At 68.1% G+C, this 111283-nt stretch carries 108 protein-coding genes and 1 tRNA gene (1 of these 109 cut by a window edge); 44 read left to right on the top strand and 65 right to left on the bottom strand.

Annotated features, from left to right (window positions below; all coding sequences use genetic code 11):
* Positions 1 to 2289 carry the 3' portion of a Pls/PosA family non-ribosomal peptide synthetase gene (locus ACIOU8_RS08720; protein WP_400788179.1) on the top strand. The gene continues 1629 nt to the left of window position 1, outside the view, so the window shows 2289 of its 3918 coding nt (coding positions 1630-3918); its start codon lies off the left edge, out of view; its stop codon occupies positions 2287 to 2289.
* Positions 2286 to 3593, top strand: coding sequence for a M1 family metallopeptidase (locus ACIOU8_RS08715; protein ID WP_400788177.1), 1308 nt, complete (start codon positions 2286 to 2288; stop codon positions 3591 to 3593). The genes ACIOU8_RS08720 and ACIOU8_RS08715 overlap by 4 nt, the downstream gene beginning before the upstream one ends.
* A 10-nt stretch (positions 3594 to 3603) precedes the next feature.
* Here the strand turns inward: ACIOU8_RS08715 and ACIOU8_RS08710 are convergent, their stop codons facing one another.
* From ACIOU8_RS08710 to ACIOU8_RS08680, 7 genes are all read right to left on the bottom strand, one after another.
* Positions 3604 to 4227, bottom strand: coding sequence for a 4'-phosphopantetheinyl transferase family protein (locus ACIOU8_RS08710; protein WP_400788175.1), 624 nt, complete (start codon positions 4225 to 4227; stop codon positions 3604 to 3606).
* A 44-nt stretch (positions 4228 to 4271) separates the two neighbouring features.
* Complete coding sequence (locus tag ACIOU8_RS08705; RefSeq protein WP_400788173.1) at positions 4272 to 4571, bottom strand: Dabb family protein; 300 nt, start codon at positions 4569 to 4571, stop codon at positions 4272 to 4274.
* On the bottom strand, positions 4568 to 4858 hold the full coding sequence (locus tag ACIOU8_RS08700; RefSeq protein WP_400788171.1) for a glutaredoxin family protein: 291 nt from the start codon (positions 4856 to 4858) through the stop codon (positions 4568 to 4570). Before ACIOU8_RS08700 ends, ACIOU8_RS08705 begins: the two co-directional genes overlap by 4 nt.
* Entirely contained in the window at positions 4855 to 5157 is a 303-nt protein-coding gene (locus ACIOU8_RS08695) for a rhodanese-like domain-containing protein (protein WP_400788169.1), read from the bottom strand. The genes ACIOU8_RS08700 and ACIOU8_RS08695 overlap by 4 nt, the downstream gene beginning before the upstream one ends.
* 81 nt (positions 5158 to 5238) lie before the next feature.
* A complete protein-coding gene (locus ACIOU8_RS08690) occupies positions 5239 to 5337 on the bottom strand; it encodes a 30S ribosomal protein bS22 (protein ID WP_003792170.1) in 99 nt (32 codons plus the stop codon).
* Positions 5338 to 5472: 135 nt separating this feature from the next.
* Positions 5473 to 5664: a helix-turn-helix domain-containing protein gene (locus ACIOU8_RS08685; RefSeq protein ID WP_042538977.1), complete on the bottom strand. Its 192-nt coding sequence runs from the start codon at positions 5662 to 5664 to the stop codon at positions 5473 to 5475.
* A 352-nt stretch (positions 5665 to 6016) separates the two neighbouring features.
* Positions 6017 to 6433 carry an ArsR/SmtB family transcription factor gene (locus ACIOU8_RS08680; protein WP_400788167.1) on the bottom strand — a complete coding sequence of 139 codons (417 nt, stop codon included), beginning with the start codon at positions 6431 to 6433 and terminating at the stop codon, positions 6017 to 6019.
* Positions 6434 to 6550: 117 nt separating this feature from the next.
* Here ACIOU8_RS08680 and ACIOU8_RS08675 point away from each other — a divergent pair, with 117 nt between their 5' ends.
* Positions 6551 to 7963 carry a TrkH family potassium uptake protein gene (locus ACIOU8_RS08675; protein ID WP_400788165.1) on the top strand — a complete coding sequence of 471 codons (1413 nt, stop codon included), beginning with the start codon at positions 6551 to 6553 and terminating at the stop codon, positions 7961 to 7963.
* Entirely contained in the window at positions 7956 to 8627 is a 672-nt protein-coding gene (locus ACIOU8_RS08670) for a TrkA family potassium uptake protein (RefSeq protein WP_140036265.1), read from the top strand. The genes ACIOU8_RS08675 and ACIOU8_RS08670 overlap by 8 nt, the downstream gene beginning before the upstream one ends.
* A 13-nt stretch (positions 8628 to 8640) precedes the next feature.
* Here ACIOU8_RS08670 and proC read toward each other — a convergent pair whose 3' ends face one another.
* Positions 8641 to 9480 carry a pyrroline-5-carboxylate reductase gene (proC, locus tag ACIOU8_RS08665; RefSeq protein ID WP_400788162.1) on the bottom strand — a complete coding sequence of 280 codons (840 nt, stop codon included), beginning with the start codon at positions 9478 to 9480 and terminating at the stop codon, positions 8641 to 8643.
* 59 nt (positions 9481 to 9539) lie between these two features.
* On the opposite strand from proC, the gene ACIOU8_RS08660 reads away from it, so the two are divergent.
* The gene (locus tag ACIOU8_RS08660) at positions 9540 to 10511 is read left to right on the top strand and encodes a cation diffusion facilitator family transporter (protein ID WP_400788160.1); all 972 of its coding nucleotides are present in this window, start codon (positions 9540 to 9542) and stop codon (positions 10509 to 10511) included.
* Positions 10512 to 10532: 21 nt separating this feature from the next.
* Here ACIOU8_RS08660 and ACIOU8_RS08655 read toward each other — a convergent pair whose 3' ends face one another.
* Entirely contained in the window at positions 10533 to 10988 is a 456-nt protein-coding gene (locus ACIOU8_RS08655) for a nucleoside deaminase (RefSeq protein ID WP_400788158.1), read from the bottom strand.
* A gap of 81 nt (positions 10989 to 11069) precedes the next feature.
* On the opposite strand from ACIOU8_RS08655, the gene upp reads away from it, so the two are divergent.
* Positions 11070 to 11702, top strand: coding sequence for a uracil phosphoribosyltransferase (upp, locus tag ACIOU8_RS08650; protein ID WP_042538962.1), 633 nt, complete (start codon positions 11070 to 11072; stop codon positions 11700 to 11702).
* On the opposite strand, the gene ACIOU8_RS08645 is transcribed toward upp, so the two are convergent.
* Positions 11687 to 12661, bottom strand: a complete 975-nt coding sequence (locus tag ACIOU8_RS08645) for a LysR family transcriptional regulator (RefSeq protein WP_400788156.1) — start codon at positions 12659 to 12661, stop codon at positions 11687 to 11689. The genes upp and ACIOU8_RS08645 overlap by 16 nt on opposite strands.
* Positions 12662 to 12783: 122 nt before the next feature.
* Here ACIOU8_RS08645 and ACIOU8_RS08640 point away from each other — a divergent pair, with 122 nt between their 5' ends.
* Both ACIOU8_RS08640 and ACIOU8_RS08635 read left to right on the top strand, forming a co-directional pair.
* Complete coding sequence (locus ACIOU8_RS08640; protein WP_400788153.1) at positions 12784 to 13773, top strand: putative oxygenase MesX; 990 nt, start codon at positions 12784 to 12786, stop codon at positions 13771 to 13773.
* On the top strand, positions 13770 to 14828 hold the full coding sequence (locus ACIOU8_RS08635; protein WP_400788151.1) for a methionine synthase: 1059 nt from the start codon (positions 13770 to 13772) through the stop codon (positions 14826 to 14828). Before ACIOU8_RS08640 ends, ACIOU8_RS08635 begins: the two co-directional genes overlap by 4 nt.
* Before the next feature lie 95 nt (positions 14829 to 14923).
* On the opposite strand, the gene ACIOU8_RS08630 is transcribed toward ACIOU8_RS08635, so the two are convergent.
* From ACIOU8_RS08630 to nadE, 3 genes are all read right to left on the bottom strand, one after another.
* Positions 14924 to 15700 carry a hypothetical protein gene (locus ACIOU8_RS08630; RefSeq protein ID WP_400788149.1) on the bottom strand — a complete coding sequence of 259 codons (777 nt, stop codon included), beginning with the start codon at positions 15698 to 15700 and terminating at the stop codon, positions 14924 to 14926.
* A gap of 29 nt (positions 15701 to 15729) precedes the next feature.
* Complete coding sequence (locus tag ACIOU8_RS08625; RefSeq protein ID WP_400788147.1) at positions 15730 to 19200, bottom strand: TM0106 family RecB-like putative nuclease; 3471 nt, start codon at positions 19198 to 19200, stop codon at positions 15730 to 15732.
* A 71-nt stretch (positions 19201 to 19271) separates the two neighbouring features.
* Positions 19272 to 20090 carry an ammonia-dependent NAD(+) synthetase gene (gene nadE, locus ACIOU8_RS08620; RefSeq protein ID WP_400788145.1) on the bottom strand — a complete coding sequence of 273 codons (819 nt, stop codon included), beginning with the start codon at positions 20088 to 20090 and terminating at the stop codon, positions 19272 to 19274.
* A gap of 112 nt (positions 20091 to 20202) precedes the next feature.
* Between nadE and ACIOU8_RS08615 the strand changes: the two genes are divergently transcribed.
* Positions 20203 to 20760 carry a nucleoside phosphorylase gene (locus ACIOU8_RS08615; protein WP_400788142.1) on the top strand — a complete coding sequence of 186 codons (558 nt, stop codon included), beginning with the start codon at positions 20203 to 20205 and terminating at the stop codon, positions 20758 to 20760.
* A 50-nt stretch (positions 20761 to 20810) separates the two neighbouring features.
* Here ACIOU8_RS08615 and ACIOU8_RS08610 read toward each other — a convergent pair whose 3' ends face one another.
* The 4 genes from ACIOU8_RS08610 to ACIOU8_RS08595 form a co-directional block, all read right to left on the bottom strand.
* Positions 20811 to 23807 (bottom strand): AAA family ATPase, encoded by a 2997-nt coding sequence (locus ACIOU8_RS08610; protein WP_400788140.1) that lies wholly within the window; start codon positions 23805 to 23807, stop codon positions 20811 to 20813.
* A 114-nt stretch (positions 23808 to 23921) separates the two neighbouring features.
* The gene (locus ACIOU8_RS08605; protein WP_400788138.1) at positions 23922 to 25076 is read right to left on the bottom strand and encodes an exonuclease SbcCD subunit D; all 1155 of its coding nucleotides are present in this window, start codon (positions 25074 to 25076) and stop codon (positions 23922 to 23924) included.
* Between the two features lie 109 nt (positions 25077 to 25185).
* Positions 25186 to 26631 carry an MFS transporter gene (locus ACIOU8_RS08600; RefSeq protein ID WP_400788137.1) on the bottom strand — a complete coding sequence of 482 codons (1446 nt, stop codon included), beginning with the start codon at positions 26629 to 26631 and terminating at the stop codon, positions 25186 to 25188.
* Between the two features lie 154 nt (positions 26632 to 26785).
* Positions 26786 to 27094, bottom strand: a complete 309-nt coding sequence (locus ACIOU8_RS08595; RefSeq protein WP_400788135.1) for a GNAT family N-acetyltransferase — start codon at positions 27092 to 27094, stop codon at positions 26786 to 26788.
* A gap of 330 nt (positions 27095 to 27424) precedes the next feature.
* Between ACIOU8_RS08595 and ACIOU8_RS08590 the strand changes: the two genes are divergently transcribed.
* The 3 genes from ACIOU8_RS08590 to ACIOU8_RS08580 are packed head-to-tail and all read left to right on the top strand — an operon-like array spanning position 27425 to position 29359.
* A complete protein-coding gene (locus ACIOU8_RS08590; protein ID WP_400788134.1) occupies positions 27425 to 28129 on the top strand; it encodes a winged helix-turn-helix domain-containing protein in 705 nt (234 codons plus the stop codon).
* A gap of 35 nt (positions 28130 to 28164) precedes the next feature.
* Positions 28165 to 29124 carry a DNA-3-methyladenine glycosylase family protein gene (locus tag ACIOU8_RS08585; protein ID WP_400788132.1) on the top strand — a complete coding sequence of 320 codons (960 nt, stop codon included), beginning with the start codon at positions 28165 to 28167 and terminating at the stop codon, positions 29122 to 29124.
* A 37-nt stretch (positions 29125 to 29161) separates the two neighbouring features.
* Complete coding sequence (locus tag ACIOU8_RS08580; RefSeq protein ID WP_400788131.1) at positions 29162 to 29359, top strand: hypothetical protein; 198 nt, start codon at positions 29162 to 29164, stop codon at positions 29357 to 29359.
* Positions 29360 to 29363: 4 nt separating this feature from the next.
* On the opposite strand, the gene ACIOU8_RS08575 is transcribed toward ACIOU8_RS08580, so the two are convergent.
* From ACIOU8_RS08575 to ACIOU8_RS08560, 4 genes are read right to left on the bottom strand one after another with little or no spacing between them, the layout of a single operon-like run.
* Positions 29364 to 30119 carry an ABC transporter ATP-binding protein gene (locus ACIOU8_RS08575; protein ID WP_400788130.1) on the bottom strand — a complete coding sequence of 252 codons (756 nt, stop codon included), beginning with the start codon at positions 30117 to 30119 and terminating at the stop codon, positions 29364 to 29366.
* Complete coding sequence (locus ACIOU8_RS08570) at positions 30116 to 31141, bottom strand: iron chelate uptake ABC transporter family permease subunit (protein ID WP_400788129.1); 1026 nt, start codon at positions 31139 to 31141, stop codon at positions 30116 to 30118. The genes ACIOU8_RS08575 and ACIOU8_RS08570 overlap by 4 nt, the downstream gene beginning before the upstream one ends.
* Positions 31134 to 32123, bottom strand: a complete 990-nt coding sequence (locus ACIOU8_RS08565) for an ABC transporter permease (protein ID WP_400788127.1) — start codon at positions 32121 to 32123, stop codon at positions 31134 to 31136. Before ACIOU8_RS08565 ends, ACIOU8_RS08570 begins: the two co-directional genes overlap by 8 nt.
* A 52-nt stretch (positions 32124 to 32175) precedes the next feature.
* Positions 32176 to 33168 (bottom strand): siderophore ABC transporter substrate-binding protein, encoded by a 993-nt coding sequence (locus ACIOU8_RS08560; RefSeq protein WP_400788125.1) that lies wholly within the window; start codon positions 33166 to 33168, stop codon positions 32176 to 32178.
* A 102-nt stretch (positions 33169 to 33270) separates the two neighbouring features.
* Between ACIOU8_RS08560 and ACIOU8_RS08555 the strand changes: the two genes are divergently transcribed.
* From ACIOU8_RS08555 to ACIOU8_RS08545, 3 genes are all read left to right on the top strand, one after another.
* The gene (locus ACIOU8_RS08555) at positions 33271 to 34038 is read left to right on the top strand and encodes a siderophore-interacting protein (RefSeq protein WP_400788123.1); all 768 of its coding nucleotides are present in this window, start codon (positions 33271 to 33273) and stop codon (positions 34036 to 34038) included.
* Positions 34039 to 34325: 287 nt separating this feature from the next.
* A complete protein-coding gene (locus ACIOU8_RS08550; protein ID WP_400788120.1) occupies positions 34326 to 35495 on the top strand; it encodes an RtcB family protein in 1170 nt (389 codons plus the stop codon).
* Positions 35496 to 35649: 154 nt separating this feature from the next.
* Positions 35650 to 35874 (top strand): hypothetical protein, encoded by a 225-nt coding sequence (locus ACIOU8_RS08545; protein ID WP_400788118.1) that lies wholly within the window; start codon positions 35650 to 35652, stop codon positions 35872 to 35874.
* A gap of 2 nt (positions 35875 to 35876) precedes the next feature.
* Here ACIOU8_RS08545 and ACIOU8_RS08540 read toward each other — a convergent pair whose 3' ends face one another.
* Both ACIOU8_RS08540 and ACIOU8_RS08535 read right to left on the bottom strand, forming a co-directional pair.
* Positions 35877 to 37331, bottom strand: a complete 1455-nt coding sequence (locus tag ACIOU8_RS08540; RefSeq protein WP_400788116.1) for an MFS transporter — start codon at positions 37329 to 37331, stop codon at positions 35877 to 35879.
* Positions 37332 to 37389: 58 nt separating this feature from the next.
* Positions 37390 to 38733, bottom strand: coding sequence for a M20/M25/M40 family metallo-hydrolase (locus tag ACIOU8_RS08535; protein ID WP_400788114.1), 1344 nt, complete (start codon positions 38731 to 38733; stop codon positions 37390 to 37392).
* Positions 38734 to 38876: 143 nt separating this feature from the next.
* Between ACIOU8_RS08535 and ACIOU8_RS08530 the strand changes: the two genes are divergently transcribed.
* The 3 genes from ACIOU8_RS08530 to ACIOU8_RS08520 all read left to right on the top strand — a co-directional run bounded on the left by ACIOU8_RS08530 (position 38877) and on the right by ACIOU8_RS08520 (position 40731).
* Positions 38877 to 39887, top strand: a complete 1011-nt coding sequence (locus tag ACIOU8_RS08530) for an FUSC family protein (RefSeq protein WP_400788112.1) — start codon at positions 38877 to 38879, stop codon at positions 39885 to 39887.
* 71 nt (positions 39888 to 39958) lie between these two features.
* Positions 39959 to 40225 (top strand): thioredoxin domain-containing protein, encoded by a 267-nt coding sequence (locus ACIOU8_RS08525; RefSeq protein ID WP_400788110.1) that lies wholly within the window; start codon positions 39959 to 39961, stop codon positions 40223 to 40225.
* A gap of 95 nt (positions 40226 to 40320) precedes the next feature.
* Positions 40321 to 40731, top strand: a complete 411-nt coding sequence (locus tag ACIOU8_RS08520) for a VOC family protein (RefSeq protein WP_400788108.1) — start codon at positions 40321 to 40323, stop codon at positions 40729 to 40731.
* A gap of 25 nt (positions 40732 to 40756) precedes the next feature.
* On the opposite strand, the gene thrC is transcribed toward ACIOU8_RS08520, so the two are convergent.
* On the bottom strand, positions 40757 to 42160 hold the full coding sequence (gene thrC, locus ACIOU8_RS08515; RefSeq protein ID WP_400788106.1) for a threonine synthase: 1404 nt from the start codon (positions 42158 to 42160) through the stop codon (positions 40757 to 40759).
* A gap of 177 nt (positions 42161 to 42337) precedes the next feature.
* Here thrC and ACIOU8_RS08510 point away from each other — a divergent pair, with 177 nt between their 5' ends.
* The 6 genes from ACIOU8_RS08510 (at position 42338) to ACIOU8_RS08485 (ending at position 50028) form a co-directional block, all read left to right on the top strand.
* Complete coding sequence (locus ACIOU8_RS08510; protein WP_400788104.1) at positions 42338 to 42622, top strand: hypothetical protein; 285 nt, start codon at positions 42338 to 42340, stop codon at positions 42620 to 42622.
* Complete coding sequence (gene glgX, locus ACIOU8_RS08505; RefSeq protein WP_400788102.1) at positions 42619 to 44829, top strand: glycogen debranching protein GlgX; 2211 nt, start codon at positions 42619 to 42621, stop codon at positions 44827 to 44829. Before ACIOU8_RS08510 ends, glgX begins: the two co-directional genes overlap by 4 nt.
* A complete protein-coding gene (gene treY, locus ACIOU8_RS08500) occupies positions 44826 to 47174 on the top strand; it encodes a malto-oligosyltrehalose synthase (RefSeq protein WP_400788100.1) in 2349 nt (782 codons plus the stop codon). Before glgX ends, treY begins: the two co-directional genes overlap by 4 nt.
* Positions 47171 to 48928: a malto-oligosyltrehalose trehalohydrolase gene (gene treZ, locus ACIOU8_RS08495; protein ID WP_400788098.1), complete on the top strand. Its 1758-nt coding sequence runs from the start codon at positions 47171 to 47173 to the stop codon at positions 48926 to 48928. The genes treY and treZ overlap by 4 nt, the downstream gene beginning before the upstream one ends.
* 78 nt (positions 48929 to 49006) lie before the next feature.
* Positions 49007 to 49342, top strand: coding sequence for an ArsR/SmtB family transcription factor (locus ACIOU8_RS08490; RefSeq protein ID WP_400788787.1), 336 nt, complete (start codon positions 49007 to 49009; stop codon positions 49340 to 49342).
* The gene (locus ACIOU8_RS08485; protein WP_400788784.1) at positions 49342 to 50028 is read left to right on the top strand and encodes a cation transporter; all 687 of its coding nucleotides are present in this window, start codon (positions 49342 to 49344) and stop codon (positions 50026 to 50028) included. Before ACIOU8_RS08490 ends, ACIOU8_RS08485 begins: the two co-directional genes overlap by 1 nt.
* A gap of 208 nt (positions 50029 to 50236) precedes the next feature.
* Here the strand turns inward: ACIOU8_RS08485 and ACIOU8_RS08480 are convergent, their stop codons facing one another.
* Both ACIOU8_RS08480 and ACIOU8_RS08475 read right to left on the bottom strand, forming a co-directional pair.
* Positions 50237 to 50839, bottom strand: coding sequence for a response regulator transcription factor (locus ACIOU8_RS08480; RefSeq protein ID WP_290163403.1), 603 nt, complete (start codon positions 50837 to 50839; stop codon positions 50237 to 50239).
* Positions 50836 to 52059: a sensor histidine kinase gene (locus ACIOU8_RS08475; RefSeq protein WP_400788094.1), complete on the bottom strand. Its 1224-nt coding sequence runs from the start codon at positions 52057 to 52059 to the stop codon at positions 50836 to 50838. The genes ACIOU8_RS08480 and ACIOU8_RS08475 overlap by 4 nt, the downstream gene beginning before the upstream one ends.
* Before the next feature lie 155 nt (positions 52060 to 52214).
* Here ACIOU8_RS08475 and ACIOU8_RS08470 point away from each other — a divergent pair, with 155 nt between their 5' ends.
* Positions 52215 to 52757, top strand: a complete 543-nt coding sequence (locus ACIOU8_RS08470) for a small multidrug efflux protein (RefSeq protein WP_400788092.1) — start codon at positions 52215 to 52217, stop codon at positions 52755 to 52757.
* Between the two features lie 67 nt (positions 52758 to 52824).
* On the opposite strand, the gene ACIOU8_RS08465 is transcribed toward ACIOU8_RS08470, so the two are convergent.
* The 3 genes from ACIOU8_RS08465 to ACIOU8_RS08455 all read right to left on the bottom strand — a co-directional run bounded on the left by ACIOU8_RS08465 (position 52825) and on the right by ACIOU8_RS08455 (position 56529).
* Positions 52825 to 54426, bottom strand: coding sequence for an Ig-like domain-containing protein (locus tag ACIOU8_RS08465; protein ID WP_400788090.1), 1602 nt, complete (start codon positions 54424 to 54426; stop codon positions 52825 to 52827).
* Positions 54427 to 54640: 214 nt separating this feature from the next.
* Positions 54641 to 54994 (bottom strand): hypothetical protein, encoded by a 354-nt coding sequence (locus ACIOU8_RS08460; protein WP_400788088.1) that lies wholly within the window; start codon positions 54992 to 54994, stop codon positions 54641 to 54643.
* A complete protein-coding gene (locus tag ACIOU8_RS08455; protein ID WP_400788085.1) occupies positions 54991 to 56529 on the bottom strand; it encodes a PspC domain-containing protein in 1539 nt (512 codons plus the stop codon). The genes ACIOU8_RS08460 and ACIOU8_RS08455 overlap by 4 nt, the downstream gene beginning before the upstream one ends.
* Before the next feature lie 114 nt (positions 56530 to 56643).
* Between ACIOU8_RS08455 and ACIOU8_RS08450 the strand changes: the two genes are divergently transcribed.
* From ACIOU8_RS08450 to ACIOU8_RS08440, 3 genes are read left to right on the top strand one after another with little or no spacing between them, the layout of a single operon-like run.
* Positions 56644 to 57936 (top strand): PspC domain-containing protein, encoded by a 1293-nt coding sequence (locus ACIOU8_RS08450; RefSeq protein WP_400788083.1) that lies wholly within the window; start codon positions 56644 to 56646, stop codon positions 57934 to 57936.
* Complete coding sequence (locus ACIOU8_RS08445) at positions 57911 to 58588, top strand: LuxR C-terminal-related transcriptional regulator (protein ID WP_400788081.1); 678 nt, start codon at positions 57911 to 57913, stop codon at positions 58586 to 58588. Before ACIOU8_RS08450 ends, ACIOU8_RS08445 begins: the two co-directional genes overlap by 26 nt.
* Positions 58589 to 58623: 35 nt before the next feature.
* Positions 58624 to 59721 (top strand): YihY/virulence factor BrkB family protein, encoded by a 1098-nt coding sequence (locus ACIOU8_RS08440; RefSeq protein ID WP_400788079.1) that lies wholly within the window; start codon positions 58624 to 58626, stop codon positions 59719 to 59721.
* A 3-nt stretch (positions 59722 to 59724) separates the two neighbouring features.
* Here the strand turns inward: ACIOU8_RS08440 and ACIOU8_RS08435 are convergent, their stop codons facing one another.
* The 6 genes from ACIOU8_RS08435 to ykgO form a co-directional block, all read right to left on the bottom strand.
* Complete coding sequence (locus ACIOU8_RS08435; protein WP_400788077.1) at positions 59725 to 61332, bottom strand: ABC transporter ATP-binding protein; 1608 nt, start codon at positions 61330 to 61332, stop codon at positions 59725 to 59727.
* A 14-nt stretch (positions 61333 to 61346) separates the two neighbouring features.
* Entirely contained in the window at positions 61347 to 63026 is a 1680-nt protein-coding gene (locus ACIOU8_RS08430) for an ABC transporter ATP-binding protein/permease (protein ID WP_400788075.1), read from the bottom strand.
* Between the two features lie 3 nt (positions 63027 to 63029).
* A complete protein-coding gene (locus ACIOU8_RS08425) occupies positions 63030 to 64052 on the bottom strand; it encodes an ABC transporter substrate-binding protein (protein ID WP_400788073.1) in 1023 nt (340 codons plus the stop codon).
* The gene (locus ACIOU8_RS08420) at positions 64045 to 64878 is read right to left on the bottom strand and encodes an ABC transporter ATP-binding protein (protein ID WP_400788071.1); all 834 of its coding nucleotides are present in this window, start codon (positions 64876 to 64878) and stop codon (positions 64045 to 64047) included. The genes ACIOU8_RS08425 and ACIOU8_RS08420 overlap by 8 nt, the downstream gene beginning before the upstream one ends.
* Complete coding sequence (locus ACIOU8_RS08415; RefSeq protein ID WP_400788069.1) at positions 64875 to 65969, bottom strand: FecCD family ABC transporter permease; 1095 nt, start codon at positions 65967 to 65969, stop codon at positions 64875 to 64877. Before ACIOU8_RS08415 ends, ACIOU8_RS08420 begins: the two co-directional genes overlap by 4 nt.
* A 137-nt stretch (positions 65970 to 66106) precedes the next feature.
* Entirely contained in the window at positions 66107 to 66229 is a 123-nt protein-coding gene (gene ykgO, locus ACIOU8_RS08410; protein WP_400788067.1) for a type B 50S ribosomal protein L36, read from the bottom strand.
* Between the two features lie 83 nt (positions 66230 to 66312).
* Here ykgO and ACIOU8_RS08405 point away from each other — a divergent pair, with 83 nt between their 5' ends.
* Positions 66313 to 67323, top strand: coding sequence for a GTP-binding protein (locus ACIOU8_RS08405; protein WP_400788064.1), 1011 nt, complete (start codon positions 66313 to 66315; stop codon positions 67321 to 67323).
* Between the two features lie 89 nt (positions 67324 to 67412).
* On the opposite strand, the gene aztA is transcribed toward ACIOU8_RS08405, so the two are convergent.
* Positions 67413 to 68063: a zinc ABC transporter ATP-binding protein AztA gene (gene aztA / locus ACIOU8_RS08400; protein ID WP_400788061.1), complete on the bottom strand. Its 651-nt coding sequence runs from the start codon at positions 68061 to 68063 to the stop codon at positions 67413 to 67415.
* Positions 68064 to 68118: 55 nt separating this feature from the next.
* On the opposite strand from aztA, the gene aztB reads away from it, so the two are divergent.
* The 5 genes from aztB (at position 68119) to ACIOU8_RS08375 (ending at position 73174) form a co-directional block, all read left to right on the top strand.
* A complete protein-coding gene (aztB, locus tag ACIOU8_RS08395) occupies positions 68119 to 68970 on the top strand; it encodes a zinc ABC transporter permease AztB (RefSeq protein WP_400788059.1) in 852 nt (283 codons plus the stop codon).
* Positions 68971 to 69025: 55 nt separating this feature from the next.
* Complete coding sequence (locus ACIOU8_RS08390) at positions 69026 to 70249, top strand: ABC transporter (RefSeq protein ID WP_400788057.1); 1224 nt, start codon at positions 69026 to 69028, stop codon at positions 70247 to 70249.
* Between the two features lies 1 nt (position 70250).
* A complete protein-coding gene (gene aztC / locus ACIOU8_RS08385; protein ID WP_400788055.1) occupies positions 70251 to 71162 on the top strand; it encodes a zinc ABC transporter substrate-binding protein AztC in 912 nt (303 codons plus the stop codon).
* 29 nt (positions 71163 to 71191) lie between these two features.
* On the top strand, positions 71192 to 72403 hold the full coding sequence (gene aztD, locus ACIOU8_RS08380) for a zinc metallochaperone AztD (protein ID WP_400788053.1): 1212 nt from the start codon (positions 71192 to 71194) through the stop codon (positions 72401 to 72403).
* Between the two features lie 126 nt (positions 72404 to 72529).
* Positions 72530 to 73174 carry a hypothetical protein gene (locus tag ACIOU8_RS08375; RefSeq protein WP_400788051.1) on the top strand — a complete coding sequence of 215 codons (645 nt, stop codon included), beginning with the start codon at positions 72530 to 72532 and terminating at the stop codon, positions 73172 to 73174.
* 9 nt (positions 73175 to 73183) lie between these two features.
* Here the strand turns inward: ACIOU8_RS08375 and ACIOU8_RS08370 are convergent, their stop codons facing one another.
* From ACIOU8_RS08370 to ACIOU8_RS08350, 5 genes are all read right to left on the bottom strand, one after another.
* The gene (locus tag ACIOU8_RS08370) at positions 73184 to 73843 is read right to left on the bottom strand and encodes a response regulator (protein WP_400788049.1); all 660 of its coding nucleotides are present in this window, start codon (positions 73841 to 73843) and stop codon (positions 73184 to 73186) included.
* Positions 73840 to 75075, bottom strand: coding sequence for a sensor histidine kinase (locus ACIOU8_RS08365; RefSeq protein WP_400788047.1), 1236 nt, complete (start codon positions 75073 to 75075; stop codon positions 73840 to 73842). Before ACIOU8_RS08365 ends, ACIOU8_RS08370 begins: the two co-directional genes overlap by 4 nt.
* A 4-nt stretch (positions 75076 to 75079) precedes the next feature.
* Positions 75080 to 75253, bottom strand: coding sequence for a hypothetical protein (locus ACIOU8_RS08360; protein ID WP_400788045.1), 174 nt, complete (start codon positions 75251 to 75253; stop codon positions 75080 to 75082).
* A gap of 89 nt (positions 75254 to 75342) precedes the next feature.
* Positions 75343 to 76167: a hypothetical protein gene (locus tag ACIOU8_RS08355; RefSeq protein ID WP_400788043.1), complete on the bottom strand. Its 825-nt coding sequence runs from the start codon at positions 76165 to 76167 to the stop codon at positions 75343 to 75345.
* Positions 76167 to 76898 (bottom strand): ABC transporter ATP-binding protein, encoded by a 732-nt coding sequence (locus tag ACIOU8_RS08350; RefSeq protein WP_400788041.1) that lies wholly within the window; start codon positions 76896 to 76898, stop codon positions 76167 to 76169. Before ACIOU8_RS08350 ends, ACIOU8_RS08355 begins: the two co-directional genes overlap by 1 nt.
* A 160-nt stretch (positions 76899 to 77058) precedes the next feature.
* Here ACIOU8_RS08350 and ACIOU8_RS08345 point away from each other — a divergent pair, with 160 nt between their 5' ends.
* Positions 77059 to 77679, top strand: coding sequence for a DUF1349 domain-containing protein (locus ACIOU8_RS08345; protein ID WP_400788039.1), 621 nt, complete (start codon positions 77059 to 77061; stop codon positions 77677 to 77679).
* Between the two features lie 25 nt (positions 77680 to 77704).
* Here ACIOU8_RS08345 and ACIOU8_RS08340 read toward each other — a convergent pair whose 3' ends face one another.
* Positions 77705 to 78280: a VanZ family protein gene (locus ACIOU8_RS08340; RefSeq protein WP_400788037.1), complete on the bottom strand. Its 576-nt coding sequence runs from the start codon at positions 78278 to 78280 to the stop codon at positions 77705 to 77707.
* A 181-nt stretch (positions 78281 to 78461) separates the two neighbouring features.
* Here ACIOU8_RS08340 and ACIOU8_RS08335 point away from each other — a divergent pair, with 181 nt between their 5' ends.
* On the top strand, positions 78462 to 79142 hold the full coding sequence (locus ACIOU8_RS08335; RefSeq protein WP_400788035.1) for a response regulator transcription factor: 681 nt from the start codon (positions 78462 to 78464) through the stop codon (positions 79140 to 79142).
* Positions 79139 to 80116, top strand: a complete 978-nt coding sequence (locus ACIOU8_RS08330; RefSeq protein ID WP_400788033.1) for a sensor histidine kinase — start codon at positions 79139 to 79141, stop codon at positions 80114 to 80116. Before ACIOU8_RS08335 ends, ACIOU8_RS08330 begins: the two co-directional genes overlap by 4 nt.
* Here the strand turns inward: ACIOU8_RS08330 and ACIOU8_RS08325 are convergent.
* From ACIOU8_RS08325 to ACIOU8_RS08305, 5 genes are all read right to left on the bottom strand, one after another.
* On the bottom strand, positions 80094 to 80924 hold the full coding sequence (locus tag ACIOU8_RS08325) for an FAD:protein FMN transferase (RefSeq protein WP_400788030.1): 831 nt from the start codon (positions 80922 to 80924) through the stop codon (positions 80094 to 80096). The genes ACIOU8_RS08330 and ACIOU8_RS08325 overlap by 23 nt on opposite strands.
* Positions 80924 to 81421, bottom strand: coding sequence for an FMN-binding protein (locus tag ACIOU8_RS08320; protein WP_400788028.1), 498 nt, complete (start codon positions 81419 to 81421; stop codon positions 80924 to 80926). The genes ACIOU8_RS08325 and ACIOU8_RS08320 overlap by 1 nt, the downstream gene beginning before the upstream one ends.
* Before the next feature lie 14 nt (positions 81422 to 81435).
* Positions 81436 to 82857 carry a ferric reductase-like transmembrane domain-containing protein gene (locus tag ACIOU8_RS08315; protein ID WP_400788026.1) on the bottom strand — a complete coding sequence of 474 codons (1422 nt, stop codon included), beginning with the start codon at positions 82855 to 82857 and terminating at the stop codon, positions 81436 to 81438.
* A 73-nt stretch (positions 82858 to 82930) separates the two neighbouring features.
* Entirely contained in the window at positions 82931 to 83647 is a 717-nt protein-coding gene (locus ACIOU8_RS08310; protein WP_400788024.1) for a VIT family protein, read from the bottom strand.
* Positions 83644 to 83799, bottom strand: coding sequence for a hypothetical protein (locus tag ACIOU8_RS08305; protein WP_400788022.1), 156 nt, complete (start codon positions 83797 to 83799; stop codon positions 83644 to 83646). The genes ACIOU8_RS08310 and ACIOU8_RS08305 overlap by 4 nt, the downstream gene beginning before the upstream one ends.
* A 304-nt stretch (positions 83800 to 84103) precedes the next feature.
* On the opposite strand from ACIOU8_RS08305, the gene ACIOU8_RS08300 reads away from it, so the two are divergent.
* From ACIOU8_RS08300 to hrpB, 3 genes are all read left to right on the top strand, one after another.
* Complete coding sequence (locus tag ACIOU8_RS08300) at positions 84104 to 84532, top strand: MarR family winged helix-turn-helix transcriptional regulator (RefSeq protein WP_400788020.1); 429 nt, start codon at positions 84104 to 84106, stop codon at positions 84530 to 84532.
* Positions 84533 to 84792: 260 nt separating this feature from the next.
* Positions 84793 to 86397, top strand: coding sequence for an SPFH domain-containing protein (locus ACIOU8_RS08295; RefSeq protein WP_400788018.1), 1605 nt, complete (start codon positions 84793 to 84795; stop codon positions 86395 to 86397).
* Between the two features lie 190 nt (positions 86398 to 86587).
* Positions 86588 to 89140, top strand: a complete 2553-nt coding sequence (gene hrpB, locus ACIOU8_RS08290; protein ID WP_400788016.1) for an ATP-dependent helicase HrpB — start codon at positions 86588 to 86590, stop codon at positions 89138 to 89140.
* Here the strand turns inward: hrpB and ACIOU8_RS08285 are convergent.
* Complete coding sequence (locus ACIOU8_RS08285) at positions 89137 to 89889, bottom strand: AAA family ATPase (protein WP_400788014.1); 753 nt, start codon at positions 89887 to 89889, stop codon at positions 89137 to 89139. The two genes, hrpB and ACIOU8_RS08285, sit on opposite strands and share 4 nt — an antisense overlap.
* A gap of 52 nt (positions 89890 to 89941) precedes the next feature.
* A complete protein-coding gene (locus tag ACIOU8_RS08280; RefSeq protein WP_400788012.1) occupies positions 89942 to 91435 on the bottom strand; it encodes an L-serine ammonia-lyase, iron-sulfur-dependent, subunit alpha in 1494 nt (497 codons plus the stop codon).
* A 115-nt stretch (positions 91436 to 91550) separates the two neighbouring features.
* Here ACIOU8_RS08280 and ACIOU8_RS08275 point away from each other — a divergent pair, with 115 nt between their 5' ends.
* Entirely contained in the window at positions 91551 to 91868 is a 318-nt protein-coding gene (locus tag ACIOU8_RS08275) for a hypothetical protein (protein ID WP_400788010.1), read from the top strand.
* Positions 91869 to 91944: 76 nt separating this feature from the next.
* On the opposite strand, the gene ACIOU8_RS08270 is transcribed toward ACIOU8_RS08275, so the two are convergent.
* Entirely contained in the window at positions 91945 to 93675 is a 1731-nt protein-coding gene (locus tag ACIOU8_RS08270) for an L-aspartate oxidase (RefSeq protein ID WP_400788008.1), read from the bottom strand.
* A gap of 71 nt (positions 93676 to 93746) precedes the next feature.
* On the opposite strand from ACIOU8_RS08270, the gene ACIOU8_RS08265 reads away from it, so the two are divergent.
* Positions 93747 to 94679, top strand: coding sequence for a LysR family transcriptional regulator (locus ACIOU8_RS08265; RefSeq protein ID WP_309686033.1), 933 nt, complete (start codon positions 93747 to 93749; stop codon positions 94677 to 94679).
* Between the two features lie 75 nt (positions 94680 to 94754).
* Here the strand turns inward: ACIOU8_RS08265 and ACIOU8_RS08260 are convergent.
* Together ACIOU8_RS08260 and ACIOU8_RS08255 are read right to left on the bottom strand one after the other, a co-directional pair.
* Positions 94755 to 94827: transfer RNA gene (locus tag ACIOU8_RS08260), tRNA-Arg, on the bottom strand.
* A 66-nt stretch (positions 94828 to 94893) separates the two neighbouring features.
* A complete protein-coding gene (locus ACIOU8_RS08255; protein ID WP_400788006.1) occupies positions 94894 to 95475 on the bottom strand; it encodes an asparagine synthase in 582 nt (193 codons plus the stop codon).
* A 128-nt stretch (positions 95476 to 95603) separates the two neighbouring features.
* Here ACIOU8_RS08255 and ACIOU8_RS08250 point away from each other — a divergent pair, with 128 nt between their 5' ends.
* Positions 95604 to 96443, top strand: a complete 840-nt coding sequence (locus ACIOU8_RS08250; RefSeq protein WP_400788004.1) for an SDR family NAD(P)-dependent oxidoreductase — start codon at positions 95604 to 95606, stop codon at positions 96441 to 96443.
* Between the two features lies 1 nt (position 96444).
* Here the strand turns inward: ACIOU8_RS08250 and ACIOU8_RS08245 are convergent, their stop codons facing one another.
* The 8 genes from ACIOU8_RS08245 to ACIOU8_RS08210 all read right to left on the bottom strand — a co-directional run bounded on the left by ACIOU8_RS08245 (position 96445) and on the right by ACIOU8_RS08210 (position 103954).
* Complete coding sequence (locus tag ACIOU8_RS08245) at positions 96445 to 97308, bottom strand: hypothetical protein (RefSeq protein ID WP_400788002.1); 864 nt, start codon at positions 97306 to 97308, stop codon at positions 96445 to 96447.
* A 10-nt stretch (positions 97309 to 97318) separates the two neighbouring features.
* Positions 97319 to 97564: a hypothetical protein gene (locus ACIOU8_RS08240; protein WP_400788000.1), complete on the bottom strand. Its 246-nt coding sequence runs from the start codon at positions 97562 to 97564 to the stop codon at positions 97319 to 97321.
* A gap of 115 nt (positions 97565 to 97679) precedes the next feature.
* Entirely contained in the window at positions 97680 to 98339 is a 660-nt protein-coding gene (locus ACIOU8_RS08235; protein ID WP_400787998.1) for a GntR family transcriptional regulator, read from the bottom strand.
* A 143-nt stretch (positions 98340 to 98482) separates the two neighbouring features.
* Entirely contained in the window at positions 98483 to 99124 is a 642-nt protein-coding gene (locus tag ACIOU8_RS08230; RefSeq protein ID WP_400787995.1) for an NADPH-dependent F420 reductase, read from the bottom strand.
* 56 nt (positions 99125 to 99180) lie between these two features.
* On the bottom strand, positions 99181 to 100125 hold the full coding sequence (locus ACIOU8_RS08225) for a GNAT family N-acetyltransferase (RefSeq protein WP_400787993.1): 945 nt from the start codon (positions 100123 to 100125) through the stop codon (positions 99181 to 99183).
* A gap of 31 nt (positions 100126 to 100156) precedes the next feature.
* On the bottom strand, positions 100157 to 100591 hold the full coding sequence (sufU, locus tag ACIOU8_RS08220; RefSeq protein ID WP_400787991.1) for a Fe-S cluster assembly sulfur transfer protein SufU: 435 nt from the start codon (positions 100589 to 100591) through the stop codon (positions 100157 to 100159).
* On the bottom strand, positions 100588 to 101910 hold the full coding sequence (locus tag ACIOU8_RS08215) for a cysteine desulfurase (RefSeq protein ID WP_400787989.1): 1323 nt from the start codon (positions 101908 to 101910) through the stop codon (positions 100588 to 100590). The genes sufU and ACIOU8_RS08215 overlap by 4 nt, the downstream gene beginning before the upstream one ends.
* Positions 101911 to 101968: 58 nt before the next feature.
* A complete protein-coding gene (locus ACIOU8_RS08210; protein ID WP_400787987.1) occupies positions 101969 to 103954 on the bottom strand; it encodes a sigma-70 family RNA polymerase sigma factor in 1986 nt (661 codons plus the stop codon).
* A gap of 154 nt (positions 103955 to 104108) precedes the next feature.
* Here ACIOU8_RS08210 and ACIOU8_RS08205 point away from each other — a divergent pair, with 154 nt between their 5' ends.
* Entirely contained in the window at positions 104109 to 105698 is a 1590-nt protein-coding gene (locus ACIOU8_RS08205) for a PucR family transcriptional regulator (protein WP_400787985.1), read from the top strand.
* A 4-nt stretch (positions 105699 to 105702) separates the two neighbouring features.
* Here ACIOU8_RS08205 and ACIOU8_RS08200 read toward each other — a convergent pair whose 3' ends face one another.
* From ACIOU8_RS08200 to ACIOU8_RS08180, 5 genes are all read right to left on the bottom strand, one after another.
* Positions 105703 to 107652 (bottom strand): sigma-70 family RNA polymerase sigma factor, encoded by a 1950-nt coding sequence (locus tag ACIOU8_RS08200; protein ID WP_400787983.1) that lies wholly within the window; start codon positions 107650 to 107652, stop codon positions 105703 to 105705.
* 259 nt (positions 107653 to 107911) lie between these two features.
* Positions 107912 to 108520, bottom strand: coding sequence for a hypothetical protein (locus tag ACIOU8_RS08195; protein WP_400787981.1), 609 nt, complete (start codon positions 108518 to 108520; stop codon positions 107912 to 107914).
* On the bottom strand, positions 108517 to 109479 hold the full coding sequence (locus ACIOU8_RS08190; protein ID WP_400787977.1) for a class C sortase: 963 nt from the start codon (positions 109477 to 109479) through the stop codon (positions 108517 to 108519). Before ACIOU8_RS08190 ends, ACIOU8_RS08195 begins: the two co-directional genes overlap by 4 nt.
* Positions 109480 to 109578: 99 nt before the next feature.
* Positions 109579 to 111060 (bottom strand): SpaH/EbpB family LPXTG-anchored major pilin, encoded by a 1482-nt coding sequence (locus ACIOU8_RS08185; protein ID WP_400787975.1) that lies wholly within the window; start codon positions 111058 to 111060, stop codon positions 109579 to 109581.
* 82 nt (positions 111061 to 111142) lie between these two features.
* Positions 111143 to 111283, bottom strand: coding sequence for an LPXTG cell wall anchor domain-containing protein (locus tag ACIOU8_RS08180; RefSeq protein ID WP_400788781.1), 141 nt, complete (start codon positions 111281 to 111283; stop codon positions 111143 to 111145).

Genomic DNA, 111283 nt, shown 5'->3' with positions numbered 1-111283 from the left:
GCTGCCGCCCAGCTGGTCTCGCGCCTGCGCACCCGCGCGCCCGAGTTCACGATGACCGACGTCTACGATCTGCCGCGGCTGCGGCAGATGGCCGATGCCGTCGACGACGAGGCCGACGATGAGGACACCGCGGAACGGATCTTCAGCCAGCAGGCACCGACGCCGCGGCGGATGCAGTGGGTGCAGACGATCGCCGGGTTGCCGCTGTTCGTGTTCACCGGCATCCGCTGGCTGCTCTTCCTGCTCACCGCGAGCTGGATCCTGCGCCTGTCCCCCGGATTCGAGTTCCTTCCCGACGTTCCGCTGTGGACGATCGTCGTCGGCCTGGTGATCTTCGTGACCCCGCTGGGCAAGATGACCATCGCCGCCGTCGCCGCCCGCCTGCTGCTCGCCGGGCTCCGACCCGGCGACTACCCGCGAGGCGGCGGCGTGCATCTGCGCCTGTGGCTCGCCGAGCAGATCGCGCAGCAGGTCGACCCGGTGGGCCTCGCCGGCGCGCCCTGGGTCGTCTACTACGCCAGAGCACTCGGCGCCCGCATCCACAAGGACGTCGATCTGCACACGGTGCCCCCGATCACCGGCATGCTCGACATCGGGGCCGGGGCATCGATCGAGCCCGAGGTCGACCTCACCGGGTACTGGATCGACGGCGACACCGTGCGCATCGGCGGCATCCGCATCGGCGCCGACTCGACGATCGGCGCACGCAGCACCCTCGCCCCGGGCACGAAGATCGGCCGCGGCGCCGAGATCGCACCCGGTTCGGCCGTGTTCGGGCGCGTGCGCTCAGGGCAGCGCTGGGCCGGGTCCCCGGCAGCCCGCGTCGGCGGTGTCTCGAAGCCGTTCGCAGCCGGTCGCCCGCCGAGCCGCACGCGCTGGCTCTGGGCCTACGCCGCGTCCTCCGCGTTCCTCGGCCTGTTGCCTGTCGTGTCGCTGGCAGCAGGGGCATGGGTGGTGGCACTCGGCATCCGCGGAGCTGACTCCCTCGCCGCCGCGATCCCCGGCATCCTGGCGCTGCTCGTCCCCGCGGTGCTGCTCGCGGGCGCGGCCTTCGCCGCCCTCGTGCTGCTTCTCGTGCGCGTGCTCGGGGTCGGCCTGAGCGAGGGGGTGTATCCGGTGCGCTCCCGCGTCGCCTGGCAGGCGTGGACGACCGAACGCCTGCTCGACTCGGCTCGCACCTTCCTCTTCCCGCTGTACTCCAGCAGCTTCACCCCGTTCTGGCTGCGCGCCCTCGGTGCCGACGTCGGTCGCGATGTCGAGGCCTCGACGGTGCTGCTCATCCCGAAGCTCACGACCATCGCCGACGGCGCGTTCCTCGCAGACGACACCATGGTCGCCACCTACGAGCTGCAAGGCGGGTGGATGCGGCTGGGCACTGCGCGGATAGGCAAGCGCGCGTTCCTCGGCAACTCCGGTATGGCGGCCGGCGGGCACAATGTGCCCCGAGACGGCCTGGTGGCCGTGCTGTCCGTCGCACCGCCCAAGGCGAAGGCCGGGTCGTCGTGGTTGGGCTCGCCCGCCGCTCGACTGCGTCGGGTGGTCAACGACTCCGACCTCGAGCGCACCTATCGCCCCCGCACCGGTCTGCGCGTCGCGCGAGCGCTCTGGGAGCTGGGCCGCATCATCCCGGTGTTCGTGACCTCTGCGATCGGTCTCACCGTGATGCTCACGCTCGCCGCTGTGGTCGACGCATGGGGGCTCGGATGGGCGGTCGCGCTGTCGAGCGTCGTGATGCTCGCCGCCGGCGCGATCGCCGCCCTCATCACGACAGCCGCGAAATGGATCATCGTCGGGCCGATCCGCGCCGGAGAACATCCGCTCTGGTCGAGCTTCGTCTGGCGCACCGAGGTGTCCGACACCTTCACCGAGATGGTCGCCGCCCCCTGGTTCGCGAACGCGGCTTCCGGCACGCCCGCTCTCGCCATCTGGCTGCGCACGCTCGGGGCCAAGATCGGTCGGGGCGTGTGGACCGACAGCTACTGGCTGCCCGAGCCCGATCTCGTGACACTCGGCGACGGCGCCACGGTGAACCGCGGATGTGTGGTTCAGACGCATCTGTTCCATGATCGAGTGATGAGCATCGACGCAGTGACCCTCGAGAACGGTGCGACCCTCGGGCCGCACAGCGTGATCCTCCCCGCGGCGACGATCGGAGCGGATGCGACGGTCGGCCCTGCATCGCTCGTGATGCGCGGCGAGTTCGTGCCGGTCGGCAGCCGATGGAGTGGCAACCCCATCGGCCCGTGGCGTGCCGTCAAGGTGCGCTCATACCAGGCGTCGAACGCGTGAACGTCGATCCCTACACGCCGCACAGCGGCGATCGGCGCTACGGCGTGCTGCACTACGACCTCGCCATCGACTACCGCGTGACGACGAACCGCCTCACGGGCATCGCGACGATCCGGCTGCGGATGCTGGAGTCGGCCAAGCACGTGTCCTTCGACCTCGTCGGGCTCAAGGCCACGAAGGTGCGTGTGAGCGGCGACCGAGCAGCATCGTTCCGTCAGGACGACCGGCGGCTCAAGGTGACCTTCGGCGGCGAGCGCGCGAGCGGGCAGGAACTCACCGTCACCGTCGAGTACTCGGGCGCCCCGTCGCCTCGCCGCACCCGCTGGGGACTCCTCGGCTGGGAGGAGCTCGAAGACGGCGTGCTGGTCGCGTCGCAACCCACCGGCGCTCCCACCTGGTTCCCCTGCAACGACATCCCCTCCGACAAGGCGACCTACCGTCTGCAGTTCACGGCCGACCCCGAGTACACCGTCGTGAGCGGCGGCGCAGCCACTCGGTCGACGCAGCGGGGCCGCACGCGCTGGACCTTCGACCAGCCGGTGCCCACAGCCACGTATCTGATGACAGTGCAGCTCGGTCAGTACGACGACGACAGGGTCGACCTCGGCGCGACACCGGGGCGCCTGTTCCACCCCCGGGCGCTCGCATCGCGTGTGCGCTCCGATTTCGCCGCACTGCCGCAGATGATGGAGACGTTCGTCGAGGCCTTCGGCCCCTACCCCTACGAGTCGTACAAGGTCGTCGTCACCCCCGACGTCCTCGAGATCCCGCTCGAAGCTCAGGGCATGGCGATCTTCGGAGCGAACCACGTCGACGGCCTGGGCGGAAGCGAGCGGCTGATCGCGCACGAGCTCGCGCACCAGTGGTTCGGCAACAGCGTCGGCGTCGCCCGCTGGCAGGACATCTGGCTGAACGAGGGATACGCGTGCTATTCGGAGTGGCTGTGGTCCGAGGCCGCGGGAGGGCCCACCGCTCATACGAATGCCCTGATGCATCACGCCAGCCTGCGAATCCTCCCCCAGGATCTCGTGCTCTCGGATCCCGGCCCGAACGACATGTTCGACGACCGCGTGTACAAGCGCGGCGCGCTCACTCTCCACGCTCTGCGTCTGACGATCGGCGACGAGCGGTTCTTCGCTCTGACGCGCGAGTGGACGACGCGCTTCGCTCGACTCGCGGTGACCAGCGATGACTTCCTCGGCCTGGTCGACGAGATCGCCGACGGCCAGGCGCGCGCCCTCGTCCGGAGCTGGATAGACGAGCTCCCACTGCCCGCGCTGCCTGCTGCTCGGGCCCAGCGCTGACGGCGGAGAATCAGCCGACGGCGACGCTCAGCACGTACCCGGGCGGCCCGACGAGCGTCGTGACATCGAGAGGCTTCAGGCGCCCTGGGAGCAGTGCCGACCACACACGCGGATCCGCGTCATGGTCGCTCGCCTGCAGGAGTACATCAGACGGCTCGATCTCGAAACCGCGACCGTCCGCCTTGACGGCCGATTCGATGCGCGTCCACGCCGCGAGATCCGGAGCTCTTCCGTCAGGGAACATCGGCCTCAATCCGTCGAGGCGGGTGTCGGCTGCCGCCCGCTCGACGTCGACGCCCAGCAGGATCGACCCCGCAGTGGCCGCTACCACGACCAGCCCCTCGGCGTGGCTCACACTGAGCGAGACGCCGGCGGAGCGTGGGCGGCCATGATCCGCGCCGCATCGGGCGCAGCGGCTGGAGAGCCGAACCTCGTCGGAGTGTCGGATCCTGCGCACGAGTTCGCGGATCAGCGCTCGCCCCGCCAGAAACCCCTGGGCCCGGCTGCCGGTCAGCTGGCGGAACCGGTCGAACTGCCCCTGCCCCATCGCGGCGACGTCGGTCTCGGTGAACCCCTGAAGGTCGGAGGGCCGCGCCCACACGACCGTCACGTCGCGCCAGGTGACCTCGCCCATGAATGCGTCTGCTCCCGTCGGATCGACAGCTGCAGACCGGCGGCTCAGACCTCGAAGTCGACGGCCACGCGCGACGCGACCACCGAGCGCACGTACGCCACGACCTCTTCGTGAGCCGGGTGCACCTGGTACTCCTCGAGGGCTTCGATCGAATCGACATCCGCAACGAGGGTGACTTCCCAGTTCGCGTCGGGATACGCCACGTTCGCGCCCGCAGAGATCGAGCGAAGCTGCGGCACGACGCCGTTGAGTGCGTTCAGCCTGCGGGCGACTTCAGCTGCCTGCTCGGAGCGCGTCGCTGCATCTTCTGCGGCGAGCTTCCAGGTGACGACGTGACGGATCATCGTGCTTCCTTCTTCAGTGCGTCGTGCTGCACGGCGGATTCGAGAGCATCGCGCAGTCGGTCGGCCGACAGTCGCCAGTGCGCATGCAGCTCTCCGTCGATGAGGACGACCGGAATCTTCTCCCACCACAGCTCGTAGAGTGCGGGGTCGTCGTTGATCGACGCCTCGACGATCTCGATGCGCTCGGCAGCCGCGTCGGGGAGTTCTGCGACCACGGAGTCGATGATCTCGGACGCGACGTCGCAGAGGTGGCAGTCGGGCTTGCCGATGAGAGTCAGCGTGGTCACGCCGACGGCACCTCGACATCGCGACCCTGAGCGATCCACTCGCCCGTTCCGCCCTCGACGTTGGTCGCATCGTATCCGCGGGCCTCGAGCGCCTCGACGACGCGCGCGGAGCGTCCGCCGGCCTGGCAGATCACATCGAACGACTCTGCAGGAAGCTCTTCGAGACGGTTGCCGATCTCGGACATCGGGATGTTGACCGCGCCGGGGACGTGTCCGGCGGCGTACTCATCGACCTCGCGGACATCGATGAGCGGAGTGCTCGAACGCTCGGCGAGTTCTGTGACGGTGATCGACTTCATGGCATGCTCCTGCGACGAGTGGGAAACCGGGGGCAGAGACACAAAGCGCCCGTCCGGAGACAGGCGCTCGTGTCTGGTCGCTTACTTCTTGTTGCGACGCTGGTGGCGAGTCTTACGAAGCAGCTTGCGGTGCTTCTTCTTCGCCATGCGCTTGCGGCGCTTCTTGATGACAGAACCCACGGAAACCTCACTAAGTCAGTGGCTGGGTGTCGTCGGTGACGGACACCCGGGTACGGGCACGGAAAAATGCCTCGGATCAGTCTATCAAACCGTGGAGCTCTTGCTGCACGCGCTCAGGAGACCGAGCCGAGAGTGTCAGCCGACGTCGGCTATCGGTCGCTGCAGAGCATCGGCCACCGCAGATTCCGGAACCCGGAAACTCCGACCGAAGCGAATGGCTGGCAGCTCCCCAGCGTGCACCATTCGATAGACGGTCATCTTCGACACGCGCATGAGTTCGGCGACCTCAGCCACCGTAAGGAACCGGACATCTGGAACCTCGGGCATCCCACGTACCCCTTTCTCGATTTGTGCACACTCTAGGGCGAATCTGGGACACGTGTAAACCCATGTGGCCTATGTGATCAGTGAGGATCACCGAACGAGGTCCTGAAGTCGCCGTACGCCCGGGACGAGGACGAGGACGAGAGTGTCGCCATGCTCACGTCGCGCACGCCCGAGAGAACAGGCGCATCACAGCGCAGACATAGGACGTATGCCGGAAGTGCTCAGGCTGCACTGGGATGCTGAACCCACGACTCACGATGGCACCGTCCGAGTCCACGCGGGCTGGGGCCCGCGGCCACGCCCCCGATGACAGGCCCCCCGTTGTCATCGGGGGCGACGTGCGACGGGGGTGTCAGCCGCCGAAGCGCTTGAACGCGTTGGCGACGACGTGCTTCGCAGATGCCGCCGCACGACCGACGACCTCTGCGGCGTGTGCTGCGCCGTCGGGAAGCGGCTGCCCGGGGTAGGCGATGTCCGGCGCGTCATCGCCGTAGGCATCCATGAGGAATGGGACGAGCCAGTCGTCGACGACCTCCAGCGGCTCGACAGCGAGGCTGTAGAAGCGGCGCTGGCCGTCTTCGCGCACGCTGACCAGTTCTGCCTCACGGAGAACCTTCAGATGCTTCGAGACGGTGGGCTGGCTGATGCCGAGGTCGGCGACGATATGGCTCACGCTCGTGCCGGCGTCCCCTTCGGTGGTGCGTCGCAGGAGGAGCTGGAGGATGTCTCGCCTCGTACCGTCTGCGATCACGTCGAAGATGTCCGTCATGTGATCAGGGTAGTCGTCCCCGGCACGGAGTACCATGACGAAGGCTCGGCGAGACCTCCTCGGCGTGCGGGCGTGTGGCGCCGATCAGAAAGGCGGATGATGTCGAGCATCGGATCGATGCCCTCTGCTCCGATGGCGCTGCGCGGTATCGGGCGATTCCTCCGGCACATGATCACCTCGTCGCCTTCGAGATTCGCGATCGTCATCTTCGCGACACTCATCCTGGTCTTCACCACTCTGCTCTCGTTGCCGATCGCCTCGGCCTCGGGAACTGTGACGCCGCTCAGCGACGCCCTGTTCACCGCGGTCTCGACGATCTGCGTCACCGGCCTCGTCACCGTCGACATGGCCTCGCACTGGTCTCCGTTCGGCAATGTCGTCATCTTCGTCGGCGTCAACATCGGTGGCATGGGTGTGCTCACCCTCGCCTCGCTGATGGGAATGGTGGTCTCACGCAAGCTCGGGCTGCGCGCGAAACTCCTCGCCGCGGGAGACACCAATCCGCTGCGGGCCCACGGCGGTGTCGTCAACGAGAGCCAGACCGTGCGGCTGGGAGAGGTCGGCCAGCTGCTGCGCACCGTCGCGCTGTCCACCCTCGTCATCGAGGGAGTCGTCGCACTGCTGCTGTACCCGGGTCTCGTGATGGCGAAGATCGACCCTCTCGTCGCACTGTGGGAAGCGCCGTACTACGCAGCCATGTCGTTCACCAACACGGGGTTCTCACCCAACCCCGGCGGGGTCGGCGTCTTCGCTGACGACTACTTCGTGCTGACGGTGCTCATGATCAGCGTCTTCCTCGGGAGCATCGGATTCCCGGTGATCTACACGCTCGCCAAGCACGTCTGGCACGTGAAGAAGTGGTCTCTGCACACGAAGCTCACCCTCATCACGACGTCGCTTCTCATCCTCCTGGGTGCGATCGTCTTCCTCGTCCTCGAGTACGAGAACCCGCGCACCTTCGGTTCGATGGATGCCGTCGACACGACATTCCAGGCCTTCTTCCTCTCGGTCATGACGCGTTCCGGTGGGTTCTCGGTGGTCGACGTGGGCGGGCTGAACGGGTCCTCGCTGGTCGCGGGCTCGATGCTCATGTTCGTCGGCGGCGGGTCGGCGTCCACCGCCGGAGGCATCAAGGTCACCACGCTCGCGGTGCTCGCGATCGCCGTGTGGTCCGAGGCGAAGGGACGCCAGTCCGTCGAGGCCTTCGGCCGCCGCATCCCGAGCGACGTGCAGCGCGTCGCGCTCAGCGTCGTCGCCTGGGGCGCGACCATCGTCGCGCTGTCGACGATCATCATCGCGCAGATCACCAAGGCCGACATCAGTCACGTGCTCTTCGATGTGATCTCGGCCTTCGGCACAGTGGGCCTGTCCACGGGCTTGACGGAGTCCCTCCCGGATTCGGCCACCTACGTCATGGCCGCGACCATCTTCATGGGACGCATTGGTACAGTGACTCTCGCCGCGGCCGTCGCCGCGACATCGCGAACGCAGTACTACTCACTGCCCGTGGAAAGGCCGATCGTTGGTTGAAGTACTCCGGAGCGATGCTCCCGTCCTCGTCATCGGCCTCGGCCGGTTCGGTGCCGCGTGTGCCGGCGAGCTCGATCGCCTCGATCGCGAAGTGCTGGCCATCGACGCGAACCTCGAGCTCGTGCAGAAGTGGTCGGACCGCGTCACCCACACCGTGCAGTCCGACGCGAAGAACATCGACGCGCTGCGTCAGATCGGCGCTCAGGACTTCCAGGTCGCCGTCGTCGCCGTCGGTTCGTCGATCGAAGCGTCGGTGCTGATCACCGCGAACCTCGTCGACCTCAAGGTGCCGCAGATCTGGGCGAAGGCCGTCTCGCAGTCGCACGGCAAGATCCTCGCCCGCGTGGGTGCCAACCACGTCATCTACCCCGAGCGTGAAGCCGGCGAGCGTGTCGCCCACCTCGTCTCCGGCCGGATGCTCGACTTCATCCGCTTCGACGACGACTTCGTCCTCGCGAAGATGTACCCGCCGAAGTTCATCCGCGGCGTCGGACTGAACGAATCCGGGGTGCGCAGCAAGTACAAGGTCACCGTTGTCGGCGTGAAGAGCCCCGGCAAGCCGTTCCGCTACGCCGAGGCGAACACGATCGTCACGAACCACGACCTCATCATCGTCTCGGGAACCAACAGCGACATCGAGCGATTCGCCGCACTCGACCGCTGAGCGGCGTCCCCGCTCAGCCGCCGGCCGCCAGCTCTTTCGCCCGGGCGAGCGCCGCATCCGCGGCTTCCGCGAACGTCCGGTCGAGGTGCGCCTCCTGCAGCACCGCGACGGCTCGCTCGGTGGTGCCCTTCGGGCTCGTGACCCGGCGACGGAGCTCCGACGGCTCCTCCACCGACGCGTCGAGCAGAGCGGTCGCTCCGATGAACGTCTGCTCCACCATCACCCGCGCATCGCTCTTGCTGAAGCCCATGCCGATGGCGGCCTTCGTGAGCTCCTCGATGAGCAGGTAGACGTAGGCGGGCCCCGACCCCGAGATCGTCGACAGCGCGTCGATCTGCGACTCCGGAACCTCGACGACTGCCCCCACAGTCGCGAAGAGACGGTGCACGAGAGCAAGGTCGTCGGCGGACGCGGCCGCCCCCGCCGCGAGGCCCGTGACGCCCTTGCCGACGGTCGACGGGGTGTTCGGCATCGAGCGGATCACACGGACGTCGGCGCCGAGGTTGTCAGCGAAGGTCTGCAGCGTGACCCCGGCCGCGAGACTCACCACGATCGCATCGTCGGCGAGTGCGGGAGCGATCTCGCGCAGCAGATCGGGGACCATCGCCGGCTTCACGCCCACCAAGACGATCCGAGCAGACTGAGCCGCCTGCGCGTTGCCGTCGGGCGTCTCGGAGAGCGCGATGCTCGTGACGCCGTCGAGGCCGGCGAGGGACGCCGCCTTCTCGGATGAGCGGTTCGTCGCGGTGATGCCTCCGTCGACGAGGATCCCGGATGCGACCACACCACGGAGGATCGCGCCGCCCATCGAACCGGCACCGAGGAACGCGAGAGCGGGAAGAGAGTCAGCCATGTCGTCATCCTACGGCGGGCATACCGGCGTCAGCGAAGAGGCGGATCTAGACTCGACGCATGAGTGCATCCGGCGGCGGCAAGGCCATTCTCGCGGCGTTCCTGGCGAACCTGGGCATCGCCCTGGCGAAGGCCCTCGCGTGGGCGCTCTCGGGGTCAGCATCGATGCTCGCCGAGGCGATCCACTCGGTCGCCGACTCAGGCAACCAGCTGCTGCTCATGGTGGGTGGGCGCAAGGCGAAGCGCGGGGCCGACCGATCTCACCCGTTCGGCTACGGCCGGGAACGCTACGTCTACGCCTTCGTCGTGTCGATCATCCTGTTCTCGGTCGGTGGCCTGTTCGCGATCTACGAGGCGATCGACAAGCTCACCCATCCCCATGAGCTCGACAAGACCTGGTGGTGGCTGCCGATTGTCGTGCTCGTCGTCGCGATCGGCCTCGAGTCCTTCTCTCTGCGCACGGCCGTCAAGGAGAGCAACCTCGTGCGCGACACGGGCCAGTCGTGGGTGTCGTTCGTCCGCCGCGCGAAGGCACCAGAGCTGCCCGTCGTGCTTCTCGAGGATGTCGGAGCGCTGACCGGTCTCACCTTCGCACTGCTCGGCGTCGGCCTGACCGTGATCACCGGCAACCCGCTGTACGACGCACTCGGCACCCTGATGATCGGCATCCTGCTCGTGGTCATCGCGATCGTGCTCGGAGTCGAGACCAAGAGCCTGCTCGTGGGCGAGGGCGCCACCCAGGCGGATCACGATCGCATCGTCGACGCGATCAACGCGGGCGACGAGATCGAGAAGATCATCCACATGAAGACGCTCTACCTCGGACCCGACGAGCTGATGGTGGCCGCGAAGATCGCGCTCAATGCCGACAAGCCCCTGCGCGAGGCCGCCGTCGACATCGACGCGATCGAGGCTCGCATCCGCGAGGCCGTGCCGGCAGCCCGCGTCGTCTACATCGAGCCCGACGTGTACCGGCCGTCGCTCGACCCGGAGCCGTCGACCGACGTGTTCGTGCTCAAGTCCTCGGACTGACTCGCACCGCGTCGGTGACCGTCAGCGACGCTGCTCGAAGAAGTCCCGCAGCAGTGCCGTGGCGTCGTCTGCCTCGATCCCGCCGATGACCTCCGCGCGATAGGGCAGCCGACGGTCGCGCAGCACGTCGTACATCGACCCGGCAGCCCCCGCCTTGTCATCCCAGGCGCCGAAGACGACTCGGCCGATTCGCGCCTGCAGGATCGCTCCTGCGCACATGAGGCAGGGCTCGAGCGTGACGACGAGGGTATGCCCTTCGAGGTTCCACGTGCCGACGGATGCCGCGGCGGCACGCAGCGCCTCGACTTCGGCGTGCCCGGTCGGGTCGCCTGTCGCCTCGCGGTTGTTGCGACCTTCCGCGACGATCCGCCCCTCGGCGTCGAGCACCACCGCGCCGACGGGGATCTCCGACGCTGCCGCCGCGTCATCCGCGAGCTCGAGCGCACGGCGCATCGCGATGAGGTCGGCGGCGGTCATGGATCGAGCCTACGACAGCTGCAGAAGCCGCCCAGCGCATCCGATGTCGTACGGGGGCGTCCGGCGCATTAGCCTGTAAGCATGCGTGTCCACGTCGCCGACCACCCTCTCGTCACTCACAAGCTCTCGGTGCTGCGCGACCATCGCACTCCGTCGCCGGTCTTCCGTCAACTGACCGAAGAGCTCGTGACGCTGCTCGCATACGAGGCGACCCGCAACGTGAAGGTCAGCCCGGTCGAGATCACCACTCCGGTGACCACGACGATGGGCGTCAAGATCTCCGAGCCGCGTCCGATCGTCGTTCCGATCCTTCGTGCAGGCCTCGGCATGCTCGAAGGTCTCGTCAAGCTGCTGCCGACCGCCGAGGTCGGGTTCCTCGGGATGGTCCGCGACGAAGAGACGTTCGAGCCGACCACCTACGCCGAGCGTCTTCCCGACGACCTCAGCGACCGCCAGTGCTTCGCGATCGACCCGATGCTCGCAACCGGCGGCTCGCTGGCTGCGGCCATCCAGTTCCTCTTCGACCGCGGGGCCAAGGACGTCACCGCGATCTGCCTGCTGGGCACGCCGGAGGGTCTCGCCGCGATCGAGGCTCTCGTCGGCGACCGCGATGTGACCATCGTGCTCGGCGCTCTCGACGAGCGTCTGAACGAGAAGGGCTACATCGTGCCCGGACTCGGTGACGCCGGAGATCGCCTCTACGGCACCGTCTGAGGCGCCGTCGGCTCGCCCTCGTCGAGCAGCGCCACGCCGAAGCCCGCGACGACATCGCGCACTTCGACGAGATACCGCTTCGCCTGCTCGGTGAGGGGTATCGCCGCGCGCCCGACCCATCCGATCTCGATGTGATCGTCGACGTCGAGGGGCACCGCGACGATCTCAGGATCGAGATCGTCGCTGATGATGCCCGTGGAGATCGTGTAGCCGTCGAGCCCGATCATGAGGTTGAAGATCGTCGCTCGGTCGGAGACTCTGATCTCCCGAGCGGTCGAGAGGGTCGAGAGGATCTCTTCAGCGAAGTAGAACGAGTTGTTCGCTCCCTGGTCGAAGGTGAGCCGCGGCAGACCGACGAGATCGTCGAGCGTCGCCCGCTCTCTGGAGGCGAGCGCGTTCCGCCGCGAGACGAAGATATGGGGTTCTGCGACGAAGAGCGGATGGAAAGCGAGACCCGAGTCTCGCAGCAGCTTGTCGATGACGTTCCGGTTGAAGTCGTTGCGGAAGAGGATGCCGAGTTCGCTGCGCAGCGTCCGCACATCCTCGATGATGTCCCATGTGCGGGTCTCCCGCAGCGAGAACTCGTACTCGGGCGCGCTCGTGCCCTTGACCATCCGCACGAACGCGTCGACAGCGAAGGAATAGTGCTGTGTCGACACCCCGAGGAGGCGGCGTGACGGTGGCCTCCCCAGGTAGCGCTGCTCGAGCAGCTCGGCCTGCTCGACGATCTGTCTGGCGTACCCGAGGAACTCCGAGCCGTCGCTGGTGAGCGTGACTCCCCGCGCCGAGCGGGCCAGAAGTGCACGGCCGACCCTGTTCTCAAGGTCCTTCATCGCCGCCGACATGGTGGGCTGAGCGACGTAGAGCACGTCGGCCGCAGCGGTGATCGATCCTTCTGCGGCGACCTCGATGAAGTACTGGAGCTGTTGCAGCGTGATACCGCTCGATCGCCTGGGCATAGGAGAAGGCTATATCACCGCATAGTGGAGCCGAATTACCCGATGACCTCATTGCGGCCGCACCATGGGGAACACAGCTTTCGCGAGGCCGAGTCGGCCTCTCTTCCCCGGATTGGCCCCTCATGGCGAACGAGATCACGTTCAGCATCACCACCACGCGTTTCGACGAGGACTACGCCCCGTCGGACAGTTCGCGTATCACCACGAACTTCGCCAACCTCGCCCGCGGCGAGCGGCGCCAGCAGAACCTCCGCAATGCCCTCGAGATGATCGACCGTCGATTCAACGATCTCGCACGCGGCGACCGCCCCGGCGGCGACCGCTACTCGGTCGAGCTCGACATCGTCTCCGTGCAGCTGCGATTCGCAGACGGCGAGGATCGCGAGTTCCCGGTGCTCGAAGTGCTCGACATCCACATCGTCGACCGACTGACCGGAGAGCGCCACCATGGGATCGTGGGGAACAACTTCTCCTCCTACCTTCGCGACTACGACTTCAGCGTCGTGCTGCCGGCGACGAACGCGGCGGGTGCCGGATTCTCCACTCCCGACGACTTCGGCGTGCTGCACGGCAAGCTCTTCCAGCACTTCCTCGAATCCGACGCGTACCAGGAGCGCTTCCCGACACTGCCGGTCATCTGCATCAGCGTCTCGACCAGCAGGACCTACCGCCGCAACGGCAATCACCACCCCGTGCTCGGCGCCGAGTACGTCCAGGACTCCTTCTCGCTCACCGACGAGTACTTCGGGAAGATGGGCCTGCAGGTGCGGTACTTCATGCCGCGCGGCAGCGTCGCCCCGCTCGCCTTCTACTTCCGTGGCGATCTTCTGAGCGACTACTCCGATCTGCAGCTCATCGGCACGATCAGCACCATGGAGACTTTCCAGAAGATCTACCGGCCCGAGATCTACAACGCGAACGCACCGGCAGAGAGCGTGTACCGTCCGAGCCTGGCGCATGATGACTTCCAGCAGACGGAGATCACCTACGACCGCGAAGAGCGCAGCCAGCTCGCCGTGGTGCAGGGACGCTACGCGGACGAGCACTTCGTGACCCCCCACCGGCGCGTGCTGGATCAGTGGGCCGCCGCCTACCCCGCTCCGGTCCGATGACCGGCGCTGGCTCGACCTCGAGAACCCTCCTCCCCACCTCGATCGTCGGGAGTCTGCCCAAACCGGCGTGGCTCGCGAGGCCGGAGGTGCTCTGGTCGCCGTGGGAGCTGGACGGCGATGCGCTCGTGGAGGGCAAGCACGATGCGCTGCGCGCCGCGGTGCACGAACAGCGTCGGCGTGGCATCGATATCGTCAGCGACGGTGAGCAGACTCGCCAGCACTTCGTCACCACCTTCATCGAGCATCTCGACGGCGTCGATTTCGAGAAGCGTGAGACGGTCCGCATCCGCGACCGCTACGACGCGAGCGTGCCCTCCGTGGTGGGCGCGGTGAGCCGTCGTGAGCCCGTATTCGTGGACGACGCGGCGTTCCTGCGCCGACAGACCGATCAGCCGATCAAATGGGCCCTGCCGGGACCGATGACGATGATCGACACCCTGGCCGACCGCCACTATCGCAGCCGCGAGAAGCTGGCGTGGGAGTTCGCGACGATCCTCAATCAGGAGGCGAGAGAGCTTGAGGCCGCGGGGGTCGACATCATCCAGTTCGACGAGCCCGCGTTCAACGTGTTCTTCGATGAGATGAAGGACTGGGGCATCGCCGCCCTGGAGCGCGCCGTCGAGGGGCTGAATGCTGAGACGGCTGTGCACATCTGTTACGGCTACGGGATCAAGGCGAACAACGACTGGAAGGCGACCCTGGGGGCGGAGTGGAGGCAGTACGAGGAGTCGTTCCCCCTTCTGCAGGGGTCGTCCATCGACATCGTCTCGCTCGAGAGTCACCACTCGCACGTGCCGATGGACCTCATCGAGCTCATCCGCGGCAAGAAGGTCATGCTCGGGGCGATCGATGTGGCGAGCGAGAAGATCGAGACCGCGGAAGAGGTCGCCGACACCCTGCGTCGCGCTCTCGAGTTCGTCGATGCAGATCTTCTGATCCCCAGCTCGAACTGCGGCATGGCACCGCTGCCGAGGCGCGTCGCACTCGACAAGCTGAGCGCGCTGGCCGCAGGAGCACGAATCCTGCGTGAAGAGCTCGGCGACCGCGCGGCCTGATCACCGCACCTCCCGGTTCGCAGCGGACTCTGCGCACCGCTGCAGCGCGAACGGCTCGTCGTGAGACATCGCGCCGACGGTTCCGATGGCGCGATTCACACGCTCAGTCGGTAGCCGCGCTCGTCTCCGTGGTAGATGAACCCGGCTCTCGCGAGGATCGGCGCCGACGTCTCCGTGCGTCCTTTCACGAGCGCGGTGGCGGCTCCGAGTGCGGCGCTGACTCGGAGCCGCTCGGCGAGGACGGCGCGATACGCGCCTCTCCCCCGTGCCTGTTCGAGCGTGGCCGCGCCCCACAGCCGGGCGAACCCGTCGGCGATCGTGCAGCCACCCGTGCTCACCGCCTCGCCGTCCGCATCGAGCCGCGCGAGAACTCGGAATCTCGTTCCGGCATCGAGAGCCGAGGTGATCTCATCGAGTTCGACGCGGAGCCCTCCTTCGTCGAGTGGCTGCTGCTGCCAGACGGGCACGTTGATCTCGTCGACCTCGCGAACCTGGTCGAGTGTCCGCACGACCTCCACGTCGATCCCGAGGGGGACGTCGACGATCGAGTCCCCGATCGGGCGAGCGAACACGGCGACCGTGTCGACATGTTCCGCTCCGCGCCGCCGCAGTTCTTCTTCGAGATCGGGGCGATCGGACGCGTTGGTCCAGAACCGCAACTCCGTCTCGTGCCAGGCCCTCGTTCGCTCGACGGCGTGATCGAGCACCGCGACGGGGTCGGCATCGGAGTCGACCTGAGAGCCCCGCACCCCGCCGCCGAAGCGCGCAGGGTAACGGACCAGTTGCAGGTGACTCTTCTGCTGCTCGCTGTCGCGAGGAAACCAGACCCACGCCGCCGATGCGCGCAGGATCTCATCGATCGTGTGAGTCATCGCTCTGCTTTGCTGTTCACGGTACTGCGTCAGCTCGCCGCACCCACCAGCCGCGCGAAGGCGCTCATTCGAGCGACCCCCTCGGGAGTGCGGGGCAGGTCGTCGAGCAGTGCCGGCGAGTGGATCAGGTATGCCGCGACCTGCGCTCTCGAGATCGCCACGTTCAGTCGGTTCTGGAGCAGCAGGAACTCCGGACCCCGTGGGGCATCGCGTCCGCTGGACGCCGCGAGCGACGTGATCGAGACCACCGCCTCCTTGCCCTGGAAATTGTCGACCGTGCCGACCGGGACCTCAGGGAAACCGGCCTCGGCGAGCGCGTCGTGCACGACCTGACGCTGTGCGTTGTAGGGAGCGACGACGATGATGTCGCGCTGCGCGAGCGGACGGACCGTGGCATCGGCATCGTTGTCGGTGAACGCTCGCCCGACGAGATCTCGTACGAGCGCCACCACCGCGCCCGCCTCCTCCGGCGACTGCGTGGCGTTGCCCCGGTGGCGGAGCGGGACGATGTGCAGACCCGGGTCGATGCCCTCGAGCGAGCGCAGTTCGGTGCCGGGAGCCGACGCGAGCCGCCCGGCGTACGCGAGCCTCGACACCGGCGCCGCGAGGCGAGGATGCATGCGCCACGAGCGCGCCAGGAAGTAGCCGTAGTCCGGTCGGACCACCGCATCGCCGTCCATGACCCAGCCGAGCGCCGACGTGTCGACGGGCTCGGGGTGCGCGCCCTGGCTGACCTGGGGAAGCTGCTGCGGGTCTCCGAGCAGCAGCAGCCGCTTGGCACCTGCCGCGACGGCGATCGTGGACGCGAGGGAGAACTGCCCCGCTTCATCGACCACGAGCAGGTCGAGGCCTCCGCGCTCCACTCGTGCCGTATTGCTGAAGTCCCAGGCCGTTCCGCCCACCACGGCCCCGTGCTCGGCATGTTCGCCGAGGAACGCGGCCATGCCGTTCTTGGGGATCACCGTGTACGACGGGTCGGTCGACGGGTCCTTCGGGGACTTGGCGACCTGCGCCGCGGGAACACCGTCGGCCACCACGCGTTCGAGCAGATTCTCGATGATCGCGTGCGACTGCGCGACGACGCCGATCGTGAAGCCGTGCTCCTTCACCAGTCGCGCGATCACCTGAGAGCCCGTGTAGGTCTTGCCTGTGCCCGGAGGGCCCTGCACGGCGAGATAGCTGCGGTCGAGATCGAGGACGGCGCGCACGATCGCGTCGATCGTGTCACCGCCGCTCTCTGGCAGCACGCTGCCCGAGAGCGTCCGCGGAGGGATCCGGCGGAGGATGTCGGTGGCCGCATCGGAAGGGAACCCGGGCGCTGCCGCGTGGACTGTGTCGGCCCATTCGTCGATCGCGCCCTGCAGCGAGACGACGCGTGGCGGCGCCGCCGGGGTGAGAGCGAGAGGCAGCTCGTCCCAGGTCTGTCCCTGGATCGCCGTCTCGGTGATCAGATAGCCGTCGTCGAGCACCTCGGCGACTGTGACGCTGTGCGGAACGTGCGCTGCGCGTGACGGAGCATCTGTGTCGAACGGCGCAGGCACCGGGTACAGGGCGAACGGCTGTGATCCGGCGCCGAGGGTCGTTCCCGGCGACACCTCGCCGCGGATCTCGATGTCACGCGACATCACCCGCCGTCCCTCGCCGATGCTCCAGTCGCGCTGCACGGTCGAGGACAAGCGGTCGACTCGCACGACATCACGAGTGCCGTCCCACATCGTGACGGGCTCGCGCAACCGCTGGAAGTGCGAGACCCAGAAGCTCTTCGCCTCTCGGGGGAAGTAGTCGATGGCGGCAGCGGCGATGCGATGCACCTGCCCATCGCCACCCGCGTCGACGGCCCGTTCGGCGTCGGCGAGCAGCGCGACCGACCGCGGGGACGGCTCGTAGATGACCTCGTCGGCCTCATCGGGCGGCGCGGGGTTCACCCCCTCCTTCCGAGCGATGTCGATCAGCCAGTTGCGAAGGCGACGGGTCGACACGCAGTCGTAGCGGTTGTAGTCGGCGAGGTCGGCGAACACCGCGTCCGCCTCTTCCTGCTCCCCTGCCGCCGCGAGCTCTCGGGCCGCCACGTACTGGACGATCGAGTCATCGCCCTTCTGCACGTCGCTCGTGCGAACGTCTTCGCCCATGTACAGCGGCTCGAGCTTCTTGATCGAGTACGACCTCGTGCCGACCCTCACGGTGCGCAGAACCAGCGGATAGAGGTCGACGAACACCCCTTCACGCAGCAGGCGATCGATCTCGCCCTCGCGTACGCCGTGCCGAGCGGCCATGGCCACCAGGTGCGATGTCTCGTAGGGGGCGTAGTGGTAGATGTGCATGCCGGGGTGCGCGGCTCTGCGCACCTTCACGAAGTCGAGGAAGCGCTCGAACGCCTCTCGCTCCGCCGCGAAGTCGTGGGCCCACAGCGCCGTGTATTGGTCGGCGTTGTCGACCCATCCGAAGAGGTAGTCGATCCCCCAGTGAGCCTCGCCATCGGGTGCCGGCTCGGTGTAGAGCGGATCGCCCTCGAAGTCGAAGAAGATGTCGCCGTGGCTCGGCACGGGGAGCGTGTGGATCGCCGCGGCGTAGTGCACGTCGTAGGTCGGCGCGCCCTCGGCCTCCGCTCGGATCTGCAGCCTCGCCTGCGCGCGCAACGTCTCGAACGTGTCGGTGTTCATGCCGTCAGGGGGCGTGATCGCGTCGGCCAGGGCGTCGATCGTCTCGATCCCGGCCGCCCGCAACCGTGCACGCTGGACGGGCCGCATACGCGCGACCATCAGCAGATCGCGATGCGCGATCACCTGCTCCTCGCACGTCGCGCAGCGCCCGCACGCCACGACCTCGAGGTCGCCGCGGTCGTCGCCCCATGCCAGCGCGGCACCGGCGGAACCCTCGTCGACTCGTCGATCGGCGATGAGCGCGCGCAGGCGCGCTCTGCGCACCTGGAACAGCGGAAGGAGGTCGTCGACGGCGTGGGTGCTCAATGTTCCGTCGCCGAGGATCAGGTCGACCTCGTCGGATCGGGGAAAACCCAGCCGATCGAGCTGATCGACATATGCCGCCAGCTGCATGAGTGCGGTGACCCGCGCCTTGCGGGCGAGCTTGGAATCCTGCACCCGCCAGCGCCCGTCGTCGTCGCGCTTCAGGAAATCGGCGAAACCGACGAACTCGGGTGTCGCGAACGCGGCTTGGAAGACGACGACGGCATCGGAGCCGAGCGCCCGCACCGTCTCGTCGACAGCCGCCGCAAGGGCTTCGGCATCGACGGACGAGACCTTCTCGACGAGATGCACCCGATCGGCGCCGAGATCGTCGAGGTACCGCGCCAGCACGTTCTGCTCATGGACGTCGCCGAGCAGCGCTGCCCTGGCGAGAGTCGCGTCCTCAGGCTCCTCGACGGCCGGAACGCGGCCCAGCTTCGCATCGATCGCTCGGCACCAGGCGAATTCGCATTCGGCGGCCGCCTTGAGGTCGCTCGCGCTCCAGATGACGCGCTGCGCCTGAGTGTCGATCCGCACGATTCTCCCGTTCCCTCGGATGCTTCGACACTAGCCGCGGCATCCGACACGGGATCACCTCGAGAGGCGTGTCAGCGCCACCACGTGTCGTCCGGGGTGACCGGAAGATGACGCTTGTGCTGCGTGGCGAGGTAGCGGGATTCGATTCGCCCGGCGACGTCGGGAGCGACCTCGCGCCCTTCGAGGAAGTCGTCGATCTGCTCGTAAGTGAGGCCCAGCTCGTCTTCGTCGGCACGGCCGGGCTGGCCGTCGAGCAGGTCGGCCGTCGGCACCTTGTAGGCGAGACGATCGGGCGCTCCGAGCAGCAGCAGCAGTGAACGGCCCTGCCGCTTGCTGAGCCCGGACAGGGGAAGGATGTCGGCGGCTCCGTCGCCGAACTTCGTGTAGAAGCCTGTGACGGCCTCCGCCGCGTGGTCAGTGCCGATGACGAGGAGACCGTCGTGTCCGGCGAGCGCGTACTGCGTCACCATGCGCACGCGCGCCTTGATGTTGCCGCGATTGAAGTCGCTGATGTCGCTCGTGACGGCGAACTCGATGTCCTCCTCGACGCCGTCGACGCCGTTCTGGATGTTCACCTCGACCGAGGAGTCCGGTGCGATGAACTCGAGCGCGGCCTCGGCATCCGCTGCATCCTTCTGCACCCGGTACGGCAGGCGCACGGCAAGGAACTTCGCTTCTCCGCCCTCGGCGCGCACACGCTCGACCGCGAGCTGTGCGAGTCGTCCGGCGAGCGTCGAATCCTGGCCGCCGGAGATCCCGAGCACGAAGCCCTTCGCCCCTGTGGTGCGCAGGTAGTCGACGAGGAAGCCGACGCGGCTCTCCACCTCGGCTGCCGGATCGATCTCGGGCTTCACGCCGAGTGCTTCAGAGATCTGCTGCTGCAGGGTCATGTGTTCCTCCGGTCTGCCAGACGCCAGTATCCTCCCCCAGTGTTACATCGAGATGACGTCGGTCGCACGCGCGCGACTTCGCGGCGACCGCTCCACCTGGCAGGATGGCTGAGTGAAACTTCTCGTCGCAGCCATGGCCTCCGAACTCGCAGCTTTCCCGGAGGAGCTCGAGGGATTCGACCGGCTCGTCACCGGCGAGGGCAAGATGCAGGCCGTGTTCGGCCTCACCCGTGCGCTCGACGCCAAGGAGTACTCCGAGGTGGTGGTCGTCGGGACCGCGGGCGGTATCGATCCTGCACTCGACGCGAGCGCGCATGAGATCGGCAGCGCGCTGCAGCACGACGTCTTCAACCTCGACGGAATCGCGGGGCACCACGTGTCTCTGCCCGCGCGCGTGTCCACGGGCCGCGAGGGCGTGCTGATCGCGACCGGCGACAGCTTCGTCGGCGATGCCGGTATCAGCGCTGTCATCCGGTCTTCCGGCGCTGGTCTGGTCGACATGGAGACCTACGCGTACATCTGGGTCGCCGAGCAGTTCGGAGTTCCGATCCGCGCGTTCCGCGCGATCTCCGACCGGGCAGAGGAAGGCGCGCTCGTCGACTTCCGCGAGGCGATCGCACGGTGCAGCGTCCAGCTCCGTGACGTGATCCGCCGGGAATACGGCGTCTGAGACCGGGCATTCTCGGAGCCCCGTTCCCTCCGGCGGGGGGACTCGCAGAGTCAGCGCGCTTCGATCACACTCGGTCCGCTCGACGTCGCACGAACCCGGAGTTGCGCGGGGATCTGCTCCTGCATCGCCTCGACGTGGCTGATGACACCGACGGTGCGTCCGCCCTGGCGTAGTTCGTCGAGCGTGCGCATGGCGACGTCGAGCGTGTCGCCGTCGAGGGAGCCGAACCCCTCGTCGATGAACAGGGTGTCGAGACGGATGCCGCCGGCTCGTGCCGTGACCACTTCGGCGAGTCCGAGAGCGAGGGCGAGGGAGCTCAGGAAGGTCTCGCCTCCCGACAGCGACTGGGCGGGTCGGGTCTGGCCGGTGAACGCGTCGAACACGACGATGCCGAGGCCTGACGCAGCCCCGCGGGCGGCGAGTGCATCCGAGTGGCGCAGCTGATACCGTCCGGTCGACATGTCGTTGAGCCGACGGTTCGCCGCGTCGACGATCTCTTCGAGTTCGGCGGCGAGCACGAACGTCTCGAGCGTCATCTTGCGCGCGTTCGCCCCTCGCCCGGCGATCGTGTCGGCAAGTCCTCGCAGAACCTCGTAATCGGCCGCGTCGTCCGCGATGCGGGCGTGCTCTGATGCCGCTGCCTCGATGACCGCAGCCAGTTGCTCTGACACGCCCGCCGCCCGCCCCGCCTCGTCGACCGCGTCGGACCAGCGCTGCCGCGCGGCGACGGACAGCAGTTCGACAGGACCGAGATCGATCGTCTCCTCCGGGAGGGTGCGGAGCTCGAGGTCGAGAAGGATCGCGCGCTCCTTCTCCCGCTGGACGGAGTGCTGGGTGACTCGGCTCTCGAGAGCCGTCTGCGCGGCGACGGTGCGAAGTGCCCGTTCGACCTCAGCGACGCCATGGAACTCCGATGCTTCCAGCGCCGCTTCCAGCTCGGCCTTCGCTGCGCTCGTCGCCTCGGCCCTGCGCGCTCGTTCTGCGACCGCCTCGACCAGCGCGAGAGCGGCCCGGACCTCGACGCGCATCGCCGTGAGCCTCTCGGCCACGGACTCGTAGGGTCCTCTCGCCTCGGTGATCGCCTCCCGCGTGTCGGCGACGCGTTGCGCCACGAGCGAGTGCGCTTCGCGCGCCGCAGCCAGCACCGTGGAATCGCGGTCGCGGTCGCCCTCGAGACGACGGATCCGCTCGAGCAGCACCTCGCGCTGCTGCTCGAGCGCGGCCTGCTGATCGGATGCATCGGTGCTCTGTGCGTGCGCTGCTGTCGCGTCGTCGAGCTCTTCGCGGGCCCCGTCGACCTCGCGACCGTCTGCGCGGGTGATCGCCGCGGCCAGGTCGGCGCGCAGTGAAGATCTCAGTTCCGCCGCATCTCGCTCGCGCTGCGCGAGGACATCACGTGCGGCTTCGGCCTCGTCGACGTCGTCGGCAGAGACGGGATCAGCATGCACGGCGGGAGCCGGGTGCTCGTGCGATCCGCATACCGGGCACGCCTCGCCGCCGCGCAGCGACGTCGCCAACTCCCCTGCGAATCCGTCGAGTCGACGCTGCCTGAGCTGAGCGAGCACGGTCTGTGCAGCAGCGAGCGCAGCGCTCGCGTCAGCGAGCTCGCGCTCGGCGTCGGCATGGGCGGCCCTGAGGCGCACTGTCTCGAGCGCAGCCGTATGCCGCACTGCGGCAGCATCCCGTGCGGCAGCCAGGTCTCCGGCGCGATCAGCGAGTTGCCTCGCCGCGTCGCGCGCGAGGGTGAGTTGTTCGAGCTGCGCGGGAAGCGCGACACGGTCGGCCTCTGCCGCGTCTATGCGCCTGGTCGCCGCCGCCACTGCATCGGAGGCCGCTACGAGTTCGGCATCGAGTGCCGCCGCGGATCGTTCCAGCTCTGCTGCACGCTGCCACGCGCCGATCTGCGCCGTGCGCTCGGCCGCCCATTCTGCGAGGTCGTCCGTGACGACCCCGTGCGCCTCCCAGGTCGCTCGTGCGCGAGTCTCGGCCTCGAGGGCCGCCTCGAGCGCCGCTGCCGCCGTTGCCGCGGTCGCGATCGGGCCTCGCAGCAGCTCCGCGGCTCTGGCGTCCTGCAGCTCACTGCGCGCGGCGGCGATGTGCGGCTCGTCGGCCTCGAGACGTGCGAGCGCGATTCTGGCCCGGTCTCGCTCGGCCTGAGACCGCTGCTCTTCGCGCGCCATCGCGAGCGCGGCGTCGGCGGCGTCCGACTGCTTCTCAGCCTCGATGCGCTCCGCTGCTCGACGTTCCGCGCGGTAGTCGGCTCGAGACTTCGCACGGCGCAGACCTTCGAGGCGTTCCTCGGTCGTCACCGCGACAGGCTCCGCCTCGGTCGCGCCCGTGTCATCTCCCTGCGCCTCGCTGTCGTGACCGAGGTCGGCGTTGCCGACGAGCCGCTCGCCTTCGTCGAGGCGGGCAGACACCGTCGCGAGGCGTGCCCCGAGAGTCTGCTCGGCTGCTTTGCGCCGTTCGTCGAACCGCGCCTGCACGTCTTCGAACCGCTCGGTGCCGAACAGCCGCCGCAGCAGGGACTGCCTCTCTTTGCTCCCCGCCAGAAGGAACTCGGAGAAGCGATTCTGCGCGAGCAGGATCACCTGCAGGAACTGCTCTCGACTGAGCTGCAGGATCTCGTCGAGCTCATAGGCGGCCTCGCGCTCTTTCGCGGCCAGACCGACCCATTCCCCGCCGACCATCGTGTCGAGCTGCACGGCCGCGGGCTGCACCGTCATGCCGCCGCCGCGCTTCTTGGGGCGCTCGTATTCAGGTGAACGCCTGACGCGGAATCGACCCGCCGGAGTACTGAACTGCACCACGACCTCGGTCGCGTCGTCGGGCTCGCAGTGATCGCTGCGCAGCCGCTTCTCGCCGCCCTCGTAACGCGGGACTCCGCCATAGAGGCCGAAGCAGACGGCATCGAGGATGCTGGACTTGCCGGCACCTGTGCGCCCGGCGATCAGGAAGATGCCGTCGTCGGCGAACGCGTCGAAATCGACGATCTGACGCTCGCGGAACGGACCGAATCCCTCGACCTCCAGACGGTGCAGCTGCATCAGAGCACCTTCTTCACTGTCGGCACATCAGTGCGTTGACGCATCGCCGGACTAAATCGAGTCGCCGCCGGACTGGATCGAGTCGTCATTGGATTAGTTCGCGTCGTCACCGGACTAGATGAGGGCTTCGGCGCGGACGCGGTCGTCGAGGACCTCGCGGATCAGTTCGCCCTCGCGCTCGGTCGCACCATGGCCCGCGCGAACGTGCTCGAGGAAGGCCTCGATGCGCTCAGAGTCGCTGACGGCACCGCGCAGCCGATCGACGTAAGAGCGCTCGACCCCGGCGGATGTGTCAGACGGCTGGTGCTGCACCATCGCACAGTGCGGATACTGCTCGCGGAGGCGACGCATCGGCTCTGTCTGGGCGAGCGCGTCGGTGTACACCGCACAGACCCAGTCGTCGGCGTGCGCCGCGATGTTCTCGGGAGACAGGATCTCGTCGAGGGAGCCCGTCAGGGTCACCAGGCGACGAGGGACGGGCAGATCGAGCCACTCGACCGAGGCGAGGCCCGTGGCATCGAGATCGACCAGCCACGAACCGCGCGGCTTGCTCTGCTCGCCGAAGCTGTAGTGCAGTGGAGCGCCCGAATAGCGCACCCGGTCGCTGATCTGCTGGCGCCCGTGGATGTGCCCGAGGGCGACGTAGTCCGGGCCGTCGAAGACCGACAGCGGCACGACGTCGAGGCCCCCCTGTCGGACCTCGCGCTCGAGCCCGATGGTGGCGTCTACGCCCGCCGAGAAGCAGTGCGCGATCGCGACGGATCGCCCAGGGTGCTCCCGCATCCCCTCGCGGACGAGATCCATCGCGTGGGCGAGCGTCTGCGCCTGGGTGCGCAGCTCGGCGCCGGTCCAGTGCTGCCTCACGATGGCCGGCTCGAGGTAGGGAATGCCGTAGAGGTGCACCGGGCCATCGGCGTCGCTCAACGTCACGGGTGTGCCGATCGCGAGAGGATCGGTCAGCACATGGATGCCGTCGCGGAGCAGCCGCGCCTGGAACCCGAGACGTGCCGCGGAGTCGTGGTTGCCGCTCGTGACGATCACACGGGCCCCCGTCTCGTGCAGCGCGACCAGCACGTCGCCGAGGAGGGTGTACGCAGGGCCGGCCGGGGTCGCCGAATCGAAGACGTCACCGGCGACGATGACGACGTCGACCGCGTTCTCTCGAACCTGCACCGTGAGCGCCCCGAGAACCTCGGCCAGCGCGTCCATGGTCGAGTTGCCATGGAAGGTGCGGCCGATGTGCCAGTCGGAGGTGTGCAGGATTCGCATACTCACACGCTACGAACCCCCACCGACATTCGGCTCCAGGCGTGCCGCGGCATCCGTTCCTGGCCCCGGAAATGACGGGATTCCGAGCGGAACGGATGCCCCGAGCCCCTCAGTGCGCGCCGACGGCGAGTCCCGGCTGCGACGGCATCAGCTCGTCCTTCGTGCCGCGCACCATGACTGCGGCGATCACGGCGGCGCCGACCATGAGGATCGACGCGACGATGAAGACCCACCCGTAGGCGTCCGTCAGCTGCGACGGGGCGAGCTCGGTCTGCGCGAGCCCGCCCACCGACGCCGCGTACACGGCCGTGAACACCGACAGTCCGATCGATCCGCCGATCTGCATGGCCGAGTTGGCGACGGCCGATGCGATGCCGGCGTCGTGCGGCGCGACACCGGTGAGCGCCAGGTTCTGCAGGGGGATGAACACGAACCCCATGCCGATGCCGAGGAGCACGAGCGCCGGCGCGATCTGCACGAGGTACGCCCCATCGGGGGTGATCCCGGAGAGCAGGAACAGACCGGCTGCAGCGATGAGCGGCCCTACGATCATCATCGGCCGCGGGCCGATGACCGTGAGGAGTTTCGTCGCGATGGGAGCGATGATCATCGTCGCGATCGGGAGCGGCAGGGTCGCCGCTCCTGCCTGGAGCGCCCCCATGCCGAGCACGAACTGGAGGTGGAACGTCAGATAGAGGGTGGCTCCGATCATGATCGCGCCGGCGACTCCCTGGATCAGGAAGGCGCCGCCCCTGACCCGGTCGGCGACCACACGCAGCGGAAGGAGAGGCTGCGACACGCGGCTCTCGACCCACACGAACACGCCGAGCAGCACGACTCCCAGCACGAGGAACGCGATGGTCAGCGGGTCGCCCCAGCCGTTCTCGGCGAGGCTGAAGCCGTAGACGAGGGATCCGAGACCCAGCGTCACGGTGATCGCACCCCAGACGTCGTATCGGTTGTCGCCCTCCGCCTTGCTCTCGGTGAGGAAGAGCGCGCCGCCGACGAGACCGATCGCGACGAAGAAGAGATTGACCAGCAGGCACCAGCGCCAGTCGGTGAACTCGGTGAGGAATCCGCCCAGCAGCAGGCCGACGGCAGCGCCGGTTCCTGCGACGGTTCCGAACACCGCGAACGCCGTGTTGCGCTCACGCCCCGAGGGGAAGGTCACGGTGAGCAGTGCGAGAGCCGCCGGAGCGAGAAGTGCGGCGAAGACGCCCTGAAGGCCCCGGGCGAGGATGAGCTCCCACCCCGACTGCGCGAGGCCGCCGTAGAGGGATGCGGCGCCGAAGCCCACCATCCCGATCATGAAGACGCGCTTGCGCCCGACGTAGTCGGCGATGCGACCGCCGAGCAGGAGCAGTGCGCCGAAGGCCAGGGCGTATGCCGTGACGACCCACTGCCGCTGGCCGTCGCTCATGTCCAGAGACGCCTGGGCTTGGGGCAGGGCGATGCTGACGATGGTTCCGTCGAGAACGACGATCAGTTGCGTGAGAGAGATGACGACGAGCGCCCACCACCGGGTCTGGGGGCGGGCGCGCAGGGACGATGACATGGAAGAACCTCCGGTGTCGGGAACGATGCCGGAGGTTTCGAGCCTCGGACCAGCGCGCGTCAGCGCCTGACCACCTCAGCCGACGGGGCTGAGCAGAGCATCCATATTACCGGAGGGACGTCGAACGTGTAACACAGCGTCACACGACGCTGCGTCAGCGCGAGCGCAGCAGAGCCGCGTGCTCCGGGTGCGTCTGGAACCAGTCGGAGACGTACCAGCACACCGCATCGACCTTGCGATCTCCGCGCGCCTCGATGTCGGCGACAGCACCCTCGACGACGACGCCGGCGTAGCCGTGGCCGCGGAAAGTGGGGATCGTGAAAGCTCTCGTCAGGGCGATGGTGTGCCCGTCGTCGCGGTAGTCGAGCACGCTCACGAGCTGCCCGTCTCGTGTCAGTGTGTACCGCGATGCGTCCTTCTCATCGGTGAGGAGGAAGCCGGCGGCAAGGGTCGAAGTGGTCACTTCTCCACGTTACGCCCGCCACCCGCACCGACGGCCGTTTTGACACGCGCCGACTTCTTCGGACATAATCCCCCCATGACTACCAACGCAAGCCCTTTGTCCGCCCAGGAGGCGAACAGGACTGCCGGGATGATGATGCCCGGTCGCGTTGGCATGTGTTGCCGAATGTGTCGCTGAACGAACAGCCACTCCGTCTGACCTGACTTCTCGCGATCTGCGGGGTATGGGTCATCGAGCATCCACCCTTTGCTCGCTCTTCCGGCTCGCCCGGTCATTCATGCAACGCATCAGAGCCTCTTCCCGGCTCACGTCCTGAGGACTTCTATCATCATGTCGAACACTGCACTTCTCGAGCGTCCCGCCACCACCGCCGCCATCCGCACCGCCGCATCGGCGCCCGCGGCCGCCCCGCTCGATGCAGATCTTCCCGCCGTCCGCTCGCCCCGCGGCTTCGCCCTCTACGTCGGTCTCGACGAGATCAAGGCGGCCGAAGCCGGAGTCAGCCTCCCCCTCCTGGTCGACGCCCTGCGTCGCACTCTCGCCGAGCTCGCACCAGGCGCCGAGACGCACGCCACCGTCGCGCTCGCACCGCATGGCTCCGGGGGCCGCGACCTCGATGTCGTCCGTCTGGCGCTGCACGAGCCCGGTGCGATCGCCCGCACCAAGGCAGCCGCAGAAGAGGAGACCACCGACGAAGAGGGTGGCGTGGTCGTCGACATCTCGCGCAAGCGCGTGCTGATCGACGGAGAGTCCGCGGCATTCACCTACAAGGAGTTCGAGCTGCTGCAGTACCTCGTGCTCCGCGAGGGCCGCACGATCGAGCGCAGCGAACTCGTCTCGGCACTGTGGCAGGCGCAGGACGACGAGACTCCCGGCGAGCGCACCATCGACGTACACGTGCGGCGTCTGCGCGCGAAGCTCGGCCGTTACGAGGACATCGTGCGCACCGTGCGCGGCATCGGCTACCGCTTCGACCGTCACGCCGACGTGGTCATCCGCTACGGCCACGGCACCCCCTCGCCCGACCGCTTCTGATCCGAGTGTCAGGCCCGCCACGTATGGTGGGGCGCATGACCCTGACCGCGGATGCCGGAGCCGCTGACGCGGCTCCTCCGGGCGCACCGCGAGAGACCGTCTACCGGCCCGCGGCACCCGTGGATCTCCGCTCGACGGTCGGGATGCTGCGGCGAGGGCCCGGCGACCCGACCATGGTCTTCGACGGCCCGGTGATCTGGCGCGCTCTTCGAACGCCGCTCGGCGCAGCGACGCTGGCGCTGCGCGCACAGAGCGGAGAGATCAAGGTCACCGCGTGGGGCAGCGGAGCCGAGCACGCACTCGACACCGTGCCCGAACTGTGCGGAGCCGGCGACGACCCCTCGGGTTTCGATCCCTCGCACCATCCGCTGATCTCCGAGGTCGCCCGACGTTCGCCCGGCATCCGGCTGGCTCGCACCAGCGTCGTGTTCGACGCCCTCGCATGCGCCATCATCGAGCAGAAGGTGACCGGTCTCGAGGCCTTCCGCGCCTGGAGGCTGCTCGTCACGAAGTTCGGTGAGCGCGCACCCGGTCCGACCCCGCGGCCGATGCACGCCGCCCCGACCGCGGCGCGGTGGCATCGCATCCCCTCCTGGGACTGGCATCGAGTGGCGGTGCAGCCGCCGCAGTCGAAGACCATCGTGCGAGTCGCCGAGCGGGCCGACAGCATCTCCCGGGCGCTTCTGGCCGCATCGACCGGCGACGAGCGCGACCGTGTGCTGACGAGCTTCCCCGGCATCGGTGTGTGGACCTCCGCCGAGACGCGCATTCGGGCACTCGGCGATCCGGATGCGGTGAGCGTCGGCGACTACCACCTGGCCCATGAGGTCGGGCACGCGCTCACCGGGCATCGCACCGACGACGACGGGATGCTCGAGCTCCTCGCGCCCTGGGCCGGCCACCGCCAGCGAGTGATCCGCCTCATCTTCGCGAGCGGAGTGAGCGAGCCCCGACGGGGGCCACGCCTCTCCCCCGAAGACCACCGCACTCGCTGACCTCCCGTGGCCGGCTGATCGCCTTTAGGCTGAACCCATGTCGCGCAACGCACTCCGCCTCTCCGTCACCGCGGGGCTTCTCATCCTCGGTGTCGTGATCGGCCTGATCTTCCAGAACGTCTGGCTCGGCATCCTGCTGGCCGCGATCGTCTGGCTCGGCTGGTTCATCGGGTACGAGTCCCGCCGTGGCCGCAACGCCGGCGTCAACGACGAGGACCACGGCGTCGAGCTCTGAGCCGTCAGTAGTACACGGCCAGAGGACCCGAGGGCCCTTCGACAACCTGCACCGACGTGTCGAACACGCGAGTGAGCACCTCGCCGGTCATGATCTCGGCGGGTGGACCGAACTCCACCACCTCACCGTCCTTCATGGCGCAGATGTGGTCGGCGTAGTGCCCCGCGAAGTTGATGTCGTGCAGCACGATGACGATCGTCCGCCCGAGCTCTTCAGCCGCCCGACGCAGGTGCTTCATCATCTGCACGGCATGCTTCATGTCGAGGTTGTTGAGCGGCTCGTCGAGCAGCACGAACTCGGTGTCCTGCGCCAGCACCATCGCGACGTAGGCCCGCTGTCGCTGACCTCCGGAGAGTTCGTCGAGATAGCGCCGTTCCAGATCGCCGAGGTCGAGGAAGTCGATCGCCCTGCTGATGACCTCCTCGTCATCGCGGGTCAATCGGCCCTGCGAATGCGGGAAGCGCCCGAATCCGACGAGCTGGCGCACGGTGAGCCGCGTCACGAAGTGGTTCTCCTGGCGGAGCACCGAGACGATCTTCGCGAGGTCCTTCGACTTCGTGGTCGCGACGTCGTAACCGGCGATCTCGATCGCCCCGGCGTCCATGCCGCCGAGCCGACCGATCATCGTCAGCAGCGTCGACTTGCCTGCCCCGTTCGGACCGATCAGCGCGGTGATCCCGCCGGTGGGGATCTCGAGGTCCACGGGGCCGATGGCGACCTCGTCGCTGTAGTCGCGGCGTACGCCCTCGAGTGTGATCACAGCCTGCCCTTTCTGAGGATGACGATGAGGAAGACGGTTCCGCCGACGAGCTCGATGAGGATCGAGACCATGCCCTGCGCATAGAACACGTTCTTCATGACGAAGTAGGCCCCGGAGAGGATCGTGAAGGCGGTGAGCACAGCCACGGGGAAGATGAGTCGGTGGTCGTACGTGTCGGCGAACTGGTAGGCGAGGGTCGCGACGAGGAAGCCGAGGAACGTCATCGGCCCGACCAGCGCTGTCGAGGTCGCCATGAGGACGGCGACCAGGAAGAGCACGATGTAGAGCTCGCGCTTGTGGTCGAGTCCGAGCGAACGCGACACGTCAGAGCCGAGCGCGAGCAGGTTCAGCCTCCTGGATCTCATCCAGAGCAGCGCCGAGGCCGCGATGCACAGCGGGATCGCGAGAGGCAGGTACGACGCATCGGCGTTGGAGACGTTGCCGAACAATCGCGCCGCGAGCACGTCGAACTCGCTGGGAGTGAGCAGCCGCTGCATGAAGGTCGAGATCGCTCCGAGGCCGCCGCCGATGATGATCCCGATGAGCAGCATGATCTGCAGGTTGCCGTAACGCCCCGACAGCAGCCATCCGTAGAGCGCCATCGCGAGCCCCACCATGATCACGACCTGCAGGCCGAACTGCCAGACGCCCTGGATCGCCACGAGACCGGCGACGCCGAACAGGTACACCGTGGTCGTCTGCACGACGCGATAGAGCGATTCGAACCCCATGATCGACGGCGTGATGATGCGGTTGTTGGTGACCGTCTGAAAGCTCACGGTCGCGATCGCCTGTGCCACCGCGACCACGGCCATCACGGTCACGTTCGTCACCCGGAGCTTCGCGATGCGCCAGAATCCGGGCGATCCGATCGGCATCGGGTTCTCCCACGCCAACAGAGCGAAGGCGAAGCCCACGGAGAGGACGACGAGAATGCCGAGCACGATGACGTACCGACGCCGCGCGCGCGGCGTCGTGAAGGATCCGGAGGTGCGGGCGCCGACCGCTGCCGCGCTAGCCACGACGACGCTGCCTCAGCAGGAGGAGGATGAACACGATCGCGCCGACGACGCCGAGGATCAGTGACACCGGCACCTCGAACGGCATGATGATCGTCCGTCCGATGATGTCGCAGACGGTGACGATCGCGATCCCGAGCAGGCAGACCCAAGGGAGGTTGCTGCGCAGATCATCGCCGCGGACCATCGAGACGACGTTGGGCACGATCAGCCCGAGAAAGGGGAGATTGCCGACGACGACCGTGACGACTCCGGTGGTGATCGCGATGAGCACCGTGCCGAGCAGGATCACGCGGTTGTAGTTCACGCCCACGTTGGTGGCGATCTCCTCGCCGAGCCCCGCGATCGTCAGGCGATCGGCCACGAAGAAGACGACGACGCCGACGATCGCGACGATCCAGAGCATCTCGTACTGACCACGGAGCACCGAGGTGAAGCTGCCCGCGAACCACACCCCGAGTGCTTGCAGCGAGTCGGTCGCGAGCGCGAAGTAGGTCGACACCGAGCCGACGACGGCGCCCAGCATGATCCCGACGATCGGGACGATGAGAGACGACTTCAGCGAGACTCGGCGCAGGAAGGCGAAGAACACCATGGTGCCGATGAAGGCCGCGATGACGGCGCCTGCCATCCTCAGCGGGATCGAGGGGTTCGGCACCAGCACCATGACCGCCAGCAGGCCGAGCCCCGCCCACTCGGTGGTGCCGGTGGTCGTGGGCTCGACGAAGCGGTTCTGGGTGAGGAGCTGCATCACCAGCCCGGCCATCGCCATCGCGGCCCCCGCGAGGACGAGGGCTATCGTGCGCGGCACGCGGGTGATCTGAAACATCTCGGCACCGTCAGCAGCCCCGGCGATGTCGTAGACCCCGGTGAACAGGGACACGACGAGGAGCGCGACGACGATGAGGATGCCGACCAGGAGCTTGACGTCGAAGAGCCGCCCGGCAGACCGGGGCGGCTCGGTTGAGAACGCGGTGCGGGTCATCGTGAGACGCCGGCCGGCGGCATCCGCCCTCGAGCGGATGCCGCCGAGCGACCTACTTCTGTGCGGCCTCGAGGGCGTCGGCGAAGTCGTTCAGGAACGCCGTGTACGTCTGGATGCCCTCGTTGAGGTACGTGTCGGTGGGCATGTAGACGATCTGCTCGTCAGCGACGGCCGTGACGCCGGCGAGGGCCTCGGAGTTCTCGAGGATCTCGGATGCCTGCACGTAGTCGGGGGTCTCTGCGGCGAACACGGCGTCACGGTCGAGCACGAGCAGCCAGTCGGGGTTCGAGGCGGCGATCGCCTCTACCGAGATGTCGTCGCCCTGGTGGTCGTCGGAGGCGTCTGCGACCTCGAGCGCCGGGGTCAGGCCGAGGATGTCGTAGATCGGACCGAGCGAGCGACCCACGGTCGGTGCCAGGTATCCGATCTCGCCGCCCGAGGTGTTCACGGCCATGACGGTGTCGGCGTCGTCGTAGGCCGCCTTCGCGCGCTCGACGGCGGCGTCGAAGTCATCGACGAGCGCCTGAGCCTCGTCCTGCGTGCCGAAGATCTCGCCGAGCACGGTCACCTGACGCTTGAGTTCCTCATCGAAGGGCTCTCCGTCGCGGGGCTCGAGATCGATGATCGCGGCGTCGGGCACGAGCTCGGCGATGGCCTCGTTGTGCTGAGTGAAGCGCTGTCCGCTGATGATGAGGTCGGGTTCGACGGCGACGATCGCCTCGAGGTCGGGCTCGCTGTGCAGGCCGATGTCGACGATCGAGTCGTCGTCGAGGTACGACACGGTGTCTGGCATGAGCGCGACCGCCCCGGCCGAGAGCTCGATGCCCCAGTCGGAGAGCGTCTGGAAGGTGCGGTTGTCCAGTGCGACCACGGATGCGGGAGGAGTGGCGATCTCGTGCGATCCGGTGTTGTCCTCGACGGTGACCGAGTCGGCGGCGGGCGTGGTCTCGGCGGGATCGGCTTCGGCTCCGGAGGCGCAGCCGGCGAGGGCGAGGAGACCGACGAGACCGACGCTCGTGGCACTGACGATTCTGGGCATGGACATGGAGAGACCCCTGTTCTGCGGTGATGGATGCGCGCGAGCGGCGCAGGACAGGCAGACTTAGGCTCCCCTAAGTCTGCCTCGAAGATAGGTTAGCCTTACTTTATGAGCGATACGAAATCCGGCTTTTCCCTCGAGCGTCGAGGCCTCGATCTGCGCTTCCGCACCGTCGCACTGAGCGCCCGAGAATGGCTGGCGCCGGACTTCGTGCGCGTGCGCCTCACGGGCAGCGACCTCGAAGGATTCGACTCCCCGGGCTCCGACGACCACATGCGCCTGTTCTTCCCCGCCGGCCCCGTGGGCACGGTCGAGGAGATGCGGGCGGCTCCGAGCCGCGAGTACACGCCGCTCGCTTGGGGCGAGGACTGGCTCGACGTCGAGTTTGCCGTGCATGGAGACTCGGGGGTCGCAGCCCCCTGGGCGGCGACAGCTCCTCTGGGGTCATCGATCGGCGTCGGCGGGCCGCGCGGGTCGGCCGTGCTGAACGGCAGTCCCGGCTCCTGGCTGCTCGTCGGAGACGAGACGGCGATTCCCGCGATCCGGCGCTTCGCGGCGCTCATCCCCGCGGACACTCCAGCGCGCATCGTGGTCGAGACGGTCACGGCGGGGCGCGAGATCGACATCGAGGCACCCGTCGACATCGAGTGGCTGCATCGGGCTGACGCGCCTTCGGGGTCCGCGCTCATCGCGTTCCTCGACGACCTGGCGACGGAGGATGCGATCGGCGACGACCCGTTCGTGTTCATCGCGGCCGAGCAGTCGATCGTGAAGCCCGGGCGCGCGTTGCTCGACCGTTGGGGCATCGACTCCGCGAACGCAGTGGTCAAGGGCTATTGGAAGCGCGGCGAGGCGGAGTACCACGCACCGCACTGAGCAGCACTTGACTCCCGGGCGTGTCGCACCCTAGTGTGGCAAAGCTGTGCCGATCGCGCACAGCATTCACGCCGAGGAGACGACGGATGACCGCCATGCGGAACTTCCCCTTCGACGCGGTCTTGCCGCTTCAGCAGAAGCGCAATGACCGCTACGAGTCGTACCCTCCGGCGCGCGCCGTGTGACAGCATCCGCTGTCGTCATGCCCCGCACCGTCAGGTTCGGGGCATTTCTGTTTCTCACGAGACTCCCGACCTGTGGCTGAACATCACACAAGGAAAGGAATCATGGAGAGGCTCTCCACACGGCTGCTCTCGTGGGCGTCGATGATCGATGAGAAGACGCTCGATCAGGCGTACACCACCGCGCGCATGCCGTTCATCCACCCGCACCTGGCTCTGATGCCGGACGCGCATCTCGGCAAGGGGGCGACGGTCGGCTCGGTCATCCCGACGCTCGGCGCGATCATCCCCGCGGCCGTCGGCGTCGACATCGGCTGCGGCATGATCGCCGTGCGCACCCAGTTCGCGAAGGCGGATCTCGACGGACGCGATCTCGCAGAGCTCCGCGAACAGATCGAACGCGCCATCCCGCTGTCGGCTGGGCGCTACAACAACAAGATCGTCGCGACCGCCGAGCCGCGCATCGCCGAGCTCGAGGCGCTGGCCGACAAGAGCGAGTTCGATCCCGAGAGGTACGCCAAGAACTGGCGACTGCAGCTCGGAACCCTCGGCTCGGGCAACCACTTCATCGAGGTGTCGGTGGACGAGCTCGACCGCGTGTGGCTCTTCCTGCACTCCGGTTCACGAGGCGTCGGCAACCGGATCGCCGGTCATCACATCGCCGTCGCGCAGCGGCTGGCGAAGCAGTGGTGGATCGACCTGCCCGACCCCGACCTGGCTTATCTCGTCGAAGGCACGCCGGAGTTCACCCGGTACATCCGCGAGCTGCGGTGGGCGCAGCACTTCGCGCTGCTCAACCGCGAGGAGATGATGGATCGCGTCGCGCGTCAAGTGTCGGAGTTCCTCAGCACCCCGGTCGACGAGCAGGAGCGCATCAACTGCCACCACAACTTCACCGAATCGGAGAAGCACTTCGGCAAGAGAGTGTGGGTGTCGAGAAAGGGTGCGATCCAGGCGGACGCCGGGCGTCCCGGGCTCATTCCGGGCTCGATGGGAACAGCGTCGTACGTCGTCGAGGGGCTCGGCGACCCGCAGTCGCTGAACTCGTCGCCGCACGGCGCCGGTCGGGAGTACTCGCGGTCGGCGGCTCGGCGCACCTTCTCTCACGAGCAGCTGCGTGAGGCGATGACCGGCATCGAGTTCCGCGACACGAGCGCCTTCATCGATGAGATCCCGCAGGCGTACAAGCCGATCGATCAGGTCATGGCGGATGCCGCGAGCCTGGTCTCGATCAGGCACACGCTCAGGCAGCTCGTCAACGTCAAGGGCGACTGAGTAGAGAGTGGGCGGTGACGCGGAGTCACCGCCCACTCATCCTGCACACACGAGCCGCCGCGTGGGTTGCTCCCGCTGCTCGGGATGACGGTATACAGCGACCCGAATTCCGATCATCGGCGTGGAACGATGCGAGGATGACATGGTGCACCTCATGAACGACGCTCAGATCTGGACGATGATCGGGTGTTTCACCGCGCTCATGTTCGGCATGCTGACCGTCGTGTCCACGCTCTTCATCCGCGTCGTCCGCACCGAGATCGGCGGCCTCCGCAACGAGATGAACGCCCGGTTCGACTCAGTGAACACTCGCATCGACGGACTCGACCGCGACATGCAGGCCGTCGTCAAGCGCACCTTCGGTCTCGACCGCGACTGACGTCAGGCGATCGGCGTGGCGACGGGCTCGGCGTCCGTTCGATCGGTGAAAGCCTCTTTCGGAACGAAGACGAGGATCGCGGCGGCGACGAGGGCCGTCACACCGCAGACCACCCACACCGTGATGTAGCCGGCGAATGACCCTGCAGTGCCTTCGACAGCTCCGCTCACTCCGTTGAGCAGCGCGATCCCGAAGATGCACGAGGCGATCGCTCCACCGACCGTCTTGACCGAGTTCGTGAGCCCGGTCGCGACGCCCGTCTGCGTCGCAGGAGCCGCCGACGCAGCCGCCGCGGGAAGCGCCGCGACGAGAGCGCCGGAGCCGAGGCCCACGACGACCATGTTCGTCACCACCTGCAGATAGGAATCATGGAACGGCAGGAACAGCAGGAAACCGATGCCGACGAGCAGAGACGCGCCCATCAGGGTGATCCGCGGGGTCAGCATTCGAGCGACGAAGGGGAAGAGCAATGCACCCGCGATCATCGCGATCAGATACAGACCGATGATCAGCGACGTCGCGAAGCCGGTGGTTCCGAGCCCGTAGCCGTAGACACCCGGATCGGTGCGGGCGAACGTCGACAGCGGAGCCTGGGCTCCCAGCACGCTCACCCCGAAGAGCCCGGCAGTGAGGAACACGGGCCCGAGTGCCGGTGAGCGGAACATGCGCACGTCGATGAGAGGGTCGTCGCAGCGAAGCTCCCAGAGCACGAACGGGATGACCAGCAGGATGCCGAGCACGACGACCGCCCACGACCAGGGGTTGGCGAGCCCGCCCTCGAGGCGGAGCAGGCTCAGGCCACCGGTGAAGCAGATCAGGGCGAGCGAGATCAGCACGACACCGACCGTGTCGAACACGCCGCCGGTCGGATCGGGCGACTCCTGCACCCCGAACAGGATCACGAAGAAGCAGACGACGACGAGCACTGCGGGAATCAGGAGCACGACCGTCAGAGGCAGGACGTCGATGAGCGCGCCGCCGACGAGAGCGCCGATGATCGCCCCGCCTTCGAGGGCCGCGACCAGCAGCCCTGCCGCTTTCGCCGTGATCGACGATCGCCCTTGCATCCGGCGGGAGCGTGACCAGATGAGCGCGATCTCGAGCGGGAGCCAGACGACGTAGAAGCCCATCAGCGTCCAGCCGATCAGGAACACGGGGAACGAATCCGTGAACGGCAGGACGAGCGCCGCTGCGGCGGTCAGCGCCGTCGAGATCAGCAGCATCCGCTTGTGACCGACCATGTCGCCGAGCTTCGCGAACGCCGGCACGACGAGCGCAGAGAGCATGAGCTGCGTGCCTTCGAGCCAGTTGACGTCGGCGTCGTGGATGCCCAGATGCCGCGCGATGTCGGTGAGCATGGGCGTGTAGTAGCCCTGCAGCACGCCGCTGGTGAACTCGACGAAGGCGAGGAAGCCGACGACAGTGGCGAGGGTTCCCAGAGTTCGGGTGCGCGTCATCGCGGCTCCTCGGTGAAAGGGCTGAGGCGGGCGCCGCGACGCCCGTCAAGGGGTGAGATCACCCTAGCTTCTCGAGGAGGGCTCGATGGAACCGCTCCCCTCGCTCGAGCGCAGCGATCTCGACGTTCTCATCGACGCCGTGGATCGACGCCCTCTGAGCATTCGACATGTCGAGCGGTGCGAAGCGGTAGACGGCGGGCGCGAAGCGATGGAAATGGCGCGAGTCCGTCGCCGCCATCATCACGTACGGCACGGCCGAGACTCCAGGGTGCGAGACCGCGAGCGCGTCGGCGAGCAGCGCGAACTGGGGGTTGTCGGTCGCCGACTCGGGCGACGGCTCGCTCGCCTCCTCGACGGTGACCCTGACGAGCGGATCCCGGATGCGGCGCCGCACCCGCAGCACGGTCTGCTGCGTCGTCTCGCCCAGAGCGATTCGGAGATTCACGGTCGCCGCCGCTTGCGAGGGCAGGACATTCGCCGCGGTGCCCCCGGACTGCATCGTCGGAGCCACTGTCGTGCGCACGAGGGCTGCGGGCTCGCCACCGAGCGCAGCGAACAGCTGGCCGGTCAGAAGCGGGGTAGATCCGAGCAGGCGCAGCAGATGCCGCGCGGGGCCGGGAGTCTGCGCTCCGAGCTGCGACAGCATCCGCCCGATCGCCTTGGAAGGACGAGGTGGGAACGTCCGCGGACCGAGCCGATCCACTGCCCTTGCCACCCGTCGGACAGCTGTGAGAGAGGGGGGTGCCGATGCATGACCGCCCTCGCCGCGCGCCGAGAGCGTGAGCGTCATGACGCCCTTCTCCCCGACGCCGATCATCGCCGCTCGCCCCGGCACGAAAGGCAGCGGCGCCTCGACGACCGCGCCACCTTCGTCGACCACGAGCCACGGAACGACGCCTCGCTCACGCAGCACCCGCGCGATCTCCTCAGCCGCTCGGCCGAAGGTCTCCTCGTTGCCGCCGAACGAGAGGTAGACGTCCCGTGCGGGGATGAACCCCTCGGCGAGCAGATTCTCGACCGCCTCGAGCACGACGATCAGCGGACCCTTGTCGTCGAGAGCCCCGCGCCCGTAGACCACCCCGTCGGCGATGACACCGTCGAACGGAGGATGCGTCCACGCATCGCTCTCATCGACCGGCACGACGTCGTAGTGCGCCATCAGCACGACCGGGCCATCGGCTCCGGCATCTCTCCCAGACCAGTGGAAGAGCAGACCGAAATCGGTATGCCGTTCGAGCGTCAGGTGCTCCTGGACGAGCGGATAGAGGTCGTCGATCAACGCGACGAAGGCCTCGAACGGCTCGGATCCGCGTTCGTCCAGCTCGGCCGACACTGTCGGGAGCTGGATCATCTGCGAGAGCCGTTCGGCGATTCCCGGTCGAGGTTCTGTCACGTCGGCCATCGTATCGCCGGGCCGCTCATCGGCTGCCGACCGCGTTCCGGGCGCAGTTCGTGCCGCGCGGCACGGGGCGGAGCGGCACGAACCACGACCGGAACGGCTTACGGCCGTCACTCGGGACGACGGCACCGCGAGACAATGGAAGGATGAGCCTGTTCGCCCTGGCACCCAAGCGCGGTCCGCGCTGGCACCTCGCGACCCAGGCGGCTCTGGGCATCGCGGTGCCGATCGCCGTCATGACTCTGCTCGGCCAGCCGTCGCTCGGCTACATCGCGGCGTCGGGTGCGTTCACGGTGCTGTTCGCCGGCTCCACCCCGGTGATCGATCGTGCGAGGATCCTGCCCTTCGTCGCCGCGGGGCTGATCGCCAGCGCCGCGCTCGGAGTCGCTGCGTCGGCCAACCCGTGGCTCGTGAGCATCGGCGTCGTGATCGTCGCGGTCGTCAGCGCGGCTCTGTCGTTCGGCTTCCGGCTCGGCCCACCGGGGCCCCTCTTCTTCGTGCTGGTCTTCGGCCTCTCGGCCCATGTGATCGTCAGCTCACCGATCGAACCGATCGTCTACGTCGCCGCGCTCGCGGCCGGGTGCGTGTTCTCCTATCTGATCGCGATGGCGCCGCTTCTGCTCCCTCGCGCGCGGTCGGTCTCGGCCCGGCCACTGAGTGAGCTCCTGCCGGGGCCCGCGTTCACGGCCGATTCGCGCATGCTGGTCGTCCGGGTCGCCCTCGTCGCTGTCATCGGCGTTCTGCTGGGTCTGATGATCGATCCGACGCGGACGTACTGGATCGTCGGATCGGCGGTCGCGGTGATCGGCGTCGCGGCAGCCCGCCGCGCCGCGGTGCAGCGCGGACTGCACCGTATGCTCGGGACCGTCGTCGGCGCGGGTGTCTACGCGCTGCTCGCCCTGCTGCATCCGTCCGGTCTCTGGCTGGCGCTGCTTCTGGGCGCCCTGCAGTTCGTGATCGAGCTCGTCGTGGTGCGCCACTACGCTCTCGCGCTCGTCTTCATCACGCCGCTCGTGCTGCTGCTGACGGGTGCGGCGACCGGCGAGATCGGTTCGATGGACGTCGCGTGGGAGCGGATCGTCGACACGCTCGTCGGTGCTGCGCTCGGTGCGCTCTCAGGCCTGCTGCATCCTCGGGCCACGACGCCTCGCACCTGACTCTCGGCGACCGCGTTCGGGAACACGGCGGGCCGGCGCCTGGTTGCACATCGAGAGCCGAGAGGAGAGCGATGGAACTCACGCTGGTCACCTCCGCATTCTGCGGAGCCTGCTCTCGAACCCGCGCGGTCGTGGCAGATGCGGTGCGCTACCTTCCCGATGCGACCGTCACCGAGATCGACGTCGCCTCGGCACCGGATGCGGCGGAGGCACTCGACATCCGCTTCACACCCACGGTCATCATCCGCGATGCCTCAGGCGCGGAGGTGTTCCGAGCAGAAGGCGTGCCGACGGTTCCGCAGGTGCTGACGGCCGCGGTGAAGGCGCTCCCCGACTGATCGCCGACGTCGCTCTTGCGGATGTCCGACCCCCGGCGCAGAATGAGCCGCAGCAGGGCCGACGGCGGCCCCGCCTGACATCTCTGGGGGCAGTCATGGCCACACTCAATCCGTATCTCTCGTTCCGCACCGAAGCGCGACAGGCGATGGAGTTCTATCAGGGCATCCTCGGCGGCGACCTCGAGATCAACGTGTTCGGCGAGTTCCCCGACATGGTGCAGGGCCCCGATCAGCACGACCTCGTGATGCACGCGCAGCTCACCACACCCGACGGCCTGGTGCTCATGGCGTCAGACACCCCCGACGGCATCCCGTTCGAGCCGCCGCAGGGATTCTCGGTCTCGCTCAGCGGAAACTCGCAGGACAAGACGCAGCAGGTGTGGGACGCCCTCTCTGACGGCGCGGCGATCACCATGCCGCTCGACACTCCCCCGTGGGGCGGCACCTTCGGGATGCTCGTCGACCGGTTCGGAGTGCCGTGGATGCTGCACGGCGACCCCGAGTGACTCGACGCGGGTCAGACGGCTGTACTCAGCGCAGGGCCTTCGCCTCGATGAACGCGCGGAGCTCCTGCTCATCGTCTGCCATCTCGGTGCGGCGCTGAGGAGCATCGAGCATGGCGCGCAGCTCAGACGAGTACTCGAGCTCGACGCCGATCGCCTCGCGGATCGTCTCGGCGAACTTCTGCGGCTTCGCAGTCTCGAGCACGAGCATCGGCACACCCGGTTCGATGTTCTCGCGAGCGACCTTGACCCCGTCGGCGGTGTGCGGGTCGATGATGTCGCCCGTCGCCTCGTAGACCGCCTTGATCGTCGCAAGCCGGTCGGCGTGCGTCGAGGTGCCGCTGACGATACCGAACTCGTCGATGAAACGAGCGAGATCGGCGGTGAAATCGAACGAGCCCTGAGCGTCGAGATCCTGCCAGGCCTTCACCACGCGGGTCGCGTCGCGCCCGACGAGCTCGAAGATGAAGCGCTCGAGGTTCGAGGCCTTCGAGATGTCCATCGACGGGCTCGAGGTCGCGAGCGTCTGCGCTGCGCTCCGAGGCCGGTAGACACCCGTGCGGAAGAACTCGTCGAGCACGTTGTTCTCGTTGGCGGCGAGCACGAGGCGACGGATCGGCAGTCCCATCTCCTTCGCGAAGAAGCCCGAGAGGATGTTTCCGAAGTTCCCGGACGGCACGGTGAAGGACACCTCGGTCCATCCGCCGGCGTCCGTCGCGCGCAGCCATGCCCAGAAGTAGTAGACGACCTGCGCGGTGATGCGCGCGAGGTTGATGGAGTTCACCGCACCGAGGTTCTGGGCACGCTTGAAGTCGAGATCGCCCGCGAGCGACTTGACGAGGTTCTGGCAGTCGTCGAACACGCCGTCGACCACGATGTTGTGGATGTTCTCGTCATCGAGCGAGAACATCTGCGCCCGCTGGAATGCGCTCATGCGTCCCTTCGGGGAGAGCATGAAGACCGAGATGCGGTCCTTGCCGCGAAGCGCGTGCTCGGCGGCGGACCCGGTGTCTCCGGAGGTCGCGCCGAGGATGTTGAGGACCGAGCCCTTGCGCTCCAGCGCGTATTCGACGACCTGGCCGAGGAACTGCATGGCCATGTCCTTGAAGGCCAGCGTCGGCCCCTCGGAGAGACCCACGAGGGTGAGGTCGTCGTCGATCGAACGCAGCGGCACGACCTCTTCGGGGAACGGCTCGTAGGCGGCCTCGGTCATGCGGGCGAGGTCGGCCCGGGGAATGTCCGTGGCGAAGAGCCCCAGTACCTCCGTCGCGAGCTGCGGGTACGTCAGCGCCCGCCAGCGCTCGAGCGTCTCTCCGTCGACCGTGGGCATGGTCTCGGGCACGGCCAGTCCGCCGTCGGGCGCGAGCCCCTCGAGCAGGGTCTCGCAGTACGGCAGCGGCTGCATGCCGCCTCGGGTGGAGATGTACTGCACGGGAGCTCCTCGGTTCGGGATCGTCACGGGGCTTCCATTCTCGCAGGTGGCCGTGGAGTGATTGCACTGCCGCGACCCACTCTCACGACATAGCGCGTTCGTCGCGCGGAGGCAATGGTATTCCCCTGTGAACTCGGATCTCTTAGCGTGGACCCCATCAACAGAACAGGAGCCCTCATGACTGCGAAGACCCATACCGCGCATGACCACAAGCCCGCGGACGGCCAGGCTCCCATGACAGCTGCCACGCCGGCCGAACCCCTCTACGAACGTGTCGACCTCGATCGATATGTCGTGCTCCACGAAGGTCCGATCGGTTACGTCGAGCACGTGCATCCGGTCTTCGTCTGCTACGTGGGCCATCCCTATCATCACGCCGACGAGATCGCTCAGGTGCACGACTTCCACGACGCTGTGCGGACCGTCCTGCACCGCGCCGTCTCGAAGCGACGCGCCCAGTGAGCCGCGAGATCTGGCCCGGTTCCCCCTACCCGCTCGGTGCGACCTTCGACGGGCAGGGCGCGAACTTCGCCCTGTTCAGCGAGGGCGCCGAGAAGGTCGAGCTGTGCCTCTTCGATGACGAGGGCAACGAGGAGCGCGTTCCGCTCGAAGAGGTCGACGCCCATGTGTGGCACGGCTATCTGCCCTCGGTGCAGCCGGGCCAGCTGTACGGATACCGCGTGCACGGCGCCTACGACCCTGCCCAGGGGAAGCGGTTCAATCCGAACAAGCTCCTGCTCGACCCCTACGCGAAGTCGGTCGCTGGTCGGGTGGAGTGGGGACAGCCCCTGTTCGGCTACGACTTCGGCGACCCCGACTCCCGCAACGACGAGGACTCCGGCGCGACGATGGTGAAGGGCGTGGTCGTGAACCCGTTCTTCGAGTGGGCGGGCGACCGCCTGCCCAAGATCCCCTATGCGCAGACGGTGATCTACGAGGCGCACGTCAAGGGGCTCACGCAGCTGCACCCCGATGTCCCCGAGGAGATGCGCGGCACGTACGCGGCGATCGGTCACCCGTCGGTCATCGCGCATCTCGTGCATCTCGGAGTCACCGCCATCGAGCTGATGCCGGTGCATCAGTTCGTCTACGACTCGACCCTCGAGGAGAAGGGCCTCACGAACTACTGGGGCTACAACACCCTCGCCTTCTTCGCGCCGCACAACGACTACTCGTCCAGCGGGCAGCACGGTCAGCAGGTGCAGGAGTTCAAAGCCATGGTGCGCGCGCTCCACGCGGCGGGCATCGAGGTCATCCTCGACGTGGTCTACAACCACACCGCCGAGGGCAACCACATGGGGCCGATGCTCTCGCTGCGGGGCATCGACAACGAGGCCTACTACCGCCTCGAAGAGGACCGCCGCTACTACACCGACTACACCGGCACGGGGAACAGCCTCAACGCCGGCAACCCGCACGCGCTGCAGCTGATCATGGACTCGCTGCGGTACTGGGTCACCGAGATGCACGTCGACGGGTTCCGGTTCGACCTCGCCTCGACTCTCGCGCGCGAGTTCTACGACGTCGACCGACTCGCGGCCTTCTTCGAGCTCGTGCAGCAGGATCCGATCGTGTCGCAGGTGAAGCTGATCGCCGAGCCGTGGGACGTCGGTCCGGGCGGATACCAGGTGGGTAACTTCCCCCCGCAGTGGACGGAGTGGAACGGCAAGTACCGCGACACGGTGCGCGACTTCTGGCGCGGCGAGCCCCAGGCGCTCGGCGAGTTCGCCTCGCGTCTCACCGGCTCGGCCGACCTGTACGAGCACTCCGGTCGCCGCCCCGTGGCATCGATCAACTTCGTGACCGCACACGACGGCTTCACGCTTCGCGACCTCGTCTCGTACAACGAGAAGCACAACGCGGCCAACGGCGAGAACAACGCCGACGGCGAATCCCACAACCGCTCCGACAACAACGGCGCGGAGGGCCCCACCGACGACGAGGGCATCAACCGCATCCGCGCCAGGCAGCAGCGCAACTTCCTCGCCACTCTGCTGCTGTCGCAGGGCGTGCCGATGATCGCGCACGGCGACGAGCTCGGCCGCACCCAGGACGGCAACAACAACGGCTACGCACAGGACAACGAGCTCACCTGGGTGGACTGGGAATCGGCCGACCTGCCGCTCGTGGAGTTCACCGCGGCGGTGGCCCGGCTCCGCCGCGACCACCCGACGTTCCGACGGAGCCGCTTCTTCGACGGCCGTCCCGTGCGGTCGGAGGACGGCGAGCGCGTACCCGACGTCGTGTGGCTGCGTCCGGATGGCCGACGCATGCAACCGGAGGACTGGGACTCCGGCTTCGGTCTCGCGATCGGGGTCTTCCTGAACGGTCAGGGGATCCGCGAGAAGGACCGGCGCGGTCGGCCCGTCACCGACCAGAACTTCCTCGTCTACTTCAACAGCGGGACGGATGCCGTCGAGGTCGCGCTTCCGGACGAGCGGCACGGCCACGCGTGGGAGGTCATGATCGACACCGCGGGCGAGCGCGCAGACGGCGCGACACTGGATCCCGGTGCGTCTGTCTCGCTCGAGGCCCACTCGCTTCTCGTGCTGCGAGACGCCGACCGCACGGTGGTGTCGACGGACAACTCGGTCGAAGCCTCGCTGCGCATCCAGACCGAGCAGGGCGAGGCCCCGGCGCCGGCCCCCACCCCGGAGCTGCCTCGATGACGCATCGACCACTCTCGACCTATCGTCTGCAGATCCGCTCAGGCTTCACTCTCGACGACGCGGCTTCGATCACGACGTACCTCGCCGATCTCGGGGCGTCGTGGGCCTACCTGTCTCCTCTCCTCGCCGCAGTGCCCGGGTCGGACCATGGGTACGACGTCGTCGACCACTCCCGGGTGGACGATGACCGCGGCGGCCCCGAGGGACTGCAGCGATTCGCCGCCGCCGCCCGCGCCGCCGGACTCGGCATCCTCGTCGACATCGTGCCGAACCACGTCGGCGTGGCGGTTCCCCGCCACAACGTCTGGTGGTGGGATCTGCTGAGGCTCGGACGCTCGTCGCGTCATGCGGTGGCGTTCGACATCGACCGACGACTGTCGGAAGGCCGCGTGCGTCTGCCGATCCTGGGCTCGTCGCTCTCCGAGGTTCTCGAGTCCGGAGACATCGTCGTCGACACCACTCCCGCCGACGACGCCCCCGACGGAACACTGTCGTACTTCGACCACGTGCTGCCGTTGGCACCGGGCTCCGGTGAGTTCGCGGAAGACGTGCCTGCGCTCTTGGATGCGCAGCACTACGAGCTGCGGTTCTGGGAGGACCAGAACACCGACCTCGACTACCGACGCTTCTTCGCCGTGTCGGAGCTCGCCGGCATCCGCGTCGAGATCCCCGATGTGTTCGACGAGTCGCACGTGGAGATCGCACGGTGGATCACGGACGGGCTCGCCGACGGCTTGCGGGTCGACCATCCGGACGGGCTGACCGACCCCGGCGGCTATCTCGAGCGACTCGCAGACATCACCGGCGGCGCGTACACGGTCGTCGAGAAGATCCTCGAGCCCGGCGAGCAGCTGCCCTCGTGGTGGTGCACTGACGGCACGACCGGGTACGACGCGATGGGCGAGATCGACCGCGTCCTGATCGACGGCGAAGGAGTCGCGGCCCTCGACCGCCTCGATGCGCGGCTGCGCTCGGAGACCGGTCTGCCCGCGGCGGAGCCGTGGCACGACCTGATCCACACGACCAAGCGGATGATCGCGGATGAGCTGTTGCAGTCCGAGGTTCGCCGACTGGTGCGGGCGCTGCCGTTCGGCGTGGTCGGCGCCGAAGACGCGCTGGCCGAGATCGTCGCGAGCTTCCCCGTCTACAGGGCGTACCTGCCGGCGGGGCGCGAGCACCTGCAGCACGCGCTCGACGACGCCTCGCGCCGACGCCCCGACCTCGCAGCATCGATCGCCGAGCTGGCGCCACTGCTGCTCGACACGACTCTCGAGGTGTGTGAGCGATTCCCGCAGGTGACGGGCGCCGTCATGGCGAAGGGCGTCGAAGACACTGCGTTCTATCGCCACACCCGCCTCGGAACCCTGACAGAGGTCGGCGGCGACCCGTCGATCACCTCCGTCTCGATCGACGGGTTCCATGAGGCGCAGCGAGCACGACTGGCGTCGTGGCCGCACTCGCTCACGGTGCTGTCGACGCACGACACGAAGCGATCCGAAGACGTCCGTGCACGCCTCTCGGTGCTCGCCGAGGTTCCGGATCGCTGGGCCGAGGTGCTGACCGAGCTGCGGGCCGTCGCCTCGACCGGACACGGCCCCCTCGATTCGCTGCTCTGGCAGGCGGCGGTCGGAGCCTGGCCGATCTCATCCGAACGGCTGCTCGCATACGGCCTGAAGGCGGCGCGCGAGGCCGCGGAGTCGACCGGATGGCAGCATCCGGATCTGGAGTTCGAGAAGGGCATCGAGTCGATCGCGGAGGCCGCGAACGGAGGTGCCCGCACGATCCTCGAAGGGTTCGTGAGCGAGATCGTGGACCACGGCCGGGTGAACTCTCTGTCCGCGAAGCTCCTGCAGCTCGCCGCTCCCGGCGTGCCAGATGTCTATCAGGGCACCGAACTGTGGGATCACTCCCTCGTCGACCCCGACAATCGGCGGCCCGTGGACTTCGCTGAACGATCGGCGATGCTCCGGCGACTCGACGACGACGTCGCCCGCGGCGTCCTCCCCCCTGTCGACGACGCGGGTCTCGCGAAGATGCTCGTCACCTCTCGCACGCTGCGTCTGCGCCGCGACAACCGCGAGCTGTTCTACCGGTATCGCCCCGGTGGCGTCGCCGGAGAGGCATCGGATCATGCGGTCGCCATGGACCGGGGCGGCGTGCTCGCGGTCGCGACACGTCTGCCCGTAGGACTCAGCCGCCGCGGAGGCTGGGGCGACACCGTGCTGCTGCGCCGCGAGCTGCCCACTACCGACGCGATCACGGGGCGTCGGTTCGGGCGTGGGCCGATCCGTCTCGCAGACCTCCTCGACACGTATCCGGTCGCGCTCCTGGTGGACGAGCGATGATCTCGGTCTGGGCTCCACGTGTCGACACGGTGCGTCTGCGGCGTCTCACCCCCGCGTGCACGACGATCTCGGAACACGATCTCGATCCGACGGATGATGGATCGGGATGGTGGAGCACGGATGTGGCGATGGCCGAGGGCGAGCGCTACGGCTTCCTCCTCGGCGACAGCACCGAGCTGCGCCCCGACCCGCGCTCCCGCAGACAGCCTCGGGGCGTACACGGACCCTCGGCGCTCTTCGATCCCGCCCGCTTCGAGTGGAGCGACACCGACTGGCGCGGCCGGCCTCTCGACGGCGGGGTGATCTACGAGCTGCACGTCGGCACCTTCACGCCGGAGGGCACGCTCGACTCGCTCACCGGGCATCTCGATCACCTGGTCGAGCTCGGCATCACCCATGTCGAGCTTCTTCCGGTCAACGCGTTCAGCGGCGAGTGGAACTGGGGATACGACGGCGTGCTCTGGTATGCCGTGCACGAGGGGTACGGCGGCCCGGCCGCGTACCAGCGCTTCGTCGACGCCGCTCATGCACGCGGTATCGCCGTGATCCAGGACGTGGTCTACAACCACCTCGGCCCGAGCGGCAACTATCTGCCCGAGTTCGGCCCCTATCTGCGCGAGGGTCAGCACACGGCGTGGGGCGACTCTGTGAACCTCGATGAGCCGGCCGTACGTGAGTACATCATCGAGAACGCCCTGATGTGGCTGCGCGACTTCCACGTCGACGGTCTGCGTCTCGACGCCGTGCACGCACTGCACGACACGAGCACACCGCATCTCCTGCACGAGCTGTCCGAGCGAGTGGATGCACTGTCGCGCGAGCTCGATCGTCCTCTGAGCCTGATCGCCGAGTCTGATCTCAACGATCCCATCATGGTCCTTCCCCGGGAGGATGGAGGGCACGGTCTCACCGCTCAGTGGTCGGATGACTGGCACCATGCGGTGCACGTGGCGCTCACCGGCGAGACCGACGGGTACTACGCCGATTTCGCCGCACCGGATGCTGTCGCGAAGGTCACGCAGGGCGGATTCTTCCACGATGGCACGCATTCGTCGTTCCGCGGTCGAGCGCACGGTGCTCCGCTGCCGTCGAGCGTTCCCGCCTGGCGCCTGGTCACGTTCGCGCAGGATCACGACCAGGTCGGCAACCGCGCAGCAGGAGACCGGCTGACCGCGTCACTGTCGTCCGATCGGCTCGCCGTCGCCGCAGTGCTGACCCTGACCGCTCCCGGCACACCGATGCTGTTCATGGGCGAGGAGTGGGGCGCTTCGACTCCCTGGCAGTTCTTCACCTCTCACAAGGAACCCGAGCTCGCACGAGCCACGGCCGAGGGGAGGATCGCGGAGTTCGCGCGGATGGGATGGGACCCGGCCGCGGTGCCCGACCCTCAGGACCCAGCGACCTTCGAGCGATCGCAGCTGGACTGGAGTGAGCTCAGCACGCCGGAGCATGCCCGGATGCTCGATCTGTATCGACGACTGATCGCGCTGCGGCGCGACATGCCCGAACTCACCGACCCCGAGATGTCGCACAACGTCGTCTCGGTCTCGCATCTCGATGGCGCGCCCGAGCACCGGGCCTATCGCATCGAGCGGGGCGAGCTCGCCGTGGTCGTGAACCTCACCGCGGACGAGGTGGAGTTCGACCTGGGCCCCGATTCGCGGATCCTGCTCGAGACAGCGCCCGGCCGGATGATGGCGCGGACCATCGCGCTCCCGCCCGAGTCTGCGGCGATCGTCGCGCCGCCGCGCTGACTCCGCAGGCGGCGCCGAGCGCCATCGCGAAAGCATCAGTTCACCGTTTTCTGAATTCAGCTTTCTGTGTACTGTTGCATCGTGACCCTCACTGCCTCGCCCACCCACACCGCCGCCGTCGCCCGCCTCGGCCATGCACTGTCGGATGCGACGCGGGCAGCCATTCTGCTGGCGCTCCGAGAGGCACCCGCCTATCCCTCCGACCTCGCGGACGAGCTCGGGGTCAGCCGTCAGCTCCTCTCGAACCACCTCGCGTGCCTGCGTGGATGCGGCCTCGTCGAGAGCGTGCCCGACGGACGCCGCAGCCGCTATGCGCTCGCAGACCCGCACCTCGCCACCGCCCTCGACGAACTGATGCGCGTCATGCTGATCGTCGAACCCGACTGCTGCGACGGAGACGGGTGCACCTGCTGATGTCGGCGACCGCTCTCACCCCCGACCGGCGCGCGACGCTGCATCGCCGCATCCGGTTCATCGTGGCGTTCACGATCGTCTACAACGTGATCGAGGCCGTCGTCGCGATCGCCGCGGGATCGGCGGCATCGTCCGCCGCGCTGATCGGGTTCGGGCTCGACTCGACCATCGAGGTGCTGTCGGCCGCGGCGGTCGCCTGGCAGTTCACGCGGCGCGACCCCGAGCGCTGGGAGAAGCCCACACTGCGAGTCATCGCCGTGGCGTTCTTCGCCCTCGCGATCTACGTGGCACTGTCGTCGGCACTGTCGCTGCTCGGCGGTGATCGACCAGAGCACAGCACGGTCGGTCTCGTGCTGACCGCACTCAGTGTGGTCATCATGCCGCTGGTGTCGTTCGCCGAGCGACGGGCGGGAATCGAGGTGGGATCCGTCACGGCGGTCGCCGACTCGAAGCAGACGCTGATCTGCGCCTATCTGTCGGCCGCGGTGCTCGTCGGGCTGGCGCTCAACAGCCTGCTCGGCTGGTGGTGGGCCGATGCTGTCGCCGGCCTGGTGATCGCGATCTTCGCCGTTCGAGAGGGCCTCGAAGCCTGGAAGGGCGACGCCTGTGCGACCGCCGTCGGCATGATCCTGGAAGAGGAGCACGACGGTCATCGTCATCACGACGAGGCGCGTCATGAGCACTGAACTCCGAAGAACCTCAGCGAAGTTCTGACCCCGGCGTCACGTTCGGGGGTCTTCCGGGTCTTGCACATGAGACCCGAAGTCGGCCTGGGGGAACATGAGCCCGCTTCCGGTCTTGAGCCGCACTCTCCCCTTTGAGCGGCTCGCGGGTGGGGCACCTCCCACGGCCCCACCCGCCCTCTTGATCTTCAGGGACTCATCGCCTCCGGGGTCAGATCCAGCCGCGCTCCTCAGCCATCAGCACCGCCTGCTGCCGTGTGCCGACAGACAGCTTCGCGAGCACCGCGGAGATGTGGTTGCGCACCGTGCCGGGAGCGAGAGACAGCGCCCTCGCGATCTGGGTCGTGGTCTCGCCGCGGCGCCCTGCCCGCAGCACGTCCAGCTCACGATCGGTGAGGGGCGACCGCTCGTCACTCAGCGCGTCTGCCGCGATCTCGGGGTCGACATAGCGAGCTCCCGCCGCGACCCTGCGGATCACATCGGCGACCTGATCGGCGCCTCGGGATTTCGGCAGGAAACCGGCGACGCCTGATGCGAGCGCGCGCCGCAGCACCCCTGGGCGGGCGTGGCGGGTGACCACGACGCAGCGCGTGACGATGGCTCGGTTCAGCCTCTCGGCGACCTCGACGCCGTCGAGCCCCGGCATCTCGAGGTCCAACAGGCAGACGTCGGGCGTCAACGTGAGCGCAGCAGCGAGTGCCTGCTCCCCGTCCGCGCACTCGGCCACCACCTCGATGTCGCCCTCGAGTCGCAGCAATGCGGCGAGAGCCGACCGGATCATGCCCTCATCGTCGGCGAGAAGCACCCGGATCATCGCGCCCCCTCTCCGTCGGCAGGCTGTGTCTCAGACATGGGCACCGTCACCGAGACGATGAACTCGCCGGCATCCTCCCGGATCTCCAGGGTTCCGCGCGCCTCCGTGATGCGTCGCCGCACTCCGTCGAGTCCCGACCCCACCGGCTCGCCTCCCGCGCTGGGCGCCACATCGTTCGCGATCTCGTAGCGCCAGCCGTCGGGGCCCCGGCGGAGCGCGAGACGGGCGCGCCGTCCGGCGCCGTGCCGCAGGACATTGGTCGTCGTCTCTCTGATCACGGGCCCGAGCGCCGACGACGGCGCATCGTCGGCATCGGGCGCGATGTCGGCCTCGACATCGAGTCCGGCCGCGCTGAGAAGGTCTCGCGCATTCGCCACCTCGTCTCCGAGCGGCACCGAACGGAAGCGCGTCGCAAGGTCGCGAGTGCCCTGCCGAGCCTCGTCGACGCTGACCCTGGCCGCCTGCAGCTGCTCCAGAGCCGCATCGGGATCGATCCCCATGAGGCGCTCTGCCAGCTCGAGCTGCAACGCGATCACCTGCAGATGGTGCCCCTGCAGATCGTGCACATCTGTGGCCACGCGCAGACGCTCCTGTGTCGCTGCGAGGCGGGATTCCGATGCCCTGGCTCGATCGATGGTGACCAGCACATCCCACCACCAGAGGGAACTCACCGACATCGCCGGAACGAGGATCGCGTACAGCGTGGGGATCCATCCGGCGAGATCCAGGTCCGCAGCGCCCCTCGCCGTGTCGACGAAGGCGGCGAGCACGAGCAGCAGCGTGGTCAAGCCGACGATCCGCAGCCGGATGCCCTTGGGCCAGTTGAGCAGCGCCACCGACTGAGCGACGGGCATGAGTGCGAGCAGCCAGCTGTCGATCATCAGTCCGGCCATGGCTCCGTAGCCGACCGCTACAAGCAACGGCAGCCCGATGCGCGTCCAGGCGATGCCGGGCTCCGCATCGAGCCGGTGCCTGTACCCCGCGAGCAAGACCACGGTCGAGGCCCACCAGATGAGGCCACCCAGACCCACGACGAACGGAGCCGCCGCGGTGCTCGGCACGGCGAGCGCCTGCAGCGTCCAGACCAGCACCAGGAACAACTCGAAGAAGACCACGGCTGAGAATGTGTACCACCAGGTCGCGGTGATGCCCCGGGCGAGCTGACGCGCGCCGGGCGACGGGTCACCGGAGTGCTCGGCGACCGGAGAAGTGCTGCTCATGCCCCCAGAGTACGGGCGTGACACATGTCACGGATGCCGCGGGCGAACCACCCGGAAAGCAGTGACGCTCCGACACTGCCGCGGTTCGGCGAGAAGCGATGGACTGGATGCATCGCGACGGAGACACCGTCGCTCACACCAGCAGGAGCCACCCCATGAATCTCATCGAGACCTTCCAGGGCTTCGTCGCCCAGGTGCCCGAACTCGTCCAGCCACTCATCGTCGCCCTCGCAGGGGCGATCCCCTTCATCGAGGGCGAGGGTGCTGTGTCGATCGGCATCATCGGCGGCATCAACCCTGTCGTCGCGGCGATCGCGGCGATCATCGGCAACTTCCTCTGCGTCGCCGTGCTCGTCATCGCGAGCTCGGGGGCGCGCACCGCGATCGTGAACCGGTCGCGCAGCCGTCAGGCTGTGGCCGCCGGCGGTGGAGCCGTCGAGACGGTGCCTGCCGACTCCGCGGGTTCCGACCGTGGCGGCGCCCGCCGCGAGAAGTTCCAGCGGGCCTTCGAGCGCTACGGCGTGCCGGGAGTCAGCCTGCTCGGCCCGCTCCTGCTGCCGACGCACTTCACCGCCACGATGCTCGCTGCGTCGGGCGTCGGCAAGGTCCGCATCCTCATCTGGCAGGCAGTCGCGATCGTCGGCTGGACCACGGTCGTGGCTGTGATCGTCGGCGGCGCCGTCTACGCGATCCGCTGAGCCCCCGGGGGCGGATACACGGAAGCCCACCCGCAGAGTGCGGGTGGGCTTCCGTGCGTGACGAACGTCAGCGACGTGCGTCGCTCGACCGTCGCTGTGCGGCGATCCTTGTGGCCAGTCCGCCACCGACGATCAACGTGACTGCAAGAGCCAGGAATGCTGCACCGGACTCGCCTCCCGTCAGAGCCAGTTCACCGGGGACCGCGACCGGGGTCGGCGTCGTGACCGGAGTCGGGGTCGGGGTCGGCGGGGTCACCGGAGTCGGAGTCTCGGTGGGCGTCGGGGTCGGGGTCGGAGTCGGAGTGGGTGTCGGTGTCGGTGTAGGAGTCGGCGTCGGAGTCGGTGTCACGACCGGCACCCGGTTGGTGATGTTGGTGAGCGTGAGCTCGACACCGGCAGTCGTTTCCGGCGTCACCTCGTAGGTGCCGTCGCCGCCGTCGACGACGCCCTCACCGGCGATCGTCCATTCACCCCATGTGACTCCCTCGATCTCGGGCAGATCGATCTCCTCGACCACGAAGGTCGATCCGAGTGGCGCACGGGCGCTGAGCATCGACTCCCCCACGGAAACCGACATCGTGGCTGCCGGGGCATCCGAGCCCTTGACCGAGTACCGCACCGTATAGGTCGCGTCGCGAGCCGCATCAGCCTGCGGTCCCGTGATCTCCTTGGCGATCGAGAACGTCGTGTAGGCGATGCCGCTGCCGTCGCCACCTCCGGACTCGACGACCGTGTGAGTCGCGGATGTCTCGAAGGTGTCGACGATCGCGTGGTTGCCGAAGACGTCGCCCCCGTCAACGGGGCCGTCCGCCTGCGTGAAGTAGATCAGCTCGTAGGCGAACCCTCCGGCCGGCAGACCGGATGCCGCGAACTCGAACGAACGCCCGTCTTCTGCCAGATCGATCACGTAGGCCGAGGGATCGACCTCCCTCGCGTCTCCGACCAGTGCGCCGTTCACGACCGTGCGCTGAATCAGCTTCACGTCGCCGGTGTAGTGATGGCCCGTGAGTCCCGCGTCGAGAGTGTCCCTGATCGTGAAGGAGCCGTCGTGGACATAGCCGCTCGGAATCCCGACGACCCACTTCAACAGTCCGTCGGTCGCGGTCGCCCCGCCGTACTTGTAGGGCTCTTCCTGTTCCGTCGGGTCTTCGGGCACCACTCCCCCTTCACCCGGGAGGTCGACGATCTCGATCGTGTCGCCCAGGTCGAACTCGACCGTCTCGCTGGTCGTCGTCTGCGAGGCCCTCGCCTCCATCCAGAACGAGCCGCCGACCTCCTCGAGACCTTCGACTGCTTCGGTGAGAGTGCACACGATGTCGGGCCCCCCGCCCGCCGCCACGACACAGTTCGCCATGACCAGGCCCGTCACCGGATCTGAGATCGTGAACTCTCCCGCCGACTGCCGACTGAACTCGGCGGGGAGCGTCATCCCGAAGGTCTCCCCCGCCTGCGCTCCGGCCGGCACGGCCCACTCTCCCGAGATCCGAACGGTCTGCCACTGCACCAGCGGCCCGCCGCCGTTCTGATTCTCGAGCGACACACTGCCGATCGCCCCGGGATACGTCACGGTCGGAGCCGCGGTTGCGGGCACGACAGACCCCAGAAGGCCCGCCAGCGCCATGACCATCCCCACGATGATCGCCGCAATGCCCCGCTTTCGCGGGCTCACTCCCCCAGTTGTCGTCAACGGATTCATCATCTTCGTTCGTGCACGCACGAAACCACGCTCCCCAGCCATCGTCTTCCCCATCAGATTCGCGTCGCTCCCAGCACGACACTTCTAAGAGATCAGGAAAAGGACCCGGGATTACGCGGCAACCGGTATACAACTCCGAAATGCCGGCATGCGATGCTGGAGGACGAGCACGATGCTCGCTCGCGGGTCAGTGAAACGATGCGGCGCCAGAACGGGGATTCTGCGGGGCGCTCACGGTCGTTCGGCGCTGCACCGTCCGGAGCAAGGCAGACGCACCGGTGACGAGCACGAGCACGCCGATGGTGAGGATCATCAGAGTGTTGATCGTGACGGGTGTGAGGGTGAGCGCCCAGTCGGCGACGCCTGAGCGGCGATCGTCGTCGGCGATCAGCCACAGCGAGGTCGCTGCCACGGCGGCGAACAGGACGCCCCAGACGATGGCCGCCCAGCGCGTGCGCGGCGACGTGACTGCTTCGGCAGACATCGCGGATGCATCGGTCGCGGCTGCTGTGCCCGCTTCGGTAGTCGTCTGAGTGCTCATCGCTCGTCCTCTTCCTCAGCCTCGATGAGGGTGATGTTGATCTCGCCGCTGTCCTGATCGATGGTCACGCGCTGCAATGTCGTCGTCGGTGCGTTCTCGGCCGAGATCGTCTCGGCCACGACCGAGTCGCCGCCGCGTTCCGTCGCGGTCCATGTCCCGCTGTCGACGATCGTGCCGGTGTCGGCCTCGACGCGCGTCCAGCTCACGTCGGTGGTTCCGACGGTCGCGCGCAGCTGCAACTGCACACCGGGGTCGACCGTGATCCAGGTGTTGCCGGCTCCCTTCTCCACGACGATCGGCCGCGGAGTGTCCTGGTGCTGGTTGAGCGAGACATAGAGGTCGCCGAACGGCTGGCGCACGTGCGCTGCCTCGTTGTTCGAGATCGATGCCCAACCGACGCTCACGCCCTGGAGGGTCGAGAACCCGCCTGCGACCAGTCCCGCGACGAGCGTGAGCACGGTCGCGAAGGCGAGGAATCCGCTGCGCCGTCGAAGGGCACCTGCCACGATCATCCCGACCGCGAGCACGAGTGCGGCCGACAGCAGGCCGAGTGCACCGCCCACTGCGGCGTCACCGTTGCCGAGCCCGACCAGGGCGCCGACGACTATGGCGAGGCCGAGGACCGAGGCGACGATCGCGAAGCCGGCGCGCGGGCGGGAGGCGCGACGAATACGCCGGCGCTCCGCGGCCTCGGCGGCGAACACCGCGGCTTCCGCCTGACGCTCGCGTCTGACTTCGTCGCGGGCCATGCGTTCGGCATCCTGCTGCCGCCGACGCCACGCCTGATCCTGCTCCTTCCACGCCCGGTGCTGGGTTCGCCACGCGGCGACCTCGGCGGGGTCCTGCACCCCGGAGGGCAGCGGCGCGGGTGGAGCAGGCGGGACGTCATCGGTGAAGGCAGCGGGCATCGTGTACTCAGCGGCTGCGGATGTGGCATCCGTCCCCTCGGCGGTACCCGAACCGCCGAGGGGAACGGATGCCGCCGGGGCCGCCTGATCTGCGGAACCCACCGGCAGATCAGGCGCGGAAGCACCCGGGGTGCGGCTCGCAGCACGCACGATCAGGAAGAGCAGGCCACCCACGACGACCAGCCCGACGATCCAGCTGAACACCGCCAGCGCCGACCAGCTCTCGTATCCGAACCCGAACAGGCGTCCGGTGAGCGGAGCCGTCGGAATCAGCCCCACGATGGCCATGCCCAGAAGACCGAGCTGCACGGGCTGATAGTCCCGATGCAGCAGGTCGCGGACGTGGACCCGGCCGTCGAGATCCGGCAGCAGCGCCCACGCCAGGGCGTAGAGGAAGATCACGGGCAGGCCGAAGAGCGCTGCGACCACGAGCACGCCGCGCACGATCAGCGGGTCGATCCGCAGTCGGGCGGCGATGCCGGCGGCGACCCCGCCGAGCCAGCCGTCGGAGCGGGCTACGCCGAGGCCGGCGACCCATAGGAGGAAGCGCTCGGCGCCGTGCGGAACGGCCGGCCTCGGAGTGCTGGCCCGGTCGGCGGGAGGCGGTGGCGCAGTCGGAATCGTCATGCGTCAATCCTGTCTCCCCCGGTCGGACGCCCGCCATGGGGTGAACCCCTGAGCGGCCCCTGATTCTCGCCCGGGGAGGCCCCGGATCCGCGCGGCGGATGATTGGATGGCGACATGTCCTCTTTCGCGACCGCCTCTGCGCGACCCGCTCGCACCGCCGTGTCGTCGCGGGCAGGAGAACACCCCCGGCGCGAGCCGCGTCCGGCGCTGACGCGTGACCGCGACTGCCTGGTGGCCGGCGTCAGCTCAGGTCTCGCCCGTCACCTGGGCGTGCGGGTGTGGACGGTCCGCGCGCTCTTCATCGCCCTCACGATGTGCGGCGGAGCCGGCATCCTGCTGTACGCCTGGTGCTGGGCTTTCACGCCCTGGACGGACGGCGACGATACCCCGACGCGAAGGGTGCCGGTGGCCTGGATGCTGCTCGCGCCGGCAGCGATCGGCATGCTCGTCGTGCTCTTCTGGCGCGGAGGCAGCGACTGGCTCTCGGGAACGATCCCGTCGGATGCGGCGGCTGTGGTCGTCTTCGGCACCGTGGGGGCAGCGACCGGAGCCGGCCTCTGGGCGACTCTGATCGATCGCACCGACACGGCTCGCGGCCCCCGGCACACGATGCTGGTCAGGATCCTCTCGGTCGCGCTCCTCGCGATGCTGTTCGGTCTGCTCCTGACCCGGCCGGTCGGCAGCACCGGTGTCGCGCTCGTGCTGGTTCCGCTCGCCGGGATCCTCGCCGTGCTGCTGTCGACCCTGATTCCGCGGTGGCGCGAGCTGGCGGGTGAGCGTGTGCGGCGCATCCGCGAGGAACAGCGCAGCGAGATGGCCGCGCACCTGCACGACTCGGTGCTGCAGACGCTCGCGCTGATCCAGAACAGGGCGGGAGCGTCGAGCGAAGCGGCCCGGCTCGCGAGGGCGCAGGAGCGTGAGCTGCGGGCCTGGTTGTATGACGGCGATGCACCGGCCGACAGCGATCTGGCGACCGACCTGCGCGACTACGCCGGGGGCTTGGAGCTCGACTACCCCGTGCGGATCGAGGTGGTCTCGGCGGGCCTCTCTACGGAGCGCGCGAGCGGGGAACTCGCCGCGGCGGCGCGAGAGGCGATGCTGAACGCAGCACGGCACGCGACGGGCGAGGTCTCGGTCTATATCGAGGGCACCACGACCGACGTCGATGTGTTCGTGCGCGATCGAGGCCCCGGCTTCCGACTGGACGACGTGCCGAGCGATCGCCTGGGTGTGCGGGAATCGATCATCGGTCGGATGCGCAGAGCCGGAGGCTCAGGCTCCGTGCGCAGCGACGAGAGCGGCACCGAGGTGCATCTGCGACTGTCGACCGTGCCGCGAGGCGCGGCGAACCCGCAGGTGCCGAACGCGCAGGCGAACACGGATGGGGGCGAGGACGCTCGTGGCTGACAGCATCCGGATCGTGATCGTCGACGACCATTCGATCTTCCGCTCGGGGCTCCGCGCCGATCTCGACGCGAGCGTCGAGGTGGTCGGCGAGGCGGCCGACGTGCCGTCGGCGATCGCGATGATCCGCGAGACCGTGCCCGATGTCGTGCTGCTCGACGTGCACCTTCCCGGTGGCAGCGGCGACGACTCCACCGGCGGGGAGTCGGTGATCCGCGGCTCGCTGCCGACGACGTCCCGGTTCCTGGCCCTGAGCGTGTCGGATGCCGCAGCCGACGTCGTGCGAGTGATCCGCGCCGGAGCGCGAGGCTACATCACGAAGGGCTCATCCGGCGGCGAGGTCAGCCGCGCAGTGCATGCCGTCGCTGGCGGGGATGCGGTGTTCTCGCCGCGGCTCGCCGGGTTCGTCCTCGATGCGTTCGGCGCGGTCGCAGGTGAGATCGCCACGACGACGGACGAACTCGATCGGCTGTCGGCGCGCGAACAGGAGGTGATGCGGCTGATCGCCCGCGGATACGCCTACAAGGAGGTGGCCGCAGAGCTGTTCATCTCGATCAAGACGGTCGAGACGCACGTCTCATCGGTGCTGAGGAAGCTGCAGCTGTCATCGCGCCACGAGCTCACTGTCTGGGCATCGCAGCGCCGACTTCTCTAGGGTCGCGGCGGGTCCGGGGCGTTAGCGTGGAATGCATGAGGAACGCGCCGTCGACTGACCGAGCCAAGGCGTCGAACCCGACCCAGATTCGGGCGCAGACGTGGGTGTACGTGTGGCGAAGAACGCTGCAGGAGTTCCTTCGTGACGGGTGCGTCGATGCTGCCGGCGCGTTGACCTTCTTCGCGGTGCTGTCGATCTTTCCCGCCGGGCTGGCGATAGTGGCACTGGTCGGTGTCCTCGCCGACAGCGAGGCAGTCCTCGAGCGGCTGCTGTCACTTCTCGATGAGGTCGCCCCAGGAGCGGTGACGGACACTCTACGAATCCCGTTGACCGAAGTCGCCGGCGCATCGACCGCTGGCCTGACACTGATCGTCGCCATCGTGACCGCGGTGTGGTCGGCGTCGATCTATGTGGGCGCCTTCGGCCGAGTGCTCAACCGGATCCACGGCGTGCGAGAGGGGCGACCGTACTGGAAGCGCAAGCCCGCCCAGCTCGGAGTCACCATCTCCCTCCTCGTTCTCGCCTTGCTCGCGGTCAGCGCCGTCGTACTGTCTGGCCCGGTCGCCCGGGTCGTCGGCGATGCGCTCAACATCGGCAGCACCGCCCTGGACGCGTGGGACATCCTGAAGTGGCCACTTCTCGCAGCGGCGGTCGTCGCAATGATCACTGTGCTGTACAAGGGGACCTCCAATCTCGAGCAGCCCCCGCTCCGCTGGTTGAGTCTCGGAGCCCTCTTCGCCGTCATCGTGCTCGCGCTGGCGTCCACCGGACTCGTCATCTACGTCTCGAACTTCGCTGACTACAACCGAACCTTCGGCGCTCTGACAGGGGTGATCGTCTTCCTTCTCTGGTTGTTCATCATCAACCTGGCCCTGCTGCTCGGCGCGGAGTTCAATGCGGAACTCGAACGCGGAAGACAGCTGCAGGCCGGACAGAAGGCAGAACGATCGCTGCAACTGCCTCTGCGCGACACTACGGTGAGCGAGAGAACCGAGCACTCTCAGGAGATCACCGAAGAACGCGGAGCTCTCCTGCGGCGAGGGAGAACGCTGCCACCACGAACGGACACACTCTTCAGACGGGGCGCGCGGCTTCTCCGAGAGCTCAGGCGACGGTTGACGCGACGCCTGTAGTCATTACGCTGAGTGCGTGACGCTCATCGGCTCCACGCGGTCCGCTGCCATGATCGTCGCTGGACGATGAGAGACAAGGAGTACCGCCCGATCTTCGACGCGGTTCAGGATCTCCATGATCGCCGCGTCTGCCTCAGGGTCCAATGACGCTGTCGCCTCGTCGAGCACGAGCACGCGCGGGTCACGCAGAAGCGCTCGGGCTATCGCGACACGCGCGCGCTGACCTCCGGACAGCCCCGAACCGTGCTCCCCTACCGGCGTATCGAGCCCCCGGGGCAGAAGGGTCTCCGGATGCAGGAGGCCGGCCGCCCGTGCAGCGGTGTCGATCATGCCCTCTGTCGCCTCGGGGTCGCCGAGGACGATATTCGAGCGAATCGTTCCGCGCAGCATCGGTGACGACTGAGGGACCACCGCGATGCGGGACCTGAGTGCATCGTCCGGAAGGTCGCGCAGGTCGACGCCGTCGACCCGGATGCTTCCCGTGTCCGGATCCCAGAGGCGCTGGGCGAGCCGGACTGCCGTGGACTTGCCTGCGCCGGAGGGGCCGGTGAGTGCGACGGTCTCGCCGCGGCGCACATGCAGGTTCATCTCGTCGAGCACTGTCTGTCGCTCGTCGTAGGAGAAAGAGACTCGATCGAACACGAGTCCCGTCTCCGGCACCGTGCTGGACCGCGCCGCCCGGTCCACGACGGCAGGCGGCTCCGCGAGCACCACGGAGATGCGCTCCGCCGCCGCGCGAAGCGTCCCGGCGCTGCGGAGAAGATCGGCGATCTGCGAAGCAGGAGCGAGGCCGGCGACCGCGACGGTGACCGCCAGCGGAATATCGGACGTGGCGATCGCGGAGCTGTCGAGGACGACGATGAGGATCGCTCCCAGTGTCGCCAGAGCGAGCGTCATATCGGCGACACCGCGCTCCGCCCCCAGACGCACGGCTTCGCGCACTTGAAGTCGGGCCAGCGCTCTCGTGTCGGCAGCGAGACGATCGGCCTGGACCTCAAAAGCCCCGGCACCGAGCAGCTCTCGGAGGCCCCGCACGCTGTCGAGCAGATCGGCACGAAGCGTGGCTGCGCCGGCAGCCATGGCATCGCTGTCACGTCGAGCACGTCGAGCGGTGATCAGCGGGACCACGACGCCGACGACGAGCAGCGGGGGCCATACCCACAGCAGCATCGGGCTGATCGCCGAGGACACCGCGACGCTCGCCGAGAGGATGAGCACTGCGCTCAGGGTCTGCGCCGCGGTGTGGGCGTAGAGCCACTCGAGAGTCTCGATGTCACCCATCACTGTGGTCGCGAGGTCTCCCGTGCGGCGGCGGGAGCGCATCGGCAAGGCACGACGGAGCGCATCGAACACGCGCGACCGCAGATCCCCGATGATCCGATACGCCAGATCGTGCGAGACCCAGGATTCCCGCCACGCCGTCAACGCGGCGGTCACTCCGAGGCCTATCAGCGCCAGGAAGGCGAAGCTCGGAACCGGTGCGTCTGCGACGACTCGTCCCACCACGATGGCCAGGCCCAGGGCGATCGCGAGCAGCGTCACCTGCGTGACCACGCTCCATAGGACGGTCTCGATGAAGAGTCCGCGGCGCGATGCCACGGTGGGCAGCATTCGAAAGACCGTCTTCATCGCACGCCCTGTCCGGCGACCACGCCGACCGGAGGCGGCCCGTCATCGCGCGCCTGGAGTCGGCCGCCCTGCAGCACGATCCACCGGTCAGCATGCACGCAGGCGCTCTCCCGATGAGCGATCAGGATGACCGTGCGATCGGATGCCGCCGCCGCGACGCCGTCCATGACCCGCTGCTCGGTGTCGACATCGAGAGCCGAGGTCACTTCGTCGAGCACGAGCAGAGGCGCCGACGACAGCAGGGCTCGAGCGATCGCGAGGCGCTGCCGCTGCCCGCCCGAGAGCTGCTCGCCGTTCTCGGCGAGCACGGTGTCATAGCCATCGGGCAGCGCTGTGATGACGTCGTGGATGTCGGCCGCCTGCGCGGCCGACACGATCTCCGCGTCACCGACGTCGGGCCTGTACAGCCGCAGATTGTCGCGCACCGTCCAGGCGAACAGCACCGGGTCCTGCGGAACCACCACGACGGTTCGGCTGCGCGCCCTGGCTGTGTACTCCCGCAGATCGACACCGTCTATGCGGATCCGTCCCGATTCCGGGTCCATCTCGCGTTCGAGCAGTCGGGCGAGGGAACTCTTGCCCGACCCGGACGGGCCCAGCACTGCGAGCGTCTGCCCACCTCCGATGTGCAGATCGATTCCCCGCAGCCCGCTGTCGGTGGCGGGATAGCAGTAGCCAAGATCGTCGATGTCGACTCGCCCCCTGCGGGCAGGTTCATCGCATTCGCCGTTCTCACTGATCGCAGGCGTGAGGGAGAGCAGGCGGTCGAGACCGTCGACGGCGCTGAGACCGAGATACCCGGCATGCCATTGTGCACCGAGCTCCTGCACCGGGCGGAAGCACTCGCGAGCCAGGAGCAGGACCGTGACGATCGTCGCAGCGGACGTACTGCCGTCGATCACCGCCACGAACGCCGCGAACACCGCGAGAATGACCCCCAGGTGCATCGCCAGGGCGCTGACCGCTGTCTCGACCAGAGACAGTCGCAGCTGCGTCATGGTCGAACGGCGAAGGCCCTCCGCGTCCACCGCAAGTCGCTCTGCGGTGCGTCCCGAGGCACCGAACGCCCGCAGAAGCGGGATGTTCTGCAGTGCCTCGACGTAGTCGGAGGAGAGTCGACTGAACCGCTCCCACCGAGCCCGGCCGTTCCTCAGCAGCAGCGCATCCCAGGCGCGAGGAGCGATCACGGCGACTGCGGCGGAAGCAGCAAGGGCGAGTCCGGCCGACGGCGACACCCTCGCTGCGATGATCACCACGCTGGCCGGCACGATGAGCACGACGAGAAGCTGGGGAAGATAGCGCGTGTAGTAGGCGTCGAGGCCGTCGACGCCGTCGATCACCGTCGCTGTCAGCACACCCGAGTCTCGCTCGGCGACAGGTACCGCCGCGAGCTGACCGACGAGCCGTCGGCGCAGCGCGATGCGCACAGATGCTCCGAGCCGGATGGAAAGAGGCTCTCGCGCCGAGAGCGCAATCCCGCGCAGAAGCGTGACCCCGGCCAGGATCGCCAGTAGCGGCAGCACCTCGCCTCTCCCCCGCACGAGGTCCACGATCGCCGACGACACCGTGAGCGCGAACGCCACATGGAACGCGGAGATGAGCAGCCCGACGACGGCGAGCGCGAGGATCGCTCCGGGCACGGCGCCGGCGAGCTGCAGGAGTCGTCGGTGGATCATCGCTCAGAACTCGTCGGGGTACAGCGCCTCGGCGATCTGTCGTACGACTTCGATGTTCCCGAGCGTTCCGGGGAACATGTCGGCACTGGACACCGCGATCAGCCGGCCGTCACGCACTGCTGGCATGTCCGGGAAGGTGGAGGTGAGGTATTCCCGAGTGGCGGCCTCGTGGGCGTCGTCGTAGACGGAGAACACCAGGGCATCCGGCTCCTCTGCCGCGAGCGACTCGGGAGATACGGTGGCGGCGAAGAATCCTGCGAAGGCAGGCTGCTCCGGGGTGAAGATGCCGTCTGCCCCGGCCGATCGGAGGATGTCGTACTCGATTCCCGCTCCGATGCCCTGCAGAGTGGAACCCTCGACGTACACCTGCGCGACACGCAGCTTGTCGACGTCCGACACCGCCGCCGAGACGGCCTCCAGATCGGCTTCGCTCTCGGCGATGAGGTCGGCGGCGGCGTCCTCGACACCGAAGACCGTGCCGAGGTTCTCGAGGTCGAGGAAGAGATCAGTCACCTCGCCGTCCATCCGGCGCTCCTTGCAGCCGCCGGCGGCGACGTACACGGCGGCGCCGGCCTGCTCGAGTTGCTCGATGCTCGCGAACCCCTGCTCGGCGGTGAACTCGTAGGTCGTGGGCGAGTAGACGAAGTCGGGCTCGACCGAGAGCAGGTCTTCACGACTGGGCGGCATAGCGCCTCCGACGACCGGGACATCCTCGACCAGTGCGGCGACGTCATCCGGAAGCGCCTGCGCAGTGGACTGAGCCTGGCCCACCAGCCGATCGGCGAGACCCAGACGCAGAAGCAGTTCGGTCTGCGCGGGGTGCAATCCCACGACTGCTTCGGGCGGGCCGTCGAGCACGATCTCTCGCTCGCAGTTCGCGACTGTGATCATGTGATCGGTGTCTGCGGTGTCGGTGGTGTCGGCGGTCACCGATGTGCCGCATCCGGTGAGGATCAGCGCTCCCGCCGAGAGGGCGGCGAAGGCCGCGAAGGTGGCGCGCAGACGAGTGCGTGTGGGGTCAGTCATGAGTCGATGCTGCTTTCTGTTCGAGTCGGTGAGGAGTGGGGCCTGTGGAACGAGGAACGGATGACCCGCCGAGGCGACGGAAGGCGAAGACAGGTGCGATGTCGTCTGCGAAGACGCGGACATCCACTCCGAAGACGGTGCGGATCAGTTCAGGGGTGAAGACAGCGGCAGGGGTTCCTTCCGCCGCGATCCGCCCTCCCGCGAGAACGACGACACGGTCGCAGTACTGGCTGGCGAGGTTGATGTCGTGGAGCGCGGCGATCACCGTGCGGCCCAGGCTGCGCACGGTGCTCATCAGTTCGTGCTGGTGGCTGATGTCGAGATGGTTGCTGGGCTCGTCGAGCACGAGCACGGGGCTCTGCTGGGCCAGGGCGCGCGCCAGCATGACGCGCTGCCGCTGTCCGCCTGAGAGCGTCGCCACCATCCGGTCGCGGAGGTCGGAGATCTCCGCCCGTTGCATCGCGTCGGCGACGATGAGAAGGTCCTCCGCAGAGTCGCGACCGAACGACGCGTGGTGCGGGGCCCTGCCCAGCAGAACGGTCTCCTCGACGCTGAGATCGAAGTCGGTCGGCGCGTCCTGAAGCATCACTGCGACCGCTTTGGCCGCCTGCCGGCCCGTGAGCGACCGCAGATCATCGCCGTCGAGCCGCACGACACCGTGTCGTGGTTTCACCGCGCGGTAGAGGGTGCGGAGCAACGACGACTTCCCACTGCCGTTGGGACCGAGGAGCCCCACCACTTCTCCTGAGTTCACCGTGAGCGACGCCCCGCTGACGACGTCGCGGCCGCCGAGGGTGACGGTGATTCCTTCGATGTCGACCCTCATCTGCCGAACCCGGCTCGTTCAGCTCCGCTGCGGCGCATCAGCCACAGGAAGAAGGGAGCGCCGACGAAGGCGGTGAGAATCCCCAGAGGGATCTCCGTCGGTGACGCGACGGTGCGGGCGAGGAGATCAGCGCTCATGAGGAAGGCAGCACCGCCGAGCATCGTCACCGGGATCAGGCGACGATGGTCCGCGCCGACGGCGATCCTCGCGACGTGGGGGATGACGAGCCCGACGAACCCGATACCCCCCGCGACCGACACCACGGCACCGGTCAGCAGCGAGGCGATGACCAGCAGCAGCCCTCGCAGCGCAGTGGCGTTCACCCCCAAGGACGCGGCCGACTCATCGCCCGTCAGGAGGGCATTCAATGATCGGGACAGCAGCATGGCGACCACGCCGGCGATCACCAGCGCCACAGCGGGGCCGATCAGGCTGGACATGGTTGCGGCCGACACACTGCCGAGCAGGAAGAACAGCACGCTCACCACGTTCTGTGCGTCGGTCGAGATCGTCAGATAGCTCGTCATTGCGCTCAGCAATGTGCCGAGAGCCACACCGGCGAGGATCATCCGGGTCGGGGACAAAGCTCCGTCTTTGCGCGCCAGTGCCCATACGCAGGCGCAGGCCACGAGAGCTCCGACGAAGGCGGCGACGTTCATCGACAGTCCGCCCAGCGCCGCAGAGCCGAGCACGATGACCGACACGGCACCGACGCTCGCGCCGGAAGAGACGCCGAGGATGTAGGGCTCTGCGAGCGGGTTGCGCACAGTCACCTGCATGAGCGCTCCGGCGAGCGCGAGGCCGGCGCCTGCGAGCGCGGCCAGAAGCGCCCTCGGGAGTCGGAACTGCCAGACTGCCTGGTCCTGCAGCGTGGTCAACGACCCATCCGCCATCCAGGGCATCCCTGGGACGAGGTGTCCGAGGACGATCTGTGCCGCTTCGACCGGATGCACCTGCACAGACCCGATGGCACCGGAGAGCACGATCAAGACGATGATCGCGATCGTCAGCACGAGGCACAGCAATGACGCGCGACGCGGCAGCTGACGTCGCGAACCGACGGAATTCGGGCCGGCGGCTTCGTCGCGCACCGGCGGCAGAGAAAGAGAGGGGCGAGGCACAGCGCTCACATTAGTGAGAACGATAATCATTAGCAAAAGGACGGCCTCCCTCCTGTCGCGCGAGGAGGGGCAGCGGATGATTCCACCGCCGCCCCCTCGCATCAGGCTCAACCCTGGCGCCCCTTGAAGCGCGGGTTGAGCTTGTTGATCACGAAAACCCTGCCTCGGCGGCGCACGACCTGGGCGCCCGGCTGATCCTTCAGCGATTTGAGCGATGCGCGAACCTTCATGTCACACTCCTTATTGAGAACTCTTCTCATTAACAGACTAGGGTGAGACGGAGATTCGGTCAAAGAAGGAGAGCAGGTCGTTCGTGGACAACAGCAATCCCCTCGTCGTCGTCGGAGTATGCGCGCCCGAGAGGCAGTCCTATGCTGCCCACCTCGCCCGCGCGACCGGTGGTCGCCTGATCTCCCTGATCGAGCGGATGCCGCCGCAGGCGCAACGGTCGATCTCGGTCTCGCCCGAACATCCCTCAGTGGCACGAATGCCATCCAGCACCGTGGCGGACGTCGCGAACGGACTGGATCTGCTCCACCTCGACCTGGCCAACGACCCACAGTCCTCGGTCATCTGCGTCGTGGATGCACTGCACATGTCGCATGACCTCCGCGACGGTGAGCCCCTCATGGAGATTGTCGGCGAGGGTGATGACAGAGGTGACTTCGGCTCGCGCGCACGCCGCGCGGCGTCATACCTGGAAGTCGCGAGCCTGATCTGCTTCGTGAACTGGGAGCCCATCCCCACGGCTGAGCTGTCACTCCTCATGGCGATCGCCTCACATCTCAATCCCACGGCGCGCGTTCGGCTGTCGCGAGGTCCCGGAGAGGATCTTCGCGCGCTGCGCGCTTCTCCGCAGGATCCGAGGCCATTGCTCGAGCGAGCCGGCTGGGTTCATTCCCTGAATGACGAGCACGACCCGCATATGACCGATTCCCGAGTGGCGACGCTGCGCTACGACCAGCCGCGTCCGTTCCACCCGGGCCGGCTCACCCAGGCGCTCGACGACATCGACTCCGGCCGACTCGGCACCGTGCTCCGGTCGGCGGGCTTCTGCCGTCTCGCCACTCGCGCCGGCGTCCTCGCCCGTTGGGATCAAGTCGGCTCGGCGATGTGGATCGACCCGCTCTCGTCTGAGCTCGAGGCCGCGACGACGGCGCAGGATCTCGCGTTCACCGGCGTCGATCTCGACCAGCACGGGATCCGAAGCGCTCTCGACGCCGCAGCTGTGACCGACGATGAGCTCACGGCGGGTCCCGCGGCGTGGCGACGATTCGCCGACCCGCTTCCCGCCTGGCCCGTCGACGTCGAGGAGCTGCCATGAACGCTCATCCTCGCACGGCACGCGTGTGACACCCGGCATCCGCTCTACTGAGCCGACGGCACACCGCGCACAGCCAGCTCTGCGACGGGTCAACTGTCGACGCGGACTCGCCCCTCGAGCAGGGGAATCACATGCTCGGCATCCCCGATGACTGCGGGATCGTGCGAGACGCAGACGACCGCGACACCGCGCGCCGCCTCATCGCGCAGCACCTGCCGGATGCGGAGTCCGCTCGCCGCATCCAGACCCGTCGTGGGTTCGTCGAGCAGCAGCAGGTCGGCGTCGCGTGCAAGTCCCTGGGCGAGCAGGGCGCGCTGCTGCTGGCCACCTGAGAGAGACGCGAACGGATGCCGCGCAAGCGCGCCGATGTCCAGTCGATCCATCGATCGCTCGACGAGCTCGCGCGCCGTGGCGTCCATTCGTCGCCACAGTCCGAGCCGACCCCATGCGCCGACGCTCACGACGTCTCTCACCGACACCGGCAGCCCTTGCGGGATCGCCGCTCGTTGCGGCACGAAGGCGACGGCCCCGCTGACGTTCCGCTCTCCGTCGTGCTCTCGCGTGCCGGCGAGGACCTCGAGCAGCGTCGACTTTCCGGCTCCGTTCGGGCCGGTGATCACGGTCACGGTCGCCGAGGGGATGTCGACATCGACGCCCGCCAGTGCGGCGCGACCGTCGAAGGAGACGTGGATGCCCGCCAGGCGTGCGGCCACAGTCTGGGCCGATCCGAGAAAAGTCATGACTTCACTTTATGAGTTTGATAATCATTCTCACAAACCTCTAGGCTCGCAGATTGTGACTGTTCATCCGGCCGGAGTTCTCGACCCGTTCGCCCTCGACTTCCTGCAGCGCGGGATGCTCGGCGGTGCGCTCGTCGCGATCCTCTGCGCCATCGTCGGCACGTGGGTCGTCATCCGCGGAATGGCATTCCTCGGCGAAGCCCTGGCGCACGGAATGCTCCCTGGCGTCGCCCTTGCCACCGTGCTCTCGCTGCCGGTTCTCGTCGGCGGAGCCCTCAGCGCCATCGCCATGAGCTTGGGAATCGGCGCGCTGCAGCGCCGCGCACGTCTCTCGTACGACACCAGCATCGGACTCCTGTTCGTGTCGATGCTGGCGCTGGGGGTCATCATCATCTCCCACTCCGGCAGCTTCGCCACCGATGCGACCGCCATCCTGTTCGGCGACATCCTCGCGATCAGCTCCGGCGACCTCGTGCTGCTCGCCATCGCCGCCGCGGTCGGGCTGATCGTCGCCGCGCTGTTCCACCGCTCGTTCGTGGCGTTGTCCCTCGATGCACGCATCGCGTCGGTGCTGGGGCTGCGCCCGCAGATCGCACAGGCCGCGCTCGTCGGTCTCGTGACACTCGCCGTCGTCGCGTCCTACCAGGCGGTCGGCTCGATGCTCGTCGTCGGCCTGCTGCTCGCCCCGTCCGTCGCCGCCGGCCATTGGACCACCCGCATACCGACCCGCATGGCGCTGGCCGCAGCCTTCGGCGTGGCCGCAGTGTTCCTCGGCCTTCTTGCGTCCTGGTATGCCGCGACGGCAGCCGGCGCCTCCGTCGCGGCATCCGCGATCCTGCTCGCCTGCCTCTCGTGGATGGTGCGCACAGCCCTCGACTCTCGCGTGGCCCTGACGCAACGCGTCTGACCCCGCTGTCGCAACGACGCGACCTCTCGCACGACACACGACAAGGAAGGACCCCGTGCGCTCTCGCATCACTCTGCTCGCCCTCACCGGCGCTCTCACGGTCGCTCTCGCCGCCTGCAGCACCACCCCCACCGAGCCCTCCTCGGCTGAACCCGCGGACGACGGTCACGGCGACATCGCCGGTGCGGAAGAGGTGGCCGAACCGCAGCTCGGACTGACCTCGATCGATCCGGAAGGCACAGTGACCCACCTCGACTTGCTCGACGAGAGTGTCACGACCATCGGTGAGATCTCCGCGCCCAGCGCTCTGACGACCGACGGTCGTTATCTGTTCGCCCAGACCAGCGACGGTGTCGAGATCGTCGACAGCGGCGTCTGGACCTGGGATCACGTCGATCACTTCCACTATTACCGTGCGGAACCCGCTCTGCTCGGCTCGGTGGACGGAGAAGGCGACGCCACCGTCGCGACGACCAACCTGTCGACGACCGGCGGCACCGGGATCTCGTTCGCCGGCTCCGGCGATGCCGTGCTGCTCGACACTCACGCGCTGTCGAAGGGCGAGATCAGCGAGCTGTTCCGTATCGAGCGCGAGCCGCACGATGGCCTCGTCGTGCCGATCGGCTCGTTCGCCCTGATCACCGAAGCATCCGGCGGCATCGGCACGAGTGTGCGCGGGTACACCGCCGACGGCGAGGAGACCGGCCTCGAAGAGCCGTGCGTCGACCCTGCCGGCACCATCACGACACGGGTCGGTGCGGTCATCGGATGCCAGGACGGTGCCCTCCTCGCGCACGTCGACGGCGACGAATTGCAGGTGGAGCGCATCCCCTACCCGGCGGGGACGCCCGCACCGCCCGTCGAATCCTTCGACAACCGCGAGGGACGCCCGACCGTCGCCGGCCTCGCGGGCTCCGAGGGGATCTGGATGCTCGACACCCGCGCGAGGTCATGGGCACTCCTCCCCTCCCCCACACCGCTCGCCCAGGTGACCTCGGTGGATGACGAAGACGGCCACCTGCTCGCGCTTGCTCAGGACGGCCGAGTGCTCGTGCTCGACGACGAGAGCGGGGCCGTGCTCGCAGAGACAGCGCCGCTCGTGGCAGAGTCCCTGGCCGCGGGCAAGGCGCCGACGCTCATCGCCGATCAGCACCGCGCCTATCTGAGCGCACCGGCCGAGCACAGGCTCTACGAGATCGACTACGCGGATGCCGCTCGCATCGCCCGCACCTTCGACACCTCCACCGAACCGGCCCTCGTCGCCGAGACAGGACGCTGACATGCGCCCCGCACGCCTCCTCGCGATGCTCGCACTCGCCGGCCTCAGCGCCACCGCCCTCGTCGCCTGCTCGACGGCGAGCGACTCTCGCCCGACCATCGTCGTCTCGACGAACATCCTGGGCGACGTCGTCGAAGAGCTGGTCGGCGACCAGGCCCAGGTGGTGACGCTCATGAAGCCCAACGCCGACCCGCACTCGTTCGAGATCTCCGCGCAGGAGGCCGCCACCCTGCGCAGCGCCGACCTGCTGGTGTCGAACGGGCTCGGCCTGGAGGAAGGGCTGCAGCAGCATCTCGATGCGGCCGACGACGTGCCCACGTTCGTGGCCGGCGACGTCATCGATGTCCTCGACTACAGCGAGGGCGATGCCGCGGGGATGCCGGACTCGCACTTCTGGACCGACCCGGAGCGCATGATCGACGTGGTCGACGCCATCGGGCCGGTGCTCGCGGAGGTCGACGGCATCGACGTCGAGGCGCTCGACGCGACGATCGAGGATTACCGCGAGGAGCTGCGAGAGCTGGATGCGGAGATGACCGAGGCGTTCGCCACGATCCCCGACGAGCGCCGCGCCCTGGTCACCAACCACCACGTCTTCGGCTACCTCGCCCAGCGCTTCGACTTCGACATCGTCGGCGCGGTGATCCCCGGCGGCACGACACTCGCCGCGCCCTCGGCATCCGATCTCGCCGACCTCGTCGATGCGGTCGAGGAGACCGGGGTGCCGGCGATCTTCGCGGAGTCCTCCTCGCCGGACCGCCTGGTGCAGGCCCTCGCCAGCGAGGCGAACGTGCAGATCGACATCATCGAACTCTTCACCGAGTCGCTCACCGCACCTGACGAGGGCGCACCCGACTACCTGACCATGATGCGCGTCAACACCGAACGCATCACCACCGGTCTCACGCAGTGAGACCTCACCACAGAGAAAGAGGAATGCACATGCGAACCTCCCCCCTTCGTCGCGCTCTGATCAGCGCTGCGGCCCTCGGCGCCGTCGTCACGCTGGCGTCGTGCGCCGCCGGCGGCTCGACCACGCCGGCATCCACCCCCGACGGCAGCGGATCCGACGCGCAGCCGGGCCCTCGCGTCGCGGTCGCGTATGAGGGCGGCATCCTCGTGCTCGACGGCGAGACCCTCGACACCGTCGCCGACTTCGAGTCCGAGCCGTTCACGCGCCTCAACCCCGCAGGCGATGACCGACACGTCATGGTCACGATGAGCGAGGGCTTCCAGGTGCTCGACACGGCGGCCGGATCGACCGACGAGCCCGAGCTCACCGACACGATCTTCGAGGCCGACACCCCGGGTCACGTCGTGCGTCACGCCGACAAGACCGTGCTCTACGCCGATGGCACGAGTGACACCACGATCTTCGACACCGCAGATCTGGCGAGCGCCGACGGACTGCCGGAGGTCGAGACCATCGCGGGCGTCGAGGCACACCACGGCGTCTCGGTCGTTCTCGAGGACGGTACCTTCCTGACCACGGTGGGCAACGCCGACGGCCGCAACGGCATCGTCGCGAAGGACGCCGAAGGCACCGAGGTCGCGTCGTCGGACCAGTGCCCCGGCGTGCACGGCGAGGGCACCGCGAAGGACGAAGCCGTCGTCTTCGGTTGCGAGAACGGCGCGCTCATCTACCACGACGGCGAGATCACCAAGGTCGATGCTCCCGACCAGCCCTACGGCCGCATGGGCAACGCCTACGTCAGCGAGACGAGCCCGATCATCGTCGGCGACTACAAGAACGACATCGACGCCGAGGGCTACCTGCTCAGCGCCGTGACTCTCATCGACACGGAGGCCAAGACGCTCGAGGTCGTCGACCTGCCCGAGGGCGTCGAGTACACCTTCCGCGACGTCGCGCGCGGACCGGAGGACCTCGCCTACATCCTCAGCAGCGACGGAGCCATCCACGTGCTTGACCCGGAGTCCGGCGAGATCACCGACAGCTTCCCCGTCGTCGACGCGTGGGAGAGCCCGGCCGAGTGGCAGGACGCCCACCCCGCCATCGTCGTCGCCGGGGACATCGCCTACGTCACCGAGCCCGCCGCGAACAGCGTGCATGCGGTCGACCTGACCACCGGTGAGGTGCTCGCCAGCACCGAGCTCGACGTGACGCCGAACGAGATCGCTCCCGCAGCGGGCTGATCTCACCAGGGAGATGGGGCGGGGTGCAGGTCGACGCACTCCGCCCCATCTTCGGATGCGGCCCTCTGCGGGTCATTGCTTCGAGCGGGTGAGACCGCAAGGATGGGTGGACCTGAGAGGGGCTCCATGAGATCCAGCGCACCGATGCCGGGCAACCCGTGGCCGCATGACATGTCGATCACGGTCGACGACCGCCCGCACAACCTCATGGAGCTGCTCTGGCTGCGGGAAGCGTATGAACTACAGGCTGACGGCGATGACGTCCCTCCGCTGCTCGTGGATACGCCCGTCGCTGTTCAGGATCCCGCAGTCGGTGCCGGCACTCGCGACGAGTGGGAGGGCGCGTGGCCTCGCATCTGGCGCGCGGCGCTGGCGCACGCAGGACTGGACCATGATCCGCGGTTGTTCGACGAGCTCCACACCACCGCGAACGGTTCGGCCGAACGTGCCGAGCTTCTCCACCGCATAGCCGGAACCAGCTGGCGCGACGAGTTCGGCGACACCGCGTTCGACCATGATTCGTACGCCACCTGGTCACACCAGAGGGCGGGCGCTCATCTCGCGACGATGCCGACGCGACTCGAAGACCAACCCGAACGCCGCGATCTGTCGGCACTGATCCCGGCATGGCGTGCCGGACTGACGAAGATCGTGACGATTCCTTGTGTCAGCGACTTCACCCGGAGAGTCGGCGAGAATGCCCTTCTCACGACCACGGCGACGCGGGAGAACAGCGACAGCTACCGGCGCGCGTTGAGCACGTTCGTATGACTGCGGCTGTCATCCCGCCTGGACGACCCCGGCCCTGATTCCCCAGAGCACTGCCTGCAGGCGGTCACGGGCTCCGGTCTTCTGGAGGATGCCGGCGAGGTGGTACTTGACGGTCGTCAGCTCCACGAAGAGACGGTCGGCGATCTCGGCATTCGACAGCCCCTCGGCGAGGAGTCTGAGCACATCCAGTTCCCTCTCGGTGAGCGGGGGCCCATCGGCCGGGATCTGCGCGCTGCTCGCTCGACGGCGTTCGCTGAATTCGTGCAGGATGCGGCGGGTCAGCCGCTGATCGAGGGTTCCGTCGCCGGCGGCCACCGAGCGAACCGCGGCCAGCAGCGTGTGCTCGTCGGCGCCCTTGAGGAGGAACCCGGCGGCGCCGGCCTCGAGAGCGGCGAAGACGTCGGCGTCGACGTCGAAGGTGGTGAGGATGAGCACGTCGGTCGCCAGTTCCGCGTCTCCGACGATCTCGCGGGTGGCGGCGATGCCGTCTGTTCCCGGCATCCGGATGTCCATGCAGACGACGTCGGGGCGAAGACTACGGGCGAGACGCGCAGCGTCGGCGCCGTCGACCGCTTCGCCGATCACCTCGATGTCGGCCTCGGCGCCGAGGATGACGGCGAGGCCGGCGCGAACGACGGCCTGGTCGTCGGCGATGAGGACACGGATCATCGGGGGCTCCGTCCGTCGGAGGGGATGCTCAGGCGATTGGTCCATCCGCCGTCGTCGTCGGGCCCGGCCGACAGGTGCGCCCCGATGAGTTCGGCCCGCTCCGACATGCCGGAGAGTCCGTAGCCGATGCCCGATCTCTCCCTCGTCTCGCGCGATCGACCTCCAGCGGAGGGCTCGTTGGTGACCGTGATCTCGACGGCATCCGCCCCGAACCGCGCGGTGACAGTGCACGCCGCGCCGGGCGCGTGTCTGGCGGCGTTCGCGAGCGATTCCTGCACCATCCGGTACGCGGTGGTCTCGGCGAGCGCACCCACCGGACGAGCATCCCCGACGGCGGTGAGTGCGACGCGCTGACCCCGTTCCCGCGCGACCCCCACGAGCGCGCCGATGCCGGCGATGGTCGGCACCGGGCTCGGGGCGCCCGAAGGCGCATCATCCTCACTGCGCAGGAGCCCGACGGTCCGTCGGAGGTCGGCGAGCGCGATGCGGGCATCGTCCTGCACCGTCTGCATCATCTCCCGCGCCCGGTCGAGATCGCTGCGGGTGAGAGCGGTGGCGGCCTGGGCGCTCACGATGATCCCCGAGAGGTGATGACCGGCGATGTCGTGGAGTTCCCGCGCGAGGGCCTCGCGCTCGGCACGCACCTCGCGTTCGGCACGCTCGCGTCGCTCGTGCTCGGCCATCCGCGCCTGCACCTGCAGCGCATCGGCGAGGCGCTCACGCCCGCGAATGTACTCGGCGACGGCCGCGGGAGCCGCGTACTGCAGGGCGACCCGGGCGATCACGGTGACGATCAGGACGAGCACCGATTCGCGTGACCCGAAGAGCAGCGCACTCGCCCCGACGCCGGTCGTCACGAGTGCGCCGAGGGCGAGCGCCGTCAGCGCCGGCTGGCGCGGGCTGCGCCGAGCCATCGCATAGGCGGCGAGGATCACGCCCAGCGAGCCGACCCCCAACTCCCCCGCCGAAGTCGCCAGGATCACGGCGTCGAGGAGCACCGCCCCGGAGAAGACGATGATCGGTGCGCGCCGGCGGAAGACGAGAAGGATTGCCTGGAGGGCGACCAGAGCGGCGTGCACGAACGGCGACACATCGCCCGGCACTGCCGCGGGCAGCTCGTCGATCCACAGGTCGGCGCCGATGTAGCCGATCGCCGTAGCGAGCACGAGCGTCGGTGGGATCGCACGGCGCACGCGTTCGGCGCGCGGGGAGGGCGGCTCCGCAGGGGACATGGACTCAGTCAACCACGCCGCGTCCCGCCCCCGTCGGGAGGCAGGACGCGGGGTGGACCGAGGTGTGATCACCGATCGTCGCCTCCGCAGAGAAGGCCGGTCGATCGGATGCCCGGAAGAGCGCGCCGGCCGTGATCGCTCCGCCGATGAGCAGGGCGGCGCCCGCGATCGTGATCACCGTCCGCATCCTTCGGCGTCGGGCGGGCGGGTTCTGAGGCGTGCGATCGTCGTTCACGGTGAGTCCTTTCCTGCCGGAGGGTTGGGGCATCAGAGGTCCCGTCGGAAGAGAGCGACGGATGCGGCAGCGAGCGCCGCTGTGGAGAGAGCGGCGAGGGCCGCCAGAGCCACTCCGACGTGCACCTCGGCCGACCCGCCGTGAATGACGTTCTGCGCGAGCGCTACCGGCAGGAACTGTGTCCACACGGGCGCGGGGCCGCCGCCGATCAGCGAGGTCATGGCGGTGACGAGGGGCTCTGCGAAGAGCACCGCGAGCATGGTGAGGATGCCGGCGAGCTGCGTCCGCACGAGGATACCGACCGCGAGGCCGATCAGGGCGAGGCCCACGACCGCGACGACACCCCGCCCCAGCGTCGCGAGCACGTCGCCTACGCCGACAGTGAAAGGCGTTCCTGCCATCGCGAGCGCGACGAGCAGGGCGGCGAGGCTGGCGATCGCCATGACGGCGCCGATGACGACACCGACGACCGCGACGGCCATGGCCTTGCCGGCGACGATGCGACCACGCCGGGGAGAAGCGAGAGCGGCGCCGACCATGCCGCCGTAACGGTCATCGCTGGTGCCGGCGAAGGTGCCGAGCAGCACGATGGCGAGGAGCGCGATGCCGATCGAGCCGCCTCCCATCGACGCCCCGAGCGGGTTGATCGCGTCGAGCTGAGCCGCTGCCGACGTCAGGTCGAGCACGGGGAGGTCGGCTCCGAGCGCCGCTGCGCCGGGACCGATGTCGCCGCGAGCCAGCGCGGGGAGCACGGTCACGAAGATCAGCTGCGTCAGGATGAGGCCGACGACGGCGACGAGCGCACTGACCTTCGTCGCTGTGGTCGTGGTCAGTCCGAGGAGTTCTGCGCGGAACATCAGCGCACCCCCGCGATTCCTGTGACCTGGAGGTAATAGCCCTCGAGGTCTCCGCTCGCCGTGGCGACGGCATCCGCCAGCGTCTCGTCTGCGACGACCCGCCCCTCGGCGATCACGACGATGTCGTCGGCGATGTCCTGCACGTCGGAGAGCAGGTGCGAAGAGAGCAGCACCGTGCCCCCGGCATCCGCGAACGCCCTCAGGCGATCACGCAGCCAGCGCATACCCGCGGGGTCGAGGCCGTTGGAGGGCTCGTCGAGCACGAGCAGCTTCGGCTCTCCGAGAAGCGCTGCGGCGATGGCGATGCGCTGCTTCATGCCGAGAGAGTAGCCACCGGACCGGCGGTCGGCGTCGGTGGTCATGCCCACCTCGGCGAGGACCGCATCGACGCGTTCGGTAGCGACGTCAGCGCGGGCCGCGGCGATGCGCAGGTGCTCACGTCCGGTGCGGGCGGGGTGCAGGCCGCCGGCGTCCAGCACAGCACCGACCATCGTGGCCGGGCGCTCGAGGTCGCGGTACGAGCGCCCGAAGACCAGCGCCTCGCCCTTGTCCGCCGCCATGAGTCCGAGCAGCAGCCGGATCGTGGTCGTCTTGCCGGCGCCGTTGGGCCCGAGCAAGCCGACGACCCTTCCTGACTCGATGGTGAAACCGACTTCATCGACGCGAGCGCGTCCATGAAAGGACTTGTGCAGTCCGCGCGCCTGGAGCGGCGGAAATGTGGAGATGTTCATGTCTCCAGCCTCGCCAGCACGACTCTCGAGCGCCCCCGCCCGGCGCACGGGATCGCCCTGTCCGAAAGGACAGTCCTGCTCGTTCAGCCGGGCTGGCCACCACCCGACGGCGTCGACCGTCTCTCATCTGCGAGGCATCTCGATTGGCCACAATGGTGTGATGAACACTCGAGTCGATCTCCCTGGCGTCCCCTTCCCTCTGCACCCCTCCGAGGACTGGCCGTGGCGAGTAGAGGCAGACAGCGTCCTGGTGACGGCCAAGCCGCACAGCGACTTCTTCGTCGACCCGAGCGGGAGCGGCAGCGTGGCCGCGGAGAGCCAGCTGAACGCGGTCTCGTTGACCGGTCGTCCCGCTGAGGGCGACTTCACTCTGACCGCTCGAGTTCACGTCGACTTCACCGACACGTTCGATGCCGGCGTGCTGATCGTCTGGGCCGACGAAACGCTGTGGGCCAAGCTCTGCTTCGAGCTCTCCCCCGATCGAAAGCCCATGGTCGTATCGGTCGTCACCCGCGGAGTCTCGGACGACGCGAACGCGTTCATCGTCGAGGGCGACGAGGTCTGGCTGCGCATCGCACGCATCGGAACGGTCTACGCCTTCCACGCATCGGTCGACGGCACACGGTGGGACTTCGTTCGAGGGTTCGCGCTGGGGGCCGAAGAGCAGGAGGTCGCTGTCGGGCTCGAAGCCCAAAGCCCCATGGGAAACGGCTGCGACGTGCGCTTCGACGCCGTCACATACACGGCGGCGACGCTCGACGATCTTCGCGACGGTTCCTGACGAACACCCGGTCCGGCGGCGGATTTCAGGCCGGGTGGCTGCTCGTGCGCTCACGCGCCGGCCACCGAAAGCGTTCGACGAAGTCCGCGATCGTCTTCGATTGTGTCAGGATGACGAACAGGCCGTAGCCGATGATCCCGCCCAGGATGTTCGTCAGCCAGTCGTTGATGTCCGCGAGGTGTCCGCCGAGGGCCAGCCGCGAGACGGCCATCTGCGTCAGCTCGATGGCGAGGCTCGCGCCGGCGACGATCGCCAGCACCTTCCACCAGCTCGGCCGTGCGATGAGCAGCGGGACGAGCCCACCGAGCGGGACGAACACCGCGACGTTGATGAGAGCGTCCTCGATCCCGTAGTCGGCGAACGGCACGAGGTAGAGCGCCAGCGGGCGCGGCCCGTCATAGAACCCTGTCCCGACGCGGAGGAAGATCGGGAAGACGGTGTTGGCGAGCACCCCACCCGCGTAGACCGCGAGGACCGCAGCGACACTCGCCCGGGGAAGCGTGACGCGCCCTCGGGAGCGGAGGACCCAGATCAGCACGAGGAAGATCACGACTCCGAAGGGGATCACGATCGGGAGCATGGGGACTTCGACGAACTTCATTCACTGCTTCCGGTGACTCCGTGGCGCGGTGCAGAGGCACCCCAGTCATCGTACTGAGACCGGGAACCGCCACGATGCTCGCCGGAAGGTCGACAGTGTGCCGGGCGCGGTCGTCGACACTGATCCATCGGACGTCGGGCGTACGCTGATGGTCTCGAGCGCGGACGACAGGAAGGCGACCATGGGTGACTCGGCACAGGGGCCGCGCGGTGCGCTGCTCTACGTGGAGGATGACGCGGAGATCGCTGCGCTGACCGTCGAAGTGCTGGAAGACGTGTACGAAGTCGACCATGCCGCAGATGGCGAGACAGCGCTCCGGTTCGCGCTGAGCAAGCGGTATGACGCCATGGTGGTCGATCGACGGCTCCCCGGCATGGACGGTGTGGACTTCATCCGCGCCGTGCGCATCGCTCACATCACGACGCCCGTCCTGATGCTGACGGCGCTCGGCACCGTGGACGATCGTGTCACCGGGCTGGATGGCGGGGCGAACGACTACCTGGTGAAGCCCTTCGACTACGACGAGCTGCTGGCGCGTCTTCGTGCGCTGCGCCGGGCGTTCCGCGCTGATGGAGCACGTCGGCGTCTCGGCGAGTGGGTGTTCGCTCCGGACGCCCAGGCCGCGTACGACCCATCGGGAATCCGAGTGCCACTGACGGCGACCGAGAGCGCGCTCCTGGAGCTGTTGAGCACCAGCCCCGAGCACGTGTTCAGCCGGGAGGAGATCCTCCGCACTGTGTTTCATGAGGGAGACACGACGAGTTCGGTGGACACGTACGTGCACTACGTGCGGCGCAAGACGTCCCCCGACATGATCGAGACCGTCCGAGCCCGCGGCTACCGAGCGGGAACACCCTCATGAGCGACGCCGATACGAGACGCGTGCGGCGCGCAGCCCTGTCGATCGGGCTCTGGGTCGGAGTCTCATCCGGGGTGGTCGTCGCAATCGGCATCGGGGTGCTGATCGCCGTGGTGCTCGCGACCTCGCGCCGCGAAGGCGAGGAGCACGACGGCGGCTGGCCGGGTGGTCCTGACGGGATGAAGGACGACTTCATCGTCGACATCGACGTGGTCGTACCGACCGCAATCGTCCTCGGAGTGATCGGCGTGGTGCTGCTCGGGGTGGTCGCCGCGGTCGCCGCTCGACGGTCGGTCCGCCCGCTCGGCGAGGCACTGCGCCGCCAACGGAACTTCGTGGCCGACGCCAGTCACGAGCTCCGCACACCTCTGACCACGCTGACGAGCCGCATCCAGGTGCTACAGCGTCGTCAGGATCGCGGCGAGGACCTCGAAGCGGGTCTCACCGACCTCCGGCACGATGCAGACATGATGGCCGACCTGCTCAACGACCTGCTCATCGCTGCAGAAGGCGAATCCCGTGCCGACGCGAACGTAGACGTCGCGACAGCGGCAGCCGCAGCCATCGCAGCGATGACGACGATCGCACAGGACGCCGAGGTCGCGCTCACGATCGCCGTCGATCAGCAGGCGAAGGCGCAGCTGCCGGAGATCACCCTCGTCCGCATCCTGGTCGCCCTGCTCGACAACGCTGTGCAGCACTCCCCCGCCCGCGGCACCGTCTCGATCCGCATCGGGCGGGACCTGAGGAACGTGACGGTCCGCGTCATCGATGAGGGGTCCGGGATCGAGGGCATCTCGCCGGACCAGGTCTTCGAGCGGTTCGCGCGCCCGCGCGAAAGTGGACGACCCCGGAGCTTCGGTCTCGGGCTCTCGCTCGTGAGGGATGTCGCGCGCCGCGCCGGCGGCACCATCGAGGTCGAGCGATCTACGGCATCGGGCACGATCTTCCTGCTCACGCTGCCAGCGCGCCGCTGAGCAGCTGCGCATCCTTGGTCGGCTCGACATCCACCATCGTCGTGCCGAGCCAGCGGGTCACGCGATGATCACTGTCGATGATGATGCCGGTGTGGGACCCCGCGGCAGCGATCCACGAGCGGTCCACTGGACCGGCCACCACAGCTGCAGTCGCCCAGACGTCCGCCTGCGTGAGACCGTCGGCCACCACCGTGGCAGACGCGACACCCGTTGCGGGCCGGTCGGAGCGCGGATCGAGGATGTGAAGCCCCCGCTCCGCCATCCCCGATGTAGCCACCGCGCCGTTCACCACGTCGACCACTGCGATCATCTGTCTACGGTCGTGAGGGTCGACGATTCCCACCTGCCACCGCCAGTCGGCTCCCACGGCCGTGAACAGCTGCAGATCTCCTCCCGCGTTGATCCCGACCGCGGTCGCAGCTGAGAGCAGCGGTTCGAGGTGTCGACGGCTCGCAGCTTCGACGGCCCAGCCCTTCACGTATCCGGTCGGGTCGAACCATCCCCGCCACCGGGCCGAGAACAGGCCGCGAGTCTCCTGTTCGGCGCGTTCACAAGCATCCGCCACCAGTGCCACCCTGCTGTCGGCATCCGCGATGGCGAGTTCACCGCGACGAATGCGACTGATGTCGGAGTCGGCGCGATACGTCGAAAAGACCCGGTCGATGTCCCGCAATTCATCGAAGCACTCTCGCACCGCCCAGTCGGCGCCCGTATTCGTCGGCTCCCCCGGCGAGACCAGATGGATGCTCATCGGGATGCCCATGATCTCCTCGACCCAGACACGCGTCATCTCAGGCGCTGTGCGCATCAGCTGTGCGCCTGGTCGATAGCACTCTGCAGCGACGAGGAGTAGCCGTCGCTCGTGTAGGTGGCGCCGGACACCATCTGGATCTTCGAGCTCTGTGCCTGGATCGTCTCCGAGACGAGCCTCGGGATCGCCGTGCCGTTGATCTGCCGGTCCCGACCGTTGCTGTTCGGGTAGTCGACCGCCTGTGCATCCGTGATCTGCCCACCGGAGACGGTGATCTGCACCTGTACCGGCCCGTAGCGGGTCTGCGACGGCGCGCCGGTGTATGTGCCGTCGGCGAGGCCGCTGCCCGACGCCGTCGAGCGCGAGCTGGTTCCCGCGTCCGACGTGGTCCCCGTGCCGCTCGCCCCGGTATCAGTGGTCGTGGCCGTACTGCTGGTGGACGCTGTCGCCGCGCTGGCGTCGGTCGGGGTGACCGCTTCCAGCGACGTGCGGTAGCTGAACAGCAGCACCAGACCGCTGACCGTGGCGAGCAGTGTGTAGAGGATCTTCTTCATGGCCGTCTCCCTGTTCAGATCGTGAACGACTCGGAATGGATGCGATGAGTGGCGAAGCCCGCCTCGACGAGGTCTCGCTTGAGGTCTGTCATCCAGGCTTCAGCGCCGCAGAGGAACACGTCGTAGACCCCCGGGTCGGGAATCAGGTGGCGAAGGAGATCTCTCCCCGACCACGCCTGGTGGGTGGCGGGGATCCAGCTCGATGCTCCGGACGATCGCGGCCCTGCCAACGGCACGTACCTCACGCCGCGGGTGCGGACGAGGTCGGCGATGGCCGGCACGCACAGAGCGTCCTCTGCAGCAGACTCTCGGGTGATGAGCATCGCGTCTCCCGGTCCGTAGACTTCCGTCTCGAGAAGCGAGACGAGCGGGGCGACCCCGGCGCCGGCGCCGATCATGAGCAGCCTCGTCCCGGTCCTGCGCTCACCGGTCATCTCCCCGTAGGGTCCTTCGACGATGACCCTGGTACCGGGGAGCAGTGCGGTCAGGCGCCGCGTGCCGTCGCCCACCACACGAGCGGTCAACGTCAGCTCCCGTCCCGGCGCGGCGGAGAGCGAGAAAGGGTGCCCGCGGGTCCAGCCCGGTCCATCGAGGAACCGCCAGACGAAGAACTGGCCGGCCTTGGCGCCGAGCGTCGGGACGTCGTGACCCGTGACTCGGATGGTGACGCCCCGCGCGCCGTCCGACTCGACCCCCGCCACCCGCAGCGCCCGACGTGTGGACCGAAGCAGCGGCATCCCGATGCGGTACAGCAGCACCGATCCTGCGGCGAGCGCCCAGATCGACCACCAGTAGGCGGTCGCGATCGGCGAGGAGAGAAAGTCGGCGCCCGTCCACAGCTGGTGCGGTAGCGCGAGCCCGACGCCCAGGTACGCGTAGAGGTGCAGGAGATGCCAGGACTCGTAGCGCAGGCGCTGACGAGCACGCCGGATCGAGGTGACGACAACGAGCAGGATCAGCAGTGTGCCGGCCGTCGCCAGGAGCATGCCCGGGTATTCCCAGATGAAGCTCCACAGCTGGATGAGCGGGTTGATGCCGGCAGCGATCGCGTAGCCCACCGAGAGCAGCGCGATGTGCGCGCCCATCAACCAGAACGACCAGAATCCGACGAAGCGATGCAGCCTCGTGATCCCGTCGCGACCGAATCCGCGCTCGAACAGCGGAACGCGCGCCATCAGCAGCACCTGATAGAGCAGCAGATTCGCCGCGACCAGCCCGGTGAGGCGACCGAGCGTCGTGACAGTCTCGGCGTTGAGCCCCAGGACGGCGGTCACTCCGCCGCCGGCGACCCAGAGCGCGATGACGAACAGGCTGGTCGCCCAGATCACCGTGACCGCTGCTGCACGCCAGACCTGCGCGCGGCGATGGGTCGTCCGCTGTGGCATCGCGGAGGAGGCGGGGACGGAAGCACGAGGTCTCGTCGTCAGAGTGGTCATGAGCTCATCGTGCTGTCCCGACTCTGAGACAGGTCTAAGGAAGTGCGCCCCATATACGACTCATGGCTTTCTTTCAGGCAACGCCGGTCGTCCCGAGGAGCGTACCGATCGCGAACGTGACGACCAATGCGATCGCCCCGCCGAGCACCACTCTGATCGTCGGCCTGAGCGCGGGGTTCCCGCCGATCCTCGCGCTGATGAATCCGGTCAGCGCAAGAGCCAGCAGCACCACTGCGAACGCGACCTGCACGCGGATCTCGGGAGGCGGGAGCAGGATCGCCAACAGCGGAAGCATCGCTCCGAGTGCGAAGGCGAGCGCTGAGGCCCCCGCCGCCGCCCACGGACTGACCACCTGGTTCTCGGAGATGCCGAGTTCCGCTTCGAGATGCGCGGTCAGCGGATCCTGCGCGGTGAGCTCCTCCGCAACGAGGCGTGCGGTCGCCGAGCTGAGACCTTTCGCCTGATAGATGCTCGCCAGCTCCTCGAGCTCTGTCTCAGGATCATCAGCCAGCTCGCCTCGCTCCTTCTCGATCAGAGCCCGCTGACTGTCTCGCTGGCTGCTCACCGACACGTACTCCCCGAGCGCCATCGAGATCGCACCGCCGACGAGACCGGCGACACCCGCAGCGAGCAGCGTCGCGGAATCGGTCGTCGCCCCCGCGACACCGACGACGAGCGATGCGACCGACACGATGCCGTCGTTCGCGCCGAGCACTCCGGCCCTGAGCCAGTTCAGGCGCCCGGCGAGGTCGCCGCGGTGGGGTTCACCCGGATGCGTTCCTTCCGTCATCGTCCACTCCCTTCACCGCGCGCCATGAGAGACGGCGGGTCTCTGTGCAGCTCCTCCACGAGGCCACGCTGCATCCGATTGATCTCGATCGACGGCCGTTTCGCGGCGATCAGCACGATCGCCCCGTTGCGCAACAGGTCAGCCGCATGCACCGCGCGAGTGAAATGCTCCGCGTGGGCGGAACGCCCGTTCGGGGAGGTCGAGCCATGCGGCAAGAGTACGCCCGCATGCGCGTGGCGAGGCCTTCGCCCCGCGTGACGAATCCATCCACGTCGGCGAAAGATTCCGTGACCAAACCGTTGCATTCGTTATCTCGCCGTTATAGAGTGATCGCACGGTGAATGTTTGCTGTGGCATACACCGCATGTGATTGCAGGACACTCTTGGTGCAAGGGACAAGGGCCGGTCGGGAGCCTCTCCGACCGGCCCTTTACTGTTGCCAGTACGCTGTTCTCCATGACCGATCGCAAGCTCGCCCTCGAGGCATGGGAGAGCCTGTTCCGCGCACAGCACGAGCTGTTCACCGAGATGAACACCGACTTCGATCACACCGACCTCGGGCAGGCCGAGTACGACGTCCTGCTCACCGTGACGCGCTCCCCCGGCATGTCAGCCCGCCTGCGCGATGTCACTGCGAACATGCTGATCAGCCAGCCGAGCGTCTCTCGTCTCGTCGACCGCATGGTCGCGCGCGGGCTCGTCGCGAAGTGCCCTGACCCCGACGACGGCCGCGGTGCGCTGATCAGGGCGACGGATGCCGGCGTCCGCGAGTTCCGCAGCGTCGCCACCGTGCATGGCCGTTCGATCGCCGAGCGGATGTCGCGACTCGACGACGCCGAGCTGAAGACGCTGCGCGATCTGGCGGAGAAGCTCCGCGGCCACTGAGCGGCGCGCGGGCCTCGACCTGACTTACGGGAGCAGACCTGCCCTACGGAGACCTGCCCCACGGGAGGAAATCTGCCCCACGGGTGGAGGCCTCGGGCTGAGGACTCCTCCCGAAGCGCATTTCTCCTCCCGAGGCGCATCTCGAGTTGGCGACGCCCGCGACGACTTCCCCCGATCTCTGGCAGGGTGGAGCGTGAACGCCCGCGCGACCGCGCCGGCATCCAAGACCGCCCCCTCGGGGGGAACCAGGGAGGTCATCCATGGAGATCGCCGGAATCGTCGGCATCCTCGTCATCGTCGGAATCGCAGTCGTCGCCGCGGTCGTCGTCCTGCTCATCCTGCTGCTGTTCGCACGCAGCTGGATCAAGGTCGCGCGCGCCGATGAGGCGCTCGTCATCTCTGGGCGCAAGCAGAAGGTGGCGCGAGCCGTCATCGGCGCCGACGGCTCGACCAGAGACGAGATGTCGGAGTCGCCCGTCACGGTCATTGTGAACGGCAAGTCGCTGGTCAACCCGATCACGCAGCGCCACGAGATCATCTCGCTGCGTTCGCGTCAGGTCTCGCTCAACGCCGAGGCGCAGTCTCTCGACAGCGTCACGCTCAACGTCGACGGCGTCGCCATCGTGAAGATCGGCTCGGACCCCATCCTCGTGCGTCGCGCCGCCGAGCGTTTCGCCTCTCAGGACAAGGCGATCGAGCAGTTCACCACGGAGCAGCTCGAAGGTGCGCTCCGCGGAATCGTCGCGACCCTCTCGGTCGTCGAGCTGATGCGCGAGCGCAAGAAGTTCTCCGACCAGATCGCCGCGGACGTCTCGCAGGAGCTCGCCGAGCAGGGTCTGATCCTCGACTCCTTCCAGATCAAGGGCATCACCGACAAGGTCGGCTACATCCAGTCGCTCGGGGCTCCCGAGATCCAGGCGAAGCGTCAGTCCGCCGAGATCTCGCAGACCAACGCCGACCGTGCGATCAACCAGAAGAACATCGCCAACCAGGAAGCCAACCTGATCGAGCAGACCGCGCTCGACACGAACACGGCGAACTCGAACGCCGGCATCGGCCGTGCGCGCGCCGAGGCCGAGCAGGCAGAGAACCTCGCCCGCGAGCAGGCGCAGCAGGCCGTTCTGCAGCAGCAGGCCGAGAACCGTCAAGCTCAGCTCGACGCCGACGTCAAGCGCGTCGCCGACGCCCAGCGATACGAGGCCGAGACCCGGGCTCAGGCAGAGCTCTACACGCGCGAGCGTGCGGCAGAGGCTGGAGCGATCGAGCAGGTCAAGCAGGCCGAGGCTCGCACCCGCATCGCCGAGCAGCAGGCCCAGGCCGACAAGGCCAAGGCCGACGGTGAGGCCGCAGCAGCCATCTCCCGTGCAACGGGTGAGGCAGACGCACTGAGGGCACAGGCCGAGGCCGAGTCCGAGGCACGCCGCCTGCGCGCGAACGCCGAGGCAGACGCCATCCGCGCCGAGGGCGAGGCGCGAGCCGCAGCCGTCGAGGCAGAGGCCAAGGCCATCGCGTCCAACCAGGATGCCTTCCTCTCGCAGCGCGTGCTCGATGTGCTGCCGTCGATCATGGCCGAGTTCTCGAAGGGATACGCCGCGATCGGCAGCGTCTCGATCGTCGGCGGCTCGAGCGAAGACGGCGCGTCGAACCTCGTCGGTGCCGACAGCGCCAAGGCTCTGAAGTCGGTGTTCGACAGCGTCAGCTCGGCCACCGGAATCGACCTCGCGTCGATCATCCAGGGTCAGGCCGTAGGCCGTGGCATCGGCGAAGGAGTCGCGGCCGCATCCGCACCGACCGCTCCGACGACGCGCCAGTCGACCCCGACCACCCCGCCGCCGCCGGCACCGCCGGCTCCCGACGCGGAGTAGTCAGCTCACAGCGCACAGCGGATGCCGCGGCCGGATCGGTCGCGGCATCCGTCGTTTTGTCTCGGGGAACCATCGTTCACAACTCAGCATCAATCGCTGCGTCAGTGGCGCGGGAACGTTTTCCACGGCACTTCGACCGGAGTCCTGCTGAATTGTGAACGCCGTACTTCGGACCGGGCAGACTGGTGTGATGATGCCCGCCGCCTTCGACCTCACTGCCATCGGCGAGGGGCTCTCGTTCGCGGCTGCTCTCGACGAACTCTCGGCAGAGCTCGACACGAGCACATCAGTGGTCGTGAGCGCGCCGCCCGGCACGGGCAAGACCACCCTCGTGCCCCCGCTCCTGGCATCACGGTCGGCCGGACGAGTGATCGTCACTCAGCCTCGCCGCGTCGCTGCTCGAGCAGCCGCACGGCGCCTCGCGCAGCTCGACGGCTCACCCATCGGCACCCGCGTGGGCTTCACTGTGCGCGGCGAGCGCTCGGCGGGGCCGCAGACGCGAGTCGAGTTCGTCACCGCCGGAGTGCTGCTGCGGCGCATGATCGACGACCCGGGGCTCGACGGCGTGGATGCCGTGATCATCGATGAGGTGCATGAGCGCGCGCTCGAGACCGATCTGCTGATCGGCCTGCTCTCGGAGGTGCGCGAGCTGCGGGACGACCTCGCGGTCGTCGCGATGTCCGCCACGCTCGACGCCATGCGCATCGCCGCAGTCCTCGGCACGGATCACCGTCCGGCTCCGGTCGTCGACCACGACGTCCCGGCTTTCCCGCTCGCCGAGGTCTGGGCCCCGAGCCCGACGCCGCGCCTCGATGAGCGCGGAGTCACCTGGGGGTTCCTCGACCACGTCGCCCGCACCACGGCATCCGCGGCACTCGATCTGCGCGGCGAGAACCCCGACGCCGACGTGCTGGTCTTCGCACCGGGCGCACGGGAGGTGGCCGAGATCGCCCGCCGTGTCCGCGACGCGAGCGACGCGTTCGACGTGCGGGAGCTGCATGGCCAGATCCCCGCGGCCGAACAGGATGCGGTGATCCGCGGCCGCCGGCCGTCGGACCCTCCGCGCATCATCGTCACGACGTCGCTCGCAGAGTCGTCGCTCACGGTGCCGGGCGTGCGCCTGGTGGTCGACAGCTGTCTTTCGCGGCACCCGCAGCGCGATGCCACCCGCGGCATGACGGGCCTGGTCACGACCGCCGCATCGCGTTCGTCGTGCGTGCAGCGCGCTGGTCGAGCCACACGACAGGGCCCTGGCACCGTCATCCGCTGCGTCGACGAGCGCACCTACGCGGCAGCTCCAACCCGCCCGGCCCCGGAGATCGCCGTCACCGACCTGGCAGATGCCGCTCTGCTGCTCGCCTGCTGGGGCGCTCCCGGCGGCGCGGGCCTGCGCATGATCGATCCGCTGCCTCCCGGCAATCTGGCTGATGCGATCTCGGTGCTTCACGGTCTCGGGGCGATCGACGACGAGGGTCGCGCCACTGCGGAGGGCCGTGCCCTCGCACGGATCCCTGCCGATCCTCGTCTCGCCCGCGCGCTCCGCGACGGCAGCCCGATCGTCGGCAGCCGCCTTGCGGCCGAGGTCGTCGCGGTTCTCGGCGGCGACCTGCGCATCGCCGAGGCCGATGTCGCGCAGACCCTGATCGCCCTGCGGGGCGGACGCACAGCGGATGCGCGACGATGGCGCGACGATGCGAACCGCCTCGAGCGCATGGTCCGACAGGCACCGGACGCGCGATCGGGCCTCGACGGCGTCGGCCTCGTGATCGCCCTGGCCTTCCCCGAGCGGATCGCCCACCGCGTCGAGCGCACCGCCGAAGGGGCGACGTTCTTGCTGGCATCCGGCACCAGGGCCGGGGTGCGTGGTCCGCTCTCAGCCGTCGAATGGCTCGCCGTCGCCGATGTCGCGCGGGCTTCTGCACGAGCGGCGGCCGGCTCCGGCGCCATCATCCGATCGGCGGCCGTGCTCACCGAGGCGCAGATGGAACGCGCGGCGAATCATCTGATGACCGACCGTGTCGAGGCGGAGTTCACAGCAGGCCGCGTCCAGGCGCGCCGCGAGCGCCGCGTCGGCGCGATCCTGCGTTCCTCCTCGCCGGCGCGGGCGTCGGCGCAAGAGGGGCGCGATGCCGTGCGTCGTGCGATCCGGCGTGAGGGACTCGGCATGTTCACCTGGTCTGACACGGCCGCCGCGCTGCGCCGCCGGTTGGGACTGCTGCGACGCGAGCTGGGCGCACCCTGGCCCGATGTGTCGGATGCCGGGCTGCTCGCGGCTCTCGATGAATGGCTGGCGCCCGAGCTCGATGCTCTGGCCGGTGGCACGCCGGCGGGGCGGATCTCTCTGTCGTCGGCGCTGCGCCGATTGCTGCCGTGGCCCGAGGCCGCGCGCCTCGACGAGCTGACCCCGGAGCGTCTCGAGGTGCCGAGCGGATCCCGCATCCGCATCGACTATCCCGACCCCGACGACGCCACCGCACGCCCCGTCGTCGCTGTCAAGCTGCAGGAGTGCTTCGGATGGGCGGAGACCCCTCGGCTGGTCGACGGGCGGGTGCCCGTTCTGTTCCATCTGCTGTCGCCCGCGGGGCGTCCGCTCGCGGTGACCGATGACCTCGCCTCGTTCTGGTCCGGCCCGTATGGTCAGGTGCGCGCCGAGATGCGGGGGCGCTACCCGCGGCATCCGTGGCCGGAGGACCCCTGGGCCGCCGTGCCCACGAAGCACACCAAGAACCGCTCGGAGCGCTAGTCGAGCAGGTGCCGCAGATACCGGGGCGGGTCCTGCAGGAAGGAGCGCCAGTGGTTCACGAGCTCGAGGTCTTTCCAGTCGGCCGGACGGATGCCCCAGTCTCCGACCTCGAGGATCCGCGCGCCCGGAAGAGCCGCGAGCACCGGCGAGTGCGTGGCGCACAGCACCTGGCCACCGTCGTCGACGATGCGCTGCAGCACGGCGATCAGCGCGAGCGTCGACTGGAACGACAGAGCCGCCTCGGGTTCGTCGAGACAGTAGAAGCCGGGCGAATCGAAACGGCTGTCGAGCAGCGCGAGGAACGACTCGCCGTGACTCATCTCGTGGAAGGGGACGTCGCCACTCGATGACGGATTCTCTTCGAGGTACGTGTAGAACGAGTGCATCGTCTCGGCCCGCAGGAAGAAGCCCCACCTGTCGGCACCGACGCCTCGCTGCAGCTGCAACCATTCCGAGAGGGGCGACTCCGTCGGTCGCGTGCTGTGCATCGCCTGCCTCGAGCCGCCCTCCGGCGAGAGTCCGTAGGCGACCGCGATCCCCTCGACGATGGTCGACTTGCCGCTGCCGTTCTCCCCGACGAGAAAGGTGACTCCGGGTGCGAGGTCGATCCCCTCGCGCAGCACCTGTGCCACCGCGGGGATCGTCGTCGGCCAGAGCCGCCCTGGCGCCGGCGCATCGCTGTTCGCCCGCACGGCGACGATCGGCTGTTCACGTCGTCGTCGGCTGCCCGGTGTCCAGATCGAATCCATCAGCACCTCCCTGTGAGGAGGCTAACCGCCACCGCCGACACGACGATTCGGTTCAGCACTCGATGACGTTGACTGCGAGTCCGCCCTCGCTGGTCTCCTTGTATTTGGTCGACATGTCGATACCGGTCTGGCGCATCGTCTCGACCACCGCATCGAGCGAGACGTAATGGCTGCCGTCACCGCGCAGCGCGAGTCGGGCAGCCGTGACCGCCGTCGACGCCGCGATCGCATTGCGTTCGATGCAGGGGATCTGCACGAGTCCGCCGATGGGGTCGCAGGTGAGTCCGAGGTGGTGCTCCATCGCGATCTCGGCGGCGTTCTCGATCTGCCGGTTGGTGCCGCCCATGACGGCCGTCAGTCCTCCGGCTGCCATCGCGCAGGCAGAGCCGACCTCGGCCTGGCATCCGCCCTCCGCACCCGAGATCGAGGCATTCGCCTTGAACAGCGAGCCCAGCGCCGTGGCGGTGAGCAGGAACCGCCTGATGCCTCGGCGACGGTTGGCGTCGGCGACAGCATCGTCGTCTTCGGCCTGCGCCGCGTCGATCGCCTTCGTGCCGTCGAAGCCGAGCAGCGCGCTGCCGACCAGCTCTCCATAAGGCGTCACAGCATTGCCGGCGCCGAGGCCCGAGTCGGCGAGGAACCGCCACCAGTACATCGCGACGGCGGGGAGGATGCCGGCGGCACCGTTCGTCGGAGCCGTGACCACCCGACCGCCCGCGGCGTTCTCCTCGTTGACCGCGAGGGCGAAGGCACCGAGCCACTCCCCCGGCAGCTCGCGGTGACCGTCGGCCTCCGCCTCCTCCAGCTGTGCGCGGATCATGCTCGCGCGCCTCTTGACCTTGAGCATGCCGGGGAGCACACCGTCGGAGTGCAGTCCGTTGTCGACGCACGCCGCCATGGCATCCCAGATCGCGTCGAGTCCTGCGGCGACCTGTTCCTCCGAGCGCTCTGCGGTCTCGTTCAGCCGCGCGATCTCGGCGATCGACAGGCCGTGCTCATCGCACAGTGCGAGCAGGGACGCGGCATCGGCGTACGAATACGGCAGCGGGGCCGAGGCGAGCTTCGCGTCTTCGCCATCCCGACGGATGAACCCGCCGCCGACGGAGTAGTAGGTCTCTTCGGCGACGACGCCCCCGGCAGCATCCCACGCGGTGATCGTCATGGCGTTCGGGTGACCGGGCAGGCGGGTGCGGGGCTCGAACACGATGTCGGTCTTCGAGAACGGGATCTCGTGAGACCCGTCGATCCGCAGCGTCGCCCCCTCGCGAAGATCGGTCCAGGCGGCCCGCACCTCGGCCGGGTCGCAGTTCTCCGGCGCCAGGCCGCGCAGCCCCGCGACGACCGCATCGGGCGTGCCGTGGCCGATTCCGGTGGCACCGAGAGAGCCGTACAGCGTGCACCCGATGCGCGCGACGCGATCGATCGCTCCTGCCGAGCGCAGGCGATGGGCGAACTCGAGCGCCGCCCGCATCGGCCCGACCGTGTGGGAACTCGAGGGGCCCACTCCGATGGAGAAGAGATCGAAGGCCGAGACGTACGCTGTCACCTCCTCAGCCTACGTCGTGCGCGGGAAGACGGGTCGGGGCACCGCCGTCAAGGCCCTTCTCTCGGCGGAGTCAGAACTCGATGCTGGTGGTGCATCCGATGCGAAAGGGACGACCATGACGAACAGCACGCCTGAGCAGGACCCGACCTCCGACCTCGCCCCCGAGGCGCAGACCCCGACCCCGACGCCGTCGTCCGGCGACGCCGGCGAGTTCACGGACGCAGGCAACACCGCCGAGAAGCCGGCCGAGGCCGAATCCCCTGAGGATGCGGATCCCTCTGAGGTTCCGAGCACCGACGAACTCGAAGAGCCGAGCACCGAGAAGGAGCCCTCCGAAGAGCCCAAGGCTCCGACGCGAAATGACCCCGAGCCCGACCATGAAGCGGTCGGGATCGGGGTCATCGACGGTCCGGAGACCGACGAGGGCGACTGAGCGACTCCTACCTCGCTCGGCCACCCGGCCGCTCCCGTCGCGATGCACCCTGCGACGGGAGCGAGTTCGGGGAGGGCTACTCGACGAGTTTGCCCTCGGTGTCGACCTCGCGCATGAGCTCGGCGATCTCGGCGGGGATCTCGGGGATCGACTCGTGGGTCACACCGCCGGTCGGCGACCAGACGAGGTTGACCTGCAGCGTGGGGTCGGTGTCGGGGTAGTCGCTGCGGTTGTGGCATCCGCGGGTCTCCCGCCGCTCCAGCGCCGCCTCGAGCGTGGCGCGTGCGGCGAGCGCCGAAGCCTTCAGATCGAACGCGTGAGCGAGGTCCTGGAAGCCGGCGATGTCGGGGTGGATGCCGATGTGCTCCATGCGTCCCTCGATCATGTCGAGTTCGGCGAGTCCCGCCCGCAGTCCCTCCTCCGAGCGGACGACACCCGCATGTTGCGTCATGGTGTTGCGGATCGCGCGCTGCAGCGCCCGCACGTTCTCGCGGCCGTCGGCGACGAGGAGGTCGTCGATCTCTGCGCGGGCCTGCGCCACCGCATCCGCCGACCGACGCTGGGCGTCGAGCCCCGCCGCGTGCGCCATCGCCGCCTGACCGACGATGCGGCCGTAGACGAGGAGCTCGATGAGCGAGTTGCCGCCGAGACGGTTCGCCCCGTGGAGTCCGCTCGACGCCTCGCCGATCGCATACAGCCCGTCGACATCGGTCTGGTGGTCGTCAGGCCGCACCCAGACGCCGCCCATCGAGTAGTGCGCGGTGGGCGCGATCTCGATCGGGTCGGTGGTGATGTCGAGCATCTGCAGCTCCATCATCGTCTGGTAGACGCGCGGCAGACGGGTCATGATCGTCTCGCGCGGCAGATGAGACACATCGAGCCAGACGCCGCCGTTCTCGGTTCCACGCCCCTCGGCGATCTCGGTGTACGCGGCGAGCGCGACGCGGTCGCGGGTCGAGAGCTCCATGCGCTCGGGGTCGTACTTCGACATGAACCGCTCGCCCAGCGCGTTCCGAAGGATGCCGCCCTCGCCGCGTGCGGCCTCGGAGATCAGCGTGCCGGCCGCGTTCTCGGGCTCGATGATGCCGGAGGGATGGAACTGCACGAGCTCGGGATCGCGCAGCCGGGCGCCGGCGTCGACCGCGAGCCGGAACGAGTCGCCGGTGTTCTCATCTCGGCGCGACGAGGTGCGGCGCCAGATGCGGTTGTGTCCGCCGGCGGCGAGGATCACGGCATCCGCATGGATTAGGTAGCGCGTGCCGTCGGACTGATCGAAGCCGTAGGCGCCGAACACGACGTTGTCGCGCACGAGCAGACGCGTGATGTAGACGTGGTCGAGGATCGGCACCTCGAGCTGCTCAGCCTTGGCGACGAGTGTGCGCTGGATCTCGAGCCCGGTGTAGTCGCCGGCGAACGCGGTGCGGCGAAACGTGTGCGCGCCGAAGAACCGCTGCGAGATGCGCCCGTCGTCTTCACGGGCGAAGTCCATGCCCCAGCGCTCGAGGTCGCGGATGCCGCGCTCGGCGCCCTGCGTCACGATCTCGACCGTGTGGGGGTTGGCGAGCAGGTAGCTCTCCTTGATGGTGTCGGCGGCGTGCTGCTGCCAGCTGTCGCCCTCGTCCATGGTGCCGAGCGCGGCGTTGATGCCGCCGGCGGCGAGGGAGGTGTGGGCATCCTGTCGCGGGCGCTTGCCGACGGCGAGGACGTCGATGCCGTGTTCGGCGACCTCGATCGCCGCCCGCAGCCCGGAGCCGCCGGTGCCGATGACGAGGACCGTGGTGGAGATCTGACGTTCGCGAGTACTCATGCCATCCACGCTAGGTAGGGTGCCCTAATAACTCCAATGCATTGTTCTACTGGTATCGATACACTGAAAACATGAACCTCGAGCAGCTCCGCGGGTTCGTCGAGGTCGCCCGCCTCGGTCACTTCACCCGCGCCTCCGAGCACCTACATCTGGCCCAGCCGTCGCTGAGTCGACAGATCTCGACCCTCGAGCGCGAGCTGGGCGCCGAGCTCTTCCACCGGGCTCGCGGGCACATCGGCCTCACTGCGGCCGGAGAGGCCCTGCTCCCCCGCGCTCAGCGGATGCTGGCCGAATCCGACGCGATCCGCGAGGAGATGGCCGAGCTCGCTGGACTCCGCCGCGGACGAGTGCGTCTGGGAGCGCCGCCCACCCTCTGCATCAGCCTCGTCGCCGAGGCGATCAGCACCTTCCATGCGGCGCACCCCGGCGTCGACCTGCACCTGACCGAGAGCGGGTCGAGGCTGCTCGTCGATCAGCTGGCCGTCGGGGCCGTCGACATCGCCCTCATCACGGAGTCGGAGGGACCCCCGCCCTCGGGTTTCAGCCTGACCCGGATGCCGCTGCTGACCGAGGAGCTCGTCGTGGTGTCTGCGGCCTCCGAGCCTCCGGTATCGACCTCGTCGATCATGAGCCTCCACCATCTCGCCACGCTGCCGCTGATCGCCCTCGACGAGACCTATGAGCTGCGGGCGACCACCGACGCGGCCTTCCGCTCGGCAGGGCTCACTCCGACCGTGGTCCTCGAGGGCGCCGAGATGGATGCGCTGCTCCGCTTCGTCGAACGCGGGGTCGGCGTGGCCGTGGTTCCGGCGATGGTGCTGCTCGATCAGCCGGCGCTTCGGTCGGTCAGGATCTCGCACCCGATGATGAGACGCACCGTGAGCCTTGCCCACCGCGCCGATGTCACGCCCGCCGTCGCGGTCGCCGCGATGCGGCACGTGATCGTCGGCACAGCGGCAGAGGTCGCCCGCCGCGACCCGGCCATCACGAGCCTGCTCGACTGAGGCGCGTCGGATGCCGCTGACATCCGGGACAACGCAAAACCCCCGCCGCTTTCGCGACGGGGGTTTCAGCTGATGTGCGCCCGAAGGGACTCGAACCCCTAACCTTCTGATCCGTAGTCAGATGCTCTATCCATTGAGCTACGGGCGCTCCTGGACCGCTCAGCGGGCCGTAGAACAGCCTACAACAGACGCGACGCGAAAGCGAAACGAGGGCTCACTCGTCGACGTCGGGCGTGTTCTGCTTCTTCTTGCGCTTCGCTTTCGCGCGCTGAAGAGACGACAGAGCCTGCAGATCGACGAGGCGCAGCGCCTGCATCCGCGCCTCGCGCATCCGGTCGTAATCGGGGTCCTGATCGGGCCGCATGCCCTCGACACGCAGACGACGATCGAGGTTGTGCCGCACGTCGGCCCAGGCGCCCTCACGGGCCTCCTCGACGATGACACGCAATGCGGCCCCGTCCTCCATCATGTCGCGCAGCTTGGTCGCGACCCCGTGCGACTGCTTGGCCCGCCGACGCAGGTTGCGCACGTCGCGGTCGCGGTAGTCGTGGGTGCCCGAGGGGTCGGAGTGACGCCCGCGAGCGCGCTTGCGCAGCTCGGTCAGGTTGCGCTCGACCTCTTCGGACTCCTCGGCCATCGCCCGCAGCGCTTCGCGCGCGTCGGCGATGTACTTGTCCGTGTCGAAGACGCCGTTCTCGGCGATCGTCCCGATGAGGATGTGATTCTTCACGGCGAGGCGCGCGGCAGCGGTCGCGATCGCAACGCCTTCTGCGATGGCATCTGCAGTTCGTCCCACCGCTACCTCCTTGCTTCGAGCGTACCGGTATCGCTCTCGGTTGCAGTGGGCCAGAATGGATCGGAATCGGGTCTCCGTGACCTGCTCCACGACCGGCTGCATCCCCGATCGCCGCCAGGAGGGATGCGATGAAGCGTCTCACGCTCACCGGAAGCACGACGGTCATCACCGGTGCTGCAAGCGGGATGGGCGCCGACATCGCCCGTCTGCTCGCCCGCCGACGCGTGCATCTGGCGCTCATCGACCACAACGCCGACGGACTCGCAGCCCTCGCTGCCGAACTCGAGGACACCACCGTCACCACGCACGTCGTCGACCTGCGCGATGACGATGCCGTCTTCGCCGCAGCCGATGAGATCACCGCCACGCACCGGCGCGTGAACGCACTGATCACGTGCGCAGGCTCGTCGATGCTCGGCGATCTCGATCAGCTGACCATGGAGGAGATGCGCTGGCTGACCGACGTGAACCTCTGGGGAACCGTGTCGATCACGAAGGCGCTGCTGCCCGCCCTGCGTTCGGCTCACGCCGCGCACATCACCCATCTCGCGAGCGTGTACGCGCTGGCAGCGCCCGCCGGACGCATCCCCTACTCACTGAGCAAGTTCGCCGTGCGCGGGTTCTCCGAGGCGTTGCGGCACGAACTCGAGGGCACCTCGGTGACGGTGGGCGCGGTGTACCCCGCCGGAGTGCGCACGGGCATCATCCTGCACGGGCGCTATGCCGCGGCGATCGACCCGGCGATCGCAGCCCGCGCCGCGAACGCACAGGCAGCGATGTACCACACGGAGCCGGCGGATGCCGCGGCGCTGATCGTGCGGGCGACGGAGCGTCGCCGCGCGCGCACCATGGTCGGGCGAGAGGCTCGTCTGATCGATGTGCTCGCTCGCCTCGCGCCGACGGGCTACTGGCGGGTCATGCGCCGCCCCCTGCGCGAGGCCATCGACACGACCACTCCGATCGTCTGACTCAGCGGACCGCGCCGACCCAGATCCCCGACGCCCACGCCTGCTGCTCGCTGTCGCAGCCGACGGGCCCGGGGTAGCCGCGCACGACCGCCATGCAGTTCGCGAGGAACTCGGGGTCTCCCCCGAAAGACGCGAAGTAGACGTCTGACGAGGTCAGTGCTCCCCAGACACGGAACTGATGGATGTGTGCCAGCTCGTGCGCCATCGCCCAGTTCAGCTGCTCGACGCTCCAGCCGACGATGTCGGCACGGTACTTGATGTATCCGTTGGCGTTCGCGCATGCCGGCGCGGTGCCTCCCGCGCACGAGGCCGATTCGTAGAGGCCGATTCCTCCGCCGCCGACCCGGTCGAGCGCGGCGCGCACCCGTGCGAAGCCATCCGGCCCGCTCGACGACCAGGCAGGACCAGACGGTGCCGCGTACTGCGCCGCCTCCCAACTGCCGACGTCTTGCCCCACCCTGTCGATGAGCGCGTGCACGGTCGCGGTGGCGGCGATGACCGTGGCCGGATCCTTCCGCTCAGCGAGCACGGACGCCTGCGCCGACATCGCGGCTGCCCGGTGCGCCGATGTGTCGACCTTGCCGTCTGCTCCCTCCATCGCCTCGCGCAACGCGGTGATCTCAGCGACGAATGCGGGCCGCACCTCGAGCACGTCGGCGCGTGCAGCGGTGTCCTTCTCGGCGATCGCGATCGACCCTTCGAGGTGATCCGTGCGCATCTGCGCCGTGCGAGTCGACTGTGCGAGCGACTGCAGCTCGGCGATCGCGTCCGCCCTGTCCTCGTCGAGAGCCACGGCGCGAGCGGCCACACCCGCACCCAGCATCAGTGCGGCGACCAGGGCGACGGAGAGGACCCGCCGGATCACCGAGACCGCCTCATGGCAAGAGACCCGAGGTGTCGGAGAGCAGCGTCTCCTGTTCGGCGATGGCCGTGCGCAGGGCAGTCAGCTTCTCCGCGAGCCGAAGGTTCGCCTCTCGTGCGACGTCGAGCCTCTCTTCGGCCTCGACCACGGCCGCCCTCGCCTCGTCGAGCGCATCCACGCGTTGCTGATCGGCAACCGCGATGAGCACCGTTCCACCGAGCAGCAGCAGACCCCCGGCGACCACGGCGACGGCTCTCATATCGCTCCCCAGGACACGACGACTTCCGGAACGATTCCGTAGGGCCAATATATCCTCGCCGGAGATCACTCTCCAGACCACTGCGGTGCGTATCGACGCAGGGCAGTCCGGATGCTCAGGCCGAGTAGGCCTGATCGGTCAGGCGCCGTTCCGCGGCCTCCTGGCCGCTGGCGAGGTGGCGGGGAATCATCCAGCGGAGAGTCTCGGTGTCACGAGCCTCGACCGCTTCGAGAATCAGGCGATGTTCCTCGGCCATCGCGAGCAGATCGTCGTGCTGCCCGAAGAGCCAGCGCAGGCGCGTGACGAACACGGCGATGAGCTCGCCGAGCATCTCATTGCCCGCGAGCTCGGCGGAGATCTCATGGAACTCGCCCGCCGCGATGCGGGCCGGTTCGACCTCACCGGCGGATGCTGCCGCGAACTCGCGCTCGTACGCGGCCCGGAGCCGCGCGATGCCCTCGTCGGTGTGGCGTTCGGCGGCGAAGACGAAGATCAGTGTCTCGATCGCCTCGCGGACTTCTCCGAAGTCCCGGATGTCACGATGCGTGAACTCCCGCACCACCGCCCAGGTCCGCGGACGGGCGACGACCACTCCCTCACTGACGAGAGTGCGGATCGCCTCGCGCACGGGCAGCCGCGACACGTTGAGTTCGGCCGCGATGTCCCGTTCGATGAGACGCGATCCCGGGGCGCGCCGACCGAGCACGATGTCATCTCGAAGAACGCGCGTCACTCGCACCGACTCGAGTTCGCCGGTAGTCCCCACCCCCGCCATGCCGGAATTATGTCACTCAGCGACCTGGCCGACAAGTTTGGTATCCCAACGTGGCGCATATGTTACGTTCCAGCGCTTCGTCGAGCTGCGGACAAGCGAGAAGGGAGCGGATGCCGCGGCATCCTCTCCCTTCTCCGCTCGAGTCAGGGCAGACGGTTCGCGATGGCGAGGTTGGCCTTCAGCTCGTCGGCGTTCTGGCGCACGACGTAGGCCGGGCGGTCACGCTCGACTCGCCAGGATTCGCTGAGAGGCCCGACGTTGACCGTGTCGAAGCCGGCCTCGTCGTAGAAGCGGGTGACGAAGGCGACGGCTTCGGCATCGTCACCGGCCGTGGCGAGCGCGCGCCGATCGGCCGTGCCCGCCGGTGCGCCGTCGGTCGTGATGTCGGCCGCGAAGATGTGGTTGAACGCCTTCGCGATGCGCGAGGTCGGCAGCTGCGCCTGCAGAAGCTCCGAGGTGGTCGTCTCGCCCTTGTCGAGGGCGTCGATGTGGCCGTCGCGCTCGAAGTAGTAGTTGTTCGTGTCGAGCACGATCTTGCCTGCGAGCTGCTCGACGGGCAGCTGGTCGATCTTGCCCAGGGGCACCGTGACGACCACGACGTCGCCCGCAGCGGCGGCATCCGCCGCAGTCGCGGCCGAGGCCCGATCGCCGAGCTCCGCGACGAGGTCTGCAAGTGTCTCCGGTCCGCGTGAGTTGGCGATCACGACGTCATAGCCGTTGGCCACCGCGACGCGTGCGACCTGGCTGCCGATGTGTCCTGCACCGATGATTCCGAGAGTAGTCATGCTCGTCCCAACGTGTGCGGGGCGCTGCTATTCCCGCATGACCCCGCGTGTCGCGCTCACACCGAGAGCAGGAAACGCTCCTCGATCCGGCGGTAGCCGAGGCTCTCATAGAGGGTGATCGCCCAGGTGTTGAAGCCGAAGACATGCAGCCCCATCGAGTCGGCCCCTAGACGCGCAGCCTCGTGCTCAGCCGCGAGCATGAGGGCGCGACCGTAACCCTTGCGTCGCTGATCTCCCGCGATCTCGATGTCGAGGATGAACGCGTGCGGGCGTCCGTCGCGGCGGCGGATGCCGATCCAGAGCACCCCGACCTCGGCGCCGTCGACGTGGGCGGTGAACAGCTCCTGCCCCTCCGAATCGATGCCGTCGGGGAGCTCGAGTTCCATCTGCCGGTGCGACTCGACGGCCGCATCGCCCGCCGAATACCGGCCGGATGCCACGAGGTCCTCGGCGAAGGCCGCCTCGGACGCAGAGGCGAAGCTCGTGAAGCGCTCGGGAGTCATCGGCCTCACGACGAGTCCACCCGCCTCGCGAGGCGCGCGAGACGGGAGCGGTTCGAGAAGCATCCGGATCGACGCGACCTCGAACCCTCGCCCCGCGACGAAGGCTCGGCCCGCGGTGTCGGAGGAATGCAGCGCGATGCTCAGGCGACCGACCTGCTGTCTGCGAGCCAAGGACCTGAGCTCGTCGAGCAGGTCGTCGAGCTGTCGCCGACTCGGCTCGATCCCGAACGCGAGATCCACGATGATCAGCACCCCGTTGTTCGCTGCGAGCCAGACCGTGCCGATGCGCGTGCCGCCGTCATCGATCGTGAGGATGAGCGACGTCTCGGTCTCGTGGCCGGCCGGGAGCAGGTCATCGAGCACCGCGTCGACATCCGAGACGGCGTCCCCGCCGACATGCATCCCCGACTCCTGTCGCAGGGTCACCAGGCGTGCCCGGGTGGCCTCACGCCAGTCGTCGAAGCGGTCGGCGCTGAGCGGATTCAGATCAAGAGGCATGATTCCATCCTGCACCGCATCGCGCCGAAGCTCACGCCTTGTGGAGTGCGTCCTCTGCCGCGACCCATGCCAGCATGGCGCACTTCACCCGAGCCACGTACCGCGAGACGCCCCCGAGCGCGGCGGCGTCGCCGAGCAGTTCTTCATCCGGTTCGATCTTGCCCCGCGACCGCATCGCCTCGCGGAACGCGGCGATGCGGATCTCGAGCTCATCGACCGTGAGCCCCTCGGCGAGCTCGGCCAGCAGCGAAGCGGATGCCTGCGAGATGGCGCATCCATGACCTTCCCACGCGATCGCCTCGATACTGCCGTCAGCGTCACGGTGCACCTGCAGAATGACCTCGTCGCCGCATGTCGGGTTCACCTGATGCGACTGCGCCGCGATCTCGTCGCGCAGGCCGAACCCGTGCGGGGTGCGGGAGTGGTCGAGGATGAGTTCCTGGTACAGGTTCTGCAGGTCGCTCATGCGCCCCTCCGGAAGAATTCGATCGCACCCTGGACGCCGTCGATCACGGCATCCACCTCGGCCTCGGTCGTGTACAGATACGTGCTCGCCCTGGTCGACGAGGTGATGCCGAGACGACGATGCAGCGGCTGCGCGCAGTGGTGTCCCACCCGCACGGCGATGCCGCGATCGTCGAGGAACTGCCCCACGTCGTGCGAGTGGATGCCGTCGACGTCGAAGCTCGCGAGCCCGACGCGCGGCAGGTCGATGTCGGCACCGAGCACACGCACCCCATCGATGGCTGTGAGCCCCTCGACGAGACGCCCGCCGAAGGCGGCTTCATGCGCGGCGATGCGCGGCATGCCCACTGCAGTCAGATAGTCGATCGCCGCGGCGAGCGCGACCGCCTGCGAGACCTTCTGTGTGCCGGCCTCGAACCGCTGCGGCGGCGGCAGGTAGGCGGCCTCCGTCGTGGTGACCGTCGTGATCATCGAACCGCCGGTGAGGAACGGCGGCATCGCCTCGAGCAGTTCGCTCCGCCCGTAGAGGGCGCCGATGCCGGTGGGGCCGAGCATCTTGTGCCCCGACAGCACGGCGAAGTCGACGTCCAGCGCGCGCACGTCGAACGGCAGATGGGGTGCCGACTGGCAGGCGTCGAGCACGACCACCGCGTCGACCGCGCGGGCCAGGGCGACGAGCTGCTCGACGGGGTTGATCACGCCGAGCACGTTCGACACATGGGTGAATGCGACGAGCCTCGTGCGCTCGGTGATGAGGTCGGCTGCGGCATCGAGTCGGAGTGCGCCGTCGTCATCGAGCGGTATCACCCGCAGGGTCGCGCCCGTGCGAGCCGCGAGCTCCTGCCACGGGATGAGGTTCGCGTGATGCTCCATCTCTGTGGTGACGATCTCGTCGCCCTCGCGCAGACGAAGACGCTCGGCGGCCGCTCCCCCTCGTCCGAGCGACGCGTTCGAGAGCGAATACGCGATGAGGTTGAGTGCCTCGGTGGCGTTCGACGTCCAGACGACCTCGCCTTCGTCGGCGCCCACGAACCGGGCGACGGTGGCACGGGCATCCTCGAAGACCTCGGTGGCCTCGGCAGCGAGGGTGTGCGCTCCGCGATGCACGGCGGCGTTCAGGGTCGAGGCGAACTCGCGTTCGGCGTCGAGCACGGCGAGCGGACGCTGCGAGGTGGCACCCGAATCCAGATACATCAAGGGATGCCCGTTGACCTGCGTGCGCAGGATCGGGAAGTCCTCGCGGAGGCGCCGCACCTCGGCATCGGTCAGAGCGCCACCCCCAGGTGGGGCGATCACGTCGGATTCGCGAGAGATGCTCATCCTTCTAGCTTCTCATCTGGCGCACCCCGCGGGGCGCCCTTCGCATCGTCGGAGGCGGTCAGGGCAGGACGAGGATGTGGTCGGTGTCTGCGAGCCCGAGGTCCCCCGTCGCCGGGTCGACATAGCGCAGCGTTACCCGATGGAGTCCGGGCCGGATGTCGACGAACGAGACGATGGTCGCAGCATCCGTGAGCAGCACGGTCGTCGCCGGCCCCCCGTCGAGGGAGACGGATGCCGTCGAGCCGACGACGCCGCGAACGTCGAGCGCGAGGTCATCGCGCCTGCCGTCGCCGTCGGCATCCGTGCGGAAGATGAGACCGTCGGAGTCTTCGGCAAGCCCGGGCACGGGGAAGTAGGTGCGCCCGGTCGGCTCGCTCACCGTCTGTTCGCCCGAGGTCGGCGAGGTATGGCGTAGCGAGATCGACATGCCCTGGTAGAGGGAGTCGACGTCGGGGCGCGCCGCGAAGGTTCCGTCCGCGGCGACGAGCGCCGAGGCGATGACGCGTCCGGCCTCGTCGACGATCTCGACTGCTGCGCCCGGTGTCCCGGTGCCGGTGATCGTCGGAGGAACAGCCGTCGTCGCCAGGATGGGCCAGGAGATCGTCACCGGCAGATCGACCGGAGGATCGACCACCGGAGGATCCACCACCGGAGGAACGACGATGGGAGGATCCACTACCGGAGGATCCACCACGGGAGGATCCACCACCGGAGGATCCACCACCGGAGGAACAACGACCGGAGGATCGACCACCGGGGGATCCACAACCGGGGGCTGCTGCGCAGGGGCAGACGGCGGTACCGCCGCGGGCGGCGTGCGCACGTCGCCCGGCACCGGAGGCTGAGTGATGTCCGCGGGAACCTGAAGCACGTCGATCGCATCCTCGACGACGTCGGGATCGACCGGCTCCTCCGGAGCGGGCGCGGGCGACTGCGGTTCGACAAAGGGCTCCGACTCGATCGGAGGTTCTGTCGGCGCCGGAGGTTCTGTCGGCGCCGGAGGTTCGGCCGGCGCCGGGGCCCCTGCCGATCCTGGCGAATCGATCGGAGCCGGCGACGCGACCACGAGCGCCGACGACTCATCGGCATCCGTGGTTCCCACCGGCGCCAGCTGCGCAGCGACCGCAGCGACCGCGACGACCGCCGTCGCCACGGCGACAGATCCCCCGGCGACGAGCCACTGCGACCTGCTCCGGGGCATCCAGCCCGTCAGAGAGGCAGCTGCGGCGGGCGCCGGAGATCCGGCCGAATAGGCTGCCGCCGCCGGCCCGCCGATGATCACGGGCAGCAGCACGGCCCGGAGCTTCGACGAAGCCTGCTCGATCTCGGCGCTGGCCATCGTGCATCGGGTGCAGCGTTCGAGGTGTGCGTCGAAGCGCGCGCGATCGGTGCGCGCCACATGGCGCTTGCGACCCTGCGCCACGATGCGCTCACAGGTCCACCGGCATTCGGCGTCGCGCCCCGGTTCGTTGATGTGCGCCTGCAGCCATGCGAGCTTGAACCCCTCCCTCGCCCGCGCTGCCAGCACCGAGACGGCGTTCGGGGTCATGCCCATGAGCGGTGCGATCTCTCGCGGCTTCATGCCCTCGACCTCGAGGTACCAGAGCAGGGTGCGCCACCGCTCGGGAAGCTCCTTGAACGCCGCGGTCAGCAGCGTCTTGTCTGACAGCAGGTCGAGCGAGTCGTCGGTGTGCTCGACCGGCAGCTCGTCGATGTACTCGAGGGCGACGACGTCTTTCTGCTTGCCACCCCAGGTGGCGGCAGCGCTGCGCACGGCAGCGAAGAGGTAGGGCCGGAAGGCGTCGGTCGGCCCGCCACCGTTGCGGATCGCACTGAAGGTCTTGGCGAAGGCCTCGCTGACGAGGTCCTCGGGATCGATCGAGCTCGTGATCGAACGCGCGGCGCGAAGTGCGGCCGGCGAATGACGATCCCAGAGCACGCCGAATGCCCTGCTGTCCCCCGCACGGGTGGCGAGCACGAGCTCGTCGTCGCTCAGCGCGGAGTCGACCCGTGTGCGGGGCTCGTGCACGGTCGAAGCGCTCACGGAGTCACCCCGGTCGCACGCATCGAGTCGGGAGCAACGGGCGGGTTGTTCACTGGGGTCCCTTTCGACTTCTCATTACCAGTCTCGCGAGCAAGCGATCTGATTGGTATGTAGATTTGTATATGAGTTCTCCATCCTGAGTAGAGAAGGTTCCATGACGCTTCCCGAGGTTGGACCCGACGCACCGACCCTGCGAGACGCCCTGCGAATCGCCGACGGTCGGCTCTTCGCGCCGGCCCGAAGCACCCGCTTCGAGTCGAGGACGTTCACGGGTGTGGAGTTCTACGATCCGTCGACGCCGACCTCCGAGTACGTCGACCGCATCGTGCTCGGTGCCGGTGTCGCACCGACGCACGTCGCGACGCTCCTGACCGAGCTGGCTGACGCCGGGGCTGCTGCTCTCGTGCTGCGCGCCACCGAAGACAGCAACCCCGGCGAGTCGTCGACGACCGATGAGCACCCCGCCCTGGCTGTGCTCCGCACCGACCGCGGAGACTGGGCGCAGCTTGCGAACCTTCTGGGCTCGCTGTTCGGTGCGCACTCGATCGGGCAGGTCACGGGCGTGCGGATGGGAGATCTCTTCGCCCTGGCCAACACGATCGCCACTCTGGCAGGCGGAGCGGTCAGCGTCGTCGACTTTGCAGGGCAGGTCGTGGGGTACTCCACACACAGCGAGCAGCCGATCGACGATGCCCGTCGACGCACTACTCTCCTGCTGCAGGAGGACTTCGCGATCGTGTCCGACTCCCGCTACCGGTCGCTGCTGCGTCACAGCGAGGCACGGCATTTCCCGTCGAGCACCGACCTGTTCGGCCGGGTGGGCATCGCGGTCCGCGCTTCCGGTGAGCTGCTCGGCTCGATCTGGGTGATCCAGATCGACCCGTCGGCTGCTGCCCGCACCCGATCTCTGCTGCAGCAGATGGAGCCGATCGCCGCTCAGCACCTGCTGCGTGCGCGTGAGGACGCGGACGACCGCGACCGCCGCACATCCGGGCTCCTGCGCACCCTCCTCGAAGGCCGACAGCACGCGCGCGGTGCGGCGTCTCAGCTGCTCATCCGGCCGGAAGACGGCTGCGTCATCGTATGCTTCCGAGCCAACACTCTCGACGACGTCCACGCCACGCGCGGGCTGCACCGGCTCCTCCACCTGGCGATCAGCGTGTCGAGCGCCGCCATCCCCGGCTCGCACAGCGCGATCGTCGGCCCTGAGGTCGTGACGCTCATCGCCGGCCCGCACGACGCAGCGGTCGAGACATTCACCCAGGCCGTGATCCGCACCGACGGCGCGCTGATCGCCGGCATCGGCACGCGCGCCCACGACGTCACCGGCATCGCACGCTCGTACCGCGAGGCCGCGGCCACGGCCGGCATGCTCATGAGTGCGTTCGACCACGACGAGGGGCATCATCCCCGCATCGCGAGCTTCGACGGTATGCGTGATCGTCTCGCTCTGATGCAGGTCACCGATCTCATCGAGGGACTCGACGCGGTCGTCGGCGACTCTGCGAGCATCCTTGCGCAGCACGATGCCGCGCGGGGCACCGATCTGACTCGCACGATGCGCGTCTACCTCGACCACCTCGGCAGCGTGCGCGAGACGGCGCACTCCCTGCACGTTCACCAGAACACCGTCCGATATCGGCTCGACGTGGTGCGCAACGAACTGGGGATCGACTTGGATTCACCAGATGCTCGGCTCTGGCTCTGGCTCCGACTCTCCGGCACCCCGCGCGGCGCCGTCTGAGCGCTCATTCGATCGCCGCCGGCAGAAGAACTGTCACTCCGGCCCGACCCGTAGACGGGTCGATGTACCGCGCAGCGATGAACTGCTCCCCGCCACCCGAGCGGATGACGATGCCGTCCTCGACGCCACCGGCATCGTCCGGGATCCGGACCGTGCGCGATCGCCCCTCGTCATCGAGCACTTCGACCCACGAAGCCTGCTCGGCGTTCAGATGAAGGCAGCTGACAACGCCGCGGGATGCTCCAGGACACGCGTCTTCATGGGCCCTCACGATCGTCGGCGTCGCGAAGAAGAGCGGTCCGATCGTCTCGGTCGACTCGGTGACCCCGCTCGCCGCGTCGCGCTGGGCGACGCTGAGCAGCATCCCCTGATGCGTCTCCTCACCTGAGACGTCGAGCACGAAGATACCGTCGTCATCGATGAGCGCCGTGTCGAGAACGGTGCCGGTCTCGTCGGTCACCGAGACGACCGCCCCTGGAGCGCCGACTCCTCGGAGCAGGGCGGGGACGAGCGAGTTCTGCGCGATCGACTGCGTGACGTGGAACTCCGAAAGATCGACGAGGGGTGGCGTCTGCACCGGCACCTCGGTCGGCGGAGCAGGAGCAGGGGCAGGAGTAGGAGTTGCAGCAGGGGCAGGAGTAGCAGCAGGGGCTGGGGAGATCGGAGCGACGTCGTCGCTCACGATCTGCGGGCGGTCGTCCTCAGCGTCGTCCACAGGCTCGGGGGCTGAAGCATCCGAGCGATCGCTCGGCACCTGATCCGGTTCCACCTCGGGCTCTGGCGCCGGCGAGGGCAGCGGTTCAGGCGTCGGCGCCGGCTCGATCGGCGGGGCCGAAGGGCGCGGCAGATCATCGATGGACGGACCGACCTCGCCGGCGATCACCGTGTCGGCGAACGACGGAGTGAGCTCGGAGCGGTCGGAGTCCGCAGCGGACAGTGTCAGTACGCTGCCTGCGAGGATGATGCCCCCGACCACGACCACGGCAGTGGCCGCCAGAGCGGCCAGGCCCCCGGCCGGAGCCAGAGCGCCCGTTCCGTGCGCGGCGACAGGTGCGCCGGCACCGAGCGACGACGTCGACTCGTCGGCCCACCCGGACGAACCGGCCAGTCCGACCGAGGGAGCCGCTGCCACGACCTCGGCCTCAGCCCTGGGGGCACCCGTGTAGACCGCCGCCGCCGCGCCGCCGAGCAGCGCCGCGGGCAGGATCGAACGCAGCCGCTGCGAGACGGTGTCGATCTCTGCGGCGACGATCCGGCATCCACCGCACACTGTCATGTGCTCGGTGAAACGCCGTGCCTCGTCAGCGGCCATGGAGCGACTTCGCCTGGCCACGACGCGCTCGCAGAACCACCGGCAGTCCTCCGGCCTGGAGGGGTCATGGATGTGCGCCTCCAGCCAGGCTCGCCGGAAGCCGTCGCGTGCACGTGCGGCCAGGGCTGAGACCGCGTTCGAGGTCATGCCCATCAGCGGTGCGAGCTCTCTCGGCTTCATCCCCTCGACCTCGAGATACCAGAGCAGAGTCCGGTGCCGCGCCGACAGCGTGCCGAACACCGCGGCGATGCTCGACCGCTCGGCGATGCGCTCGAAGGCATCGCCGTCTTCCGGCGGCAGGTCGCGCTCGGACACCATGTCGATCGAGAGCGTGCTCCCGTTCCGAGTCCACCGCGCAGCGGTGTTGCGCAGCGTGGCGAGAAGGTAGGGCCGGAAGGCGTCGCTCGGACCCCCGCCCGCCTTCGTCACCCTGAGGATCGACGCGAACGCCTCGCTCACGAGATCGTCGGGATCCGAAGACGGCGAGATCGCCTGGGCGGCACGCCGGGCGGAGTCGACGTGACGACGCCAGAGGAGGGCGAAGTCACCGATGTCGCCACCCCGCACGGCGTCGATGATCTGGGCATCCGACGGCTCGCCCGGAATATCGTCATCGCCGTCGAACGGCGTAGGGAGATTCATGCTGCTCCGGATGCGGTCATGACCGGCGTCGCGAGCGAAGCGCCGCAGAAGAATGAGGGACGAGGCAGTGGGGATGCCTCGTCCCTCCGACTCTCGTGAGAGCCGATTCCGCGGAGAGAGGGTTCGGCCGGGGAGCGGTCGACCTCTGCTGTGCGGGCGCCGGCCGGGAACCCGACGCGAGGCCGATGGCCATACCTACAAGACCGGTATGACCGGAAAACATGACGGCATCGGCCTGAGTTTCTCGAGAAGACGCGCATCAGCGGATACCCGCCGCCGTGCCCACCGGTGCGAGCGACAGGAAGCGCATCTTGTTCTCGCCGTAGAAGCAGGTCTGCACCATGAACTCGCCGGTCATGCCTGCGAGCGCCTCGACGTTCGACCACTTGGGAGTGTGTCTCTCCTCGATGACCTCGTAGACGACATCGGAGCCCTCGACCATGATCCGCTGGCCGAGCTCCCATCCGAGGATCACATCGCCCCCGCAGTTGTTGTGCGCGGCGAAGAGCGGGAGCACATCGTCGATCCGATAGCTGACCATCTCGGTGAACGCGCCGTCGCAGTGGTCGAGCTCGACCATTCCACCCTCAGCCCCGAGCCGGATGGTCGGCAGTTCGTCGGGCGCGAAGATCTGATGGAACTGCTTCAGCACCGAGACCTTGGCGTCACCGGTCACCTTGTCGACGAAGTCGGGGGCGAGCACGGATGCCGAGAGGAAAGACGCTCCCAGCCCGACGAGCACGATGCTCGCGAACAGCAGACCGCCGCGTCGCCGTGGCCGGCGATTCGGGGTGGGCGCACCCGAGTCGGTCCGGTCCGAGTCGGTGCGATCCGAGTCGGTGCGGTCCACCGCGATGTCGACTGTCATGAGTCGAATTCAGCGGGACGATGAGTGTCGCGGCGACCGCGGCGCTCCCTGCTTCCGCGTCGAGGCATGACGACGATGAACGTGAGCACGGGGACGCCGACGACGAGCAGTGCCCACCACGGGAATCCAGCAGGATCGGTCGCGTCCGCGATCGTGACGACGGAGGAATCCTCGCTCGGAGCGTCGATGCGTTCGGCGCGCACCAGAAGGCGGTGGGTGTTGACGCCGGTGGGCGTGCACGTGACGAGCGTGAGATAGTCCTTGCCGGTGACCTGACGCAGATCCTCCGCCTCGTCGGGAAGCACGGTCTTGGTCTGGTCGACCTCGTAGTACCGGTCTTCGCCCAGTGCGCTCACGACGATGACGTCCCCCGCGACGAGTTCGTCGATGTCGTCGAAGAGCGTCGCCTGCACGAAACCGTTGTGGCCGGTGAGCACCGAGTGCGTTCCGGCACCGCCCACGGGTAGAGATGAGCCGTAGAGGTGGCCGATTCCGCGAGACAGCGTCTCTTCGTCGGTGCCGTGGAAGACCGGCAGATCGACCTGGATGCGCGGGATGCGGATCCGGGCCATCGTGTCAGTTCCTTCAGCGACCAGAGTGTCGAAGTACGCAGACGCGCCCTCGCCGATCGCCGTCTGCTGACCGTCGGCGCCGAGTGCGTACGGGTCGCGCAGCGGTCCGGTCGGCAGATTGTCGTTATATTCTTCGGCCGCGGCGAGCATCTCGTACACCGCGTCATCCGGAATCTGCTCGACGGACTGCACATAGCCGTCGACATCGGTGTCGTGACTCCAGGCCGAGAACCATGAGGCTGCGGTCGGGTAGACGAGCACCCCGATGCCGATGGTCGCGATGAGCATGACGATCGACTGGCTCCAACCCCACCGCGTCCTGTGCGCGGTGGCAGGCGTGGAGGGTACAGCCGGAGCATCCGGTGTGGATGCATCGATGAGGGTCATGCTGCGCTCTCTGTTCGGAGGAGGTGAAGACGAAGTGGGAAGTGAGTGGGCCGTGCGGGGGAAGGGATGTCACCTCCCCCGCACGGCCGGTCATTCGGGTTATGCCTGTGCGGCGGCCTTGCGGCGGCTGCGGATGGCGAGCAGGACTGCTCCACCGAGCAGCATGACGCCACCGGCCAGGAACAGGGTCGTGCCGGTTCCACCGGTCAGCGGCAGGGTGAAGCCGGCGTTCGAGGGAACGTTGACGACCTCGACGTCGACGCCCACAGCCGAGGTGGCGGCGGTGACGGTGAACTCGATCGGCGCTGCGAGCAGCTCGAACCCGTCCGGTGCGACGATCTCGGCGAGCCAGTACGACTGGTAGCCGTCTTCGCCCACGGCGACCGTGGCGTTGTCGGCCCAGTCGGAGTAACGCAGACCCGAGATGGTCACGGTGCCGTCAGCGGCGACTGCGAACTCGGTCGAGCCGGCGAGAGCGATGGCGTTGGTGCCGTCGATCGCGTCCTGCTGGGTCGGGTACACCGAGAACACGGCGCCGGTGAGCGGTGCGCCGGCCTTGTCGGTCTTCTCGATCGTGATCTCGCCCCACTTGGTGATGACCTCGGGGGTGACGGTGGGTCCGCCGGGCTCGCCCGGGGTGACCGTGTACGAACCGGCGTTCGGGTAGAGCACTGCCGTGTTGGCGATCTCGCCGACCGTGTTGACCTCGGTCGTGACGATGACCTGCACCTGCGTCGCGGGGTTGGCCGCGAGCACTGCGAGACCGGACGCGGTGAACTCGACCGTGACCGCGTTGGTCGCAGCGTCGTGCACGATCGTGTAGTCGCCCGCGGCAAGCGGGGTTCCATCGACGAGCGAGACGGCAGCACCGACGTAGTCGAGCTTCACGTCGAGCGTGTCGACGATCTTGTAGGCGTCGATGACGGCGACGTTCGGGATGTCACCCGTGATCGTGAACTCGATCTCGTCGCCGAGCTTGACGTCTTCCGAGTCCTCGACGGTCTTCGTCGCCTCGGTCAGAGCGTTCTTCGGGTAGACGTGCACGTCGTACAGCCAGGTGCTGTCATCGGCGGGATCCGTCAGCGGCACCGTCACGAGGAACGGCGCCACACCGGTCGAACCGGCCAGCGGTGCGGTCTCGACGACGAAGTAGAGGCCGAGGTCGAGGTTCGCCAGAGCGATCTCACCGTTGGCGTCGGTCAGGGTCTGGCCACCGATCGCGCTGGCCGTGTAGCCGGCTGCGGTGATGTCGGCGACGCTGTCGGGGTCGAGGTCGGCGAGATCGTTCGCGTCGATCCATCCCTGGTTGCTCGTCAGGTCGATCGTGTCGACCTTGTAGACCGTGAAGCCCACGCCCGGCAGCGGTGCCAGGGCGACGTTCTGCTCGGTACCGTCGTTCGGCAGGCCGGTGGGCGTCTCGGGAGCCTCGAACTTGTGGATCGTCAGCGAACCGACAGCATCCGGGTCGACGAGGTTCGGGGTCGCAGCACTCGCAGGAGCTGCGAGCGTCAGTGCGGCGACGCCTGCGACGAGCAGACCTGCCGCGACGCGGGATCCGCGTCCGTTGGTGGGAGTGTTCACTGTGTCTCTCTCTCGGTAACCGGGTCTCCCCGGTGGTATCTGATGGTGCTGTTCGTTCGGGTCGTGCTATCGGGGACGCAGATCAGATCTGCGAGTCTTCGGTGTCGACACGTGCGCTGCGGCGGCGGACCCAGAGGGCCAGCCCGCCCGCGGCGAGCACGGTCACAGAACCGGCGAGGATGTAGGGCAGTGCGCCCGTCCCCCCGGTGGTCGGAAGGGTCAA

It is taken from the genome of Microbacterium sp. NPDC087589 (assembly GCF_044743635.1).
GTDB lineage: Bacteria > Actinomycetota > Actinomycetes > Actinomycetales > Microbacteriaceae > Microbacterium.
The sequence above is the reverse complement of the archived record's forward strand: the minus strand, read 5'-3'. Positions and strand labels throughout refer to the sequence as shown.

What these genes read in the sequence shown, in the direction of transcription:
- ACIOU8_RS08710 (WP_400788175.1), bottom strand. Translation starts at nt 4,227, where the DNA reads ATGGGCGAGGTCACCTGGCGCGACGTGACGGTCGTGTGGGCGCGGCCC.
- ACIOU8_RS08705 (WP_400788173.1), bottom strand. Translation starts at nt 4,571, where the DNA reads ATGATCCGTCACGTCGTCACCTGGAAGCTCGCCGCAGAAGATGCAGCG.
- ACIOU8_RS08695 (WP_400788169.1), bottom strand. Translation starts at nt 5,157, where the DNA reads ATGAAGTCGATCACCGTCACAGAACTCGCCGAGCGTTCGAGCACTCCG.
- ACIOU8_RS08685 (WP_042538977.1), bottom strand. Translation starts at nt 5,664, where the DNA reads ATGCCCGAGGTTCCAGATGTCCGGTTCCTTACGGTGGCTGAGGTCGCC.
- ACIOU8_RS08680 (WP_400788167.1), bottom strand. Translation starts at nt 6,433, where the DNA reads ATGACGGACATCTTCGACGTGATCGCAGACGGTACGAGGCGAGACATC.
- ACIOU8_RS08675 (WP_400788165.1), top strand. Translation starts at nt 6,551, where the DNA reads ATGCCCTCTGCTCCGATGGCGCTGCGCGGTATCGGGCGATTCCTCCGG.
- proC (WP_400788162.1), bottom strand. Translation starts at nt 9,480, where the DNA reads ATGGCTGACTCTCTTCCCGCTCTCGCGTTCCTCGGTGCCGGTTCGATG.
- ACIOU8_RS08660 (WP_400788160.1), top strand. Translation starts at nt 9,540, where the DNA reads ATGAGTGCATCCGGCGGCGGCAAGGCCATTCTCGCGGCGTTCCTGGCG.
- ACIOU8_RS08655 (WP_400788158.1), bottom strand. Translation starts at nt 10,988, where the DNA reads ATGACCGCCGCCGACCTCATCGCGATGCGCCGTGCGCTCGAGCTCGCG.
- upp (WP_042538962.1), top strand. Translation starts at nt 11,070, where the DNA reads ATGCGTGTCCACGTCGCCGACCACCCTCTCGTCACTCACAAGCTCTCG.
- ACIOU8_RS08645 (WP_400788156.1), bottom strand. Translation starts at nt 12,661, where the DNA reads ATGCCCAGGCGATCGAGCGGTATCACGCTGCAACAGCTCCAGTACTTC.
- ACIOU8_RS08640 (WP_400788153.1), top strand. Translation starts at nt 12,784, where the DNA reads ATGGCGAACGAGATCACGTTCAGCATCACCACCACGCGTTTCGACGAG.
- ACIOU8_RS08635 (WP_400788151.1), top strand. Translation starts at nt 13,770, where the DNA reads ATGACCGGCGCTGGCTCGACCTCGAGAACCCTCCTCCCCACCTCGATC.
- ACIOU8_RS08630 (WP_400788149.1), bottom strand. Translation starts at nt 15,700, where the DNA reads ATGACTCACACGATCGATGAGATCCTGCGCGCATCGGCGGCGTGGGTC.
- nadE (WP_400788145.1), bottom strand. Translation starts at nt 20,090, where the DNA reads ATGACCCTGCAGCAGCAGATCTCTGAAGCACTCGGCGTGAAGCCCGAG.
- ACIOU8_RS08610 (WP_400788140.1), bottom strand. Translation starts at nt 23,807, where the DNA reads ATGCAGCTGCACCGTCTGGAGGTCGAGGGATTCGGTCCGTTCCGCGAG.
- ACIOU8_RS08605 (WP_400788138.1), bottom strand. Translation starts at nt 25,076, where the DNA reads ATGCGAATCCTGCACACCTCCGACTGGCACATCGGCCGCACCTTCCAT.
- ACIOU8_RS08600 (WP_400788137.1), bottom strand. Translation starts at nt 26,631, where the DNA reads ATGTCATCGTCCCTGCGCGCCCGCCCCCAGACCCGGTGGTGGGCGCTC.
- ACIOU8_RS08590 (WP_400788134.1), top strand. Translation starts at nt 27,425, where the DNA reads ATGTCGAACACTGCACTTCTCGAGCGTCCCGCCACCACCGCCGCCATC.
- ACIOU8_RS08585 (WP_400788132.1), top strand. Translation starts at nt 28,165, where the DNA reads ATGACCCTGACCGCGGATGCCGGAGCCGCTGACGCGGCTCCTCCGGGC.
- ACIOU8_RS08580 (WP_400788131.1), top strand. Translation starts at nt 29,162, where the DNA reads ATGTCGCGCAACGCACTCCGCCTCTCCGTCACCGCGGGGCTTCTCATC.
- ACIOU8_RS08565 (WP_400788127.1), bottom strand. Translation starts at nt 32,123, where the DNA reads ATGACCCGCACCGCGTTCTCAACCGAGCCGCCCCGGTCTGCCGGGCGG.
- ACIOU8_RS08560 (WP_400788125.1), bottom strand. Translation starts at nt 33,168, where the DNA reads ATGTCCATGCCCAGAATCGTCAGTGCCACGAGCGTCGGTCTCGTCGGT.
- ACIOU8_RS08555 (WP_400788123.1), top strand. Translation starts at nt 33,271, where the DNA reads ATGAGCGATACGAAATCCGGCTTTTCCCTCGAGCGTCGAGGCCTCGAT.
- ACIOU8_RS08550 (WP_400788120.1), top strand. Translation starts at nt 34,326, where the DNA reads ATGGAGAGGCTCTCCACACGGCTGCTCTCGTGGGCGTCGATGATCGAT.
- ACIOU8_RS08545 (WP_400788118.1), top strand. Translation starts at nt 35,650, where the DNA reads ATGAACGACGCTCAGATCTGGACGATGATCGGGTGTTTCACCGCGCTC.
- ACIOU8_RS08540 (WP_400788116.1), bottom strand. Translation starts at nt 37,331, where the DNA reads ATGACGCGCACCCGAACTCTGGGAACCCTCGCCACTGTCGTCGGCTTC.
- ACIOU8_RS08535 (WP_400788114.1), bottom strand. Translation starts at nt 38,733, where the DNA reads ATGGCCGACGTGACAGAACCTCGACCGGGAATCGCCGAACGGCTCTCG.
- ACIOU8_RS08530 (WP_400788112.1), top strand. Translation starts at nt 38,877, where the DNA reads ATGAGCCTGTTCGCCCTGGCACCCAAGCGCGGTCCGCGCTGGCACCTC.
- ACIOU8_RS08525 (WP_400788110.1), top strand. Translation starts at nt 39,959, where the DNA reads ATGGAACTCACGCTGGTCACCTCCGCATTCTGCGGAGCCTGCTCTCGA.
- ACIOU8_RS08520 (WP_400788108.1), top strand. Translation starts at nt 40,321, where the DNA reads ATGGCCACACTCAATCCGTATCTCTCGTTCCGCACCGAAGCGCGACAG.
- ACIOU8_RS08510 (WP_400788104.1), top strand. Translation starts at nt 42,338, where the DNA reads ATGACTGCGAAGACCCATACCGCGCATGACCACAAGCCCGCGGACGGC.
- treY (WP_400788100.1), top strand. Translation starts at nt 44,826, where the DNA reads ATGACGCATCGACCACTCTCGACCTATCGTCTGCAGATCCGCTCAGGC.
- treZ (WP_400788098.1), top strand. Translation starts at nt 47,171, where the DNA reads ATGATCTCGGTCTGGGCTCCACGTGTCGACACGGTGCGTCTGCGGCGT.
- ACIOU8_RS08485 (WP_400788784.1), top strand. Translation starts at nt 49,342, where the DNA reads ATGTCGGCGACCGCTCTCACCCCCGACCGGCGCGCGACGCTGCATCGC.
- ACIOU8_RS08480 (WP_290163403.1), bottom strand. Translation starts at nt 50,839, where the DNA reads ATGATCCGGGTGCTTCTCGCCGACGATGAGGGCATGATCCGGTCGGCT.
- ACIOU8_RS08475 (WP_400788094.1), bottom strand. Translation starts at nt 52,059, where the DNA reads ATGAGCAGCACTTCTCCGGTCGCCGAGCACTCCGGTGACCCGTCGCCC.
- ACIOU8_RS08470 (WP_400788092.1), top strand. Translation starts at nt 52,215, where the DNA reads ATGAATCTCATCGAGACCTTCCAGGGCTTCGTCGCCCAGGTGCCCGAA.
- ACIOU8_RS08460 (WP_400788088.1), bottom strand. Translation starts at nt 54,994, where the DNA reads ATGAGCACTCAGACGACTACCGAAGCGGGCACAGCAGCCGCGACCGAT.
- ACIOU8_RS08455 (WP_400788085.1), bottom strand. Translation starts at nt 56,529, where the DNA reads ATGACGATTCCGACTGCGCCACCGCCTCCCGCCGACCGGGCCAGCACT.
- ACIOU8_RS08450 (WP_400788083.1), top strand. Translation starts at nt 56,644, where the DNA reads ATGTCCTCTTTCGCGACCGCCTCTGCGCGACCCGCTCGCACCGCCGTG.
- ACIOU8_RS08445 (WP_400788081.1), top strand. Translation starts at nt 57,911, where the DNA reads ATGGGGGCGAGGACGCTCGTGGCTGACAGCATCCGGATCGTGATCGTC.
- ACIOU8_RS08440 (WP_400788079.1), top strand. Translation starts at nt 58,624, where the DNA reads ATGAGGAACGCGCCGTCGACTGACCGAGCCAAGGCGTCGAACCCGACC.
- ACIOU8_RS08435 (WP_400788077.1), bottom strand. Translation starts at nt 61,332, where the DNA reads ATGCTGCCCACCGTGGCATCGCGCCGCGGACTCTTCATCGAGACCGTC.
- ACIOU8_RS08430 (WP_400788075.1), bottom strand. Translation starts at nt 63,026, where the DNA reads ATGATCCACCGACGACTCCTGCAGCTCGCCGGCGCCGTGCCCGGAGCG.
- ACIOU8_RS08425 (WP_400788073.1), bottom strand. Translation starts at nt 64,052, where the DNA reads ATGACTGACCCCACACGCACTCGTCTGCGCGCCACCTTCGCGGCCTTC.
- ACIOU8_RS08420 (WP_400788071.1), bottom strand. Translation starts at nt 64,878, where the DNA reads ATGAGGGTCGACATCGAAGGAATCACCGTCACCCTCGGCGGCCGCGAC.
- ykgO (WP_400788067.1), bottom strand. Translation starts at nt 66,229, where the DNA reads ATGAAGGTTCGCGCATCGCTCAAATCGCTGAAGGATCAGCCGGGCGCC.
- aztA (WP_400788061.1), bottom strand. Translation starts at nt 68,063, where the DNA reads ATGACTTTTCTCGGATCGGCCCAGACTGTGGCCGCACGCCTGGCGGGC.
- aztC (WP_400788055.1), top strand. Translation starts at nt 70,251, where the DNA reads ATGCGCCCCGCACGCCTCCTCGCGATGCTCGCACTCGCCGGCCTCAGC.
- aztD (WP_400788053.1), top strand. Translation starts at nt 71,192, where the DNA reads ATGCGAACCTCCCCCCTTCGTCGCGCTCTGATCAGCGCTGCGGCCCTC.
- ACIOU8_RS08375 (WP_400788051.1), top strand. Translation starts at nt 72,530, where the DNA reads ATGAGATCCAGCGCACCGATGCCGGGCAACCCGTGGCCGCATGACATG.
- ACIOU8_RS08370 (WP_400788049.1), bottom strand. Translation starts at nt 73,843, where the DNA reads ATGATCCGTGTCCTCATCGCCGACGACCAGGCCGTCGTTCGCGCCGGC.
- ACIOU8_RS08365 (WP_400788047.1), bottom strand. Translation starts at nt 75,075, where the DNA reads ATGTCCCCTGCGGAGCCGCCCTCCCCGCGCGCCGAACGCGTGCGCCGT.
- ACIOU8_RS08355 (WP_400788043.1), bottom strand. Translation starts at nt 76,167, where the DNA reads ATGTTCCGCGCAGAACTCCTCGGACTGACCACGACCACAGCGACGAAG.
- ACIOU8_RS08350 (WP_400788041.1), bottom strand. Translation starts at nt 76,898, where the DNA reads ATGAACATCTCCACATTTCCGCCGCTCCAGGCGCGCGGACTGCACAAG.
- ACIOU8_RS08345 (WP_400788039.1), top strand. Translation starts at nt 77,059, where the DNA reads ATGAACACTCGAGTCGATCTCCCTGGCGTCCCCTTCCCTCTGCACCCC.
- ACIOU8_RS08340 (WP_400788037.1), bottom strand. Translation starts at nt 78,280, where the DNA reads ATGAAGTTCGTCGAAGTCCCCATGCTCCCGATCGTGATCCCCTTCGGA.
- ACIOU8_RS08335 (WP_400788035.1), top strand. Translation starts at nt 78,462, where the DNA reads ATGGGTGACTCGGCACAGGGGCCGCGCGGTGCGCTGCTCTACGTGGAG.
- ACIOU8_RS08330 (WP_400788033.1), top strand. Translation starts at nt 79,139, where the DNA reads ATGAGCGACGCCGATACGAGACGCGTGCGGCGCGCAGCCCTGTCGATC.
- ACIOU8_RS08325 (WP_400788030.1), bottom strand. Translation starts at nt 80,924, where the DNA reads ATGCGCACAGCGCCTGAGATGACGCGTGTCTGGGTCGAGGAGATCATG.
- ACIOU8_RS08320 (WP_400788028.1), bottom strand. Translation starts at nt 81,421, where the DNA reads ATGAAGAAGATCCTCTACACACTGCTCGCCACGGTCAGCGGTCTGGTG.
- ACIOU8_RS08315 (WP_400788026.1), bottom strand. Translation starts at nt 82,857, where the DNA reads ATGACCACTCTGACGACGAGACCTCGTGCTTCCGTCCCCGCCTCCTCC.
- ACIOU8_RS08310 (WP_400788024.1), bottom strand. Translation starts at nt 83,647, where the DNA reads ATGACGGAAGGAACGCATCCGGGTGAACCCCACCGCGGCGACCTCGCC.
- ACIOU8_RS08300 (WP_400788020.1), top strand. Translation starts at nt 84,104, where the DNA reads ATGACCGATCGCAAGCTCGCCCTCGAGGCATGGGAGAGCCTGTTCCGC.
- ACIOU8_RS08295 (WP_400788018.1), top strand. Translation starts at nt 84,793, where the DNA reads ATGGAGATCGCCGGAATCGTCGGCATCCTCGTCATCGTCGGAATCGCA.
- hrpB (WP_400788016.1), top strand. Translation starts at nt 86,588, where the DNA reads ATGATGCCCGCCGCCTTCGACCTCACTGCCATCGGCGAGGGGCTCTCG.
- ACIOU8_RS08285 (WP_400788014.1), bottom strand. Translation starts at nt 89,889, where the DNA reads ATGGATTCGATCTGGACACCGGGCAGCCGACGACGACGTGAACAGCCG.
- ACIOU8_RS08275 (WP_400788010.1), top strand. Translation starts at nt 91,551, where the DNA reads ATGACGAACAGCACGCCTGAGCAGGACCCGACCTCCGACCTCGCCCCC.
- ACIOU8_RS08270 (WP_400788008.1), bottom strand. Translation starts at nt 93,675, where the DNA reads ATGAGTACTCGCGAACGTCAGATCTCCACCACGGTCCTCGTCATCGGC.
- ACIOU8_RS08265 (WP_309686033.1), top strand. Translation starts at nt 93,747, where the DNA reads ATGAACCTCGAGCAGCTCCGCGGGTTCGTCGAGGTCGCCCGCCTCGGT.
- ACIOU8_RS08250 (WP_400788004.1), top strand. Translation starts at nt 95,604, where the DNA reads ATGAAGCGTCTCACGCTCACCGGAAGCACGACGGTCATCACCGGTGCT.
- ACIOU8_RS08240 (WP_400788000.1), bottom strand. Translation starts at nt 97,564, where the DNA reads ATGAGAGCCGTCGCCGTGGTCGCCGGGGGTCTGCTGCTGCTCGGTGGA.
- ACIOU8_RS08235 (WP_400787998.1), bottom strand. Translation starts at nt 98,339, where the DNA reads ATGGCGGGGGTGGGGACTACCGGCGAACTCGAGTCGGTGCGAGTGACG.
- ACIOU8_RS08230 (WP_400787995.1), bottom strand. Translation starts at nt 99,124, where the DNA reads ATGACTACTCTCGGAATCATCGGTGCAGGACACATCGGCAGCCAGGTC.
- ACIOU8_RS08225 (WP_400787993.1), bottom strand. Translation starts at nt 100,125, where the DNA reads ATGCCTCTTGATCTGAATCCGCTCAGCGCCGACCGCTTCGACGACTGG.
- sufU (WP_400787991.1), bottom strand. Translation starts at nt 100,591, where the DNA reads ATGAGCGACCTGCAGAACCTGTACCAGGAACTCATCCTCGACCACTCC.
- ACIOU8_RS08215 (WP_400787989.1), bottom strand. Translation starts at nt 101,910, where the DNA reads ATGAGCATCTCTCGCGAATCCGACGTGATCGCCCCACCTGGGGGTGGC.
- ACIOU8_RS08205 (WP_400787985.1), top strand. Translation starts at nt 104,109, where the DNA reads ATGACGCTTCCCGAGGTTGGACCCGACGCACCGACCCTGCGAGACGCC.
- ACIOU8_RS08200 (WP_400787983.1), bottom strand. Translation starts at nt 107,652, where the DNA reads ATGAATCTCCCTACGCCGTTCGACGGCGATGACGATATTCCGGGCGAG.
- ACIOU8_RS08195 (WP_400787981.1), bottom strand. Translation starts at nt 108,520, where the DNA reads ATGACAGTCGACATCGCGGTGGACCGCACCGACTCGGATCGCACCGAC.
- ACIOU8_RS08190 (WP_400787977.1), bottom strand. Translation starts at nt 109,479, where the DNA reads ATGACCCTCATCGATGCATCCACACCGGATGCTCCGGCTGTACCCTCC.